General features: G+C 33.1%; 90 protein-coding genes, 2 tRNA genes, 6 pseudogenes, 1 riboswitch and 1 other annotated feature (1 of these 100 running past the window's edge). Of the genes and pseudogenes, 23 read left to right on the top strand and 75 right to left on the bottom strand.

Annotation, left to right across the window (positions count from 1 at the left end; genetic code table 11):
- Positions 1-1,911: the 5' portion of a formate C-acetyltransferase gene (gene pflB, locus JX000_RS00480; RefSeq protein WP_206140756.1), read on the bottom strand. It extends 336 nt beyond the left edge of the window; the window shows 1,911 of its 2,247 coding nt (coding positions 1-1,911); the start codon lies at positions 1,909-1,911; its stop codon lies off the left edge, out of view.
- A gap of 338 nt (positions 1,912-2,249) precedes the next feature.
- Here pflB and JX000_RS00475 point away from each other — a divergent pair, with 338 nt between their 5' ends.
- Positions 2,250-2,918, top strand: a complete 669-nt coding sequence (locus JX000_RS00475) for a M15 family metallopeptidase (RefSeq protein WP_206140755.1) — start codon at positions 2,250-2,252, stop codon at positions 2,916-2,918.
- Between the two features lie 56 nt (positions 2,919-2,974).
- On the opposite strand, the gene JX000_RS00470 is transcribed toward JX000_RS00475, so the two are convergent.
- Positions 2,975-3,613, bottom strand: a complete 639-nt coding sequence (locus tag JX000_RS00470; RefSeq protein ID WP_145506550.1) for an NAD(P)-dependent oxidoreductase — start codon at positions 3,611-3,613, stop codon at positions 2,975-2,977.
- Between the two features lie 175 nt (positions 3,614-3,788).
- On the bottom strand, positions 3,789-5,027 hold the full coding sequence (pbp4, locus tag JX000_RS00465; RefSeq protein ID WP_206140754.1) for a penicillin-binding protein PBP4: 1,239 nt from the start codon (positions 5,025-5,027) through the stop codon (positions 3,789-3,791).
- 394 nt (positions 5,028-5,421) lie between these two features.
- On the opposite strand from pbp4, the gene JX000_RS00460 reads away from it, so the two are divergent.
- Positions 5,422-5,778 (top strand): DoxX family protein, encoded by a 357-nt coding sequence (locus tag JX000_RS00460; RefSeq protein WP_145506557.1) that lies wholly within the window; start codon positions 5,422-5,424, stop codon positions 5,776-5,778.
- 64 nt (positions 5,779-5,842) lie between these two features.
- Here JX000_RS00460 and JX000_RS00455 read toward each other — a convergent pair whose 3' ends face one another.
- The 11 genes and pseudogenes from JX000_RS00455 to JX000_RS00405 form a co-directional block, all read right to left on the bottom strand.
- On the bottom strand, positions 5,843-6,406 hold the full coding sequence (locus JX000_RS00455) for a PepSY domain-containing protein (RefSeq protein ID WP_206140753.1): 564 nt from the start codon (positions 6,404-6,406) through the stop codon (positions 5,843-5,845).
- A 125-nt stretch (positions 6,407-6,531) separates the two neighbouring features.
- Positions 6,532-7,398, bottom strand: coding sequence for an NAD-dependent epimerase/dehydratase family protein (locus JX000_RS00450; RefSeq protein ID WP_145506563.1), 867 nt, complete (start codon positions 7,396-7,398; stop codon positions 6,532-6,534).
- The gene (locus tag JX000_RS00445; RefSeq protein WP_145506566.1) at positions 7,398-7,955 is read right to left on the bottom strand and encodes a sugar transferase; all 558 of its coding nucleotides are present in this window, start codon (positions 7,953-7,955) and stop codon (positions 7,398-7,400) included. The genes JX000_RS00450 and JX000_RS00445 overlap by 1 nt, the downstream gene beginning before the upstream one ends.
- Before the next feature lies 1 nt (position 7,956).
- A complete protein-coding gene (locus tag JX000_RS00440; protein ID WP_241004991.1) occupies positions 7,957-8,823 on the bottom strand; it encodes an ATP-grasp fold amidoligase family protein in 867 nt (288 codons plus the stop codon).
- A 92-nt stretch (positions 8,824-8,915) separates the two neighbouring features.
- On the bottom strand, positions 8,916-9,125 hold the full coding sequence (locus JX000_RS00435; protein WP_145506575.1) for a hypothetical protein: 210 nt from the start codon (positions 9,123-9,125) through the stop codon (positions 8,916-8,918).
- Between the two features lie 176 nt (positions 9,126-9,301).
- The gene (locus JX000_RS00430; RefSeq protein WP_145506578.1) at positions 9,302-9,928 is read right to left on the bottom strand and encodes an ABC transporter ATP-binding protein; all 627 of its coding nucleotides are present in this window, start codon (positions 9,926-9,928) and stop codon (positions 9,302-9,304) included.
- Positions 9,903-10,646 (bottom strand): ATP-binding cassette domain-containing protein, encoded by a 744-nt coding sequence (locus JX000_RS00425; RefSeq protein WP_145506581.1) that lies wholly within the window; start codon positions 10,644-10,646, stop codon positions 9,903-9,905. Before JX000_RS00425 ends, JX000_RS00430 begins: the two co-directional genes overlap by 26 nt.
- Positions 10,647-10,654: 8 nt before the next feature.
- Positions 10,655-11,425 (bottom strand): ABC transporter permease, encoded by a 771-nt coding sequence (locus JX000_RS00420; RefSeq protein ID WP_145506584.1) that lies wholly within the window; start codon positions 11,423-11,425, stop codon positions 10,655-10,657.
- Positions 11,418-12,376 (bottom strand): annotated as a pseudogene (locus JX000_RS00415) (ABC transporter permease). The gene JX000_RS00420 and the pseudogene JX000_RS00415 overlap by 8 nt, the downstream one beginning before the upstream one ends.
- 1 nt (position 12,377) lies before the next feature.
- Positions 12,378-13,919: pseudogene (locus tag JX000_RS00410) on the bottom strand (ABC transporter substrate-binding protein).
- An 11-nt stretch (positions 13,920-13,930) separates the two neighbouring features.
- Positions 13,931-14,620, bottom strand: coding sequence for a class I SAM-dependent methyltransferase (locus JX000_RS00405; protein ID WP_145506590.1), 690 nt, complete (start codon positions 14,618-14,620; stop codon positions 13,931-13,933).
- A gap of 515 nt (positions 14,621-15,135) precedes the next feature.
- Here JX000_RS00405 and JX000_RS00400 point away from each other — a divergent pair.
- The 9 genes from JX000_RS00400 (at position 15,136) to JX000_RS00360 (ending at position 34,036) form a co-directional block, all read left to right on the top strand.
- Positions 15,136-23,229, top strand: coding sequence for a KxYKxGKxW signal peptide domain-containing protein (locus JX000_RS00400; protein WP_206140752.1), 8,094 nt, complete (start codon positions 15,136-15,138; stop codon positions 23,227-23,229).
- 132 nt (positions 23,230-23,361) lie between these two features.
- Positions 23,362-24,573 (top strand): accessory Sec system protein translocase subunit SecY2, encoded by a 1,212-nt coding sequence (gene secY2, locus JX000_RS00395; RefSeq protein WP_145506302.1) that lies wholly within the window; start codon positions 23,362-23,364, stop codon positions 24,571-24,573.
- Between the two features lie 10 nt (positions 24,574-24,583).
- On the top strand, positions 24,584-26,146 hold the full coding sequence (gene asp1, locus JX000_RS00390; protein ID WP_145506298.1) for an accessory Sec system protein Asp1: 1,563 nt from the start codon (positions 24,584-24,586) through the stop codon (positions 26,144-26,146).
- On the top strand, positions 26,136-27,716 hold the full coding sequence (gene asp2, locus JX000_RS00385) for an accessory Sec system protein Asp2 (protein ID WP_206140751.1): 1,581 nt from the start codon (positions 26,136-26,138) through the stop codon (positions 27,714-27,716). Before asp1 ends, asp2 begins: the two co-directional genes overlap by 11 nt.
- Positions 27,706-28,326, top strand: a complete 621-nt coding sequence (asp3, locus tag JX000_RS00380) for an accessory Sec system protein Asp3 (protein ID WP_049415505.1) — start codon at positions 27,706-27,708, stop codon at positions 28,324-28,326. The genes asp2 and asp3 overlap by 11 nt, the downstream gene beginning before the upstream one ends.
- A gap of 32 nt (positions 28,327-28,358) precedes the next feature.
- On the top strand, positions 28,359-30,749 hold the full coding sequence (secA2, locus tag JX000_RS00375; protein ID WP_145506290.1) for an accessory Sec system translocase SecA2: 2,391 nt from the start codon (positions 28,359-28,361) through the stop codon (positions 30,747-30,749).
- Positions 30,750-30,763: 14 nt separating this feature from the next.
- Positions 30,764-32,281 carry an accessory Sec system glycosyltransferase GtfA gene (gene gtfA, locus JX000_RS00370; protein ID WP_145506287.1) on the top strand — a complete coding sequence of 506 codons (1,518 nt, stop codon included), beginning with the start codon at positions 30,764-30,766 and terminating at the stop codon, positions 32,279-32,281.
- On the top strand, positions 32,274-33,614 hold the full coding sequence (gtfB, locus tag JX000_RS00365) for an accessory Sec system glycosylation chaperone GtfB (protein WP_145506283.1): 1,341 nt from the start codon (positions 32,274-32,276) through the stop codon (positions 33,612-33,614). Before gtfA ends, gtfB begins: the two co-directional genes overlap by 8 nt.
- A gap of 176 nt (positions 33,615-33,790) precedes the next feature.
- On the top strand, positions 33,791-34,036 hold the full coding sequence (locus JX000_RS00360) for a DUF3923 family protein (protein ID WP_145506280.1): 246 nt from the start codon (positions 33,791-33,793) through the stop codon (positions 34,034-34,036).
- A gap of 139 nt (positions 34,037-34,175) precedes the next feature.
- Here the strand turns inward: JX000_RS00360 and JX000_RS00355 are convergent, their stop codons facing one another.
- The 6 genes and pseudogenes from JX000_RS00355 to JX000_RS00330 all read right to left on the bottom strand — a co-directional run bounded on the left by JX000_RS00355 (position 34,176) and on the right by JX000_RS00330 (position 39,702).
- On the bottom strand, positions 34,176-35,327 hold the full coding sequence (locus JX000_RS00355) for an MFS transporter (protein ID WP_206140750.1): 1,152 nt from the start codon (positions 35,325-35,327) through the stop codon (positions 34,176-34,178).
- Between the two features lie 3 nt (positions 35,328-35,330).
- Positions 35,331-35,837: pseudogene (locus tag JX000_RS00350) on the bottom strand (HAD family hydrolase); the annotation flags it as partial.
- The gene (locus tag JX000_RS00345; RefSeq protein ID WP_241004990.1) at positions 35,812-36,510 is read right to left on the bottom strand and encodes a YqcI/YcgG family protein; all 699 of its coding nucleotides are present in this window, start codon (positions 36,508-36,510) and stop codon (positions 35,812-35,814) included. The gene JX000_RS00345 and the pseudogene JX000_RS00350, both read right to left, overlap by 26 nt.
- Before the next feature lie 260 nt (positions 36,511-36,770).
- A complete protein-coding gene (locus JX000_RS00340; protein ID WP_124228014.1) occupies positions 36,771-37,301 on the bottom strand; it encodes a GNAT family N-acetyltransferase in 531 nt (176 codons plus the stop codon).
- A gap of 86 nt (positions 37,302-37,387) precedes the next feature.
- Positions 37,388-38,839, bottom strand: a complete 1,452-nt coding sequence (locus tag JX000_RS00335) for a SulP family inorganic anion transporter (protein ID WP_075777778.1) — start codon at positions 38,837-38,839, stop codon at positions 37,388-37,390.
- Between the two features lie 386 nt (positions 38,840-39,225).
- Positions 39,226-39,702 (bottom strand): arginine repressor, encoded by a 477-nt coding sequence (locus JX000_RS00330; RefSeq protein ID WP_050969492.1) that lies wholly within the window; start codon positions 39,700-39,702, stop codon positions 39,226-39,228.
- Between the two features lie 436 nt (positions 39,703-40,138).
- Between JX000_RS00330 and arcA the strand changes: the two are divergent.
- From arcA to JX000_RS00315, 3 genes and pseudogenes are all read left to right on the top strand, one after another.
- A pseudogene (gene arcA, locus JX000_RS00325) lies at positions 40,139-41,373 on the top strand (arginine deiminase).
- 54 nt (positions 41,374-41,427) lie between these two features.
- The gene (argF, locus tag JX000_RS00320) at positions 41,428-42,435 is read left to right on the top strand and encodes an ornithine carbamoyltransferase (protein ID WP_145506269.1); all 1,008 of its coding nucleotides are present in this window, start codon (positions 41,428-41,430) and stop codon (positions 42,433-42,435) included.
- A 110-nt stretch (positions 42,436-42,545) separates the two neighbouring features.
- Positions 42,546-43,178, top strand: a pseudogene (locus JX000_RS00315) (amino acid permease); the annotation flags it as partial.
- Here JX000_RS00315 and JX000_RS00310 read toward each other — a convergent pair.
- The 6 genes and pseudogenes from JX000_RS00310 to JX000_RS00285 all read right to left on the bottom strand — a co-directional run.
- Positions 43,168-43,557, bottom strand: a pseudogene (locus JX000_RS00310) (acetamidase/formamidase family protein); the annotation flags it as partial. The pseudogenes JX000_RS00315 and JX000_RS00310 sit on opposite strands and share 11 nt — an antisense overlap.
- A gap of 339 nt (positions 43,558-43,896) precedes the next feature.
- Positions 43,897-45,252, bottom strand: coding sequence for an MFS transporter (locus JX000_RS00305; RefSeq protein ID WP_145506266.1), 1,356 nt, complete (start codon positions 45,250-45,252; stop codon positions 43,897-43,899).
- A gap of 161 nt (positions 45,253-45,413) precedes the next feature.
- Complete coding sequence (gene brnQ, locus JX000_RS00300) at positions 45,414-46,775, bottom strand: branched-chain amino acid transport system II carrier protein (protein ID WP_206140749.1); 1,362 nt, start codon at positions 46,773-46,775, stop codon at positions 45,414-45,416.
- Between the two features lie 224 nt (positions 46,776-46,999).
- Positions 47,000-47,557 carry a sugar O-acetyltransferase gene (locus tag JX000_RS00295; RefSeq protein ID WP_075777739.1) on the bottom strand — a complete coding sequence of 186 codons (558 nt, stop codon included), beginning with the start codon at positions 47,555-47,557 and terminating at the stop codon, positions 47,000-47,002.
- 54 nt (positions 47,558-47,611) lie between these two features.
- On the bottom strand, positions 47,612-48,217 hold the full coding sequence (locus tag JX000_RS00290) for an FMN-binding negative transcriptional regulator (protein ID WP_145506263.1): 606 nt from the start codon (positions 48,215-48,217) through the stop codon (positions 47,612-47,614).
- A 123-nt stretch (positions 48,218-48,340) separates the two neighbouring features.
- Entirely contained in the window at positions 48,341-48,562 is a 222-nt protein-coding gene (locus JX000_RS00285; RefSeq protein WP_002450216.1) for a hypothetical protein, read from the bottom strand.
- 305 nt (positions 48,563-48,867) lie between these two features.
- On the opposite strand from JX000_RS00285, the gene JX000_RS00280 reads away from it, so the two are divergent.
- Positions 48,868-49,905 carry a PTS sugar transporter subunit IIC gene (locus tag JX000_RS00280; RefSeq protein WP_075777737.1) on the top strand — a complete coding sequence of 346 codons (1,038 nt, stop codon included), beginning with the start codon at positions 48,868-48,870 and terminating at the stop codon, positions 49,903-49,905.
- Positions 49,906-50,030: 125 nt separating this feature from the next.
- Here the strand turns inward: JX000_RS00280 and JX000_RS00275 are convergent, their stop codons facing one another.
- Positions 50,031-50,963, bottom strand: a complete 933-nt coding sequence (locus JX000_RS00275; protein WP_206140748.1) for a hypothetical protein — start codon at positions 50,961-50,963, stop codon at positions 50,031-50,033.
- 284 nt (positions 50,964-51,247) lie between these two features.
- Between JX000_RS00275 and isaB the strand changes: the two genes are divergently transcribed.
- Positions 51,248-51,757: an immunodominant staphylococcal antigen IsaB family protein gene (isaB, locus tag JX000_RS00270; RefSeq protein WP_049425553.1), complete on the top strand. Its 510-nt coding sequence runs from the start codon at positions 51,248-51,250 to the stop codon at positions 51,755-51,757.
- A gap of 341 nt (positions 51,758-52,098) precedes the next feature.
- Here the strand turns inward: isaB and JX000_RS00265 are convergent, their stop codons facing one another.
- The 4 genes from JX000_RS00265 to JX000_RS00250 all read right to left on the bottom strand — a co-directional run bounded on the left by JX000_RS00265 (position 52,099) and on the right by JX000_RS00250 (position 56,014).
- On the bottom strand, positions 52,099-52,833 hold the full coding sequence (locus JX000_RS00265) for a class I SAM-dependent methyltransferase (RefSeq protein ID WP_145506257.1): 735 nt from the start codon (positions 52,831-52,833) through the stop codon (positions 52,099-52,101).
- 219 nt (positions 52,834-53,052) lie between these two features.
- Entirely contained in the window at positions 53,053-53,223 is a 171-nt protein-coding gene (locus tag JX000_RS00260) for a hypothetical protein (protein ID WP_186364168.1), read from the bottom strand.
- Positions 53,224-53,320: 97 nt separating this feature from the next.
- On the bottom strand, positions 53,321-54,559 hold the full coding sequence (locus tag JX000_RS00255; protein WP_206140747.1) for an ArgE/DapE family deacylase: 1,239 nt from the start codon (positions 54,557-54,559) through the stop codon (positions 53,321-53,323).
- A gap of 24 nt (positions 54,560-54,583) precedes the next feature.
- Entirely contained in the window at positions 54,584-56,014 is a 1,431-nt protein-coding gene (locus JX000_RS00250) for an MDR family MFS transporter (RefSeq protein WP_206140746.1), read from the bottom strand.
- Between the two features lie 292 nt (positions 56,015-56,306).
- Here JX000_RS00250 and JX000_RS00245 point away from each other — a divergent pair, with 292 nt between their 5' ends.
- Positions 56,307-56,945 (top strand): FMN-dependent NADH-azoreductase, encoded by a 639-nt coding sequence (locus tag JX000_RS00245; RefSeq protein ID WP_049425548.1) that lies wholly within the window; start codon positions 56,307-56,309, stop codon positions 56,943-56,945.
- A gap of 92 nt (positions 56,946-57,037) precedes the next feature.
- On the opposite strand, the gene JX000_RS00240 is transcribed toward JX000_RS00245, so the two are convergent.
- The 3 genes from JX000_RS00240 to JX000_RS00230 all read right to left on the bottom strand — a co-directional run bounded on the left by JX000_RS00240 (position 57,038) and on the right by JX000_RS00230 (position 59,321).
- Complete coding sequence (locus JX000_RS00240) at positions 57,038-58,408, bottom strand: CitMHS family transporter (protein WP_002450206.1); 1,371 nt, start codon at positions 58,406-58,408, stop codon at positions 57,038-57,040.
- Between the two features lie 393 nt (positions 58,409-58,801).
- Entirely contained in the window at positions 58,802-59,074 is a 273-nt protein-coding gene (locus JX000_RS00235) for a Txe/YoeB family addiction module toxin (RefSeq protein WP_107532818.1), read from the bottom strand.
- Positions 59,067-59,321 (bottom strand): type II toxin-antitoxin system Phd/YefM family antitoxin, encoded by a 255-nt coding sequence (locus JX000_RS00230; RefSeq protein ID WP_002466398.1) that lies wholly within the window; start codon positions 59,319-59,321, stop codon positions 59,067-59,069. Before JX000_RS00230 ends, JX000_RS00235 begins: the two co-directional genes overlap by 8 nt.
- 246 nt (positions 59,322-59,567) lie before the next feature.
- On the opposite strand from JX000_RS00230, the gene lip reads away from it, so the two are divergent.
- Positions 59,568-61,769, top strand: coding sequence for a YSIRK-targeted triacylglycerol lipase (gene lip, locus JX000_RS00225; RefSeq protein WP_206140745.1), 2,202 nt, complete (start codon positions 59,568-59,570; stop codon positions 61,767-61,769).
- 126 nt (positions 61,770-61,895) lie between these two features.
- On the opposite strand, the gene JX000_RS00220 is transcribed toward lip, so the two are convergent.
- The 3 genes from JX000_RS00220 to JX000_RS00210 all read right to left on the bottom strand — a co-directional run bounded on the left by JX000_RS00220 (position 61,896) and on the right by JX000_RS00210 (position 64,355).
- Positions 61,896-62,333, bottom strand: coding sequence for a hypothetical protein (locus JX000_RS00220; protein WP_145506246.1), 438 nt, complete (start codon positions 62,331-62,333; stop codon positions 61,896-61,898).
- 447 nt (positions 62,334-62,780) lie between these two features.
- Positions 62,781-63,101 (bottom strand): hypothetical protein, encoded by a 321-nt coding sequence (locus JX000_RS00215; protein ID WP_206140744.1) that lies wholly within the window; start codon positions 63,099-63,101, stop codon positions 62,781-62,783.
- A gap of 204 nt (positions 63,102-63,305) precedes the next feature.
- Positions 63,306-64,355, bottom strand: coding sequence for a PTS sugar transporter subunit IIC (locus JX000_RS00210; protein ID WP_145506240.1), 1,050 nt, complete (start codon positions 64,353-64,355; stop codon positions 63,306-63,308).
- A 457-nt stretch (positions 64,356-64,812) separates the two neighbouring features.
- On the opposite strand from JX000_RS00210, the gene JX000_RS00205 reads away from it, so the two are divergent.
- Entirely contained in the window at positions 64,813-65,007 is a 195-nt protein-coding gene (locus JX000_RS00205; RefSeq protein WP_145506237.1) for a hypothetical protein, read from the top strand.
- Positions 65,008-65,009: 2 nt separating this feature from the next.
- On the opposite strand, the gene JX000_RS00200 is transcribed toward JX000_RS00205, so the two are convergent.
- The 5 genes from JX000_RS00200 to JX000_RS00180 all read right to left on the bottom strand — a co-directional run bounded on the left by JX000_RS00200 (position 65,010) and on the right by JX000_RS00180 (position 70,449).
- Positions 65,010-65,408: a nuclear transport factor 2 family protein gene (locus tag JX000_RS00200; RefSeq protein ID WP_145506234.1), complete on the bottom strand. Its 399-nt coding sequence runs from the start codon at positions 65,406-65,408 to the stop codon at positions 65,010-65,012.
- Between the two features lie 234 nt (positions 65,409-65,642).
- The gene (gene mcrC, locus JX000_RS00195; RefSeq protein WP_145506232.1) at positions 65,643-66,683 is read right to left on the bottom strand and encodes a 5-methylcytosine-specific restriction endonuclease system specificity protein McrC; all 1,041 of its coding nucleotides are present in this window, start codon (positions 66,681-66,683) and stop codon (positions 65,643-65,645) included.
- Positions 66,680-68,866 (bottom strand): AAA family ATPase, encoded by a 2,187-nt coding sequence (locus JX000_RS00190; protein WP_186364167.1) that lies wholly within the window; start codon positions 68,864-68,866, stop codon positions 66,680-66,682. Before JX000_RS00190 ends, mcrC begins: the two co-directional genes overlap by 4 nt.
- A 418-nt stretch (positions 68,867-69,284) precedes the next feature.
- Positions 69,285-69,695, bottom strand: coding sequence for a phosphate-starvation-inducible protein PsiE (locus JX000_RS00185; RefSeq protein WP_002450195.1), 411 nt, complete (start codon positions 69,693-69,695; stop codon positions 69,285-69,287).
- A 154-nt stretch (positions 69,696-69,849) separates the two neighbouring features.
- Complete coding sequence (locus JX000_RS00180; RefSeq protein WP_107533203.1) at positions 69,850-70,449, bottom strand: type I secretion system protein; 600 nt, start codon at positions 70,447-70,449, stop codon at positions 69,850-69,852.
- A 363-nt stretch (positions 70,450-70,812) separates the two neighbouring features.
- On the opposite strand from JX000_RS00180, the gene JX000_RS00175 reads away from it, so the two are divergent.
- The 3 genes from JX000_RS00175 (at position 70,813) to JX000_RS00165 (ending at position 73,217) form a co-directional block, all read left to right on the top strand.
- Positions 70,813-71,793, top strand: coding sequence for a tRNA dihydrouridine synthase (locus tag JX000_RS00175; protein ID WP_145506229.1), 981 nt, complete (start codon positions 70,813-70,815; stop codon positions 71,791-71,793).
- A gap of 410 nt (positions 71,794-72,203) precedes the next feature.
- Positions 72,204-72,836 carry a hypothetical protein gene (locus tag JX000_RS00170; RefSeq protein WP_145506225.1) on the top strand — a complete coding sequence of 211 codons (633 nt, stop codon included), beginning with the start codon at positions 72,204-72,206 and terminating at the stop codon, positions 72,834-72,836.
- 75 nt (positions 72,837-72,911) lie between these two features.
- On the top strand, positions 72,912-73,217 hold the full coding sequence (locus JX000_RS00165; protein ID WP_241004989.1) for a hypothetical protein: 306 nt from the start codon (positions 72,912-72,914) through the stop codon (positions 73,215-73,217).
- Positions 73,218-73,588: 371 nt separating this feature from the next.
- Here JX000_RS00165 and JX000_RS12080 read toward each other — a convergent pair whose 3' ends face one another.
- The 27 genes from JX000_RS12080 to hutH form a co-directional block, all read right to left on the bottom strand.
- A complete protein-coding gene (locus JX000_RS12080; RefSeq protein ID WP_241004988.1) occupies positions 73,589-74,125 on the bottom strand; it encodes a hypothetical protein in 537 nt (178 codons plus the stop codon).
- Positions 74,094-75,593: a restriction endonuclease gene (locus JX000_RS00160; RefSeq protein ID WP_241004987.1), complete on the bottom strand. Its 1,500-nt coding sequence runs from the start codon at positions 75,591-75,593 to the stop codon at positions 74,094-74,096. Before JX000_RS00160 ends, JX000_RS12080 begins: the two co-directional genes overlap by 32 nt.
- Before the next feature lie 581 nt (positions 75,594-76,174).
- Complete coding sequence (locus tag JX000_RS00155; RefSeq protein WP_107546872.1) at positions 76,175-76,639, bottom strand: hypothetical protein; 465 nt, start codon at positions 76,637-76,639, stop codon at positions 76,175-76,177.
- Entirely contained in the window at positions 76,640-78,685 is a 2,046-nt protein-coding gene (locus JX000_RS00150) for an AAA family ATPase (protein WP_206140743.1), read from the bottom strand. It lies immediately after the preceding gene.
- A gap of 1 nt (position 78,686) precedes the next feature.
- Positions 78,687-78,869 (bottom strand): hypothetical protein, encoded by a 183-nt coding sequence (locus JX000_RS00145; RefSeq protein WP_075777718.1) that lies wholly within the window; start codon positions 78,867-78,869, stop codon positions 78,687-78,689.
- Positions 78,870-79,137: 268 nt separating this feature from the next.
- The gene (locus JX000_RS00140) at positions 79,138-80,922 is read right to left on the bottom strand and encodes a DEAD/DEAH box helicase family protein (protein ID WP_206140742.1); all 1,785 of its coding nucleotides are present in this window, start codon (positions 80,920-80,922) and stop codon (positions 79,138-79,140) included.
- 116 nt (positions 80,923-81,038) lie between these two features.
- Positions 81,039-83,234 carry a sigma factor-like helix-turn-helix DNA-binding protein gene (locus JX000_RS00135; RefSeq protein WP_206140741.1) on the bottom strand — a complete coding sequence of 732 codons (2,196 nt, stop codon included), beginning with the start codon at positions 83,232-83,234 and terminating at the stop codon, positions 81,039-81,041.
- A gap of 89 nt (positions 83,235-83,323) precedes the next feature.
- The gene (locus tag JX000_RS00130; protein ID WP_145506210.1) at positions 83,324-83,944 is read right to left on the bottom strand and encodes a hypothetical protein; all 621 of its coding nucleotides are present in this window, start codon (positions 83,942-83,944) and stop codon (positions 83,324-83,326) included.
- A gap of 182 nt (positions 83,945-84,126) precedes the next feature.
- Entirely contained in the window at positions 84,127-84,606 is a 480-nt protein-coding gene (rlmH, locus tag JX000_RS00125; protein ID WP_145506207.1) for a 23S rRNA (pseudouridine(1915)-N(3))-methyltransferase RlmH, read from the bottom strand.
- A gap of 366 nt (positions 84,607-84,972) precedes the next feature.
- The gene (locus JX000_RS00120) at positions 84,973-85,773 is read right to left on the bottom strand and encodes an MBL fold metallo-hydrolase (RefSeq protein WP_015364556.1); all 801 of its coding nucleotides are present in this window, start codon (positions 85,771-85,773) and stop codon (positions 84,973-84,975) included.
- Between the two features lie 999 nt (positions 85,774-86,772).
- Positions 86,773-87,555 (bottom strand): two-component system regulatory protein YycI, encoded by a 783-nt coding sequence (locus JX000_RS00115; protein WP_145506204.1) that lies wholly within the window; start codon positions 87,553-87,555, stop codon positions 86,773-86,775.
- Positions 87,556-88,893, bottom strand: coding sequence for a two-component system activity regulator YycH (gene yycH / locus JX000_RS00110; RefSeq protein WP_206140740.1), 1,338 nt, complete (start codon positions 88,891-88,893; stop codon positions 87,556-87,558).
- Complete coding sequence (gene walK, locus JX000_RS00105; RefSeq protein WP_002451566.1) at positions 88,886-90,712, bottom strand: cell wall metabolism sensor histidine kinase WalK; 1,827 nt, start codon at positions 90,710-90,712, stop codon at positions 88,886-88,888. Before walK ends, yycH begins: the two co-directional genes overlap by 8 nt.
- 12 nt (positions 90,713-90,724) lie before the next feature.
- Positions 90,725-91,426: a response regulator YycF gene (gene yycF, locus JX000_RS00100; RefSeq protein ID WP_002451565.1), complete on the bottom strand. Its 702-nt coding sequence runs from the start codon at positions 91,424-91,426 to the stop codon at positions 90,725-90,727.
- 469 nt (positions 91,427-91,895) lie between these two features.
- Positions 91,896-91,968, bottom strand: a tRNA-Asp gene (locus tag JX000_RS00095).
- Between the two features lie 8 nt (positions 91,969-91,976).
- A tRNA-Glu gene (locus JX000_RS00090) sits at positions 91,977-92,051 on the bottom strand.
- A gap of 205 nt (positions 92,052-92,256) precedes the next feature.
- A complete protein-coding gene (locus JX000_RS00085) occupies positions 92,257-93,540 on the bottom strand; it encodes an adenylosuccinate synthase (protein WP_002451564.1) in 1,284 nt (427 codons plus the stop codon).
- A gap of 285 nt (positions 93,541-93,825) precedes the next feature.
- Positions 93,826-95,226 (bottom strand): replicative DNA helicase, encoded by a 1,401-nt coding sequence (gene dnaB, locus JX000_RS00080; protein ID WP_002451563.1) that lies wholly within the window; start codon positions 95,224-95,226, stop codon positions 93,826-93,828.
- A 31-nt stretch (positions 95,227-95,257) separates the two neighbouring features.
- Positions 95,258-95,704, bottom strand: a complete 447-nt coding sequence (rplI, locus tag JX000_RS00075) for a 50S ribosomal protein L9 (RefSeq protein WP_002466410.1) — start codon at positions 95,702-95,704, stop codon at positions 95,258-95,260.
- Positions 95,701-97,668, bottom strand: a complete 1,968-nt coding sequence (locus JX000_RS00070; protein ID WP_002451561.1) for a DHH family phosphoesterase — start codon at positions 97,666-97,668, stop codon at positions 95,701-95,703. Before JX000_RS00070 ends, rplI begins: the two co-directional genes overlap by 4 nt.
- Before the next feature lie 14 nt (positions 97,669-97,682).
- Positions 97,683-98,621 (bottom strand): YybS family protein, encoded by a 939-nt coding sequence (locus JX000_RS00065; RefSeq protein WP_100066980.1) that lies wholly within the window; start codon positions 98,619-98,621, stop codon positions 97,683-97,685.
- 545 nt (positions 98,622-99,166) lie between these two features.
- Complete coding sequence (gene metX, locus JX000_RS00060; protein ID WP_145506195.1) at positions 99,167-100,132, bottom strand: homoserine O-acetyltransferase MetX; 966 nt, start codon at positions 100,130-100,132, stop codon at positions 99,167-99,169.
- Between the two features lie 66 nt (positions 100,133-100,198).
- Positions 100,199-100,304, bottom strand: a riboswitch (SAM riboswitch).
- 102 nt (positions 100,305-100,406) lie between these two features.
- Positions 100,407-100,736 (bottom strand): AzlD domain-containing protein, encoded by a 330-nt coding sequence (locus JX000_RS00055; protein ID WP_002451558.1) that lies wholly within the window; start codon positions 100,734-100,736, stop codon positions 100,407-100,409.
- Positions 100,733-101,254 (bottom strand): AzlC family ABC transporter permease, encoded by a 522-nt coding sequence (locus JX000_RS00050; RefSeq protein ID WP_261369363.1) that lies wholly within the window; start codon positions 101,252-101,254, stop codon positions 100,733-100,735. Before JX000_RS00050 ends, JX000_RS00055 begins: the two co-directional genes overlap by 4 nt.
- The gene (locus JX000_RS12215) at positions 101,224-101,424 is read right to left on the bottom strand and encodes an AzlC family ABC transporter permease (protein ID WP_261369362.1); all 201 of its coding nucleotides are present in this window, start codon (positions 101,422-101,424) and stop codon (positions 101,224-101,226) included. Before JX000_RS12215 ends, JX000_RS00050 begins: the two co-directional genes overlap by 31 nt.
- 327 nt (positions 101,425-101,751) lie before the next feature.
- Positions 101,752-103,038 carry a serine--tRNA ligase gene (gene serS, locus JX000_RS00045; RefSeq protein ID WP_107532863.1) on the bottom strand — a complete coding sequence of 429 codons (1,287 nt, stop codon included), beginning with the start codon at positions 103,036-103,038 and terminating at the stop codon, positions 101,752-101,754.
- A gap of 83 nt (positions 103,039-103,121) precedes the next feature.
- Positions 103,122-103,336 (bottom strand) — a binding site (T-box leader).
- Positions 103,337-103,419: 83 nt separating this feature from the next.
- The gene (gene hutH, locus JX000_RS00040; protein ID WP_075777917.1) at positions 103,420-104,919 is read right to left on the bottom strand and encodes a histidine ammonia-lyase; all 1,500 of its coding nucleotides are present in this window, start codon (positions 104,917-104,919) and stop codon (positions 103,420-103,422) included.
- 333 nt (positions 104,920-105,252) lie between these two features.
- Between hutH and JX000_RS00035 the strand changes: the two genes are divergently transcribed.
- Positions 105,253-106,065, top strand: coding sequence for an NAD(P)H-hydrate dehydratase (locus JX000_RS00035; protein WP_047210591.1), 813 nt, complete (start codon positions 105,253-105,255; stop codon positions 106,063-106,065).
- A 111-nt stretch (positions 106,066-106,176) separates the two neighbouring features.
- Here JX000_RS00035 and gyrA read toward each other — a convergent pair whose 3' ends face one another.
- The 6 genes from gyrA to dnaA all read right to left on the bottom strand — a co-directional run bounded on the left by gyrA (position 106,177) and on the right by dnaA (position 115,343).
- On the bottom strand, positions 106,177-108,855 hold the full coding sequence (gene gyrA, locus JX000_RS00030) for a DNA gyrase subunit A (protein WP_075777915.1): 2,679 nt from the start codon (positions 108,853-108,855) through the stop codon (positions 106,177-106,179).
- A 36-nt stretch (positions 108,856-108,891) separates the two neighbouring features.
- Positions 108,892-110,826: a DNA topoisomerase (ATP-hydrolyzing) subunit B gene (gene gyrB, locus JX000_RS00025; protein ID WP_145506192.1), complete on the bottom strand. Its 1,935-nt coding sequence runs from the start codon at positions 110,824-110,826 to the stop codon at positions 108,892-108,894.
- Between the two features lie 9 nt (positions 110,827-110,835).
- On the bottom strand, positions 110,836-111,951 hold the full coding sequence (gene recF / locus JX000_RS00020; protein ID WP_049424843.1) for a DNA replication/repair protein RecF: 1,116 nt from the start codon (positions 111,949-111,951) through the stop codon (positions 110,836-110,838).
- Positions 111,948-112,193, bottom strand: coding sequence for a S4 domain-containing protein YaaA (gene yaaA, locus JX000_RS00015; protein WP_015364547.1), 246 nt, complete (start codon positions 112,191-112,193; stop codon positions 111,948-111,950). The genes recF and yaaA overlap by 4 nt, the downstream gene beginning before the upstream one ends.
- 330 nt (positions 112,194-112,523) lie before the next feature.
- Entirely contained in the window at positions 112,524-113,657 is a 1,134-nt protein-coding gene (gene dnaN, locus JX000_RS00010) for a DNA polymerase III subunit beta (protein WP_002451549.1), read from the bottom strand.
- Between the two features lie 321 nt (positions 113,658-113,978).
- Positions 113,979-115,343 carry a chromosomal replication initiator protein DnaA gene (dnaA, locus tag JX000_RS00005; protein ID WP_002466368.1) on the bottom strand — a complete coding sequence of 455 codons (1,365 nt, stop codon included), beginning with the start codon at positions 115,341-115,343 and terminating at the stop codon, positions 113,979-113,981.

The raw sequence follows: 115,343 nt of genomic DNA, 5'->3' as shown, positions 1-115,343 counted from the left end.
ACCTTTTTGGTCTCGACCATGCATTGGGTTTGCACCTGGTGCAAATGGTTCGCCTGCTTTACGACCGTCTGGTGTGTTACCTGTTTTCTTACCGTAAACAACGTTAGATGTTATTGTTAATACACTCATTGTATGTTCTGAGTCACGGTATGTTTTATGGCTACGTAATTTTGTCATGAAGCGTTCAACTAAGTCGACTGCGATATCATCCACACGGCTATCATTATTACCATATTTAGGGAAGTCGCCTTCGATTTCAAAGTCTGTAACTAGACCTTCTTCATTACGGATAGGTTTTACTTGTGCATATTTGATTGCTGATAAAGAGTCAGCTGCTACTGATAATCCAGCAATACCTGTTGCCATCGTACGAATAATATTTGTATCATGTAACGCCATTTCAATACGTTCATAACTATATTTATCGTGCATGTAATGAATGATATTTAATGAATTAATGTATACACCTGCAAGCCAGTCCATCATTTTTTCAAATTTCTCAAATACTTCATCATAATCTAATACGTCTGAATGGATACCTTCATAACTTGGACCTACTTGTTTGCCAGATTTTTCATCTTTACCACCATTGATAGCATATAATAATGTTTTAGCTAAGTTAGCACGAGCACCGAAGAATTGCATTTGCTTACCGATTTTCATTGCTGATACACAACATGCGATACCATAGTCATCGCCATAGCTTTCACGCATTAAATCGTCGTTTTCATATTGAATTGAGCTTGTTTTAATACTCATTTTTGCACAATAGATTTTAAAGTTTTCAGGCAATCTTACTGACCAAAGTACAGTTAAGTTTGGCTCAGGTGCAGGACCTAGGTTATCTAATGAATGTAAGAAACGGAATGAGTTTTTCGTAACTAATGGTCTACCATCAATACCTACACCACCGATAGATTCAGTTACCCAAGTTGGATCACCAGAGAATAATTCGTTATAGTCTGGTGTACGTGCAAATTTAACGATACGTAATTTCATAATGAAGTGGTCAATAATTTCTTGTACTTCACTTTCTGTAATGTCACCGTTTTTCAAATCACGTTCAGCATAAATATCTAAGAATGTTGATGTACGTCCTAAACTCATAGCAGCACCATTTTGTTCTTTGATTGCTGCAAGATATGCTAGGTATAACCATTGCACCGCTTCTTTAAAGTTCGTAGCTGGTCGGCTTAAATCAAATCCGTACATTTGTCCTAGTTCTTTTAATTCATTTAAGGCACGATATTGTTCGGATAATTCTTCTCTTAATCTAATCACATCTTCTGACATTTCAGTAGACATTGTATTAAAGTCTTTAAGTTTTTCTTCCATTAAGAAGTCAATACCATATAATGCCACACGACGATAGTCACCGATGATACGTCCACGGCCATATGCATCTGGTAATCCTGTAATTATTCCAGCTTTTCGACAATTTAACATTTCTCTGGAATATGCATCGAATACTCCTTGGTTATGCGTTTTACGATAGTCTGTAAAGATTTTTTCTGTTTCTGGATCTAATTCATAACCGTATGCTTCACATGCTGCTTTAGCCATACGAATACCACCGAACGGTTGCATTGAACGTTTAAATGGTTTCTCTGTTTGCACACCGACAACTGTTTCTAAATCTTTGTCTAAATATCCAGCGTCATGTGATGTGATTGTGGATGCTACTTTCGTATCCATATCCCACATGCCACCGCGTTCACGTTCTTCTTTAGATAATTGCATCACTTGGTCCCATAATTTTGATGTTGCTTCAGTTGGACCTTCTAAAAAGGCATCGTCACCTTCATATAATGAATAATTTAGTTGAATAAATTCTCTCACGTCTACATGTCTATTCCAACGACCATTTTTAAAACCTTGCCAAGCACTAGTATGATGATTTGTTTCTAACATACTGTTCGCCTCCATTTCGTTTTGTTAACGTTTTCACATGTAGTGTAGCATGTTTATTGTGATTATTTTCACATTATTTATGACTAATTTTCAACTAAAATATGGCTGATTAGCGAACCTGTATCTTAAATTAATACAGAATTACATTTTTATTCACTGTTACATAACAGATTTATAAATATCATAAATTCAAAATTAAAATACTTACATAAAAATCAAATGAATTCATTTCTTATATACCATTATTATACTAATAAAATATGTTAAACTTATTTCGTGTACAATTAGTTGGTTATTTGGTAAATCACGTTAACAATATAAAAGGAGTTTTGTGTGATATGAAAAAGTTGTGGACTGTGCTATTGATGGGATTACTAGTACTATCAGCATGTTCAAATCATCATTCTGAAGGAAAAAATGAAGCGAGCAAACAAGATGGTAATAAGCAGAATCAATCTCACAAGAAAGTTAAAAAAGATGGTAAAACTTATATTGACGGTATCTTAATGGTGAATAAGCAAATTAAATTACCAAAAGACTATAATCCTGGGGAAAATCCTAAAGCAGTGAAAGCATTAAATAAAATGATTACTGACGCGAAAAAAGATCATATCAATTTATACAAAATTAGTGGCTTCAGAAGCTATCAAACTCAAATTCAATTATTCAATAATTATAAAGCTAGAGACGGTGAAAAAGCAGCTAATAAATATAGCTCTAAACCAGGTCATTCAGAACATCAAACTGGTTTATCATTCGATGTGGGTGCACAAGGGTCTGATAAAAACCTATACCGCAGTTTTGGTAAAACCAAAGAAGGTCAATGGATTAAACGCCATGCAGATGAATATGGCTTTATTATTAGATACGGTAAAGGCAAAGAAAATGAAACTGGCTATCAATATGAGCCATGGCATTTACGCTATTTAGGTAAAGAGAAAGCCAAAGAAGTCAAAGATTCAGGCCAAAGTTTAGAATCTTATTTAGGTTTATATCCTAAAAAATAATAAAAATACGGCTGAGATATTCATGAGGAATGAGTATCTCAGCCTTTTTAATTCTATTATTTTGCTTCTCCCACAACAGTAAAGCGTTCATTGATGTGTTGAGGATTTTCAATTTCGTCTACTAATGCAACGGCATAATCCACATAACTGATATAGCTATTTCCTTCAGAATTAACAATTAATTGATCTTTACCAGATTGGTAATGACCTGTTCTAACACCCTCTGGATCAAATTCTGCAGCAGGGCTAAGGAATGTCCATGTTATACCTTCTGAGTTGCGTAATTCTTTAAGGTTTTGTCCCTGACCACTTGCTGAAGGTTTAACAATATCAGGAAATTCTGGTGTGTCGATTAATTGAACTGTATGTGCATCATCTATATATAGACTTCCGGCACCACCAACAATAATTGCTCTTGTATCTGTTCCTTTTAAAATATCAATTAAATGACGGCCTGCATTGATATGTCCTTCTGAATCTCCTAATGGTGCACCAAACGCATTAACAACAACTTCAAATGATGCTATGTCTTTAGTTGTTAAATCATGAATGTCTTTCTCGATAACTTCTACTTCCGTATTTGTTATTTTTGATGCATTTCTCACGATGGCAGTTACTTGATGCCCTCTATCTAAAGCTTCTTTTAACACAAGTTGTCCTACTTTACCTGAAGCGCCAATAATTCCTATTTTCATTGTTAAACTCCTCCATTTATCTCTTTTAAGATTAATTACATTTTGAAATATGTTCGCTATGTTTGCAAACGTAACAGTTGCAGTTACACTTTTATCTTTTATCAATATGCTTAATTTTTAATTAAAAAAAGCTAGCACTTTACACTTAGCGCTAGCTTTATACGTCATCATTTGATTAAAACTTTTTGTAATAAATTTTGATACCTATGATGGTCAACATACCTAGTAATACCAGTCCGGCAATTGCCATACATACGTATAGAAAAATCATGCCCCAATGTGTCGTAGGTTTGACTTCCACAGTAGGCGCTTTATGTCCTTTCATAAATTGACGATTGTAATCTACATATAATTGATTATCGTCAGACACTTTTAATTGATATTTACTTTTATCTTTAGGTACTAAATCATATAAATCTTTTTTCACTTCGTATTTTTTACCATCTATTTCATGCTCACCTTTTGAAATGACTTTACGGTAGTCGTATTGCTTAAATGCATGTTCAGTTAAAGCATTCGCAAGTTTTTGGCGGGCATGCTTCGCTTGTTCATCAGGGTACGGCTTAACATTAAATATACCTGTTACGATTCTTAAATGATTTCGTTTAGCAGTTAATTCTAAATTGTATCCATTGTCACTTGTGCCTGTTTTTAAACCATCAACATCTTTCATACCATCTGCTTCATTAGGTAATGATGTATTGGTATTATGTAATTCTTGATTTGACTGCTTATCTTTAGATAGTTTTGTAATTTTTAAAACATCTGGATGTGCATTCAATATATGATTACTTAATAATGACATATCACGTGCAGTTGTATGTGAAATTGTATCATCTTTATAACTTTTTGGCTCATATGGTTTTAATATTTTATTATTAGCACCACTTGGATTCGTAAACTTTGTATCCTTCATGCCTAAGTCTTTAGCTTTTTGATTCATTCTATCTGTGAATTTCGAAGAACTACCATCAATATGTTCTGCCAATACTAATGTCGCAGCGTTACTTGATTCTAATGCAGCTTGCTTCAATAATTGATTGATTGTAACGGTTGTTCCTTCTTTAAGTGGAAATGTAGTTAAATTAGGTAATTCTGACATTTTTTCATATCGTGATGTTATTTTCACTTTATCATTCATTTTAATTTTGCCTGATTTAATATCATCATAAACCAAATTCATCGTCATCAATTTAGTAGTAGATGCTGGATCTACTTGAGTATTTCCATGATAATCATAAAGTATTTGACCATCTTTAGTTGTTACGATCATCCCTTTTGGATTGTATTGCTTATCAATATCTTGATGTTCTTGTTTAGCAACATCGACTGGAGACTGTTCAGCAAAAACAGTTGGCGATATTAAGACTAAACACATCATAATCATCATTAAACTAGTAAAAACTTTTTTCAACGATGCTCCCCCTTTAGTTTGCTTTACGCAATCATTCTTAAAACTAGATGTAAGTTGCATTAATATACATTACTGAAGTCATTAACGTTTTTCGCACAAAACACTTTTAAATCCGCAAATTAAATTAATTATATGTATATTGCATACGCATAAGTATTATAACGCAAACTTATATCCAATTTAAAATCAAAATCAAATTTATTCGTTTTTATTAATTTAATCATTTGAACCGGACATCATGTGTCCTCTTAAAAGCTTTATTACTACTTCTATATGCAATGCCTTTGAATTTATTTCAAAAAATCAAATACGTGGTTGCATTGAAAATAATCTTATTGTAGTATACTAACCATATCTAGTATATAAAATATATTTAAAGGGAGGGTAAGTATTTATGCGCTTAGGATTACTATTAATTAGACTGATGTTAGGTATTACATTTACAATACATGGATCACAAAAGGTATTTAGCGGATTTAAAGAGCCTATGGAAATGATGTCTGGGTTAGGATTCCCTGCATTTTTAGGAATTATATTAGGATTATTTGAATTTATCGGTGGTATTTTAATGATTATCGGATTATTTTCAAATTACGTTGCTGCTGGATTTATCGTCATTATGTTAGGCGCCCTATTTACAGTACACTTATCACAAGGTTACATGGCTTCTGAACTCGTCATCTTGTTACTAATTATGAGCATTGCGGTTATGGTTTCTTATAACTGGAAGAAATTATTGGAAATATATTAAAAAAATTGAAGCCTGAGACATTTTACTTATGTCCCAGGCTTGATCTTCATATAGAGGATTTATTTTAATCGTCTTTTTGATTGTCTAATACTTTTCCAGTTTTAGCATCGACAGTCACTTCATGCTTTTCTTTACCTTTTTGTAGATCAAAGTTATAAACTAACTTGCCATCATCTTTTGATAATGACCACTCTTTCACATCTCCATCAAAGTCTTTTTGCGCTGATTTAATAGCATCTTTATAATTCTTCACATCACTGTATTTAAATGTGTCATTCGACTGATTAGATTCACCTTTTTCAGTTTCTTTGTGAATCACTTTTTTATCTTTATCATTGATGATAACTTCAGACTCTTTATTATTTTTCGTATCTTGTTGTTCAACTTTATAGACCCAGTCACCATTTGATTTCTCATAAGAAATATCTTTTAAATCTTGGTTTTTATATGTTTGTTGTGCCTTTTTAATTGCATCTTCAGGCTTTGTCTCAATATCTTTAACCGCTACAGTGGCGTCTTTCGTACCTTCATCTTTCTTATTTGAAGCAGAATCACTGCCACCGTTACCGCACGCACCTAATAAAATGGCTGCTGATGATAATAAAGCTATTGTTTTAGTATGTTTCATTACTAATCTCTCCTTTATATTAGATAATTTTTCATTCCCGCTCCCAATATAAAGAAACTAATAGTAAACAAATGTAAATAATCTGTAAAAAATCAAATGCGTGTTGTCAAATTCCTATTTATACATTATTTGTTTACAGTTTCATGAATTGTTTGTTTAAAGGACTTAGTATGTGTTGCTACTAATTCATCATCTATATCCATTGTATATGTCAAATTACCATATATTTTATTCATAGCTCTATTTTGGGATAAATATTTTAATATTAATCTTGGTATTGGTATTTCAATGATATTTATTTTCTTTCCAAGTTCTTCTCTGATAAATGACAAAGCTTGATTAGTTGCCATATATGATTCGTTTTGTGGATGAGTAATTGTATTAAAGCGAATGTTCATTAAATGTTGTATATGTTGACACAATGTATCTATATACAACACACTCCTTTCGTTATTTATTTTAGGAAAGACTGGTAGTAGCGAAGCAACTTTAATCAATTTCATAAAATTTCCTGGTGCATTTTTTCCATATACCATTGGAGGCCTAACAATGTTTACAATAAAGTTCTCATCATCATACGATTTTATTTTTTCCTCAGCTAACCATTTTGATTTTCCATACATAGTTTTCGGTTTACATGGTGTATCTCTAGATATTTCTACAGATTGATTTAAACTACCTTCTTCTCCATAAACGCTCATAGTACTAAAGAATATAAATTGCTTTACACCTTGTTCTTTAGCTTTATTCACTAACTCTATAGACATATGATAATTAACATTCATATAATCTAACATAGATGCATTTGGCATATTATTATGGACAAGTGCAGCTAAATGTATGACCACTTCTATTTCAGTAAAATCCTTTTTCTTCCAATTAATTGATTTCATATTTAAACGCTCTACTTGATAGCCACAACTAGAAAGGTATCTCTCTAAATGATTACCAATATAACTTTTCTCACCTGTAATTAAAACTTTTTTTCTCATTAATGACTAATCCCTTCAGAAGAAATAGTATTTTGTATTGTTTTATAGATAATATACATATCTAATTTAAAAGATTGATTATCTAGATAAAACTTATCATATCTTACCTTTTCATCGTCTGAAATATCATCACGTCCCATTACTTGTGCTAACCCTGTCAAACCAGGTTTTATAGTATGGATTTTTTCCTTAGTTCTTTTTTCTATCAATTCATATTGATTATATAGAGCTGGACGAGGACCAACTACTGACATATCCCCATTAATAATATTAAAAAGTTGGGGTAATTCATCTAATGAAGTTTTACGTATAAATTTGCCTGTTTTAGTAATATAATCTGTAGGATCTAATAAATCTGTCGCTACATTCGGTGTATCTATTCTCATTGATCTAAATTTATAAATATTAAATAGTTTATTATATAATCCCGGACGCTTTTGTTTAAAAATTACATCCCCTTCAGTCTCTAATTTAATTGCAATCGAAACAATGATTAATATAGGTGAAAGTACTGTAATTGCAAATAACGAACTAAAAATATCAAAAAATCGTTTCATTTTAATCCCTCTTTTTAATAAATTGATTAGGAATATTATTAAGATTTATTTTCTTACCATATTCATAATCTTTAGATAACGGATAGAAGACTAATTCTCCTCCATTAGGATGGAAGGTCATTTCTCCGAATAAAAATTTGGATTGACTTACTAGAAAATCCACTCTTACAAATGGAAATGGCGAAGCCAAATCTTCTGAAATATCTATCATTTCTTTTATAAAAGGACTAAATTCAAAGTTTGTATCATCAAAAGTTTTTCGCTTTACATCAACATTCAGTGGCTTTAAGTCTAAATCATATAAATTAAATTGACTTTCCAAAGATTGATTCCCAGTTTCATCAATAATATCTTTAATTACAGCAAAGAATTCAACCTTCCCATTAAATACAAAGAATTTATAATCTAGATATTCTGACATATCTAAGTAATGTTCTACTAACAGTTTAGGTTTAATATTTTTATAGTTCCATTCCCGTGAGAACTTATAATAATTTTGTTTTAGTGATTTGTTAAAGTTATGTTTTGCTTTATCTAAATCTGTTGAACTTCTAGTAATTACTTGGTTCATGCCTGAAGAATGATTAGTTTTTACAAACACTTTACTGGGCATTCTAGAAAACTGTATATCTTCAAACTTTTCATATACACCTATCAGTGGTGGTAATATATATTCATATCCTTTAGCTATAAGGTTAGTGCGCATTTGATACTTATCTGTATACGACGTTTGAAGTGGGTTCCGATAATTTAATTTCAACCAATTTAATTTTTCAACATACATTTTTGGATTTTCTAAATTTATTTTAATACCCGTATTAAAATATACATTTAGTTTTACAAATTGTTCATCACTTAATATGCGCATTACATTTACCTTAATGTGCCTCAACTTCTTATATAAACTCATTGTTGATTTTCTTAATAATAATTTTCTTATAAATATTTTTAATTTATTTATCATATATCATCAACTTCCCTATTATTTACTTGTTTTGAAGCAGTGTCTAATTTAACAAATATAACTATCTCTACTACAGCTTTCATCACAAATGTTACTAATTGAGCAATAGCAATAGCTAATAACCCTTCATACAATTCTACAAATGAGATTGAAAGTATAACAAAAATGATTAATGTCATAACATCTATAATAGCTTTCCGTTTCAAAGAGTAGTATTTCAAAAGGAAACTGCGAATGACATAATCGATACATTCATGACTACGACCTCCACTTCTGTTACAAACATTGTAAACCATGGAGCGTGCTCAAGGGCAATCCTTTTTTTCATACAAAAAGCCATATCATAGTGAATCATGTTCACTACAATATGGCTCAATCAATTTTATAAATCCAAGTCGAGTCTCTGACCCTTAAAGTAATCTAACACATATGAATCGTGTGAGATGATAATCATTTGAATCTGTGTTAATTCCTTTAGCATGTTGAGAATCGTTTCTTCATTAATAATGTCTAAATTCGTAGTTGCTTCATCAAGTATTAATATTTGTGGTTCCATAATAAGAGCTTTAGCAATCCAAAGTCGCTGAAATTGGCCACCACTCAATGTACTTACACGTTGATCTAAAATCGACTGAGGTAAAATACATTGTTTAAGTACTGTCGTGATTCTCTCATGATAAGTTGACGGATCAAAATGATGATTTTTCAACGGCGTTAATAAGATATCACGTACTCTTTTTCGATGATCTAATGTATTGCTTTGATATTGTGGTACATATTGAATCTGTTTCATCCATCTTTTCGTTTGAGTGTCTTTTCTTGAAATGCCATTGTACTTGATTTGGCCAGTATAATCTAAATCTAATCCAGCTATCATTTTCGCTAAAGTAGACTTCCCGCTACCACTTTTTCCACATATCAGTAAATGACCTTCTGTTAAATCTAATGTTATATCTTTTAAAATCGGTTGATGTTGAATACTTTTAGACAGTTGTTTGATTGTAAGCATATTGCTTTCTCCTATGCGCAATGTCGATTAATTTCTTCGTATAATCGTCTTTGGGATGTTGAAGTATCTCCTTAGCAGTACCATTTTCTAGGAGATGACCTTCTTTCATAATGCTAATATGTGTCGCATAATCTTCTACTAAATTAAGATCATGTGTGATAAATATCATCGTCATCTGTTTTTCCTTCATTATCTTCGAAAGATAACGCATTACCTTTTGACTATTTTTCTGATCGAGTGCACTTGTAGGTTCGTCTAAAACTAAACATTGAGGCTTGCTAATCAATGCCATCATTAGCGCAACTCTTTGAGCCATACCACCACTCAATTCGAAAGGATAAGATTTTAATAAGCGTTGTGGTTCTTCTAAACCAAAGGCTGTCATCATTTCAATCAACTGCACACGTCGCTCTGACTTGGTCAATTTCGATGATTGCGCTTGATATAACATATCAAAGTGTTTATCAAGGGGAATATTTTGAAACATGTTACTCGTTGTATCTTGAAACACTGCATCAACGTTGGCCAAATTGATATCAATTTGCCCTTGATACGATAATTCTGAAGAAGTCATATTTAATATTGTACGAATTAACAAGGACTTCCCACTACCACTTTCACCTATAACACAATGAAACGCACCCTTTTGAATATCTACAGAAATTGAATTTAATAATGTGCGCGCATTGTTAAAAACACTTAAACAATCGACACTCACAAAGGTTGTTATTTCATTATTTTGTTGTTGAGCATTTGAAATAATAAAGCATAACCTCCTAATAGTAGTCCCGGGAAGAAGAATAACCACGGTGCCGCACTAAAGTAACTCTTACCATCAAATAATATTGTCCCTAATTCAGGTGTGGGTGGTTTAATCCCTAGACCTAAAAAGGCTAACCCTGAAATGCTTAACATAATTTTACCTATATCTGCAGTAATTAGGGCTAGTACATTACTCATTAGATGAGGAATAGTATGCACTAATGTTGTTTTCATCTTAGAATTACCACTTAATACTGCGTAAGTAATAAAAGGTTGCTTTTGTAAATCTCTAGTTAAATTTCTAAAGTAACGTAAGTAGCGTCCTAACCATCCTATTGTGAGTGCAAATAGTAATCCTAGCATTGAATCACTCACTAAACTTAAAACAACTAAAGCAATAATAAACGATGGGATAGCTAATAATAAATCCGCTAAAAACATACAACTTTTATCAAACCAACGTCCTTCTATACCTGCAATTAATCCCAGTATTAAACCGATACCGATACTTAACACGATTACTGTCATCGTTAATCCAATCGTCACGATACTTCCCTGGATAAGACGCAATAGAAAATCTCTACCTAACTGATCTGTTCCTAATAAATGATTGAAACTAGGTGGACGTAATCCTAATGCTTCATTCAACTGTTGTGGTATCAAACTAACAACTATAGCTACAATCATCATGAATATAAAACCTACTATTATATATACAGATTTATGTTTATTCATGATTACCCACCCTTACTATATTAGGTTGAGTTAATTGCTTGTGCTGAATTCGAGGTTCATTCTTAATCATTAGTATATCTCCCAAGTAATTCGTAATCATAATTGCGACAATTACTAGCATGATAATACCTTGAATTACTGGGTAATCACGTTGATTGATTGCAGTAATCAATAATTTGCCTATACCTGACATACTAAAAATCACTTCTAAGATAACAACCTTACCAAACAAATGAATCATACTATTAATCATGATCGTTATTAATGGTGCGATAATATCTTTAATCTGCACATAGATTCGATGTTTTAGTTTAAACCACGTAATAAGGTTAATTGGTAAGCATCACTTTTAAGCGTTCCTTCTATTAAATGTGCTGTCATTAGAATAATATGACAACCTTCTACTATGACTAGCACTGTAACAGGTAGCACAAAGTGTAACCACGTACTGCTTCCTACAAAGGGTAACAACTGCAAGCGAATGCCAAAGTAATACACGAATAATATCGCCAACCAATATTCCGGCATTGAGGTTAAGATTTGAGCGATACTTCTAAGCATTAACCCCCATTTATGACCTGGATTGACGCCAACCACATAACCAATAGCGAATCCTAACGGTAATAAAATGGCCGTTGCTACTATCATTAATGTCAATGTAGGCGTTAATGATTGAATAATCATAGAAGTCACTGGCTCACTTGTACTAAAGCTATAACCAAGATCCCCTGTAAAAGCATGTACAACCCAATCTAGATACCTTAATATCATATGATGACCTAGACCTAGTTGATGTTGTGCTGCTTCTATATTTTCCTGGGAAATATGTGTGTACCCATGTCTTTGTAAATACAAGATGGCAGGATTTCCTGATGTCTTTTCCACTAACAGAAATATAATGAATGAACTCATAAATAAGTACAGCAATAATTTCAAAGTACGTTTAAACATTTTATTGCTTAACTTTCAGATGTTTATAGTCGATAGGCGCATCAGTAAGACCTGAGAATTTAAATGATTCAATCTTATGACTCGTCACAAATGTTTCATTTGGATAAGCAATCGGCACACCATAATAACTACTATTAAAATGTTTAAATATATCATCCATTGCCTGTTGTTGCTCATCACGGTTAATCTTTTTAGGGTAAGCATCTAACTTCTCTGATAACACTTTATCGTTTGCAAGCACCCCTGATTTACCATCAATATTTTTAAATACTGAATTCATAAAGTTATAAGGCATTAAGGCATCTGAGTAAGTTCTATAGAAAATGAGATCAAAGTCTTTTTTCGTCCATAACGTGTCATAATACGATTGCGAATCTAATGTTTTAATCTTTAATTCGATACCTGCTTTTTTCAATTGATCTTGAACTTGTTCTGCTTTATCTTTCCAATTTGGAAATTCTGCAGTTTGAATAACAAGATTGAATGATAATGGTTTACTATCCTTTTCATAAATGCAGTTATGATTTTTCTTATAGCCTTCTTCTTTAAGAATTTTTTCAGTATCTTTAATATTATAGTCATGCTGTTGTTGGTTCTTATCATTTACATATTGAACATCCTTTTGGAAAATGCCGCGCATATGTTGATCTGATAATTGTTTTGTATTGATGGCTTTACTTATTGCTTCTCTTATTTTGGTATCTTTTAATGTCTTATGATCTGGATTAAAGGCCATAAAATGACTAACTGTACTTGGTCGGTCTTCTATTGTTAAGTCTTTATTTTTCTTATCTTGTTTTAATTGTTGGTCTGATAACATTCCTAATGAACCACCAGAAATATCTACAGAACCACTCTGTATAGCTGAATTTCTAGAATCACCATCTTCTATCGTTTGGAAAGATAAGTCATATTTAACTGGATGCTCGTGATTGTAATACTTATTCGGTTTCATTGTCGTTTTTTCCTTACCTGCTTTATCTACAACGAATGCACCAGTACCAATTGCCTTCTTAAACTTGCCATCGACCTTGCCACCTTCAAGCGCATGCGGACTCATAATACGCAACGGTCTCACTTGTGTTAGTTCATTCAGTACCTGATTAGATGGTTATTTCAATTTTATCTGTACTGTTTGTGAATCTTTTACCACCACTTGATCTAATTGCTTTAATGTTTCAACAGTCGTTTCTTTATTCATCTTTTTAGCACGGTCAATTGAAAATTTAACTGCTTTAGCGTCTAGTTTGGACCCATCAGAGAATTTCACATTTTCTTTCAAATGAAATTCATATTCTTTTCCTGAGTTATCAACTTTCCATCGATCTGCTAAACCTGCTTTGATGCCTTTCTTCTTATCGTACTGAACAAGTGAATCGTATACTGCACTATAAACCGGCATCGCAGCATCATAACCTTGTGCATCTAATTTATCTGCTTTCGCCTCTGTTGGTAATGACACATTAATATTGTGATCATCCTTAGTATGACTTGAACAACCCGCTAGTAGTAACGTCGTTGTAGTTACCACCGATAATAATATTCACTTTTTCATTATTTTGTTCCTTCTTTCAATGTAGCTTTAATTAAAAATGATTCTTCAAATAATGTACGTAAATAGTCACTCGGAGATAAATAAAAATCACTATAGTTTGTAAGATTGATAACGTCAGGTACGCTTTCTTTTATCACTGCTACTTCAAAACCTTCTGCGACAAAGCTATCAACGATATATTTTAATGAATGATCTTGAGATGGCGTCGCACCATATTTATCGATGGTTTCTTTCATAAAATATCTACTTGGATTATTCGTATGATCTGCAAATGTGGCGTAATAAACACCCTTTTCTTTTAAAACTGCTTTTAAATCTCTTGCATGTTGAGGGACATCTTCAATAAGATATAACACTGACGTACTTATAGCTGTATCAAACTTATATCCCGTTGTTTGAGGCTTATCCGTTAAAAAGTATTCGAGGGGGAGTTGTTCTTTTAATGTGTTTGCTTTTTCTAATGAGTTGTATGCTAAATCGATGCCCACACCTTTTTCAAATTCATGTGTCTGATACAGTTGTCGTAAAAAACCACCCTGATTACAACCAAAGTCTAAAATTGTTTGTCCCTTAATATGGACTGGATCAAGCATCTGAATGATTCTTTGCCAAGACTCTTGATGGTCCCTTGCCATATCATCATCCGTTTCTTCTCCCTTTTTCCACCAAATATCGTATGTATTTCCCATATTATTATCCTTAACCTTTCAAATCGTAATTATTTCGTTTTAAAGATTACTATAAAAAAGTAAATAATACAATATAAATTTATAGCCACAATTAAATTAATTAAAAAAGCCTAATTGATAACATAACAGCATATCAATTAGACTTTGAAGACTTATTAAGTTCATTTATCTTTATATTACAATCATTAAGACCGATGTCAGATTGACCTCAGACAAACCGGAGTGTGCCCTTATCAAACATTTTCCTATTTACTTGCAAATTTATAAAAATAAGTTTTCTCAAAAACATTTAGCTTAATTATAATTGTCGACAGAAACATTGCTAACACAATATTATTTAATTTAGCTCTATTCGTTACCAAAAAGTAACAAATTTATTTTCCAAATAATATTATTATTTATTATTCTTTATATGTGGTATATTTGTATTGTAATATTGAAGTTATTTATTAGTGTATTATTACATTGAGACTAACCCATTCTTACAAAGCAACATTTAAAAGGAGTATGGTTCAATGTCAAAAAGACAAAGAAATTTAAAACACAGTTTAGAAGAAGAAAAATCACGGGTTAAATTATATAAATCAGGCAAACACTGGATTAAATCAGGTATCAAAGAAATTAAACTCATGCAAATCATGGGATTACCTATCTTTTCTAATCACACAAGTGAAGGTCCTGATGAAACACAAGACAAAGGTAATTTCGTAAAAAGAAATGCTATAAAAGCTACAACCATAGCTGGTGGTGCTTTTACAGTGAATATGTTACATAATCATCAAGCTATGGCGGCTTCTGAATTGCCTATAACTTCAGAACTTTCCACGCAAAGTGAAGCTGTTGCAAATCAAAATTCAACAGAACTTAAACATGCAAGCACCAACGAAAATCCTTCAAATAGCGAATCGGTTTCCTCAGAAAAAACACAAAGTTCAGAAAAAAATGACAATGCTGATAGTACTCAATCTACAGATAGTCAAAGTGATCAATCAAACACACAATCAAGTGAGAGTGTGAAAGATCAAACTGAACAACAAAGTGAATCCGATCAATCACATAACGACAGCCACTCAGAACAATCATCCAAGCAAGATCAATCAGAACATAATAGTACGACATCTAGTGAAAGTGAAGGCGATAGTAAAGATGCTAAAAGTACAACATCTTCTACTAACGACAAATCAACTGATACACAATCACAGAAATCTACATCTACTTCACAAGACCAACAACAAAGTACGTCTAGTAAACCTAAAGTAGATACGAATGAAGGTCAGTCTCAATCATCAACACAAAGTAAAGATAGTCAAACACCAAACAATGCTACAACTAGTGAATCATCATCTAATCAAAATAACATTGTTAAAAGTGAATCGATTACAAATCAAACGTCTTATGTGAATGAAAGAATGACACATACTGCTTCTGAAAGTGTAGTCACAACACCCGTTGCAAGTGAGTCTACTAAACCAACTAATACTACTAAAGTACGTGCTTTTAGTCGATTAGCGGTCAATCGTTTAGCAGCAGCTGCAACACCAACACCTATTGCACCAACAACATCACAAGTTGTTGTTGATAAAAATAACTTTACCGACCATTTCACAACAGTTGGTTCTGCAACTTTTGATAAGAACACTGGTATTGCTACACTGACACCGGATGCAAGTAGTCAAAAAGGTGCCATTTCACTTGGTACTAAAATCAACTCCAATAAGAGTTTCCACTTCACTGGTAAAGTTAACTTAGGAACGCGTTATGAAGGTTTTAGTCCTGATGGCGTTACTGGCGGAGATGGAATTGGATTTGCTTTCTCACCTGGTACTTTAGGCCAAATCGGTAAAGAAGGTGCAGCTTTAGGTATCGGTGGCTTAAATAATGCGTTCGGATTTAAACTAGATAGTTATCATAATACCTCTCAACCAAACGCATCAGCAAGTGCCAATAAAGACCCTGCGAATGTATCAGGCGGAGGCGCATTCGGTGCATTTGTAACAACCAACTCAAGTGGTGTCGCATCGACATATACGGATAGCACTAAGACAGCAAACGCAGCGAAATTAACAACACAACCTAACGGTACCTTCCAAGATTTCGTCATTGATTATAATGGTGATACAAAAGTGATGACAGTCACGTATGCTGGTCAAACATGGACACGAAATATTTCAGATTGGATTAAAGCAAGTAATAATACCAATTTCTCTTTATCTATGACTGCTTCTACAGGTGGTGCACGAAATTTACAACAAGTTCAAATTGACTCATTCACCTATACAGAATCTGCTACAGCACAAGTTCACTATGTTGATGCTAATACTGGTAAAGAAATCATTCCACCTAAAACATTGGCTGGAGACGTTGATAATACTGTAAACATTGATGATCAACAAAGTAACTTAACATCTAAGGGTTATCAGTTAGTCAATGTAGATAGTACATATGCACCGACATACAATGCTACAAATAAAACAGTTAAGTTAACTAATGCTGGTCAAGCTATCACCATCTTCTATAAAGATGTTAAAGCGCCAACAATTAATATGACGAATCAAACTAAAGAAATTAATAGTCCTATTTCACCAATCACAGTGAATAGTACAGATAATGGTACCGGAACAGTAACTAATACTGTCACTGGACTACCTGCTGGATTATCTTATGATTCAACATCAAATACAATCACAGGTACGCCAACTCAATTAGGCAATAATACGGTGACGGTTACTTCAGTAGACCAAGCAGGTAATTCATCATCATCTACTTTCACTATCAATGTCGTAGATACTACTAATCCTGTGATTGATATCGGTAATCAGTCTAATCAAGTTTTCACACCTATTAACAATGTCACTATCAATACAAGTGATAATAGTGGTTCAACGACTGACACAGTAACTGGGTTACCTCCAGGATTAACATATGATCCATCTACTAAAACAGTAAGCGGTACACCATCACAATTAGGTAGTTATACTGTGACAGTTACTTCAAAAGATGCAAGTAACAATACAACAACTAAAACATTTACATGGAATATAGAACGTAATGCAGCTAGTGATTCACTATCCAACTCCGAAAGCACGTCTACTATAACTAGTACAAGTACCTCTAATAGTACATCAAATAGTAATAGTATTTCGGCTTCGAACAGTACAAGTACGTCATTGAGCGATTCGAAAAGCAACAGTTTAAGTGCATCGACTTCGACGAGCGCTTCGACTTCTGATAGTACAAGTGCGTCATTAAGTGGTTCTCAAAGTGCAAGCACGTCTGCAAGTACTAGTAGTAAATTAAGTGATAGCGCAAGTGCTTCAACAAGTGCCAGTGATTCTACTTCTTCTAGTACATCCGCAAGTGATAGTGCGTCGACTTCTAGCAGTACAAGTGCGTCATTAAGCGGTTCTCAAAGCGCAAGCACGTCGACAAGTACTAGTAGTAAATTAAGTGATAGCGCAAGTGCTTCAACAAGTGCGAGTGATTCTACTTCTTCTAGTACGTCTGCGAGTGATAGTGCATCGACTTCTAGCAGTACAAGTGCGTCATTAAGCGGTTCTCAAAGCGCAAGCACGTCGACAAGTACTAGTAGTAAATTAAGTGATAGCGCAAGTGCTTCGACAAGTGCGAGTGATTCTACTTCTTCTAGTACGTCTGCGAGTGATAGTGCATCGACTTCTAGCAGTACAAGTGCGTCATTAAGTGGTTCTCAAAGCGCAAGCACGTCGACTTCGTTAAGTGATAGTACGTCTACAAGCGACAGTACGTCATTGAGCGATTCTGAAAGCACAAGTATATCCACTTCATTAAGTGACAGTACTTCAACAAGCGACTCAACGAGTACGTCGCTTTCTGATAGTTCATCTACAAGCGGCAGTACGTCATTGAGCGATTCTGAAAGCACAAGTACATCCACTTCATTAAGTGACAGTACTTCAACAAGCGACTCAACGAGTACGTCGCTTTCTGATAGTTCATCTACAAGCGGTAGTACGTCATTGAGCGATTCTCAAAGTACAAGTGCTTCAACTTCGTTAAGTGATAGCACTTCAACAAGCGACTCAACGAGTACGTCACTTTCTGACAGTTCATCTACAAGCGGTAGCACATCATTGAGTGACTCCGAAAGTACAAGTACGTCGACTTCATTAAGTGACAGTACTTCGACTAGCACTTCACTTTCTGATAGTTCGTCAACAAGCGGCAGTACGTCATTAAGCGATTCTCAAAGTACAAGTGCTTCTACTTCGTTAAGTGATAGTACTTCAACGAGCGATTCAACGAGTACGTCTCTATCTGACAGTTCATCTACGAGCGGTAGTACTTCATTAAGCGACTCTGAAAGTACAAGTGCTTCAACTTCAATGAGTGACAGTACTTCAACGAGCACTTCACTTTCTGATAGCTCGTCTACAAGTGGTAGTACTTCATTAAGTGACTCTGAAAGTACAAGTGCATCATCATCATTAAGTGACAGTACTTCTACTAGTGACTCAACTAGTACGTCACTTTCTGACAGCTCATCGACGAGTGGTAGTACTTCATTGAGTGATTCTCAAAGTACTAGTACGTCTACTTCTTTAAGTGACAGTACTTATACGAGTGATTCAACGAGCACGTCGCTTTCTGACAGTTCATCTACAAGCGGTAGTACATCACTAAGTGGTTCTGAAAGTACAAGTGCATCATCATCATTAAGTGACAGTACTTCTACTAGTGACTCAACTAGTACGTCACTTTCTGACAGCTCATCTACAAGTGGTAGTACATCACTAAGTGGTTCTGAAAGTACAAGTGCATCATCATCATTAAGTGACAGTACGTCAACGAGTGATTCAACGAGTACTTCTCTTTCTGATAGTTCATCTACAAGTGGTAGCACGTCATTGAGTGATTCTGAAAGCACAAGTACATCCACTTCTTTAAGTGACAGTACTTCTACTAGTGATTCAACAAGTACTTCTCTTTCTGATAGCTCATCGACGAGCGGCAGTACGTCATTAAGCGATTCTGAAAGCACAAGTGCTTCTACTTCATTAAGTGACAGTACTTCTACTAGTGATTCAACAAGTACTTCTCTTTCTGATAGCTCATCGACGAGCGGCAGTACGTCATTAAGCGATTCTGAAAGCACAAGTGCTTCTACTTCATTAAGTGACAGTACTTCTACTAGTGATTCAACGAGTACTTCTCTTTCTGATAGTTCATCGACAAGCGGTAGTACGTCATTGAGTGACTCTGAAAGCACAAGTACATCCACTTCATTAAGTGACAGTACTTCTACTAGTGATTCAACAAGTACGTCACTTTCTGACAGCTCATCGACGAGCGGCAGTACGTCATTAAGCGATTCTCAAAGTACAAGTGCTTCAACTTCGTTAAGTGATAGTACTTCTACGAGCGATTCAACGAGTACGTCGCTTTCTGACAGTTCATCTACGAGCGGTAGTACGTCATTGAGCGATTCTCAAAGTACAAGTGCTTCAACTTCGTTAAGTGATAGTACTTCTACGAGCGATTCAACGAGTACTTCACTTTCCGATAGCTCATCTACGAGTGGTAGTACGTCACTGAGTGACTCTGAAAGTACAAGTACTTCATTATCATTAAGTGATAGCACTTCTACGAGTGACTCAACAAGTACTTCGCTTTCTGATAGTTCGTCGACAAGTGGTAGTACTTCATTGAGCGATTCTGAAAGCACAAGTACATCCACTTCGTTAAGTGACAGTACTTCAACTAGTGGATCAACAAGTACTTCACTTTCCGATAGTTCATCTACGAGTGGTAGTACTTCATTGAGTGATTCCGAAAGCACAAGTACATCCACTTCATTAAGTGACAGTACTTCAACGAGCGATTCAATGAGTTCTTCGCTTTCTGACAGTTCGTCAACGAGTGGTAGTACTTCATTAAGTGACTCTGAAAGCACTAGTACTTCGACTTCACTAAGTGGATCCGAAAGTACAAGCACGTCATCATCATTAAGTGATAGCTCGTCTACAAGTGGCAGCACGTCATTGAGCGATTCGCAAAGTACAAGTGCTTCTACTTCGTTAAGTGATAGTACTTCTACGAGCGATTCAACGAGTACTTCACTTTCCGATAGCTCATCTACGAGCGGTAGTACGTCATTGAGTGACTCTGAAAGTACAAGTACTTCATCATCATTAAGTGATAGCACTTCTACGAGTGACTCAACAAGTACTTCGCTTTCTGATAGTTCATCAACAAGCGGTAGTACGTCATTGAGTGACTCTGAAAGCACTAGTACGTCTACTTCGTTAAGCGACAGTGCTTCGACAAGTGATTCAATGAGCACTTCGCTTTCTGATAGCTCATCGACAAGTGGCAGTACGTCATTAAGCGATTCTGAAAGCACAAGTACATCCACTTCATTAAGTGACAGTACTTCGACGAGTGATTCAACAAGTACGTCTCTTTCTGACAGTTCATCGACGAGCGGTAGTACGTCATTGAGTGATTCTCAAAGTACAAGTGCTTCAACTTCGTTAAGCGACAGTACTTCAACAAGTGATTCAATGAGTACTTCACTTTCTGATAGCTCGTCGACAAGTGGCAGCACGTCCTTGAGCGATTCTCAAAGTACAAGTGCTTCAACTTCATTAAGTGACAGTACTTCAACGAGTGATTCAACAAGTACTTCGCTTTCTGATAGTTCATCGACTAGCGGTAGTACGTCATTGAGCGATTCTCAAAGTACAAGCACGTCATCATCATTAAGTGATAGCTCGTCTACGAGTGACTCAACAAGTACTTCGCTTTCTGATAGTTCATCGACAAGTGGTAGTACGTCATTGAGTGACTCTGAAAGTACAAGTACTTCATCATCATTAAGCGACAGTACTTCAACTAGTGGATCAGCAAGTACTTCACTTTCCGATAGTTCATCGACAAGTGGTAGTACATCACTAAGTGACTCTATAAGTACAAGTACTTCATCATCATTAAGCGACAGTACTTCAACGAGCGACTCAACGAGCACGTCGCTTTCTGATAGTTCATCAACGAGTGGTAGTACGTCATTGAGTGACTCTGAAAGCACTAGTACTTCATCATCATTAAGTGACAGTACTTCAACTAGTGGATCAACAAGTACTTCACTTTCCGATAGTTCATCTACAAGTGGTAGTACGTCATTGAGTGATTCCGAAAGTACAAGCACGTCATCATCATTAAGTGATAGCTCGTCTACAAGTGGCAGCACTTCATTGAGCGATTCTCAAAGTACAAGTGATTCAACTTCGTTAAGTGATAGTGCTTCGACGAGTGACTCAACGAGTACGTCGCTTTCTGATAGTTCATCGACGAGCGGTAGTACATCACTAAGTGATTCTGTTAGCACTAGTACTTCTACTTCAGAAAGTAGTAGTATTTCAACGAGCACGTCGCTTTCTGATAGTTCATCAACGAGTGGTAGTACGTCATTGAGTGACTCTGAAAGCACTAGTACTTCATCATCATTAAGTGACAGTACTTCAACTAGTGGATCAACAAATACTTCACTTTCTGACAGTTCATCTACAAGTGGTAGTACTTCATTGAGTGATTCTCAAAGTACAAGTGCTTCAACTTCGTTAAGTGATAGTACTTCAACAAGCGACTCAACGAGCACGTCACTTTCTGACAGTTCGTCAACAAGCGGTAGCACATCATTGAGTGACTCCGAAAGTACAAGCACGTCATCATCATTAAGTGATAGCTCGTCTACAAGTGGCAGCACTTCATTGAGCGATTCTCAAAGTACAAGCACGTCATCATCATTAAGTGATAGTACTTCAACAAGCGACTCAACTAGCACGTCACTTTCCGATAGTTCATCGACAAGCGGTAGTACATCACTAAGTGGTTCTGTAAGTACAAGCACTTCGACTTCGTTAAGTGACAGTACTTCAACTAGCGAATCAACTAGTACTTCGCTTTCTGACAGTTCGTCAACTAGTGGTAGTACATCACTAAGTGGTTCTGAAAGTACAAGTGCTTCAACTTCACTAAGTGGATCCGAAAGTACAAGTACGTCTACTTCAGAAAGTAGTAGTACTTCAACAAGTGATTCAATGAGTACTTCACTTTCTGATAGTCAATCACATAGCCATACGAATAGTATTTCTATTAGTGATTCAACAAGTAACAGTGACTCAAATAGTAATAGTACGTCAGATAGCGCTAGTGTAAGTACATCGGATACGCCAAGTCATAGTCTCTCATTTAGTCAATCAGTAAATGGCAGTGATTCAACAAGTAGCAGTGATTCAAACAGTCATAGTACATCAATGTCTACGTCCGAAACACCAAGTGAAAGTATATCTCATAGTCAGAGCACAAGCGCTTCTACGAAGGACAGCACATCTCAGTCTATGTCACATAGCATGAGTGCATCATCTAGTGAATCAACTAATGTTTCACCTATGCATCCAACTTCTGAGGCACAACAACATGACAACAACAAACCTCATTCAGAAGCATTACCTGACACTGGTGAAGATGACAATCAATCTAAAGGTTTACTATCAGGATTATTATCATTGATTTTCGGTCTAGCTATATTTAGAAAATCTAGAAAAGACAAAAAAAGATCGCAAAGAAGATAACAATAATTAATTAGAATAAAATAGAGGCAGAAGCATTGTTATTTCTAAAGTACTCAATTGATTACTCAAAAAATAATGGGTGCTTTTGCCTCTTTATAATCATTTAAAGAAAAGGATTAGTGTGGGAAATTGATGAATATTAAAAACATTAAAAATATCGAATATAAAATTTTATATAAACGTATTCTTTTCACTCTAATGATCATTTTCATATACATATTGGGTAGTAATATTAAAATTGCTGATATGAAATCATCAGCACAACATACGAATCAATTTCTTGATTTAGCTATTTCAAATGTCGGCGGAGATATTACAACACTCAACCTATTCTCATTGGGTCTAAGTCCTTGGCTTACCACGATGATTATTATGACGTTACTGACCTATCGAAATATGGAGAAAGGTCAAAAACAAACACGTCTAGAACGTAGCTATAAAGAACGTTTTTTCACTATTTTATTAGCATTAATTCAAGGGTATTTTATCTTAAGTGAGTACATTAATAAGGGTATGATTCATCACGCTAATTTCCCTTTAATGTTACTTATCTTAGTAGCCGGCACAATGTTACTCGTGTGGTTAGCTGATCAAAATACTGTTTATGGTATCGCAGGTCCAACGCCTATCGTATTAGTTAGTATCATCAAATCTATGTTTCAAAATAAACATCTTCAATTGTTGGATGCCCAAACGATGGTGATTGGTGGAGTTATGATATTAGTCGTGTTGATTCTTTTATTATTCATAGAAATGATTGAATATCGCATGATTTATAGAGATATTATGAATATCAGTACATCTAAAAAAGACACTTATGTATCTTGGAAATTAAACCCTGCTGGTAGTATTTCAATCATGTTTAACTTTTCACTGTTCTTCTTATTAGGTGTCTTAATACATTTAGTTGGAAGATGGATCACTGGAGATACTCAATATCGACAACCATTTTTAGAATTAGATAATCCGATTGGGGTATTGATATTCATCATCATGTTGATTATCTTAAACTATTATTTATCTCGAGTTATGTTGAATACAAAACGTATTGCTAAAGACTTTCAAAAGAGTGGGAATTATTTCGATGGCATTTATCCTGGCGATGATACAAGACATTATTTAGACCGTAGAGCTAAAAAAATTAGTGCAATCGGCGCCTTAATAATAGGTTTTATCATTAGCCTGCCGCTCATTAGTTCTATATTTATATCTGGTATTTACGATCAAATTTCAATTTTTACGCAGTTTATTATTTTGATTTACATTACGATAAATATTACAGAAACAATTAGAACATATTTATACTTTGATAAATATAAATCATTTTTAAACAAATATTGGTAAGGAGTAAGGTATGAAATATTTCGTTCCAGCATGGTACAACAATGATCAATGGTGGCGTAATTTGAATCAACCATTTTATATAAAAAATGCAATGATCGAGTTTGACGATTCCATTAGTCTCATGTCGATGCATGAAAAAAATGACGAAGATTTTAAACTACTTCATTTAAGTTTTAATCCCAATTTACGCTTATTTCTGCATAAGTATGACTTATATGAAGCAAATATTTGGTCATTATTTGACGAAATTCAGGGATTCGAAGACATTCCACCTAGATCCTTTCAATTTGAAGACTTAGAATGGCCTGATAACACTGAATTTTTCTATTCACCTTATTTAATACAGGCTATGAAAGCACATTACGTATCTAAAATTTATTTTAATCAAGATGGCTATTTAATTGTAGTGGATGATTTTGAACATGATATCCATCAGCGTCGATATATTTTTGACGAACGTGGTTATTTGAGTGCTATCCGTTATTACGACGAGCTCGGTCACGAACAATATCAGGATTATTTAACCGCTTCGGGTGATGTTGTTTTACGTGAAAACCTAGAGACTAATGTTGTTCAAGTTATGGCAGATCATGCGCACCAATTTCATTCCAAGACCTATCCATCAATGATTGATTTAATTACAGAACGTTTAAACACATTTTGTAATCAACATATGCAAGCAAATGATAAACTGATTGTTTCATCACATATTGCTCATAACGGCATTTTTAATACGCTTAGAGATGACGTGCAAGTATATTACTCTATTTTTAATAAACGTAATCGTACGATTGACCAACCATTAATTAAGAGTATGGCACATAGCAACAAATGGCTTGTTGATACACATGAAAATGAACATATCTTACATCAACTCATTGAAACACTGGATACTAAACCTGAAATATTGAGATTTACACCATTCGATACACAAATCTTAGAAAATCTAAGTAGCCAGTTAGATGAAACTTACATAGGTATTTGGATTGATGGTCTTAATGATGATTATTTGCAAATATTAATCAATGATTTAATCACTTATATTAAACGTCATCCATCGTATCGCCTAGTTATTTTAACGAAAAATAGCGCTACTCAATTACAACAATGGTTGTCTCAATTAATACAAAATGTTAATGAAACATTCAATGAAGAAGATGAGGATGATTTAGCCAAATCAGAATTAATCCAAGCAAAATCAGCGGAAGACTTTGAGGAATTAGTACAAATTCAATCGGTGCCATTTGAATATGACGTATTAAAGGCATTGTCTCGACTAAGAATCGTCATTGACCTTAATGATGAACCAGATTTATTCTTACAAATCGCAAGTATCAGTGTCAGAATCCCACAAATAAATATGCATCAAAGTAGTTATGTCACTCATTTAGAAAATGGCTATTTGATTAATAGTTATGCGGATATTACGACTGCGTTAGATTATTTCTTAAGTACTTTAAAACATTGGAATGGTGCGTTTACATTTAATACCAATATGATTGAAGATTTAAGTTCAGGTCACATTATTGAACAACTTGACCACTTTTTAGAAGGTGATAACCATGCCACGTAAATTTAATGTATTACAAATTGGCGGAACAGATTTAGAATATCTATTCACGCATAAACCGGAAGTCACTTGGGACTATTTTGATACACAATTATTTGAATTTGATAGTGGGTATATCGATAGTATTAAGGAGATTGTCGAGGAATCTGGACAGTTTGATTTAGTATTTATTCAAGCGAACCTGACAGATGCATTAACACAACTCTTGCATATTGTGAGTCATCCATATAATACACTTGTCGATGCACAATATTGGCCAAGTGGCTATGATGAACTTGATTTAGTGCAGAGATATCTCATTCGCCCTATTCATTATGATACGACGGATGATCTTCATGATAAATTGATATCCATTTCATTTCCTGGGCAATACGGAGATAAAGTGAGTCCAGCTCGAACACATATCCAATCGCCGTCACATATCGAAGTGATTCATTATGGTAATAGAGAAATTCAATTGAAAGGTCATTTCGGTGATGAATTGATTCCGGTACTTAATTGGCAGCAAAACCTCGTATACGATAAAGATAAAGTGATTGAAGTTTGGCCGGAATTCCGAACTGAAGGTGATGTCACCTTAGAATATACGTTTCGATTAGTATCTTTAAACCCAGAAGAAGGCGTCCTTGAAAAGATTGTTCTAAGTGAAGAAGCACTTGCCGAGCCACTTTATTTACAACGCAGACCCTATACAGCATACATTTCAACATCGGTAAGTGTTAAAGGTAGTGGTACCGTTCATATTGGCGCTGTACATAAACGTTTATCACATATTGAATTCGGTCATTTATTACTCGGTAGTCATCGTTTTGTAGATGAAAATCGCGAAGAATTCTTTTACTACTTTAATCCTGGAGATTTCAAACCACCACTTAATGTTTACTTTAGTGGTTATCGTGAAGCTGAAGGGTTTGAAGCTTATTTTCTAATGAATCAATTAGGTGCGCCTTTCTTACTGATTAGTGATCCAAGAATTCAAGGTGGCGCATTTTACTTAGGTTCTGATACGTATGAAAATGGTATTAAACAGGTCATTACCGATACACTAAACCAACTCGGGTTCAAAGAAGATGACTTGATACTATCAGGTTTATCTATGGGATCATTTGGTGCTTTATACTACGGTGCCCAATTAAATCCTAAAGGCATTAACGTTGGTAAACCTTTAGTCAATGTCGGTACTATAGCTAAAAATATGAAATTATTACGACCTAATGATTTCGAAACATCATTAGATATCGCCCTTTCACCCGAACATACAATGACCGAGTCATCACAAACTAACACCGATTTGAAGCATATTAAAGACTTAGACAACAAATTCTGGAATGTCTTTTCAAATCGTCATATTAGCGATACATCCATTGCTATTACTTATATGAAAAACGACGATTACGATCAATCTGCATTCGAAGATTTGCTACCAGTATTAAGCCGACATCATGTCCATCTGATGAACAAAGCCGTACCAGGTCGACATAATGATGATACATCAACCGTTGTGAATTGGTTTATGAACTTTTATCATATTTTATTAAAAGATCATTTTGGGAGAGACAATCATGCAAAGTAATCAAACATTAGACGTAAGATGGCGCAAAGTGACACGTCATACTTATAAACATGGCGCAACAATACAATTTCACGATGACTACACATATTATGAAAATCAACTCATGCCATCAGGCTTGCAAATTAACTTATGGGAACCAGCCACTACATTTGATAAAGATGGGCATCCGCCTAAACTCCCTATGTTAAAGAGAGGTTATCGTTATGATATTCATCTAGATATTACTGCCACGCCAGCACAAAGTGTTTATGTCATTGTGACCTTTTATTTAAAAAATGGTAAAGCATTCGACCACTGTATGATTAAAGAAACTGATAGCTATTTTATTTATCCAAATGAGGCTTATAGTTATGATATTTGCTTGATGAACGCTGCATGTCATCATCTTATATTTAAGAAAATCACCTTAACTGAACGATATTTTGTTAAGGATAAAGATAAAGAAATCGCCGAATCTATCGAATCATCAACCAATGACATTTCAACGAGCTCTGATGATATAACAGAGACACATTCATCAGAGGACGGTCGACCACGTACACCACAGGAGAATGTTAACCTAGTCAATCAAATCATGAAAACTACACGTCCAAAACGTGATCATGATTAAAATCCATTAATCAATCAGAAAGGAGGATAACTATGAATCTCAATGTGAATACCGCAATTAATCATATGAGGTTAAAAAAACTTTATAAAATATTAAATAAAATCAATCGTTATAGTGAAGACATGCGTCAATATTCAGATGAACAATTACAAGACAAAACCATAGACTTCAAACAGCAGCTGCAAGATGGTAACGCAACGTTGAATGATATTTTACCTGAAGCCTATGCTGTTGTCCGAGAAGCGTCACGTCGTGTATTAGGTATGTATCACAAAGACGTACAGGTACTAGGTGCAATAGTGATGCATCAAGGAAATATTTCAGAGATGCAGACAGGTGAAGGTAAAACATTAACTGCCACATTACCCTTGTACTTAAATGCGCTAACAGGTAAGTCTGTCTTTTTAATAACTACAAATGATTATTTAGCTAAACGTGACTACGAAGAAATGAAACCTTTATATGAATGGTTAGGTCTTACAACATCACTGGGATTTGTAGAGAATCCTCAAGGACCTATATCCAATCAAGAAAAGCAGACGCTATATCATCACGATATTATTTACACAACCAATGGTAATTTAGGTTTTGACTATCTTATCGATAACTTAGCTGATACAAAAGAAAGCAAGTTCTTACCTGAATTACACTATGCCCTCATTGATGAAGTGGATTCTATTATCTTAGATGCAGCACAAACACCACTCGTCATTTCTGGTGCACCAAGAGTACAATCTAATTTGTTTGAAATTGTAAAAGCCTTTGTAGCAACACTTAAAGAGGATCAAGATTTCAAAATGAAAAAGACAAAGCGTGAAATTTGGTTAACTGAACAAGGTATCGAAAAGGCCAATACATATTTTGATGTGCCTAATATTTATGATGCCCCCTACTTTGATTTAGTAAGGAATATTAATCTTGCATTACGTGCCACTTATTTATTTGATCTTAATTTAGATTACATTATTATGGACGGCGAAATCATGTTGATCGACCGTATCACAGGACGTATGTTACCAGGCACGAAAATGCAAGCCGGACTTAACCAAGCCTTAGAAGCTAAAGAGCATTTAGATATTTCAGATGATATGAGTGTCATGGCTACCATTACCTTCCAAAATCTCTTTATGCAATTTGAACGCTTTTCTGGAATGACGGCGACAGGTAAACTTGCGGAGAAAGAATTTTTCGACCTTTATTCAAAAATCGTTATTCAAATTCCAACGTCTAATCCTGTGATAAGACGAGATTTACCGGATAAAGTATTTGTGAATGATGACGATAAAAATGTCGCAATTTTAGATACAGTGATTGACTATCATCAAAAGCAACGTCCTGTATTATTAATTACTCGTACAGCTGAAGCAGCGGAATACTTTTCAAGTGAATTATTTAATAGACATATCCCGAACAACTTGCTGATTGCACAAAATGTTGCTCGTGAAGCCCAAATGATTGCAGAGGCAGGTCAATTGAATGCCGTTACTGTAGCCACAAGTATGGCTGGTAGAGGTACAGATATTAAACTGTCTAAAGAAGTTCACGACCTCGGTGGTCTAACAGTACTGATTAATGAACACATGGAAAATAGTCGTATCGATAGACAATTAAGAGGACGTGCTGGTCGTCAAGGTGACCCAGGTCAGTCTCAAATTTTTATTTCATTAGATGATTACTTAGTCCAACGTTGGAGTGATTCCAAGTTAAAAGACAATCCATCATTGATGAAACAAGATACAGCATACCTATCTGATAGCCCTACCTTTAATAATAAAATCAAACGTATTGTTAAAAAGGCACAACGTGTTTCTGAAGAAGAAGGCATGAAAGCACGTGAAACGGCAAATGAATTCGAGAAGAGTATTAGTACACAACGTCAATTAATCTATAGTGAACGTAACCGTATACTTAATAGTGAAAACTTAGATGACTTAGACTTTGAAAGTATTGCTCGTGATGTCTTTAATCATGACTTTAAGACTGACGGTAGTATGACGAGAGATCATATTGTTCGTTATATCTATAAAAATTTGAGCTTTAGTTTTGTGGATGCTAATTTTGAATTTAATCATCAAAATCACAATGAAAATATTGAGTTTTTAATAACACAATTTAAAGATCAACTGGCCACTAATAAACAGAAAATTAGTGACAACGAGTTATATCAACAATTTTTAAGAAAAGCAGTACTCAAAGCCATCGACACATCATGGATTGAGCAAGTAGACTATTTACAACAACTCAAAGCGAACGTCAATCAGCGTCAAAAAGGTCAACGGAATTCTATATTTGAATACCATAAAGTGGCGTTAGATTCATTTAATGATATGGAACATGACATTAAACATCGTATGATTCGAAACTTATGTTTAAGTATCATTGATGCACAACAAAATGGTGATTTAACCATTCATTTCCCTTAAAAGGAGGGCTATTTATGACAATTTATAACATCAACTTTGGCATTGGTTGGGCAAGTAGCGGCGTAGAATATGCACAAAGTTATCGCGCACAAATGCTACGACATTTAAAAGAAGATGCAAAGTTCATATTTTTAGACTTTATTGCGTCAGAAAATATACAAACCTTAACGGCTAACTTGGGGTTTCAAGACAACGAAGTCATTTGGTTATATCAATACTTTACAGATATCCCAATAGCACCAACTACATATACCATCGATCAGCTCAAACACGATGTCGGAAATACAGTGACACGGACTGAAGTCGATCAACAAGGCAAGGTACAACGTCTTTATTTAGACCATCAACCTCAAACATTTGTAACCTGTTATATGAAAAATGCCGACCAACCCTATGTTGACCGTGCTGAATTTGTCGTTAATGGTATGTTAATTCGCAAAGATTTCTATAGCTATGTTCGTGTCTTCTCTGAATATTACGCACCTTATGACAACTATGCCAAATTGTATATGCGTCAGTTCTACAATGAAAATGGCTCTATCGCCTATCAAGAAATCATAGATGGCGATGCGCATTCCTATGTATTTAACGACGCACGTTTTGATTGTAAAGAAGCCTTTGTTGCTTACTTTATTCAACAATTACATTTAACGCATAACGACATTGTCATATTAGATCGTGCCACTGATATCGGCCAAGCAGTTCTTCAAAATAAAGGCCAAAGTCATTTAGGTGTTGTGGTACATGCGGAACATTATAGTGACAATATCACAGATGGTACGCACATTTTATGGAACAATTATTATGAATATCAGTTCAATCACGCACCATATATTGATTTCTATATCGTGGCTACCGATTTACAAAATCAAATTCTGTCACAACAATTTGCGCAATATACAAAGTATCAACCACGTATTAGAACGATACCCGTGGGCAGTCTCGACCAATTAACAATGCCAAGTGTAGAAAGACAACCTTATTCTATCCTAACCGCTTCACGCTTAGCGTCTGAGAAACACGTCGATTGGATCGCACTTGCAGTTATTAAAGCCAAACAAGCCGTACCACAGCTATCATTTGATATTTACGGACACGGACCAGAAAAAGATAAAATTCAACAAATCATTAGTGACCATCATGCCGAAGACTACATTCACTTACAAGGTCACGTCAATCTTGATGAAATTTACACACAATATGAATTATTTGTATCAGCATCACAAAGTGAAGGCTTTGGCTTAACACTTATGGAAGCAGTAGGTTCTGGCTTAGGTATGATTGGTTTCAATGTGAACTATGGGAACCCCACTTTCATCTCAGATGGTCAAAACGGTTACTTATTAGATAAACCGACTAAGGAAGAATCTATCGAGGAGATTACAGATCGTATGGCTGATAAAATAGTTCGATACTTTAACAATGGACCTACATCTCCTCAACAAGTTTCATATGATATTGCTACACCATTTAAGACAATAGAAATGATTAACAAATGGCAGAATTTAGTCGACGAGGTGCTCTATGATTAATTTATTTGAATATTATAATCAACCGACTCAGTTATTACATCAAACACTTGAACAAGCAGATTATCATAACTTCACCATTTGTATTGAAGATGATGGTTTCTTACCAGATGAAGTGACGTCCCCTTATCAATTCTTTGCGGCTAATCTATTACATGATGACGATCAACCTAAATTCTTTAATGCTGTTGATGTCCCACCATTTTGGGAAATTAGTGGCGATGGACAATCAGCTCAAATTAAAGATATGGGACATATTAGAGGCGAAATACGTTACCGCCCGCATTATAAAACGCGCATAGTTAGTCATGTGCGTTGGTTCGACGATAAAAGTCGTTTACGTTCTGAAGATCATTATTCAAAACATGGCTTTAAATTTGCTGAAACGATTTATGACTTAGCTGGAAAAGCTATATTAAAGAAATATGTAACCCGAGAAGGTAAAGAAGTGATATATGAAAACTATGTCACAGGGGATTATGTATTAGACTGGCAAGGACAATCCTATTTCTTCCCTTCTAAAGTAGCGTTTATAACCTTCTATCTTCAACAAATTCAAGTGGATTTATCTGAGATCATTATTAATTCTTTATCAACACCATTTTTAGTCTTACATCATATGAATACGGAAGGTAAAGGCTTATTATTCTGGCAGGAAAGTAGTAACGGTCATGTCCCAGGAAATATGTTGTCATTACTAGATAGTACATTACAACGTCAATTCTCTGTGATGATACCTGATTACAGAGAATATCATACTGTGGTGGCACAACTTAATTCTGAACAAGCATCGCATGTTTATCAAGCCGGTTATCTGTATAACTTTGATAAATCAAATCAATATTCAAACCATGCACTCATCCTGACAAACTCAGATGAAATACTGCAACTTGAACATATTATAGTGGCGCACCCTAATATGCAATTCCATATCGCTGCATTAACTGAAATGTCGTCCAAACTCATGGCGTACGATCAACATCAACACGTACATTTATATCCAGCAGCAACTAAAGATATATTTGCGGAACTATACCAACGCTGTGATATTTACCTCGACATTAATCAAGGCAACGAAATTGAAAATGCAGTAGTACGTGCATTTCATCATCAACACGTTATCTTAGCGTGGGATGAGGTTGCACATCAGCGTCCATTTACTGCACCAGAAAACACATTTACATTAGAACAATTTAACCAGTTTAACCAAGTGTTACACGATATCACTACTAACCATCAACAGTTCGACTTACATCGTACTTACCAAGCTAGACACGCTAACCAACTTACAACTGATACATTCGTGAGTGTAATACAACAGGCACTGTATGAATAAACGCTTATTAAGAGACATTCACTTAATGATAAAAGTAAAATCTATTGTATTGACTTAAAATTCAAATATCCTAAAATCCCCCTACTAATAAAATAGTAAGGGGGCTTATGAAATATCATTTCAGAAAATTAACTTAGTTATGTTAATCTAAAAGTAACTAAGTTGAGGTGAATAAAATGAAAATTTCATGGATTTCTTGGTGGATAATGAGTATTCTAGAAATTATAACTTTCATCTTTTTCGCGTTTATGGTGTGGAATAGAAATGTAGATGCAGCTGGCGTAACACAAACAACCGAACTAAAGTTAGTTAATCTAGGTGTGTTAGGATTTGCTTTTTTAATTCCGTTTATAGTGCAAATAGCATGGTTACTCGCTAATATTGTAATTTCAAAAAAGCAAAAGAATCAAGCATTACATTAATATTTAGTTTTATACATTCAAAACAAAAAGCAATTTCTATCCACTTCGAATAGAAATTGCTTTTTTATATGAATAAGTATTTAAATTATTTTGATGAATGAGATTAAAACAGTGAAACTCCATTTATAATCTTTAATATTTATTTCATATACTCTGAGCGAACCACCATTTTTAAAATTATTGATGAACAAACTGCTAATATGATTGAAATCATTAAAGATAAATTAAAATGATAATCTATATAATATAATATCCCCCCTATAAATGAACCTAATCCTATTCCTAAATTTAATACTGAGATATCATAACTTAATATTTGACTCGGGTCTCCTCGTAAAAATTTAAGTAATGCATATTGAACTGTTGGATTTGTTCCCCAATGAAATAAATTCCATATAAATACACATAAAGTAAGAATTAAAACATTTCCACCGGCGAACCAAATGAATATAATAGCGATTGTGTATACCCCAATAATTATATTTCCAGCTATATTGTATCCTTTTTTCTCCGACAAACTATTACCTAATTTTGATCCTAGTACACCTGCAATACCTGAAAGGAATAAACATAAACTTACAATAAAGATACTATGACCGTTGCTTTTTACTAAAGGCTCGATATATGTAAACAATATACTATTAGAAACCATCATTAATAGTAAAAAAACAAGTATCAATATGATACCTTTATAATTAATTACTTTATATTCAGTATTATTAACACTTTGATCTTCGGTTTTATGAGGTATAAAATACAATACACCTAATAAACATAAAAAAGTTATAATTGCGATTAAATAAAATGGAAGTTTCCAATTATACTGAGAAGCTATTAGCGTACCTAATGGTATACCTAATATGTTTGCAGCACTAAATCCAACATATATATTAGCAATTACAGAAGCTTTATATTCTTCTGGAACAATGTTGGCACCTGTTGCCATTAACTTTACTGTTATTAATGAAGCGACACCTGCTAATACAATTCTAACTAAACACAACAAAATGTAATTTCTAATTATCGTAGTCATTAAAGTTAACAGAATAAAAATAATCAAACCATACACTAAGATGTTTTTATCATTTATATTTTTTGTGAGTTTCGTTAAGATAGGACTTAATATCGAAAAAGCAATAGCATATAAAGTGACCAATTGACCTATCAAAGCTTTACTTACATGAAATTCCTTACTCATTTCACCTAACATACCAACGACTATCAAATCTGATACACCTACGATAAACATTGTTAAAAATCCAATAATTGTTATTCTTTTACTGATGGCCATATACTATTCCTCAAAATCTAGTTGGTGAACATTTGTAATAATGAATGTAGGATTTTCACGTTTTAATTCTTCAACATCATGGCTTCCCCAAGTTACAGCACAAGAATCTATATTAGCATTATTAGCCATTTTTATATCGAAAACTGCATCACCTATATATATCGTTTGATTACGATGCAAGTTATATTTATTTAATATATATAATATTCCATCGGGGGAAGGTTTATAGTTTTCAACCTTATCCGAACCTATAACTTCTAAAAAGAAATGTTCAACTTTCAATTTTTTTAGATTTCGTTTTAATACATCTGTTTTTTTACTAGATACTACAAACAACTTATATTTTTCATGGAGCTCTGCGAGTTGTTCTGTCATTCCGTCAAAAATATTCAAATATAATGTTTCTGTTTCTTTATAATATCTTCTAAATAACTCCATTAATTGATTCAATTCATTTTCAGTTAAACTTTTTTCACTCATTAAATCAAAGGATTTTTCTATAGGTATCCCCTATAAAATAAGATAATTTAGCTGGTAAAAATTTTCCTGAACCAATAACAGGTCCTAAACCAGAATGTACTGGACAACCATCATATTTCTCTGCTAATTTTCTAACATTTTTTTGTGCTTTAGCTTTAGTTTTCATATTGTAATTAAAATATTCATCTGATTTACTAAGAGTTTGCATTGCTAATGTTATAAAAGCACCTAAATTTCTTGATTTTCTGTGTCTATAACTATTAGAACTAAAATTAATAAACCACAATTCATTTTTAAAGCGATACGCATAACCATCGTCTAAAGGATTATTATCAATATTATCCTTTTTATATCCATACTTATTTTTCATTGATGAAAGAAGTTGCCAAACCATAAACTGCTTTGCATGTATACTCATATTGCCAATTGGTTCAAAATATACTAACAATCCAGAAATGCCCCTATCTTTTTTAGGCATCTTTTTTAATTCATTTAAATAAAGATCTATATCTTTAGATAATTCTTCAGGACTATATGGATAATTTAATGCAGAATAAAAGTGAACTTCCTTTTTATGTCCTTGTACGCCAAATACACATGGAAATCCTTTCGATTCTATAACTTCTTTAGATTGTTTAATTTCTCGATTCAACCACTCGCAACGATTTTCTATTCTTCCAATGCGGCTTTGAGAAACGAACATTTAAACACTCCTTTAAAATATTGTTCGTCTATATTGTAACTAAAAACCTGGAATTTTCAAATAATCTCTTATACTTTTTTAATATAATTATAATTTCTATTGAAATCACAGTATTAGCCAAAAAATCAGTTAGATAAAAAAAGACTCCCGTTACATGAAGTTAACAGGAGTCAAATTATAGTTTCTATGATCATATATTTATTCTTTTATATACCAATCTACATTATGTTTTTTACATACCATTATCAATCTCAACCTCATCATTCAAAAAATACGTTTGGATATTGGATGATACCTGAAGCATGATTTAAAGCACTATCTTTTAATTCAATTGCCATCAATAACTCATCTGGTACTTCAAAAGGCGCTTGTATGCCCCAATGAGATGCTTTTTTGAAACCAAATTTCGGATAATATGCTTCGTGCCCCATAACGATGACTGATTCAAAATCAAGGATCTCTGCAATGGTTAAAGCTTGTTGTATTAATTTTTGACCTACACCTTTATTTTGATATTCGGGTAAAACAGAAATAGGTGCTAATGCTAAAGATTCTACTTTCTTATCCTCAGTATCAATCAAAATTTTAGATAATAATATATGTCCTATGATTTTATCTTCATTTACAGCGACTAATGATAAATCTGGAACAAATGCCTCTGACTTTCGTAATTTCGCAACCAATGTGTGCTCACTTTGATCACTATATGATTCATTCTCAAAAGCCTTTTTCACTACTTCTTCAGTTTGCAGGTAATCTTCTTTTTGCTCTTGTCTGATGATGAATTTCATCCTATTCACCCCTCATCATAGTTAGTGCGCTGATATGTTACACAATTACTGTCATGACTGCCTCTATATTTTACAGCTAGTGTCGATTAAATCAACTGGTTATGATTAATTTGACTTAGCTCGGAAATAATTTTTCTACTATCTGAATTTAACTTTTTCACATAGACGGTATTATGATTGGCTTCGAATTTCTGTACGATAGTATCAATCGCATTCACTGCTGAATCATCCCATAAATGTGCATGGTTGAAGTCTAATTCAATGACTGAATGGTCCACATTAAAGTCAATTTGGTTCATCATGGAATCAATAGATACAAAGAAAATTTGGCCTTCAAAGTATACATGTAACGTCTCATCAAACGTCTCTGTTGTCACATTCACGTTAGAAATCTTAGTCGCGAAGAAGAGTGCACTAAATACTACACCTACGATAACACCAATGGCTAGATTATGTGTCATCAATACAATAATAACTGTTAGAATCATCACAAAGGCATCCGTTTTTGGAGCATTTTTAATATATTTAAAGGAATGCCAGTCTACTGTTCCAATAGATACCATGACCATAATTCCCGCTAAAATAGGCATTGGAATTTGCACTACTAAATCCCCTAATACAATAATCATAAATATGAGTACTACACCTGCAGTTAATGTCGATAATCGACTTGTCGCACCTGATTTCACATTAATGACAGATTGTCCGATCATCGCACAACCACCCATACCACCGAAGAATCCTGTAATGATATTTGCGATACCTTGTCCACGAGATTCCTTATTTTTACTACTATAAGTATTTGTAAATTCGTCTACAATTTTAGCAGTGAGTAAGCTTTCTACTAACCCTACAATCGCCATTGAAACTGAAAATGGTAAGATGATTTGTAATGTCTCCAGTGTGTAAGGTACTTGTGGAATAATGAAATGAGGCAATGCCTGTTTAATCGTACCTAAATCACCAACAGTATGCACATTGGCACCTGTAAACATATATAATGCTGTTAATAAAATAATCGCAATTAATGGTGCAGGAATTGCTTTAAAGAATCTAGGTACAATATATACGATTAATAAAGTAATAATGACATAAATGTAAGTCGCAATGGATATATTAAAAATATGCTCAATTTGAGATAGAAAGATCATAATACCTAATGCATTAACGAAACCAATCATTACGGATTGTGGAATGAACTTCATCAGTCTTCCTACTTTTAAAATACCTAAGACAAGTTGAATCAATCCCATTAAAATCGTCGCTGCAAATAAATATTCCACGCCATGTTCCTTCACGAGTGGTGTCACAACAAGTGCAACAGCACCTGTAGCACCTGAAATCATTGCCGGTCGTCCACCAACAATCGCTGTCACTGTCGCTATGATAAACGCCGCATATAAACCAATCATCGGGTCCACCCCCGCTATGATTGAAAAGGCAATCGCTTCTGGAATTAAAGCAAGTGCCACTACAATACCTGCTAGTATATTTTTCATTGGTTGATTAAACCACTGAACTTTCCAATTATCTACCATGACATCCGCTCCTTTTCATACTATTTAAATTCAATATTGATAAAACGCATATTACGCCCCTGACGTATGTAACATATGCATATACTTGCACTTTGCATACATATGCCATCACCACTTTTTCCGCAATAAAATAGAGCGAGTAAGAAACCATTGTGTCATTCAACTTGGTTTCATCACTCGCCCATGAAGGTGGCTATCTTATCATCTCATTAGTATTGTTATTTATTGACTATCCTACGTGCCACTCACTATATGACATATATCAATTGAATCGCGTTTTATTTGTCGAATTGAAACCTTACGCATTATAACATCAAGCACGCTTCAATGGCAAAATTCATTTTGATACTTGTCATCGACTTTTAATATACATCACGTCACATGAATCATGACTTTAGTTCTTCTTGATACGTCTGTCCAAATAATTGATAATGTACAAATTCAGTAACATCGGCTGAACTGACTAATATTAATATCGTATCATTACCGCCAACTGTTCCTAATACCTCATTTAAATTAAGCTGATCGATATAAAAGTTCACACTTTGCGCAAATCCTGGCGATGTTTTAACAATAAGGTAGTGATCTTTAATTGTGACCTTTTCGATCTCATCATTGTAAAAGGCTATGAGTTTCGTTTTCGCTTCGCTTTGAGCATTATCATTAAACTTTCGGTAACATCGATCATTATTGGCGGTAGGCATTTTATATATTTTAAGTTCATTTAAATCTCTACTAATCGTTGCCACACTATATTTGATACCAAAATGTTTATCAAGATAGTCCACAATTTCGGCTTTTGAACGTATGTCATTATCTTTCACAATTGTCGATATTAAATCCAATCGTTTACTTTTTCTCATATTTATTTACTCCTTTATCTGCATATTTCACAAAATACAGACAAACTTCATCACAAATACCATATCAAATTTCCTTCATACAATATGTGAAGTATTTCTCATTTATAACAATTTTTATAAAAAGTTTTATATTGATGTATAAAAATCTTCTTAAAATATAGATAGATTTAACATTTATAGTTAATTAATCATGCATGACTATCCATACATTCAATCGAATAAAAAATCATATTATATTAATTATTTATTATCGTATTAACTTAATATACATGTAATTATAGGTTTTATGCGTTTATATTGCATAATCTATCATCAAATTGCATTGAATAAATATTTTATATGAGATATTCGACATTATTATTGTGAAAAGATTCTCAATCTCTATGTTGAAAGCGCTTTATACTCTAGATGTATTAAATCAAAGGAGGAAATAACAATGGAAAAAGGACCTATCCACGTAAACAGTGAAATCGGCAAATTAAAAACGGTATTACTTAAACGACCAGGTAAAGAATTAGAAAATTTAGTACCTGATCATCTAAGTGGATTGCTATTTGACGATATTCCTTATTTGAAAGTTGCTCAAGAAGAGCATGACCATTTCGCGCAAGTACTTAGAGATGAAGGTGTCGAAGTTATTATTTAGAACACCTAGCTGCAGAAGCCATTGCAGATGCCTCAGTTCGCGAACAATTTATCGATGACATTTTAAAAGAATCTCAAAAGACTGTCCTCGGTCATGAAAAAGAAATTAAAGAGCTATTCGCGACATTAAATGATCAAGAACTGGTAGAAAAAATTATGGCTGGTGTACGTAAAGAAGAAATTCAATTAGAAACGAATCACCTCGTAGAATATATGGATGACCGCTATCCATTCTATCTCGATCCAATACCAAACCTTTACTTCACTAGAGATCCTCAAGCATCTGTAGGTAGAGGAATGACTATCAACCGTATGTATTGGCGTGCCCGTCGTCGTGAATCAATCTTCATGACATATATTTTGAAATATCACCCAAGATTCAAAAACGACGATGTACCAGTTTGGTTAGATCGAAATTCACCATTCAATATTGAGGGTGGCGATGAATTAATTCTATCTAAAGATGTACTTGCCGTTGGTATTTCTGAACGTACCTCTGCACAAGCTATCGAACGCTTAGCAAGACAAATTTTATTCGATGATCAATCTACATTTACTAAAGTACTTGCCATCGAAATTCCAAACAGCCGTACATTTATGCATTTAGATACAGTATTTACAATGATTGACTACGACAAATTTACAATGCATGCTGCGATTTTCAAAGAAGAAGATAACATGAACATCTTCACCATTGAAAAAGATGAACAAGGTCAAGACATTAAAATTACGCACTCAAACAAATTAAAAGAAACATTAGAAGATGCGCTTAACATCGACAATATCGAATTTATCCCAACAGGTAATGGTGACGTTATCGATGGTGCCCGTGAACAATGGAATGACGGTTCTAACACATTGACTATCCGTCCAGGGGTTGTCGTAACTTACGACCGAAACTATGTATCTAACCAATTATTACGTGATAAAGGCATTAAAGTTATTGAAATTACAGGTAGTGAATTAGTCCGTGGTCGTGGGGGCCCAAGATGTATGAGCCAACCATTATATAGAGAAGATATTTAATTCAGTACACACATGTACTTTACTAATACATTTTAAAGAAATGAGGAATGAATCATGTCAGAAATTCAACAACCACTTAACTTAAAAGGTAGACATTTATTAAAAGAAGATGACTTTACGAAAAAAGAATTTAGCGATTTAATCGATTTCGCTATTACTTTAAAAGATTATAAACAAAAAGGGATTCCACATCGTTATTTAGATCATAAAAATATCGCCCTATTATTTGAAAAGAATTCTACACGTACACGTGCAGCCTTTACTGTAGCCTCTATTGATTTAGGTGCACATCCTGAATTCTTAGGAAAAAATGATATCCAATTAGGTAAAAAAGAATCTGTTGAAGACACAGCTAAAGTATTAGGAAGAATGTTTGATGGTATCGAATTCCGCGGCTTCTCACAAGAGATGGTTGAAGACTTAGCTAAATATTCAGGTGTACCTGTATGGAATGGTTTAACGGACGCATGGCATCCAACACAAATGTTAGCTGACTACATGACAGTTAAAGAAAACTTTGGTGATTTAGATGGCATCAAACTTACTTATGTGGGTGACGGACGTAACAATGTGGCTAACTCACTACTTGTGGCTGGACCAATGCTTGGTGTAGACGTAACAATTTGTTCTCCTAAAGCACTCTTCCCATCTCAAGACTATGTTGATATTGCAGAAAGACGTGCCAAACAAGACGGTGGTTCAATCACAATTACAGATAATATTGACGAAGGTGTTAAAGATGCCGATGTTATCTACACTGACGTGTGGGTATCTATGGGTGAAGAAAGTGAATTTGAATCACGTATTAAATTATTAAAAGACTATCAAGTTAATAGAGCTATGTTCGATAAAACTGGTAAAGATAGCACGATTTTCTTACATTGTTTACCAGCCTTCCATGATACGAATACAACATATGGTCAACAAATCAAAGATGACTATGGTTTATCTGAAATGGAAGTCACTGACGAGATATTTAGAAGCAAACATTCTAAAGTATTCGATCAAGCAGAAAACCGTATGCATACGATTAAAGCTGTGATGGCAGCTACGCTAGGATAGTTTGCAATTAAAAAGAAGACGCAGGTTTGGTTACGATACCCTCATATCACTGAACTCCTATATATGAATCACAACTGAACCTGCTTATTTATTCAAAGGAGACATGACATATGAGTGAATCAGATGGAAATAAATTAAGTAAAACCTCCTTGATTGGCCTCGTCATTGGTTCAATGATTGGTGGCGGTGCATTTAACATTATTTCTGATATGGGTAATCAAGCTGGTGGTTTAGCCATCATTATTGGTTGGATTATCACAGCAATTGGTATGATTTCCCTAGCCTTTGTCTTTCAGAATTTAACGAATGAAAGACAAGACTTAGACGGTGGTATCTATAGTTATGCACAAGCCGGGTTCGGTGATTTTATTGGATTTTCAAGTGCTTGGGGTTATTGGTTTGCAGCCTTTCTAGGCAACGTGGCCTATGCCACATTATTAATGTCAGCAGTCGGTAACTTCTTCCCGATCTTCAAAGGCGGAAATACCTTACCAAGTATTATCGTTGCTTCTATCCTTTTATGGGGCGTGCATTATCTCATCTTAAAAGGTGTAGAAACAGCTGCATTTATTAATAGTATCGTTACTGTTGCTAAACTCATCCCTATCTTACTTGTCATCGTATGTATGATTGCTGCGTTTAACTTTGAGACCTTTAAAGCTGGTTTATACGGTATGACAAGTGGCGATACTGGCATATTCAGTTGGGGTGATACATTAGGCCAAGTGAAAAGTACAATGCTTGCTGTGCATTTGGATAATGGTCAACTAAGAAACTGCCGCCATTTGTTTTATCGAAAATACCATTGAACCCCCATTGATGTTCATCAAAAACACCGATATCCAAGATATCTACTACAAGTAAATCACCTGGTTGTACGTTGTTTACATGCACTGGACCACTTAAAACATGTACACGATTTAAGTTCACGTGTTTGATATCACTTGGATCATCATTATTGGCTACTTGTCCATCTGTCCAATCTAAGCATTCCATTCTAAAGGATTCTCCTGGATCTACTGAAAATGCTGCTGGAATATCAGGATGCCATCGATTGTGTCCTGGATGTGCTTGTTGATCCATCTTCTTGTTTAAATCAATACTAAATAACTTTTTAGGCATATGCCCTTCCCCCTTACATATGAAAGTTAATTATGACTGATTATCAAGTTATCTAAATATTAACACAATTAAAGTTACAAAATATATTAAAATGTGTATATTTTTATTAATTGGAATTATTACGATAAACAAATGATATAAAAGGACATGTTTGAACATTCAAGAGGAAGTAGGGGAGGGGAAGTTATATAGAAATACTCAATAAATAAGACTTCCGTTTGTCTACCTTCAGACATACGGAAGTCTTACCCTTAGTTCTATAACCTTTGTCATTTCAACCTTTATAGTGGATTGATACAATTATACTCTCATTGATTCACTTTCTAGCCTATACTTAAATTATTCATCTTCAACATTTTTACCAACAGGTTCCCATTTCAATACAAATGTAATGACAAGACCGATTAGTGGTACGAGACCAATCCATAACATCGTTTGGTTTAATCCGACTGCTGCTAATATAATCGGAAATACAAACGTTCCTATAATACTACCCGTTCGACTCACTGACTCCACAATACCTGTCGCTTGTGAACGTAAATGTGTTGGGAATGATAATGCACCAATCGTCTTACCTTGCGTTCCTGGTCCACCTGAATGTCCGAATAAAAACAATGCAATTAAACATGTATTAATCACCATTGGTAAGTTATTGTAAAATAGGCCTGTTACAATCATAACAAATAAGACAATACCGAAACCTATCATTGTAAGTTTTCTTGTACCTAGACGATATGTATACTGTGCACCTAAGTACGCACCGATGATACCAGCAACATTGACAATTGCTGTACCAAATAAGACCCCTAACTTATCCTCACTTATCATATATTTAGCAATAATTGGAATATATAATCCCACTGCATAGTACTGCATACCTTGTAATGTTGATATCGCTGTTGCTAGTGTTAATCTCTTTAAATATGGTTTTTTAAGTAGTACTTTATATGATTGTTGTTGTGCGTTTGATTGATGTTCTCCTTGTCTTTCATCTAATTTCAACTGCACATCGTAATGTTTCTGAATATAGTGTGTCGCCTTTTCAAGTGAAAAGTGATCAATAATCCAAGTCGGACTTTCTTGTAAATACTTTAATCGCATGATATATAGCACTAAAGCAATACAAGCACCAAATCCAACTGCCATACGCCATAATGTTTCTCCTGCTCCCATTAAGAAAAATGCAATGACCACTAACGACGATGTCACAATCGCTATGTACCATACGACTTGCCAGTAGTTAACGTTACGACCTCGTTGGACTTTGTTACTAATTTCTGCAATAAATGTAAACGCTACTGGACTGTCCATACCTATCGCAATGCCCATCAGAAATCTAAATATCAATAAGATCATAATATTAGGCGAAAATGCTGCACCTAAAGACGTAATCATTAATATTAACAATGATATTGAAAGGATACGCTTTCTACCAAATCGATGCGCGAGCGTCCCTCCAAAAATCGCACCAATTAATGCACCTACAGGTAATGATGTCATCACGAATGATAGCATGGTTGGAGATAAATTGAATTCTTTCGTGATTTGGTCTGTCATCGTTCCTAAAATGGTAATATCATATGCATCTAAAAATATCGTTCCTAATATCATCAATAACAACATATTGGATGTATGTTGTTTGTCCGCGTCATCAATGATTCGATATAAATCTTGCTTTGACTTCACAATTTCCATATTAACCATCCCTTATTTTATTTTAGATTAAGCGTAATTAATGATTATTAACTTATTGTTAAGCGCAAATAAATATTTATTTAAGTCATACGCTGTCGCTCTGTTATTGTTTTAAAAAAATAGCGTCTATCTCAAATGTAAGATAGACGCTATATAGTCAATTATTCTGTTGTCGTTGACTTATTCGAGCGGATTTTATAAACAATCAATCCAATGATAAATCCGGTTAATGCCGGTAGAATCCAACCCATACCAATATCAAAGAATGGTAGGTATTTTTCACCTAATGAAATGATAAATTTAGCGAATGATGTTTTCAAAAATGGCTCTGGACTAGCCTTAACACCATCGATAAATGACGCGATCATTGTGAAGAAAATCGTAAATCGATATACAATTTTCGAATGATTGAATAATGGACTTACTAAAGTTAATAAAATAATTGTAATAGCCAATGGATAAATGAACATCAATACTGGCGTTGAATACATAATGATTTTAGTTAAACCAACATTAGCAAAAATACATGCTAAGATACTTACCACTGTCGCAAACATTAAGTAACTACGTTTCGGGAATAACTCTGTAAATGTTTCAGAGAAAGCAGTGATTAAACCAATCGCTGTTTTTAAACATGCGACAATTACGATTAGAGATAATACGATAATTCCGTAATCTCCAAGATAGTGTCTCGCGATTTGAGCTAATGCAATACCACCATTTTCACTCACTTTAAATTTACCGATACTCATTGTACCCATAAACGCAAGTAAACTATAGATAATACCCATTAATACAATACTGATAGTTCCTGATTTAAATGTTTCTTTGGCGATGCTGTTAGGATTTGTGATACCTAACTTTTTAATCGTAGATACAATAATAATACCAAAGGCTAATGATGCTAATGCATCTAACGTGTTATAACCATCAATGAATCCTTTAAGTAATGGACTCTTATCGTAATCTGCACTCACAGGCGCATTCGTTAACCCACCTAATGGATGGATGAACGCTAAGACTACAACAATACCTAATAAAACTAAAAAGACTGGATTTAAAAATTTACCTATGTAATCTAAAATTTTAGACGGCTTTCTCGCAAAGAACCAAGCTAATAAGAAGAAGATAATACTAAAGATCGGTAAGTAAATCTTCGCAACATCAGGTGAAATGAATGGTGAAAATGCAATTTCAAAAGATGTTGTTGCTAACCTAGGTAACGCAAAGAATGGTCCAATGACTAGATACAAACCAATCGTAAATATGTATGCATATGTTTTACTAACTCTTGATGTAATTTCAAAAATACCGTTTGTTTTAGACATACCGATAGCGATAATACCTAAAAACGGTAATCCGATAGCAGTAATTAAAAAGCCTAAATTGGCAATAAATACGTTTGATCCTGCTGTTTGTCCAAGATGAATTGGGAAAATAATATTCCCAGCACCAAAGAATAAACCAAATAGCATTGATCCGATAAAAATGTTCTCTTTTAAAGTCAATTTGTTTTTCATCATGTCTGTTTATTCTCCTAGTTATTTTTTATTTATTATACATTATATTTTGTAAAGGAAAAATGTAAATAACAAGAAAATTTTAAAAAATTAGACAATAATACATCATTATTACTTTATAAAATGTAAAATAACACATTGAGTGATATTTTTAAAAAAAGTACTATACACCATTTGTATAGTACTTCATTCTCATATATTTGTTTTATCAATCAGTTATCAAACTGCTATTCTTCTAATTCTTTAATGACTTTTGCCGGTACACCTGCCGCAAGGGTATTATCTGGGATATCCTTTGTGACTACTGCACCTGAGGCAATCACTACATTATTTCCAATAGTCACTCCTGGAGTAATCGTGACTTTGCCACCTATCCAAACATCGTCGCCTATATTTACAGGACTTGCTTGAGCTAAATACTCTCGTCTTCCTTTTGCGCTTAATGGATGGTTAACAGTATAAATATCGACATTAGGACCTATCATCACATGGTTCCCAATATTCACTGGCGCTATATCTAGAATGGTAAGGTTATAGTTTGTTAAGACGTCATGTCCGACATGTATATTTTTCCCGTTATCACAATTGAATGTCGCTTGGAATGAAATGTTTTCACCAGCAGAGCCTAATATTTGGCGGATTTTACTTTCTTGTTGTGCCGGTTCTGTAGCAGGAATGGCATTAAATTCTTGGCATAATTGTGCTGCTCTAGCTTTACGTGCCGCCACTTCCTCATCATCAAAATGATACGGCATACCTTTATCTAATTTGTCTATTTCTCTCATTGCTACCTAATCCTCCCAAGTTTATGTTATTCATGAATTCTATAAAATAATGTCTTAATATTTCTCTATTTCATTAGCAATTTTACTTTCCTTTTGATTGCCCGACGTCTTTAATTGCTTAACAATATTTACTTTTTCCTGCTTACTTCTATTTTGACTAAGTTTATATGCCGCTTCTATGTCATTCACTTTAACTTGAAATCCGACAATCCCATTGATTTGTTTCTTAGTATCTTCTGATAAATGATTCCAAGTTGCACCATCATCTTTGTGACCTTCATAGTGATTCAATAATTGTTTCAAATCAGATACTAGTTCATCTTGATTCAATAATCGTCCTTCACCATATACATGCATACTTTGATAATCCCATGTCGGTACATCTTCTGTCTCGTACCATGTAGAGGAAATATAGGCGTCTGGTCCTTGGAAGATCACTAATACATGTGCGTTATGTTCTATCATTTGTACCAATTCATTATGTTTCGCTAAATGTCCTGTGATTACTAATTGATCATCTTGTTCTGAAATCATCACGGGAATATGTGACGCGATAGGCTTAATACCGTCACTCATTACGATCGTCGCAAAATTGTTGTGCTGCATAAATCGTTTTATTTCTTCATAATCATTGATTTGTGAATGCTTACCAATATACATGATGTAACACACCCTTTTAATGAATTCATCTTATTCATCATCGACTCTTTTTTATATTCAAAAAGCTGTAGATCAATCATCCACAGCTCCTCGTTTTAATACCTCAATTGTCGTATTACAACATTATAAATATTGATCTGCATGTTCTAATCTATAATGTTCTGTCACTTCTTTTTCATGTTCGAATTCTTTTTCAGTTAATTTCTTAATATTTTCGACCGCATACCCTAATTTCTTTGCGAATGCTTCCACTTCATCTTTATCTTTTGCAAGCACAAACATTGTTAACACATTATCATCTACAATATCTTTATGATGTTGATAATCTAGTTTAAAAAATTTCATGACTATCTCCCCCTCTTTACGTGTTTATTATATACCCCAAATCATCATTTTATTCATGTAAATTGCCATCTTTTTTGTCTATATTGTTAAAAATATTATTTTGAATATTGAAGTATATTGTTTCATTTACATTCCCTCGACGTTGCTATAAAAGGAGGTTAGAGTCATTTCATTTGAATTTTCAAAAAAATTAAATATTGATTAATAATGGTTTGTGGACGATTTAATTTTTTGAACATTATGTTACAATTGTCAAATGATTTTTTATAGAACAATTCTTATTTCTACTAAAGGGGTTTAATGACATGAATATTATATTAGGCGTCGGAACACTCGTTATTGTGTTGGTCATTATGACATTGTTCCTTAAATTCGCACCATACGGTAAGGAAGGCTTACAAGCTTTATCTGGTGCTGCTTGTGCCACATTCCTACCCCAAGCATTCTTAAGTTATGCAATCGGTGGTATCTTACATATTAAATTCTTACAAGACATCGGGGACCTTGCGGGTAGTCTAGGTGGTATTGCGGTAGGTATACTCGCATGTATCAATTTAGGTGTATCACCTGTCTTCGCTATTATCGTCGGTCTTGTATTAAAGGATTTCAGTTTATTACCAGCATTTATCGCTTCATATATAGTTGCATTTATTATTAAATTGATTCAGAAGAAAGTGCCTGAAGGTTTAGATTTAATCGCAGTGATACTCATTGCACCGGCATTAGTATATGGACTTGCATCACTGATTAATCCAGGAGTTACAGCCGTATTAAATCAAATTGCAGGTGCCGTGAACTCAGTTGGCGACAGTAGTCCATATGCTCTAGCGATCATCTTAGGCTTAATTATTCCAGTTACAAGTATGACGCCATTAAGTTCAATGGTGCTCGCAAGTATCTTAGGCCTTACAGGACTCCCAATGGCCATTGGTGCTATTACTTGTACAGGTGCGTCATTTGTAAACTTCACATTATTCAACATTTTGAAAATTGGCGAAAAACCAAATCGATTTGCAGTCTTTATCGAGCCTTTAACACAAATTGATTTAATCGTTAGATATGCACCCGTTTTATACGGTACGAATGCTCTTATCGGTATGGTCAATGCTTGTATTATTGCATTTAGTGGACTTAAAATAGGTGTCACTGGTATGGCAACACCTATTGCAGGCGCGATTGTCTTATTTGGCTTTAACAATCCAGTTTCATCAGCGATTACAATTATTGCCGTAGCTATCACAAGTCTAGTACTCGCCTTTATTATTGGTACACTTATTAAAAAATTCGATTTAATGCACTTACACATACCAATGCCTTGGCAAAAAAATACGAAACACTCATAATACAAAAACAACTCCCAACCATGCGATTGTTATCGCGGCTGGGAGTTATTTTTATATCTTATTAACAATCAATATTTACACAAAGTTTTACAAATTTAGCGAACTTTTCTAATTTAATTCAAGTCCTAATATCCTGAACCGATTTTGTCACCATTTTCATCAAATTTAGTCACATAACCATCATCTGTATCAACAGTATATGAGCCGGCTAAATTACCGTCTTTATCATCATATGAGAATCCCCATTTACCATCAATTGTTTTTTCAGGTTCTTTAAATGTATACGTATCTGTATCTAACTTTTCACCTTCGTAAGATTCTACTTTATCAATGACATTATCACGTGTCACTTCTTCAGAATCTGAACTACTATCAGATGAACTATTGTCGTCTGAACTTGAATCATCACTTTCGTCGTCAGAGAATGTTGGCATTTTATCGTAAAGATTAATCTTATTAGCTACTTGCTTAAACTCATTAGAATCTTTGTATTTATCATAAACTTCTTTAGTATTGTGTTCTTCACCAAATTTCAACGCATCTTTATATGAAGGGATTGGGCTTTGAGTCCCACCTAAATAAATTTTATCATCACTTACACCGATTACAGTTGCAAATTGAGCGATTGAGGGTGACACAGCATAAAATTTCATACCATTAGGTGCACCTGAAATTTGTTGTGTTTCCCTACTTACTGCAAAATGTTTTAATTCTTGTGTCTTTTTCTCATCTGACATTTGCGTCGTGTATCTACCTGTTAAAATATCATTTTTGGTTAATGTATATTTTCCAGATTCATTTGCTAAAAAGATTAACGCTATTCTTTCCTTTTCAGATAGATTCGAAATATCATTCGTAGATGATTGTTTAGACTTGCTTGAGTGACTTGAACTTTCTTTACTTGATGATGACTTAGAATCGTTCCCTTTTTTACTGTCTTCACTCTTTTGTGTATCTTCTACTTTCGATGCTCCTTTTGAATCACTAGATGAATCGCCATTGTTACAAGCTGACAAAAGTAATAATGCTGTTCCACTTAAAAATAAAAATTTCTTCAATGATAAATCCCCTTTGTTTAATGTTTTTTCAAAAATTCCCAAATATATATTATTACTACTTCTTTATACGAGGCAATTATACTATATTTTTATAAAAATATGGCCAACAAACAGAAATTATTTATATTTATACCGTATATACAAAAATGTATTTTTAAAATTAATAGTTATATTGCTAAAATCGACAATCATTTTATACTTTAAATTTGAATCTTTTATAATTTTGTTGTACTTTAAAGTTGGTAGCGTTTTCACTACCGAAAATTATATAGGAGTGATGCTTTATGAAGAAATTAACTAAAACTTTTGTTGCGGGAAGTATTGTATTAGGCACAGCACTAGGAGTAAGCGTTTCTACAGATAATGTATCATCTCACCAAGCACACGCGGCGTCATCACAGTATTGGTATAAATATAACGGTTACACTGCTTCAGGAGGTAACTTTGTATTGAGCCAATCATTCTATAATGGTTTAAAAGCGGATAATTTAGAGTTCAACGGTGTTAAAGTTAGCGGTAAATATCAAGCACCAACGAATTCTAAAGTCATTTATGATCAAACATTCCAACAGTATAAAAATCACAAAGCAAACAATGTAGATATTAAAGTAAAACCAAACTCAATTAGCTTAAAACAAGTGAAACAAAAATATGGTAATAACTATGATTATCAAAATCCATTAACAGGACCTGCTAAAAAGAAAGGCGATGGCATTTATAGTTATCAAGTAGGCAAAGGTCATATTGCGTTTGCAATTGAAAACGGATATGTCACTAAAGCCAATGTATCATAAACATCTTATAGCTAGTTAATATTATACCTTCCATATATAAAAGAGAAGCTAGGACATAAATATATACTTCAAGTTACATTTATGTTTAGGCAGTAGTTGACTGTAAAGTCATTCTTTTTCTTATAGAAATTAGAATGACTTACACATGCGTATTGACTCATGTGTTCAAATTAAGCTTTAGAGGTATACATGAACTAAAGTTCATGCATAAAACCGTCTAAGTAATAAATTACAAAGACGGTCTAATGTACCAAGCTTTTTCATTTCTAGTCAACCTTGCCGGGGTGGGACAACGAAATAAATTTTAAGAAAATTTTATTTCTGTCCCTCTCCCTTCTTTATCACTTCATTTTCCCTATAATTCCGTATGCCATATCTCTTATGAAGGCACTATGATTATGTTGTGCCTCTGCTTTTAATTCTTCTTTGAACGTTTCTATTGAGAAGGTCTCGTCCACAATATGATGTGCCTTCATTCTTGGTAGCATAATACCAACAAGCCATTCTAAATCATTGTCGTCGGATGTGTGAATGACCGCTTCCGCAAAGTAATCAATGTCTTTCATACCTATATCATTCAACAAATTATATAGTTTTTGACCGATATGAATATCGCCACCTTCTTGCGCTACAGTTTGCCATATCCACTGTATCGCTGTTTGATGTAGTGGCAGTTCATCTGCACCCGTACCGCCATTGATAGCATCACTTTCCTGAAAGCAGAATATTCCTTCAGGTTTTAAGAAGTCCTTTAATATACGTAACGCCCATGCCACGTCTGGTAAATACATGAGCACCCTTCTCCCAATAATGACATCAAATTGGCCTAATGCTTCTGGTAATTGATAAATATCATAGTGCTGGTAAGACACGTGATCATATTGATTATTTTCAACTGCTTTTTCCAATAGTGTTTGATTCATATCAATACCAATGACTTCACCTTGCAATCCAACGCGTTCAGCTACTAATTGAGTGACTTCCCCAGTCGCACATCCAATATCTAATATACGCATGCCTGGTTTAATATCTGCTCTATCTAGCAACTTGATGATAACCTCATTACGTTCATTCATACATCTCTCTCCTTTTTTGAAAAACTTTCGATTTTCCTATAGCCAAATTGCCTTCACTTTATATAATTTAATAATTAAATTGATTTGAAATTTGAGTACTAACCATATATAATATGATATTAATATAACAACATGATTAGAAAGGATAAACATCATGACCAACATCCGCTTACTATATGTCACTTCAATTATTTTAACAGTATTGAACTTATTTATCGTTTATACGACCTTTTTCACTAATTTATTTAACAATTCTACATTCTCGTTTTGGTATTGGCCAGGCGCTAGTCTTATTTTCATGACTTTAATCATCCATTTAGCCTTACTTTCAAAATGTAAACACAAATTAACTGTCATTTTATTAGGTGTTTTAAATATCCTCTTACTCATTCTATTTTCTACGCCACTCTTATTATCATAGTATAAAAGGAGTAGCTCTGATCATACGTGTATCACGCAATCAATAGCTACTCCTATATATGTTTATTTAAGCTTCATTTAAATAAGATGTTAATAATTCAATATAATAATCAACGAATTGATGATATGTTTCTTTATTCACATGTTCATTGACTTGATGTGGTACTGTACCTGGGCCAAACATTAAGAATGAGAAATGTTCATCTTTATCACGTAGTAAATTAGATGCGTCAGTCACACCAACTGTTGGTGTTGCAACGACATCTCTCTTGAAAATATTGGCTGCCACTTGTTGACCTAGCGCGATTAAACGATTTTCCCCTGTTGTAAGTACAGGATCTAAGTCTAAGTACATATCTTCTTCCAGTTGACCGCCTTCATTATTAATCTGTTCAATATGCTTTTTAAATAAAGCTTTTACTTGATCATTATTAAACTCTGGAACGGTACGAATGTTATAGTCTGTTGTTACCATATCAGGTACAGAATTGACTTGGTTGCCACCTTGAATAATTGTATGGTTAATTACCAATCCATTAATGACGCGCTCGATTTCTTCTTCCTCAACTTTGTCACCCACACGTCCTTTTATTCTCTCAATCACATGTTTGAAATCAAATTGTTCACACTGTAATTCTTTTCTAATGTCTTCGTATTCCTCATCAATATTTCGTACAAAATCTAGTAATGGTTTAATCGCATTTTGTCCAACCACAGGCATAGAACTGTGTGCTGCTTGTCCGCGAGATACAATTTGATAATCCATAGAACCTTTATGCGCATAGACAATACCTGATTCGGATGGTTCAGCAATGACTAATGCATCCACATCATCCATATAGCCTTCTTTATATAACTGTTCTGAACCTAATTGTTGCATTTCTTCTCCAGCTGTCGCCATTAACTTGATAGTACCTTGTTTTAACGCGCCACTTTGATCAATTTCAATCATCGCAATGACTAGTGCAGCTAGGCCTGCTTTCATATCTGATGTACCACGGCCATATAAATAGCCATCTTGTTCTGTTAATTCAAATGGTGGGAATTGCCAATTATTAGAATCGCCTTCTGATACCACGTCCATATGTCCTGAAATCGCCACGACTGGATGACCTTCACCAATGGAAGCAATTAGGTTAGCACGATTGTTATGACCTTTAATTTCATCGATATCTGCTTTGATACCATGCTTTTCTAATAAATCTTTTAAATATTTTGCTACTTCTATTTCATTATCATTCACTGTTTTGATTTCTACGATATCTTTTAAAATTTGTAAATGGTCCTCTTTTGTAAATACACTCATGTCAAATACTCCTTTATAATTTTATTATTTTCTAGAAGTTTTTGTCTTATCTTTGATGAATAAACATAGAATAAATGCAATCACAATCAAGATGGTTGTAAATATAAATGCTGCATCTACACCATGCACCGTAGCTGCTCGCATCATTTCAGTTTTAGACTGCCCGGTATGACTACCCGCTAGATCATTTTTAGATACAATGGAAAGAATCGTAATACTCACTGCGGTGCCCATTGCCCCAGCGATAATACGTAATGAATTCATAATTGCTGTACCATGAGATATTTCTTCCGATTGTAATGCATTAAGTCCTGCAGTATTCAATGGCATGATTAATAAACCGACTGAGAACATACGAATCGCATAAATAACGACGACATACCAAAATGGCGTATCTGTTGATAAAAATGTATGAAGAATCGTCATAATAATCAACAATGTGAAGCCAGGTATCACTAGGACACGTAATCCGAAACGGTCAAATACCTTACCTGTATAAACAGAAATAAATGCATTAAACACGGCACCAGGTAAAATCACTAACCCTGATAATACCGCTGATAGTCCTAAACCTGTTTGTACATACATAGGAATGAGTAATGCAGGGCCAACGATACCAATAAATAGCAACATAGATGCTACTGCTGATAAGGTAAATGTCTTACTTCTAAAGACACGTAAATTTAACAATGGATGGTCAATATTTAACTGACGGAATGTAAAGATGGCAATCACGATTACACCTAAAATAAATGTAATGATTACAGCTGGTGACGTTATACCCAACGTACTGATACTACTAAACGAGAATAAAATGAGGCCGAAACCAAAGGTAGAATATACAACAGAAATCTTGTCTAAAGCAGTATCTTTTGGAGAGCTATGGTTTTCAACGAAGAAGTAACCAATCACAAAGGCAATAATAGCAATCGTTGCGACGACGTAAAACGGCATTCTCCAACTAAACGCATCAATGAGTAATCCCGTTAACGTTGGTCCAATCGCAGGTGCAGACTGTGCGACAATACCTGTTAGTCCCATCGCAAATCCACGTTTTTCTACTGGGAATAAGGTGAACACGGTAAATTGCATGAGCGGCAATAAGATACCTGCGCCTATTGCTTGAATCACACGAGCCACCATTAAAATACTAAAGTTTGGGGAAAGTGCTGCCACTAAAGATCCAATTAAAAAGGCAGCCATAGAAAAAATATATAAACCACGTGTGGAATATCTATCCATTAAAAATGCAGTAAGTGGAATCATAACACCGTTAACCAACATAAATCCTGTAATCAACCATTGTGCTGTTGTTTCAGGAATACCTAAACCTGAAATAATCGCCGGTAATGCAGTATTCAAAATGGTTTGATTTAACATAGCTACGAATGCACTGATTAACATCACTACTACAATCGTATTTCGTTTTGCTATTGTCATTTCACTACTCGACACGACACGACACCCTACTCCTTTCTTAAAATTGTCCACGAAAAACTGTATCATTTTTAGTTAGCTTAGCAAACCATTTTACTTAAAAGGCGCTAAATTATTCCTAACTGTTGAAAATATTTGTGTGTGTTGAAATAAAATGTGTGAAATTGAACGACGCGAAAGTAATGATGTCGTGTATTTTAATGTGAATAGATTGCCCATTATATTTAATGTATTTGAGAGTCAATAGTAATAGGAATTTATGATGTAACCGTGTATACTTGTCATATTACATACAAAGGAGTATTTAACTATGAAGACGTTACTTATTAACGCACATCCTGATTTTAATAATGACAGTACTTATACTGCTCAAATGAAAGCTATGTTTTTAGAAAAATATAATGAAGCATTTCCTAATGGAGAGATTGAAGAACTTAACTTATATGAAGGTTTATTACCTCGTCTTGATAGCGAGCAATTATTAAACGTGTGGAATAAACTTGGCGCGGGTACACCGTTATCTGAAGAAGAGCAACAAGTTGCTGAGAAATCTACATTTTTAGTACAACAATTTAAAGCACATCATCGTATTGTGATTTTGACACCATTACACAACTTCAATATCACATCTCGTTTAAAAGATTACATCGATAATATTATGATTCCTAGAGAAACATTTAAATATACAGACGATGGCTCAGTTGGACTAATGACAGATGATTATAAAGCATTACTATTACAAGCAAGTGGTGGTATTTATACCAATGAAGATCGTTATACACCTCTTGAATTCTCATACCATTACTTAAGAGAAATGTTCAAAGAAGTTATGGGCTTTGATGAATTCTACATTGCACGTGCACAAGGTACATCCATTTTACCTAAAGAAGATATTATCAAAGACGCAGCTAAAGATATCGATCAAGTCTTTGACGCATTTTATTCATAATATATCAATGACCATATAAATCAAGCGTAGTACTTAACCATCATGTTCTGTACTACGCTTATTTTTTAGACTGCCTTAACACTTCCCTGTAGTTAAAAGGCTACTGTACCTATTAACATTGCAATAAGTAACAATACAATAGCAAAGCCCCATACCCAGAAGAAGGCATATTTAATATATGTGCCCATGTTGGCTTCGGCTAAACCAAGTGCAAGCCATACTGCTGGCGCAAATGGACTTACGAAAGTACCTATAATATTACCAATCACCATTGAATAAGCAGTAGACACTTGTGATACACCAAATTCAGCGGCTGTTTGTTTAACAATAGGTAACAATGCGAAATAGTAGGCGTCCGTACTTGTTAATAAATCAAGTGGTACACCAAAGATACCTACAATAATGTGAATATACGGTCCGACTGGTTGCGGAATAATATGAATGAAACTTGTAGAGATTGCTTTAAGCATACCCGTCTCATCGAGAATACCTAAGAACATCCCTGCTCCTACAATGACAACAGCCATCATTAATGCATTAGGTGCATGTGCTTTTAAGCGATCCATTTGTTCATCTACACTCTTATAGTTAATGATTAAAGCAATAGAGACACCTATCATAAATGCGAATTCTGGCGGAGCGATATTCGTTAACATTGCAACCATAACTAATAAAGTTAACAATGTATTAATCCACTTAATAGACCCATGCTCTCTAGCACGACCTCTTACTGGAAACTTAATATCTTGTTCATGTTCATAATGTGCAACAAGTTTATGTATATCAATATCTTGAGTTTGTTCAATTTCTCCCTTTGCGATCCCTTTTTGAATACGTTTCTTTTCTCTAAAACCTAAATACACTGCAAGTAACATAACGAGAATAAAACCAATTATTTGAATTGGTATTAAACCATACCATAATTCATTGACACTTTTAGCTTTTAATACGGTTGCGACACGCGCCATTGGACCACCCCAAGGCACCATATTCATCACTGCTGCACTGAGCGCTAGTAGTAAAATGAGTAAATAGCGACTCATATTTAATGCTTTATATAATGGTAATAAGGCGGGAATACATAATAAAAACGTTACCGCACCTGCGCCATCGAGTTGTGCAATCGTTCCAAGTAATGCCGTCATAATACAAACGACGACTACATTACCACGTGTCATCAGTAACAACCGCTTCACAAGTGGTTTAAACAGACCACTATCGTTCATAATACCAAAGAAAATAATCGCAAAAATGAACATAATGACAACGTTCATCACTTGCGCTAACCCTTTATCAAAGAACTTCACCAAATCGGCAACACTATAGCCTAAAATTAAAGCACCGATACATGGAATCAATGTCATACCCACAACCGGACTAATCTTCTTAGCAATTAGCAATCCTACAATTGAAATAATAATTGCTAAACCAACAATCGTTAACCACATACTATCCCCTTGCATGATTAACATCCCCTTTTAAATAGTGAAACGACGATATTGCATTTGATTACAAAATACTAAAATACCAAATCGTTTTAATTTTTAGAAAAATGTAAGCGCTTTAAAATATTTTATCATAACATGGTTTATGAGGAAATATGTAATTCGTATGGGAAATAGATTGGATCATTACACATCCATATTAAAACAGTCTAGGACATAAATATATATTTCAAGTTACATTCATATTTAGGCAGTAGTTGACTGAAATGAAAATGTGCTTGTACCAAGCTTTTTCATTTCTAGTCAACCTTGCCGGGGTGGGACAACGAAATAAATTTTAAGAAAATATTATTTCTGTCTCTCTCCCTTGAACTCAAATATATCAATCTGTTGCTTAGAGACCATAGTAAATTATTTAAAATAATGATATTTACAAGAAACAATAATGATTTCTGAATCATGTACTTTATAAACTAACCTATGTTCAAAATTGATTCTTCTACTATAATATCCTTTAAAATTACCTTTCAAAGCTTCAGGTTTTCCTTCACCTTCGAGTGGGCCATTACGATTTATACATTTTATCAAATGGTTAATCTTTTTTAATAATTTTTTATCAAGAATTTGCCAATATTTATAATCTTCAAATGCATCAGGTGTAAATAAAATATTTAATCTACTCATATGATTCTAAATCTACCTCTATTGTATTTCCACGCTCAGCATCTTCTATAGATTTAGCCAAGTGTTGGGCATTAGCAGGGGATTGTTGGAGGTATAATGTCTCCATCATCGCATTGTAATCTGACTCCGAAATCAATACAGCATTGCTATCATTAGTTGTTATAGTCACCGCATCTGAATCGTTGTTAACTTTATCTATTAAACTTCTAAAATTTTTTCTAGCTATTGAGTACGATACTATTGCCATAATCTGTACCTCCTTTTAATGAAATTGTACAAAAACCTGTACAATAAGTAAAGTGTATTGTTGCTCACACGTACCTTTGTTTGATGGAACTTTAAGAAGTTGTAAAGAGAAATTTATATTACGTTCATAATCTTAATTTATGATGGGGGTGTCGTCGGATTTTCTGAAGTACGTTGTTAATCTGTCGGCATTTCATTTTTAAATGTTGCTCATAATCCAGATTTAACAGATAGAGGTGCTAATAACATGAAAAACAGAAAGAATTCTTATAGTATTCGTAAGTTAAGTGTAGGTGCATCTTCCATCATCGTTGCATCTATGTTATTTGTTGGAGTGGAATCTGCACAAGCAGCAGAAACTGAACCACAAGATCAAACTACTATACAAAATGTTAAAGAAACAACTGAATCATCTAACTCTGATCAAACGCAACAACAATCTTTAGAATCTACAAAAGCGAAAGATTCTGATACAAATAATACGAATGTTGAACGTCCTAAGTCTAATTCGACACAAACATCAAATCAAGACACTGACAACATGCAGGATACATCAACTAATCAAACAATCCAAAATTCTAAACATATTAATCATAAAACTAATGACGTTTCACATGAAACTACAAAGACAAATGATACAGTTCAAACGTCATCTCAAGACAATTCAGAACAATCTCCTGAAGTCGACTCAAATGAGACACCAGCTTCAAATGACAAATCAACTCCAAGCAAACAAGAACCTAACAATACAAAGCAAGATATTGATGAAACATCTAAACCTAATGAAGATTCAAAACTTGTACCATCAAAGTCAAATATAACATCTAAAGCAGATAAACAAGAACAGTCTTCTAAAGAACCTGTTGAGGATAATGCTCAAAAAAATAAACATGTATCACAAGAAGATTCATCTTTAGAGAACCAAGGTACACAAGAGGTCCCGCAGACTGACTCACATAAAGATGTCAATGTAACACCTTCAAAGTCCTCATCAGCACAACATCCATCTACAACACAACATATTACAGCTAAAGATGCTAGTGCTTCACAAGAGGTGCCAGTTCATTCACTAGATTCATCTAAACAAGATCAAACAACATCGACTGAGAGCCATATCAATTTAGATAACCTAGATAAACAAGCGACTAAAGATAGTACACCTGCAGATAATGACGATGATCAATCTAAAGATGGTCTAAATACATTAACTAAAAATGCGGTAGCCATACATAACAACAAATCCAAAGCACAGGCTACTCAACCTACTAAAGATCAGACGAATAAGGTAGCGCCTCAACAACAATATAAAAATCATGACCCTATTATACTTGTTCATGGATTTAATGGTTTTACAGCTGATAATGGACCTGGTTTAGGAGATAGTAATTATTGGGGTGGCGAACGTCTTAACATCACACAAGAAGCACGTGCAAAAGGTTATAACGTGAGTGAAGCTAGTGTAAGTGCATTAGGTAGTAACTATGATCGTGCGGTTGAATTGTACTACTATATCAAAGGTGGCACTGTAGATTATGGTGCGGCACATGCAGCTAAATATGGTCATGAACGTTATGGCAAATCTTATGCAGGTGCCTATAGAGATTGGAAACCCGGCCAGAAAATCCATTTAATTGGCCATAGTATGGGTGGACAAACCGTTCGTTTATTAGAAGAAATATTACGTAATGGAAATCCTGAAGAAATCGAATATCAAAAGCAACATGGTGGTGACATTTCACCATTATATAAAGGTGGACAAGATAACATGATTTCTTCCATTACTACGTTAGCGTCACCTCATAACGGCACACACGCCTCTGATTTACTAGGTAATGAGGCAATTGTGAGACAAGCTGTTTATGATTTTGCGAAATCACAAGGTAATAAATTCTCTCGTGCCGATCTTGGTTTAACTCAATGGGGATTAAAACAGAGACCTGATGAAACTTATATAGACTATGTAAAACGCGTTGAAAATAGTAACTTATGGAAGACAAAAGATAATGGATTCTATGATTTAACAACTGAAGGTGCACAAGAGTTGAATAATCATACGTCACTCAACCCAAATATAGTTTATAAAACATATACTGGCGAATCATCTGACCCAGATAAAAACGGTATCCATCATCGTAATAATCATATGAATATTAAATATTTACCAACTACCAATGTAATTGGTAAATTAGACGATAAAGCTTGGCGAGAAAATGACGGTCTAGTATCAGTAGTTTCGGCACAACATCCATCTAATCAAAAATATGTCGATGCTACAGATCAAATTCAAAAAGGCGTATGGCAAGTCACACCTGTCCAACACGATTGGGACCATGGCGACTTTGTCGGAACACAAAAAGATGAAAACGGCATCTCAATCGGGCAATTCCAAGGCTTCTGGGATAACCTATTGAACGATGCTGTAAGAAACGAAAAAGAGACTGATCAATAAACATTTATAAAAATTAAGACCCCTTCTATATTTAAACAAATAGTCAATATAGAAGGGGTTATTATTCTATTTTAAAGATATATTTAATGATTTACTTTTATTCTTGAAACTATATAAATTCTTCATCTAATGAACGGTTTCTCCTGGGACGCCACCTTGGCCAACATCCCCAGCTGGACTACCATTAATCGTTTCTGGTTTACCATCTCCGTTATCATCCGTATAGTCATAAACCTCTATTTCAGGCATCGTTTCGTCAGAATGTTCTTCCTTTTCATCGATTTTTCTTTCTGTTTTAGGTTGAGTATCCGCTATATTTGTTACAGGCTGTTGAGGTTGGCTTACTGGTTGATTAACAGTATTTTGATTATTTTGCATTGTATCTTCAGGTGTTTGTTTATTATTTTCTTTAGTTGTTTTCTTTTTTGATTCTTTATGTTCTGTTTTATGCATTTCTTTCTCTTTAGTTACGATATTTTTATAAGAAGAATATCCCCATAAACCAGTCGCCAAGATTATAATAACTAAGCATACACATGCTAAGATAGACAAAAATATTTTCATCGTTTTCCCCCGTTTTTTCTTCCAAATTCCTTTTCATATTGTTATAAACTATTAAAATACCTACATAATAGTCTCTATCACAGTTAAATCGGTACCGTAATGTTGACAAAATTTATCATTCTGACCTACTTCATTGGAACCTGACAACAAACCATTTGGTTGTGCTACTTTTTATAAATTTAAGTCTATTGATTTTATATTATCTTATTTTGTAACAACTTACTATATATTTTTTAAAGTTATGTATAAATATTTCTTATAACTTAAAATGTTTTCATTTATAAATAAAAAATGGTCATATATTGATATATATGTTGGAAAAACGAGGCTATAAGAAACGAAAAAGTGACTGATTAGTAGTGTGAGTTGTAGAAAGTCATCATATAAAACAAATGCCAATCCACCTATCATTAAAGGTGAATTGGCATTTTTACTATTGCGCGTTATCTATGAGTTACTTTCTTTGATAGCCTCATATAATTCTACAAATTTTTTACCTTCTTTACGTGACACGTAATCAAATATCCAATTTTCATTATTGTTTTCGGTTATTACTATTCTATACGGACTAAATGATAAACCAAATTTCAAACTCTTTATTTCATTAAAGTGAAATTCGTTTTTAATCTCTGAACCTTTCAGTAATCCATCTGCTTCAAAATAAATCATGTCTTTTAGTAAATATAGTGTCCCGGGCACGCCTTGAGATGTAAGTAATTTCATTGAAACTTGAACTTTATACACTGGGTGTTCTAAATTAATTTCCATCATATTTCTCCTCTCATTAATTTAGTAACTACGATTAATAATGTTCTAATCAGACTGAACTTTTAAACTATTTATGAATTCATTTTTATGATTATTTATTTCTTAATAAAACTATACCCTAAAATATATTTGAAATAGTCATTTTATATAGAAAAAAGGCAACTTCTATCTCAATCATAGAAATTGCCTTTAGCTTATATAAAGTTATTTAAAAATAAATACATCTGTTTTATAGAGTTTCAATATTTTCACAAATAGATAATTGAAAAAGATAGCTGATATGATTGGTACGATGACATAAGTTATCGCAACCAATAGCAAGCCACTACCCATACTAGTACCTAATAAGTTTAATGACTTAATTGGGCCTACTAATCCAATTAAACCAAACCCAGCCGAATCAGGTGTACCTTTAATATTAAGCAACCCGCCTACGAGTCCTGATACTGCAGCGGTACAAGTAATTGGTAAAAATATAATAGGATGTCGAATGGTATTAGGCATCATTAATTTAACGGCACCAAGTAACACTGAAATCGGAACACCTACTTTGTTAACACGCCATGCCCCTAGCGCTAGCATAATAGCACTAGCAGAGACACCTATAGCTGCTGAACCTGCTGCGAGCCCTGAAATACCAATGGCAATACCAATTCCAATCGCAGATATCGGTGACACAATAAGAATAGAGAATATCACTGATATTAGAATTGTCATAATGATAGGTTGTGTATTTGTTAAGCTATTAACAACATTACCTATCCCCACTGTTATCAATTTGGTATACGGCAGTAATAATAATCCTAAGAGGCCAGGAATACCACCGGCAACGATGGGTAAGATAATCATATTTAAACTACCTGCACGATCTCCGATGATTAAAATAATACCTACTGCAATCGCTCCGGTAATCATGGTATTAATTAAATCTCCAATACCTATAATGACCCATTGGTGATTTGTAATTGTCGTTGCACCAGAACCGACAAATGTTGCTGCACCAACCACAGCTGTTTGTAATTGTGTTAAATTAAACTGTATCGCAATTAAGACACCCGTTAATATGGGAATCGTATATTGAATGCCTTGTACTACAACTGCTATTTTTGAAAATATCTCATTATACTGACTTAAGTATTTACTCAAGTCTCCTAAAATCGCGTTAGGAAGCATACCTACAACGATTGCTATCGCTAATCCATTTAATATATTAAATAAAAATGATCTGGGTGTAATCCATTGTTTTTCGCCCATAATTCAAATACCTCATATTTTCTTTCTTGATTTTAAAGCACGTGATAACAAACCTTATTAATAAAAAAACACTCTCGCCGAACTCATACATAAACGTATGAATTTATACGAAAGTGTTTGAAGTTATGATTATAATACCATGATTTTTTAGAATAGCAACAGTTATTTGATACGATTGTTTGGGCTATATAATGTGAGTTGTTAAAAAGCCCCGCCATAATCAACTATTACATAAACTGTAAGTGAATCACACATATTGGGTATCAACGCTCTTCGAATATGTTAAATAAATTTTCCGCCTAGTTATCAACTACTAAATCGAATTAGGTGTTTTTACACTTTTATAACAACATGTTAACTTAAGATAGAATAATTAGTTTTGCCGTTTTGATTAAGTTTGAATAGGCTATCTAAATCATATAATTAATCTATATTTATTCACAAAAGGAAGATGAGTATGAAGCGAAAAACAAGAAAGCGTATATATCTTATACTCATGGCTATAGATTTAATTACCGTGCTTATAATTATAGGGTTCACTGATATGCCCTATAGCAGCAGACAATATTTCGGCTATGCTTTTACAATATTACTGACACTATATTGTTTAGTTCCAAGTACGAAAGACAAACAAAATGACGATGATAATTAAGTTTATTTAATCCTACCTATGCCTTTAAGCGCTTCATGATATGGTAATGTTAATTCGTTACATGTCATAACTTTTCCTTCATCGTTAAATGTAAACTCCGCATACACTTCTATGATGCCTTGGTTTCCATTCTTTTTCTCTACTTCTACGTCATAACGTAGAAACACAGCATTTTGATTTTCATCAATGATTATCGTTTTAAAATGACTGATTTTCAAACTTGAAACAACTTCTTTTAACTTTTTTAGATGTGCTTTAAATTCATCAAAATTAGTGGAAACATGATCTGTCGTTTGTACGTATGTGGGCGCAAAATAGTTATTTATTTTATCCAAATTCAAATCAATTAAGATGTCATTATAAAGTGATTTTATCGTAGTTTTTAAGTCTATTTTGTTCATGATAAAACTCCTTTAATCAATTATTATATAATTACAATTGAAATAATTTCATTTCAATAATAGTGTAACAATAAAATAAATAATATACATCTTTTATCTTAATAGTATCGCATATCGCTTAGTTCCATAAATAAAAAAGGAAACAGTGCGTTCACACATGCTTCCCTCTTAAAGTTTAATATTTGATTTTAATCAATCGTAAATTTTCGTAAACAATAGAACTGTATCAAACATTTATATTTCAAAATGTTCCATAATAATTTGATTTAATTGTTTTTTAATCTGTGAGAATTCACAGTTCAAGTCTAATGATTTAACACTAATAAGGTTGCCACTCATTTGAAACTTATTTTCAGGTGTCTTTTCTTCATCTGTTTTAGCATATAAGAGCATGCCAGATACATTTGTATTTACTTCTTTCTCCCTTATATAAAAAGCATGATTTTTTACATAAGTAAATATCTGATAAAGGTTTGCAGAATGTATTTTATAAGTATCATAATAGTTTTGTAAGGACTTTTTATAAAACTTAGCATCTATGATTAAGTAATCCTTTTTATTAGAAATCATAATATCACTTTTCATAGTTGGTAACATTGAGGATTCATCATCATCTAATTTCCATGGTATGTGTGCTGCAGTTACACTCAATTGTGGAAAAGTTTTCTTAAAATATTCAAATAAAAACTTTTCATATAAGTGTGACATACGTTGTTCATCTTTAAAGTCCAGTACTTGTCTATTTCCTTCGTTATTTGATTGTAAAAGACCTTCGACAATTAAATTACATATGGCAATTAACATTTTGTATGTCTTGTTATTTCGTGTAAAACGCATATTCCAATTAATACTGCTTAAATCTATTTGATTAACAGAACTGAAATGAATCAATAGATTTTTCAATTTCTTTTTTCTTTCCTTTGAGATATCTTCATTAATCAGAAGTAACATTGTTGATTTAATAATTTGATTTAAATAATTATTTATTGAACATTCATCATATACACAACTAAGTTTTTTATTTAATATATCCAAATTACTAATAGACTCTGAAATATCAATTTTTCCTCGAACCATTGTTAATGCTTCTTGTTTTTCAATATATTCATAGTGTAAACCACGCTTAATTTGATTTGAAACACCTTTTATTAAAATAGCTGTATATAACTCATTAGCATTATCAAAATCTTCTGCGATGACATTTACATAAGTATTTTCTTTCAAAACAGAAAAAGCATAAGTCAACATATAATAAATGTTTCTTATTTCTATCATTTTATCGAGGTCCTTAATTTATCAGTCCATAAATCTACTTGAGATGGTTCATCAAACCAATATTCTTTAATTAGAGGTATGATCTCAAATTCTACAATATTAGATAGTATAAGATCAGTAACATAACTTAAATTACTAAAATAGCTATGTCCAATTGTAAATCCTTCTCCAAGTGAATCATCGTTTACAATATCAAGATTTAAATTTTGAACACATTGAATAAGAGCATCAAATTTTTCACTCGATAAACTATCTTGATACAATTTAAATCCAACATTATCAAACGATACAGTCATATCAAAGAACGCAAAACGTCTGCGAAGCGCATAATCTAATATTGCTAAACTGCGATCAGCTGTATTCATCATACCAATGATATAAATATTTGGTGGAACAGAAAATTTCTCATCTGCATATAATAATTCGAGCTCAGCACCTCGTTTATCATTTTCAATTAACATAAATAGCTCCCCAAATATTTTACTTAAATTCCCACGATTGATTTCATCAATGATAAAGAAATAGCTATTCTCGCTATCTTCCTCAGCTAGTTTGCAAAAATTATAAAAGGTTCCATTTCTTAATTCAAATCCATTCTTAGATGGTCTGAACCCCATAATAAAATCTTCGTACGAGTAGCTTTGATGAAATTGAACCATTTTAACACGACTTTTATCTTTCACTACCATCATAGAGTACGCTAAACGCTTTGCAATATAGGTTTTCCCCACACCAGGAGGGCCTTGCAATATAACATTTTTCTTCATTTCCAATAACTGAATTAATCTATAATACTCATCTTCATTCATATACACTTCATTTAAGAAATCTGTAACTTCATAAACAAGATAATTTTCCTTTACAGAATTAATTTCATTCATACTATCTTGATTGAATAACATGTTTAATTTTTTAATAAGTTCATTATATGGGGTAATATCATCTAATACTTTATCTGTAGTTTCAAGATAGCTTTTCCATTCACCTTTGTTTTTCCAATCAATATAACGTATATTAGAAAATTCTTTATCAAGCACGTATTTAGTATCTGAAGAAACAATTCCCCAACCAAGTATCATATCTTGCTCATTTTTTACATATATTATGTCACCTATAGCCATTTCATTAATAAACTGATAAATGGTATTAGTAACGTTAGTATAATTGCGTTCATCACCATAGGTATTTTGAAGTTTCTTTTCTATTTCTTCTTTTTTGAAATATTTGGATATATCATTAAGTTCATTATATCCTATAGAAATACATCCATTATCATAGAACCATTCCCAATTTCTTTCTTGTGAATCTAAACATAACATCCAATAATTTTTAGATGGAATATCTTGATCTGTATCAGTTGACCCTGCCACTACTTTAGATGTTTTATCCTTAAGTTCATTTATTTCTTCGGAATATCTCCAAACTTCAAAGCTTAAATCAACTATCTGATTCAATACGGTTTTAGAACTAGATAAATATTCCTTTATAACATCGATAACTTTTAAATAGTCTTTTCCACTCAGATAAGTTGAAACATTAGGTAACTGATTAATAATCATTTCAGGGACTTTTCCTGATTGATAAATATACCAAACCGTTCGTTTATCAAGGTTTAAATAATCTTCAGGTGAAATCCAAAATAAAGCGCTTGTTAATTTACTATTTCCTATTCCTCTCTTATCTATAATGAAATCAAAATAACGTATAAATTGATCTTTATTATATTCACTTTTTTCAATTGAATATTTTATTGCAATTTCAAATAATGACCATAACTCATCAATATCGTTATCTTTGCGTATACCTACAAAATCATAAAAAGTAGCATTCATATTATTGACCGTTGGTATCCCTTCAAAATTTGTAGGAACCTTAGCTTCAATTTCTAAAATCTTAGAAAATGCTTCTGCAATTTTTATCTTATTTGATGTTTTTAAAGAGCTTTTATTAAATAATGCAAGTACAGTAAAAGGATCAATATCTATTAATTGATTATCCTTTTCTAAAGTAGGCAATTTAATATCAGCAATCTGATATGCCTTTTTTACATTTTGAATTAATTGTTCACGATGTTCACGAAACTTTAATAACTTCATAGCAAACTCATTATAAAATTCAATCCATGTTTTATCGATAGATTGATAACTTATTGCACTCTCTTCTTTTAACTCATAATCATACATCTCATAGTACACCCCCTATAATTTTAAATAACATGCATTTAATATACATTTTACATGCATTAATGTTGTAATACCATACTTTATTTGGTTGTTTTAAATACTATTTTCATAAGAAGTTAGATACAATTAGTTTTATCAAAAAATAACTGACGCACAATTTACATGATTATTTATACCTTCTAATAATTCAGAGTAGAAAATAAATATATTAAAGGGAAAACTCATCCATTTTATACAAATAATTATATATTTAATTACTACATATTTACGATATTACTGACACTATATTGCATAATTCAATTCCATGTACGAAAAACACTCCAAAGAATAAGTCATAATTATTCCATTCCCTTTTATAAATAAAAAAAGGGAACAGTGCGTTCACACATGCTTCCCTCTTAAAGTTTAGTATTTGATTTTAATCAATCGTAAATTTTCGTAAACAGTATAGTGAAATCGTTAGTATAAATATACTAGCGACTAACAAGATTGTCTCAGTAGCATCGCTATGTTCTACTATAATAATTCTGACAATCGCTGTAATACCGATATAAATAAAGTACTGTAACGAAAAATGATAATTGTGTTTGAAATATTGAATAATGAGTAGAATAAACTCAATATACATGAACGATACCAATAAATCTTCAATAACTTGGCTATATTTCAAGTCTTTATCTTGTAAAAATAAGTTTTGAAAGAAACCAAAACACTCGGTAAATAAAAATATAACAAGTGTTATCGCAATGAGACCAATACAAATATTAACTGCTAATAACAACAATTTAGAAAACTGTTCACTTATCTTTTCAGGCGTAAATTTCTTCATTTTTCTCCTTAATGAGCCTTTTTTAGTATTCAATGTTAATTTTCCTATTCAACACAAAATCGGGTTGAAATACCAACCCGATTTATTATATAGCATTTAAATTTCTTTTCAACTTATGATACGAATATTCTACTTTTAATGCTCTCTCAATTAATCATGACTTCTTATATTTTTGAACATTAATAGCTTCGTTTTTATCTATAATTTTATTTAAATTCGGCTCATAAATCTCATGATTATAGTTCTCTTTAGCAAACTTTTTCATATTATTTACAAATTTTTCAATACTTTGATCTAATTTTATTTTTGAAAATGCAATCGCATTTTTATCAAATGCTTCATCTTCGTATCTTTGATTATATATCTTATATGCAACTTTAAATTTGTTAAACTGACGCTCAAAAGGTTCGTAATAACTAAGTAATTCTTGAATAGCAGTATTTGAACGATCTATATGATGACTCATCATAGTAATCAAATCCTGTATCTGATAATCTAATGACTTAAAATCTTGTTCAATATCCGTGTAAATTTCAATTGTATTTTCTTTACTATAATTTGCATTTTTAAAGTTCAACTCATTATTTCTTACTTTAGCAGCTTTATATGTAATGATGTCTATCATACTGACTAAATCATTATGATATTCTTCATCCTTTTCTTTCTTTTGATTTTTAAATTGAAGAAAAATTGCTGAAAAAGTACCGATTAAAGATAAAATACCACCTATTATTGCTGCGATAAATTCCGCCATATTAACACCCCTATTTTATATTATTTATAAATTTCTAACCTATAGTTTAATTGAAATTTACAATGTATATCGCACGTCTCTTTTTGCTTATTTGAATGTATTTATATCCAATTTGTAGATATAACAATATAGCGAGTGTCAAATTCTATAATTTATATATAAAAGATATAATACTATATGATTACAGTAATAATCAAAAATAAATTTAATATTACTCCTGAAAAATAATCAATCTGTTCCTTTTCATCTCATTTTTATAAACTATGAATAGTCAACTTCACTTTGTATATCTCCCCCCTTTGTGGTAATATCATTATGCGTAAAAATGCGAGATACTAATAAAGAAGAAGGTTTAAATATATTATGAAGGAAAATTTTTGGAGTGAATTGCCAGGGCCATTTTTTATTTTGGCACCTATGGAGGACGTGACGGATATTGTCTTTCGTCATGTGGTTAGTGAAGCTGCGAGACCTGATGTGTTTTTCACTGAATTTACGAATACTGCAAGCTTTTGTCACCCTGAAGGTATTCACAGTGTGCGTGGTCGCCTAACGTTTAGTGAAGATGAACAACCTATGGTAGCACATATTTGGGGCGATCAACCTGAACAGTTCCGTGAAATGAGTATTGGTTTAGCGGAGATGGGATTTAAAGGTATTGATTTAAATATGGGCTGTCCTGTTGCAAATGTTGCTCAAAAAGGTAAAGGATCTGGCCTTATTCTTAGACCTGAAGTGGCCGCTGAAATTATTCAAGCAACGAAAGCGGGAGGTCTACCGGTAAGTGTTAAAACACGTCTTGGTTTCTATGAAATAGATGAATGGCGTGATTGGTTAAAACATGTCTTCGAACAAGACATCGCGAACTTATCGATCCATCTACGTACACGTAAAGAAATGAGTAAAGTTGATGCGCATTGGGAATTAATTGAAGCGATTAAACAATTACGTGATGAGATAGCACCTAATACTTTATTAACAATTAATGGCGATATTCCAGATAGACAAACTGGACTTGAACTAGCTGAAAAATATGGCATTGATGGTGTGATGATTGGCAGAGGCATATTCCACAATCCATTTGCCTTTGAAAAAGAACCACGTGAACATACTAGCGAAGAACTACTAGGTCTATTACGATTACATCTATCATTATTCCAAAAATATGACAAAGATGAAGACCGACAATTCAAAAGTTTACGTAGATTCTTTAAAATTTACGTACGTGGCATTAAAGGTGCGAGCCAACTACGACATCAATTAATGAATACACAATCCATCGCTGAAGCACGCGAATTACTAGATGAATTCGAAGCACAAAGAGAGAAACAAATAGAATCATAATCATTTTCAACACATAACAATCCCCTGTTAATCATTTAGTTAACAGGGGATTATTGTATATTTTTTAAACACAACAATTTTACCTTTATACATATCACCTATATTTTTAATAAAACTACCTTCTTCATAATCATCTTTATACGAATTATCAAGTGTTTCTATTGATGTCTAATTATTTCACGCAAGTTAATAAGGATTTGAGTTTTCATCAGAATAGTCATATCAAAACTAATTCTATATATTTAAGCATACTTTTCAATCTGAAAAATTAAATTAATCTAAATTTATCTAGCAAAACCATTGTTTTTATAAATACATCTTTTCTATATTAATTTTTAAAATTTATATAGAAAAGCGTAGCAAAATATATTAATATAAATTTAAACTAATTATTGAATGGGGATGATTATGTGAAGAAAGTTTTCGCAAGTTTAGGGGTTATTTTATTAGTTGTAATATTGGGCGTTGCTGTTGTATTTGCATATGGGAGTTACAAAGATTTAGAACTTAAAAAAGAAGAAGCTAAGCTAGAGGATGAGAAGAATAAGAAAATCGATAAAAATAAAACTACAGAAAATGAAAATCAAAACCAAGTATCAACAGAAAACATACAACAAGATAATGTCACAAATGAAGTAAATAATGAAAAAGCGAAACAACTTGAAAAAGCTTTTAATATTAGCAGTGAAGAAGCACGAATATTAGCAAATGAAATAGATGCAGCAGATACAAATGGGGATAGGATTATTACAACACAAGAAATGACACCTACCTTACAAAAATTTTCAGAAGCAGGGAAATTCCAACCAGCTGCGGGAGGTGCAACTCCCCCTAGTGATAGTGAAGGTAAGGGACAATCAAAATATACAGCAGAAGATGCTAAAAACATGTCTGATGATGAATTTTTAGCTGCATATAAAGAAGGAATGAGCGAAAAAGAAGCTGCAGCTGGTGATAGCAAAGCTAAAGGTTCTGGAGATTATATCAACTATTTGAGAGGACAAGTAGAAGCACGTGCCAATGGCCAAGGCGGCACTTATTAAACTTAAGGTGACTAAACTATGAAAAATTATTAAGTATAATTACAATGATTGCAATCGTTGGTATATTAGCATCTGTTGTTTTTTTTTGGTTACAACAAATATCAAGAAGTAGAATTTGAAAAAAATAAATTACAGGCTAAGCAAAAAGAAAATATTGGAAGTAACTCTCGAAGTATTAGTGAAACCTCTAATAATGAGAATCAATCAAATGAAAGTCCAAGTAATAGTCAAGAAAAAACGCAAACTACAGCCCACGAAACTGCAAAGAATCAACAAAAAGTAACTAGAGATAACGTTTTTGATTATGCTATTGCAGCTATAAATAAAGTGAGGAATGCAGATTTATTAAAATTTCAAGAACCTGAATACAATGGTTCATAATGGACAATTAACGCTAATAATAAATCCGGTGCAGGAGCTAATACTATCGTAGTTAAAGATGATGGAACGGTTCAAATTTGGAATGACCCTAAAACAGCTATAGACTATGAAACTAAAATCCAATTATAATCAAAAAACCAAGATTTACATTAACACTTACGAGTGAAATGAATCTTGGTTTAATTTTTGCGGATCTATAGAAATTTTCGACACTGTAAAGTAAAAGAAAATAATTATCATAATAAGATCAATAAAAGAAAATATAGAAATATTAGATATAGAATAGCAGCAACTAGATAAAATTATACAAAAACATCTCAAATTAAATAAGGTATCCAATGATTAAAAAGCATAAAATCATAAATAGTGTCTTATTTTATTGATGCAGAATAGTAAAACCCAAATTTTAATTGAGCGTCAACTAAAGATCCTTTCGCATAATAACCATTTTTTTCCTTTCCTACACACCCAATTAATGGATTTGAAAGTAAATTTAACATATTATCTACTTCTTCTTTAGTTAAATCTTCATCATTAAACTCATCTATGCTTTTTATAAGCATATAAATTTCACGTATAGTTAATATACCCTTTGTAAATTCGTCATCACTATTTTCTATTAAAGTTTGTATAATCGATTTAAATAGTACATTATATCTACGCATTCTATTATATGTACTATCCAAAACGCTTATATCTACTTCTCCTACTTGATTAAATAATTTTTTATATTCAATTGCTTGTAAAGGGTATACTTGATGCCTTTTCACTAATAATTCAAGATTATCTATATCCAATAATAAAACTTGATTGTTTTCAGCAAATCTTTTTAATCTTCCATTAAATTTTTTGCCAACTATTACTATAAAATCTGCATCATGCTTCTTTTTTATGTTCTTTAAGCGCATCAAAATTCACTAAGTTTTCAGTAATTTTACCTTCCTTATTTGTCTTTGCCTCGATAGCTACCTTATACGTATAATCTGGAACTGTTCTAGCAGTTAATAAAATATCTGTAGTGCCTGATTGCGCTAACAATTTAGTTTTAAAACCTAGTTCAATAAATGTTTTTTCTAATAATTTTTCGAAATCGTGTGGACTAGAAGAATTAGTTGAAGCTAAGCGAACTTCTTTTAATAAATTTTGATAACTCTCTTCATTATTTTTTAATAACCCAATTTCTTTAGTTGAAGAGTTATTAATACTCATTTTACCTTTTAATACTGATAATAATAACTGCCCACGATTTGATAATTTTAACTTTTTACCTTTATCATTCAAAATCAATTTAGCATTTTTTAAATGGGCTAGTCTTTCTCTAATTCTATCAAGTCTTTCAGAATTCATATTAAACTCAGTTACACCTCTAGCAATTAATTCTTTAGGCTCTTGAGGAGACTCTTCTAACACGAAAAGTATTTCAAAAATATACTTATATTCTTTGTTTATAAAAAATAATAGATATAAATCTGGACGGTCAGAATTTAAAAGTTTAATACCATATTCTGAAGTTTCGTAAACTTTTTCTCCAATTCTATCTATAATTTTTAAATTAGTTAGAAATGTTAAAAAACTATTCACAGATGATTCCTTGCACTTGAACTTATCATTAATATAATTACTTAATGACTCTGTATCTTTAGCATTTAAAGTAAATTCTATTATGTTTAATATCAGTTCAGTTGCTTTTGCTCTACCTCCTGGAATATAACCTAATCCATCTTTTCTATCAATGTTGTTGACGTTCCAACCTAACTCCTCAATCCATTCTGGTAATTTAATTAATTTTTCATTTGCAGTTATATCTTGAATATATTCAGATATATTAAAAGATTTCAAAGGTGGATATTTTTCTATAAAATTTCTTCCCTCTTGGTTAATAACATATAACTTTTTATAACTCATTGAATTAATTAAGCCTAAATCATTTAACCACGCTAGTCGCTCATGAATCTGTCCGTTTTGTTTCCAAGACATATTATAATTTTCATTTGCATAGTTTAAGACTTCTTTTGTAGTTTTAGGTTCTTTTATAAAAAACAATAACTCAGATATATATTTCACATGTAATTGCAAAAATTCAGCTAAATTTTCTCTAAAACTTTCTTCTTCAAAATTTATTAAACTCTCAGTGAGGTAATACTTATTTTCATTATCTTTTTTTATAAATTGATATCTTAATAGTATTTCTATGTAATGTTTTAGTGTATGTTCTGTTTCACTACCTTCAATTTTTACAACAGTTTCTAGTTCTGTGTTAGTAATTATTTTATGAAAAATAGTCTTTATTGTATCTACATACCCAAATTTAGATTGTGATCTAGGTAAACGTGGTAATGCGTTAAATTTATGTTTCCATTGGTCAATTTGGTTCATTTTTTTATCTCCTAAATGTGTATTAATTTATTGTCTATCTATTATTTTACATTAAAATTATATATAAAACCGCATCACTTATGATACGCTTCTGCATGTCGGACGATAATGAGTTTTTCAATACAATATTATTTTGTCAATATTTCTTATAATTTAGATATTTATATAAAAATATCCTTCATAATCTAAATATATTAGGACGTAACATCCTCTCTAGGTTAAACAAAATTTTGAAGAAACATGGTACGAAATGTTAAAAGATTTTAATAGTAAAAAACAACAAATTCAATAAGGACAACAATCCTATTCAATTCGAATACTGTGATTGTTGTCCTTCTAACAGTTTTATGCTTTTTAGTGAACTTTTTCTATCTTTATTTCTTTTCAGATAACTAGTGTAATATATCGCTCATTTTTATATTCTTTAATATACTGATAGTATAGTTAATTTTTTCTATTGAAATTTATAGGACTTACTCTTTATATATTATTATAACATTGCCTTACAGTTAACCAGTAATCATTTAGAACTATTTTCGAAAATACTTTAAGTTAAATACAAAATTTTCAAATAAAAATTATTAAAATGGGATATTTTGAATTTCAGAAAGTATATATTTTGATAAATCAAATGTTAAATTTCCATCTTCATTGTCAAGAAACTCGCCATTCCATCTATGAGGTAGTCCTCTCTCAACTATTAGTTCTAATCCTCCATTTGCGTATTCATCTATTATGTTTTTGACTTTCATTTTATTATTTAAATTTACAATTTTATCAATATTATAATTTATTTCACTATCAGTAAAGACCATATTAAGTAATAATGCTTCTTCTTTATATGATAAGTAACTAGTTCTTGTTTCTTTACCTTTACTTGAAACTTGAACACGTTTTGAATTTTTAAATCCTAATGTTGCAGCCAGTATATATAAGTGTTTAATTTCTATTTTATTTTTGGCTTCTTTTTTGTTAAAAGTATCAAAAACATCATTATACTTACTGTCAGTAAAAAATATCATTTGATTATCTTTTAATATACCCATTTATAATCCTCCTCTAGTAGACATTGTCTCATTTAAATCTACAGATTCAATTTCAGAATGATGTACGTCTACTTGGTTTATTCTATACCATCTGCCTAAGCGAATTGTGGATTTAAATACTTTTTCTTCACTTGGAGTTAATTCAGTATCAGTAACAAGTAGTATCCACTGTGCCGTTAGGTTCGGTATTTTTTCAATTAAATTATCTCTGTTCATTCCGCTCAAGCGGTTAAAAGGAGAGTCCATAAACAGCGGGTAGTCAATTTTATCAACAGAACCTTCTCTAACTGCTAATTTAGCTAATGCAGTTATAAAAGAAAGAGAAAGTATCTGTCTCTGTCCTTGTGAAATATCTTGAGTAATTTTATATCCATTATTATTAAGAGCAACAATTTGAAAATTTGCATCTATTTCAACGTTACTAATAACATCGATATCTTTTTTATCAATTAATTTTTTGAAAATTTCAGAAGTATACCTACCTAGTAAGATTCTTACATCCTCACTAAATGTTTTTGAAATATCTTTTAATTCATGTTCCAGAGTTACCAATATTTGTAACTGTGATTGATCAAATACATTTCTACTTTTCTTTTTCATAAGTTCTTGATATTGTTTTTCAAGTTTTTCTTTTTCTACATCTAATTCTTCAAGTTTATTTTCTTTAAGCGCAATTTCTCTAATGATGTTTTCTTTTTTTGTTTCCTCTTGTTCTATCATGCTTTGAATATCTGCTAAATCCACAGAATTTTTCGCTGAGTTAGCAATATCATCTTTTAAATCCCTAATAACATCTACTTCTTTTGAAATTTGGTTACTCAAGTTTTTATAACTCTTTAAATTGTTATTAAAATCTTGTTCACTTTTTTTATGATCATCTAGACAATCTTGAGCTTCTTTCAATAAATTTCTAGCTAGTTCATAAGACTCAGAGTGTTTATATGTTTCTAGTAAAGACTCTATGTATTTCTTATTTTGTTCATGTTCTTTTAAATCGTTGTCACACACGATACATTTATCATTTAGCAATGATAAATTTAATATTTCTTTAGGTATACTTACTTTATTATCGCCTAGAAAATTATCAAAATAATTTTTATTTTCATCTAGAAAACCTTCTACTAATAAAGACGGTCCTGACTCAAATAAACTACGACTTAGTTGTGCCTTATTATTTTCTAATTGAGTTTGTAATATTTCAATTTGCTCTTCTTTTTCTTTGATTCTATCTTTAATTTCAACAATATGCTTATTTTTTTCTAATGTTAATGAATGCTTTGCGATCATTTCATCCATCACTTGTTTATCTTCATCTAGTTTAACTAACAAACCTTTGATTTCTTCTGACTCTAAATCGATATCACTCATTTTTTTTGATATTTGGTTTGCATTACCATCTTTCATACTTTCAGATAAGCGATGACGAACAACTTTGCTAATATCCTTCACAAATGTTTTAGCTGTTTCAATTTTATCTAATTGTAGTAAACTAAATATTGCACTTCTAACTTCTTTTCTCACGTTAGAATCTGCTTTTGCTATTGTGTCTATTTTTTCAGCGTCAAATAAAAAGAAATCTTTAATATCTTCATTAATTATTTTATTTATTTTTATATTGATTTCTTGTTTATCCGTTAAAGCATTAGGTTTAACGTTCCCTGTTTTTGCATCAATTTCAAGAAGACTGACATCACCTTCTTGTTCTTGAATTAAATTTGAAGACCATTTTGTAGCTTTCATTACTCTTTTGATTTCATAAACATTATTTTCATGCTCAAATTTTAAGGTAACAGAAGACTGAGATGTACCCGCAGCATCATCGATAACCTTAAAGTTCGTCAAATGTATAGTTTCATTAGCTGTATCTTGAGAAATTTTCTTTGAACCAAATAAAACAAACATAATAGCTCTATATATACCTGTCTTTCCTTTACCATTTTCCCCAAATAAAATAGTAGTGTTTTGCTTATCTTGATATGCAAATTCAATAGACTGCTTACCATAGTATTGTCTAAAATTTTCTAAATCCATTTTAATAAGTTTCATATCATTGTTCACCTCTTTCTTTAATAAATTCGCTTAATTGTTTTTTGAACTTATCTTTTGCTAATGTTTCTTCTGTACTTGTATTCGCACTTGCTAAGTCGTTAAGTAATGGTCTTAATAATATTTCATACTCCTCGTCCAAATTTGATAATCTTTTACTTAATTCATTATTTAATGCTGTCATTATCAAACAACTCCTTCATTTCTTTATATACATCCCATGGCTTTTTATACATCAGGGGAGTTAGATTATAATCTTCTAATATTTTACTCATCTCTATTTTATTCTGTGTTGTATTTATAGCACTATCATTAAATTCAGAAAATCTAGGTAATTCTTTTATTGCAATTTTATAAAAATCATCATAAGTTAACCCAATTGGCAATACAATATAATCATGTATTACCGCAAAAGTTTTTCCTTTATATTTTCTAAGAATTCGTCCCCTTCTTTATACAAATTCTCTCGGGTTAGATGTACTTGCTAAAAAATATGCTGTTTTAGTTGCAGGCACATCTACGCCCTCATCCAAACATTTAATAGCAACTAAAACTTGTATTTGTTCTTGTTCAAACATAGTTAGCAACTTTTCTCTATCCTTGTTTTTAACATCAGAATTAAATTTAGAAACTTTTACACCTAAGTCTGAAATTGATTTGACAATCATATCTATATCTCCAGGAGCACAATAAACCAGTGTATGAGATATTTTTGTAAGATCCTCAGTTTTAAAATCTTGCAAGAAAACATTTATCTTATTATTAGCTTTATTTATTAAATTAGATCTTTTTCTATATAAAGATTCTAATTTTTCTCTCGCATCAACCTCATCTTTATCTTTTTTATTCAAATTATTAATAATTAGTTGTGTAATTTTATTATATTCCACCATTTCTGATTCATTAAATTCGACAAGGTGCGGATAATAATCATATTTTGTTAATTTTTCATTAATAATAGCTTGATCTAAAGTATATTCATAGACTACTTCACCGACTGATTTTTTCATATAAGTAGTTCCTGCTTCATCCCACCAACGGTCTGGTGTTGCTGATAAACCTAGTCGAGCATTGAATTTCTCAAATGGGAAATCTTTAAATCCTTTAAAAGTGATGTAGTGACATTCGTCTGTAATTAGCATTGCTGGTTTATTCAATTTTCTAAATAAATTTTTAAAATATGAGGAAGTTGCAGTTTTATAAGTCGTCACAACTACAAATTGATCAACAAGCCCCAAATTATATTCTTGAACCATTTCTCTCACTCTGTTTATCCATGAAGATTGAGATCCCATACATCTAACTACCTCTGTTCCTAAAATAAAATCAATATCTTTTATCCATTGGTTCACTAAATGTTGAAATGGTACAACAATAACAGTCACACAGTTTTTCACTTTTTCATTATAATCTTTTGCAGCTAATAGACTGGTTATGGTTTTACCTGTTCCCGTAGCCATTTCTAATATCCCTTTGTATCCCGCTTTCTTCCAGCTATTGATTGCTTCTTTTTGATATTTTCTAGGTTCAATTCTTCTTTCATTTTCTTCTAACCCCTTATCTTTTAAGGCAGGCGGTGGTACTAAAGATTTGTATTCAATCATTTTTTTTCTTATAGTTTCTGGCAAATTTATTACTTTTAATTCATTAGTTTCATTTGACCATAATTTTTCAAAATCCATTATTGCGTTATCAATTCTATGTTTATCTTGTTTATTTGAATAGACATCTATTTTTTCAAAATTTTGACTTAATCCATTATATGTTTCATTAGCGGAACCTGAAAATGCAATTGAATTATTATTTTGATCAGTAAAAATCCCAAATTTTTCGTGATATATTGAGCCATTAGTAGTAAATGCAATTTTAATATCTAATTGTCCTCGATAAATTAGCCAAGATAAAACATTAAGTGTGTCATCTTCAATTGATTTATAACTTAATTCAATTTCTTTTAATAAACGTCTTTCGATTACACTCTCTCTTGCAGCATAACCTTTTTCAATAGCCTCAATATCTTCTTGAGATAATTTAGGATTAGCTACAATTCTAATTTGACCATCATTATGTAAAAATATATCTAAACCCTCGGCTAATAATTTCAAACTTTCACTCGTAAAATACCCTGAAGCTCTATCATATTTAATTGCATTATTTAAACAAGGTTTATAAAAATGTTCAAATAAATTATCATGACTTGACCTATATTGTAATTTGAACTCTAAACTATCGAACATTTATTCACCTCTTTCATTTAAGTAAAAAAAACCAAGATTATCAAAAGTAAAATAATCACTTTCTTTAAGTGTAAAATATATTTGATCTGAGTTTTGATGAACTAATCCATAACTTTTTAAAAATAATAATAAATTTTCTTCATTATATATATATCTTTAAAATCTTCTTTAATAATTTTATATACAAATTCAGCATAAGAATTAAATTTTTTTACTGTGATAATTGGTAATTCATAGGTTGATCCATAATAAGCATCAAGTAAATGATAACCATTCGCTTTTGCGACGTTAGCTATGATTTCAGGAGTAACCATAAGTGAATCATTAAGTTCTATATCTATATCTTGAAGTTGTAACTTACTGATGTATATTTTATCTTCGAATTTGAGTTTAAGTATTTCTAATATTTTCCTTTCAACATTTAATGGAAAATCAAATTTTTCAAGATTAAGAAAAAAGTCATTATTATATGGAACAATTTTATTTGTTTCTATTAATATATCTTTAGCTTTGTAATACCGCTGTTCAGAATATCCTTTTTCAAAAATAAAATCACGTAATTTTTTAAAAGTAGTGAACTTAGGTAGTTTAAATACTATAATGTCTTCGATATTTCTATATTCGGAATACTTACTATATAAGAATTGGGAATGACCATGCATAAACATGAACTTAGATTTTATAAATTGCGCAAAACTATGAAGATCATTAATATTATATTTATTTATCAATACAGATAACTTATCATCAAAAGCTACTGTCGTATACAAGTCAGCAGTAATTATATATCCTTTTTCTATTTCATTGTTCACTAAATTATGTAGTGCTTGATATTGTATTTCTTCCTCAATTCCACTAATTTGAATAATTTCTTGGTTACCATTTATTATGACATCATCGAGCCTAGGAATCATTTGTTCTAATTTGATCTTCTTCCATTTTAGATCTTTTATTACTTCTTCAATTTTTGCAGGTGAATTTTCTCTTAGATAATCGTTTAAAATATCTTCTGCAGTTAAATTATTAGAATCTTTTGCATAAACATAAAGTGTGTTTTGATGACCAACCTTAAAGTCTTCAGAGTAAAAATTTTTGATTATAGAATACAAATGTGAATAAGAATAAACATTGTTGTCTTGCATTAATTTTGGATTATTCTTATAAATTAATCTAGGATCTGCATATTTACCTTGGTTAAGTTCTTCATTTACAAGTTGTTTGATTGCAACCAAAAACTCACCATCGATATCTTCAAAATCTTCATATTTATAAGCATTTCTATCTATTAAAATAACATTTTTAGCATCAGCTACTCTTGAGAATAGCGCTCTGGGATTAGAATTAATTTCCTTATCAAATAAAGTCTCGATTTGATATTTCAAAGTTTTATACCCTTCATCATTATTAATAAATATTTTATCTTTGTTCGAATACATAATGTACTCTAATGCAGCTACTATTGATATATTAGATTGAACAAATTTATTATTAACTAATTTATAATTAAATTCATTCAACCATTTTGTAGCGAATTCCATGTTTTCTTCATGTAAATATTCTAATTCACTCAAAGGTATTACCACACTGCCATTTGAAATATGCCATTCTATTTCATTCCTCATATTTTTATATAATTTATGTGAAATCAATAGCATATATTCATTTTTTACTAGATATATCGAGTTTCCTTCTAATAAAATAGCAATTATAAAGCAATATTCTAATTCTATATTTAAGTATTTTATAATTTGTGAAATTTGAATAATAGATTTATTTCTGAATTTAAATAAAACAAAATTTATCATTTTGTTCAATTCGCTAGAATCTTTCAGATTACGTTTAGCTTTTGATTCTATTTGTCTTACTCTTTCTCTTGTAACATTAATTTCTTTAGCTATTTCTGCTAAAGTTTTACCTTTATGTCTATTTCTAAGTACTTTAAATTCTCTTTCAGATAACGATTTTAAAATCTCATTCTTAATTTTTGTTAAATCAGGTAATGTCTCCATAAAATCTAAAAATATTTTGATAATAGCTTTATCATAAAGTTCTATTCCTAACTCGTTTACCAATCTTCTTTCATTTAAAAATATATTTGATAACTCATAAAAATTTATAATATCAGAAATAGGAATATCCTTAATATATATATAATTGACATGATTTTTTAATTCTGCCAACTTATGATTAAGATTAAATAAATAATGTTCGTTTGATACATTATAATTTTCAAAAATATCCCATATTACAGTTTGTCCATATACATAAGGTCTTTTCGATAATAAATTATCTTCACTAAAATATGTATCCATAAACTTCAAATAGCTCTTATTATAATAACTTAATAGTCCATCTAATTCTTTATTATGAAAATTATATTTTATACTACTACAATTTTTTGCTAATTTTTTTCAACGCAGTATTTGTATAGTTTTTCCCATGTTTTCTTTCTAGTACCTTTTGCATTTTTATATTCTACTAATGCCTCATCAATCTCATTAATGGTATAGTCTTTTCTATTACAATATTTAATAAAGTGAGAAAATAATTGATAAGGAACATAATTAGATATATCAAGTTCGTTATATACCCTTTTTTCAATAACTTCCTCTTGCTTATAAAATAATTCAAACCCGTATTCTTTTAATTTCGAGATAAATAACTCTTTTCGCTCGGGCATTATAAATTTATCAAAACCATTAACTGGCACATAATTAAAAAATTTATCTGAATCTATTTTTAAATCAGTCACTATTTGTGTTAACCCAAAAAGTTCGAAAGGAAAAGATTTGTATCTATCTTTATTATCATTAATTTTAATATAAGGATATACGCTGTATTCTATACCTTTAAAAAAATTATTTTGTAATTCTTTCTTAAACCCGATACCTCTAATATGTAATTCTTTACGAAATTGATTAAACATATTTTTGTCTTGTTTATATAGGTCTCTCATATTTTCTATTACATTATCGTTGAAGTACCTAGACATATAGAAACTATGTTTTTTAACTTCATCCAAATCAAAATAATCAGGAAAATAAAATATAATCTACACTCCCCTTTTAAAAACCTATTTATATTTTATATAATGTTTTAAATCATATAATTTAAACTATAAATTTATAGTAATACACTGTGTAATATATTTCTACATATATTAATGTGAAACTTTCATTTTATGTAATGAATGAAAAAACCTTATCACTTATGATACGCTTCGCCCCGCATTATCTTAAATGCTCGATATACTTGTTCTATCAACACGACGCGCATCATTTGGTGTGGGAAGGTCATCTTGCTGAATGATAGGGCGTAATTGCTGCGTTGTAAGACGTCTTGATGTAGGCCGTTGGATCCGCCTATCACAAATACAAAGTCGCTTTGGCCTTGTGTCATGCGTTGGTTGAGTTCTTTAGCGAGGTCTTCTGATGACAACATTTTACCTTCAATTTCTAAGGTAATCACAGTTGCTTGTGGTTTGATTTTAGCTAATAGACGTTGGCCTTCTTTTTCTTTAATTTGTTCAATTTCTTTGTCACTCATATTTTCTGGTGCTTTTTCATCTGGCACTTCTATCATTTCAATTTTGGTATATGCACCTAATCGCTTTTCATATTCAGCGATTGCTTGTTTCCAGTATTTTTCTTTAAGTTTTCCAACTGACAGAATTGTAATTTTCATAATATCCTCCGAGATGTACTTGTTAGAGTTATCCACAAGTTATCAACTTGTTAACACTATTCCCTCTTATTGTATCAGTTTCCCCTCGTATTTTTTATAAATTTTTATGATTTATGCACAAAACATGTGGAATAACCTGTTATTTTGTGGATAAGTATGTGTACAATGTGGGTATTTCTGTGTGTATTGTACACAGTTGTGGGTAACTATGAACAATTCAGTGGATAACTTCCCGATAGTCTTAATTATTTTTATCAAGTTATCCCCTATAAATATGACTTTTAAGACTTACTTCTACCACTTTTCCACAGAAATAGTATAAAAAAAAGAGCGAGACTTTCCGTCTCACTCCCGTCTAAAATGTCATTATAAAGTATAAATAGGTGTTGCTTGTGCTTTATCCGTATCACATAGTAATACTTCCTTTTCAGTATCTATATCATGCTGGTTTAACACTTGTCCTACACTCATACGCGCTAAATCTTTCATATTATTATCTTGAGATAAATGTGATAGATAGATACGTTTGGTATTACCGGTAATCACATCTGTCATTGCTAAACCTGCATCTTCATTAGATACGTGCCCCATATCTCCTAAAATACGTTGTTTCGTCTTCCAAGGGTAACGACACATACGTAACATATCCACATCATGATTACTCTCAAAGATAAAGGCATCACTACCACGAATCATACCTTTCATTCTATCTGACACGTAACCTGTATCAGTTAAAATCGTAAATTTCTTATGATCATTATGGAAAATATAAAATTGTGGATCTATCGCATCATGTGATACGTTAAATGACTCAATATCAAACCCAGCAATTGATTGCGTTTCATACGGATTAAAAATAAATTTCTGATCCATTGGAATACGGCTATCTTTCTTCTCAATTGCTTGCCATGTCTTTTCATTCGCATATATAGGCAAGTTATATTTACGTGCTAAGACTCCTAGACCTTTAATATGATCAATATGTTCATGAGTCACTAATATACCGTTTAAATCTTTAATATTTCGGTCGATTTGGCCAAAGAGTTCTTCCATCTTCTTACCCGTTAGGCCTACATCGACAAGGATACTTCCTTTTTCATTTTCAACAAATGTGGCATTACCAGTACTACCACTTGCTAATACACTCATGCGTATCAAGCGGCTCATCCTTTCTAATTGAAGCACTCATCCCTCTTAGTGACGTAAGAGTGCCTTCCGTATCATTTTTCTATTATTCTTTTAGTTAGTAATTAACTTTTTGAGCCGGAGACATAAACAAATGTTTCAGGCTATCATTTTGTATTGTCAGTAGTTGACTGAATTGAATTATACCTGTATCAAGTTTTTCAATTCTAGTCAACCTTGCCGGGGTGAGACAACGAAATAAATTTTAATAAAATGTTATTTCTGTCCCACTCCCTCCCGTTCTTAAAATAGCTTATATTATACTATACCAATTCTTATATTAATCTGCCAATACTCCGTTTTTTAAACTACTGGTATATTGCTAAATTAAAGTTTTCAGCTAGATTATTTATTTAATTTCACACTAGTTCAAAATACAAGTAAACATATAAAAACTGTCTACAAATTACGAAACTTTGTAGACAGTTAAACTTATATATTAATAAGAAGTATTTATGGCGAAGACTCCTGAGGGAACAGTACTAGTTAAAGATCTTAAAAATCTTCACAGATTTATCTGTGCAGTATTTCTCGCTGAAACTGTACCCTAAGAATGCGAAGTCATACAATACGAAGTATTACTTTTGAGGGTTCCAAGCTAGGATATCAATATATTTCAAGTTACATTCAAAATTAGGCAGTAGTTGACTGTAAAGTCATTCTTTTTCTTATAGAAATTAGAATGACTTACACATGCGTATTGACTCATGTGTTCAAATTAAGCTTTAGAGGTATACATGAACTAAAGTTCATGCATAAAACCGTCTAAGTAATAAATTACAAAGACGGTCTAATGTATCAAGCTTTTTTCTTTTCTAGTCAACCTTACCGGAGCAAGACTAATCATAATAATTCTATAATTGACGGCTTTCGAAAAGCAGAGTTATCGGCAGAAGTACTCACAGCTCGACAAAATTTGAAAAACAATTTTGCTCGCCGTTTCGATTCTGCTCAAACTCTAAACGCTTTTCTACAGACCTTTTACTTGTCTATTACTTTTGGATTAGTGCTTGTGGCTTCGACGTAATAGGTTTGTGTGCTGTCTTTGCCGTTGTGTTTGACTTTGATTTCCCAGTTAGGTTGTAGTAGTTGCACGTTTGTTTCTTTAACGACTGAATAGTAGCCTAAACGTGCGTCTATCACTTCATCATGACGTTTGAGGTAACGGTTGTAATATAAAGCTTCTATAGCCTTTCTCGGGCCTATGACTTGGTTTTTACTACTGTTTGATCCTTTAGTGTTGTCCATCATTGTCTGTTTGTAGCTTGTTGCTTTGCCATTATCTATATTGAAGCTAAGTCTAGCTCTACTATTATTCATAATCGGATAACCTTGATAGGTTTGCTCGAAAGTCATTGTATCTGAACCAAGTTTACTCAATTGATAATATTTACCTTTATAAACATTGTCTTTCATGTAATTCTTAATATCTTTAAGGTTTTTATCACTGACGTTAACGGTACTACCGATATCGCCATCAAGTAACTTTCCTGATTCCGATGCGCTCAAGCTTGAACGTTCTTTGGCATAACTTGAGAAATCTTTAGATTCTGCTGTGATTTGTTGCATCTGCGTATCTTTCACATCTTTGTTCAAGACGTCTTCAGGGACTTTAATTTCTTCTTGTTGGAAGTTTACGCGATTATCGCTTTCCGCTTCATTAATTTGTGATTTATTTACTTTATCAATATAAATCACGACGAGGAAGATGTTTACAAGAATAAATACGAAAATGAATAAGGTCTTGGTCAATTTCCAGTTCATTTATTCTAGCCCCCCATCTTTATACGCATACCACTTACCGTCATATTCGACATACCAACGAGGTGTAAACTCACTATTGCGTTGCACTTCGATATCATCATTGTTAGGTCGATCATCCATATCATAACCTACCGCGATGTTAGTCACACGCTCGAAGTCGATATTACTATTGTTAGCAAGTCCTGAACGAACAGATTCAGCACTTTCAAGTGACTTTTTATCACCACTATTCAAAATTACATCAGTTCTTAGTAATGAGCGTCGATAATCAAAGACGCCTTTTTCACCCCAAGTGACTTGAATCTCATTTAAATCTTGTTTATTAAACGTAGGGTAACCGTTTAAGAAGCGTTGATATGTTAATTCACCACTCATATTATCTGTACTAAACAGACGGTAGTCTTCGCCTAAGAAACCACCGTGAGCATTGAGGAATTCGAATGTCCCACCAATAGTATCTTCCATGTTGGTTGAACTCTTCTCATCTTCTGATAAGTTTCTATAATGGTATTTCTCACTCTTATCATTGTAATTGGCTACACCTTTATTATTGTTGTAAGTTGTCACACCACTTTGTGCACTTCTCACAATCGTTGAATCATTGAATAATACGGAATTCATTTTTTCAACGTTAATAATATTGAATACCATACGATATGTCTTAATATCTTTTGGCTTTTTAGGTGCAAAAATGTGTGTGGCTTTATCAATTGTTTCTTTATTAGTAATGATTTCAGTATATTTCTCCATATCTGGTTTCAGATTAGTTAATGATTGATTAACATCTTGACCTTTAACGGATGTCTTCATTTTAACGACTTGATGTCTATCTTTACTAATTGCATATAATACGACACGTCCTTCGTGGTCTTGATCTATTAGTAGTCGATTAAAGTTAAAATGACGCGGTGTTTTTGCATCAATATCTAAAACTTGGCTTAAATATGTTGATAACGGTAGATCATACGTAAAATCAAGAACGATAAAATTATCACTCAGTTCTGGAATAATTAAATTGTGATTTCGTTTTAAATGTTGTACTGAAACAATATCTTTATCTTTTAAAGGACTAATTATTTTTGAAATAGCATGTCCTGTTGCGGGCATACCTTCTGTTTTCTCACCATTAGAATGAATAATTTGAAACGGTGTGATGGTACTATCCATTTTAGCCGTTCCCGGTTTACTAATGGGTTTAGTGTTGTCCCTCTTATTCTCCGGTGTACTATCTGCATTAGATAAATCAGGCGAGAAATTCCAAACCATATAAGTTAAGACGATACTCATTAGCACGAGTAAGACGAGGATAATCGTTTTGATGTGTTCTTTACTATTCATCCCAATCACCGTCTTCAATGATTTCGCATGGTAGTGTTATGAAGATAGATGTACCTTGGCCTTCCACACTATTGGCCCAAATACGACCGTTATGTGCTTCAACAATTTCTTTTGAGATGGCTAGTCCAAGACCTGTACCACCCATTTTACGTGTACGTGCTTTATCGACACGGTAGAATCTATCGAAAATTTTATCTACTTTATTAATAGGGATACCGATACCATTATCTTTAATACGAATTGTCATTCTATTGTAAAGTGCATTTTGTTTCACGTGGAACTCGACGCGTTTATCACCACGAGAATACTTCATTGCATTAGTAATGACGTTATCAAATACTTGCGTCATCTTATCAGGGTCTATTTCAGCGAAAATCGTTTGTTGTGGAATTTCACGGACAAATGTTGTGTCTTTAGCAGCCATTTCATGTCGGTTAATAATCTTATTAATAAACATGTTAAAGTCGACAATTTCTTTGGTAATTTGATCTGATTCATTATCCATTTTAGATAATTGAAGTAAGTCGTTAACAAGTCGAATCATACGTTCTGTTTCTTCACGTGTTACGGATAAGAATTGTGGTGCTAAGTTATCATCTTTCCAAGCGCCTTCTTCAAGCGCCTCAATATAACTGTTCATAGAAGTTAATGGTGTACGTAATTCGTGTGATACGTTAGCTACGAATTCACGACGTTCACGTTCTACTTGTTGTTGTTCTGTTACATCATGTAATACGGCAATGTAACCTGTCACAAAGCCTGTTTCTTGAACAATCGTACTGAAGTTTACACGCGCAATGATGCCTTCTTCTTCATTAATATCTAATAAGAAGCTGTCATTATTTTCTTGAATTTCATCTAATGAAAATTCTTCTTCTAAATTCAATACACTTAGCATGTAATAACCGATAAGGTCTTCTTTAGCCATGCCTAGCATTTTAAGTGCCATATCGTTGGCAATACGGACACGTCCACGTCTATCTGTCGCTAAGATACCATCACTCATATGTGTGATAACAGAGTCTAAACGACGTTTCTCACTTTCAGTATTCGCTTGTGCTTCTTGTACCCTCTTGGATAAATTATTGAATGCAAGTGCGAGTTCACCGATTTCGTCATTACCATAGATTTTAACACGTTGCGTATAGTTACCTTTAGACATCTCGACCGTCTGGTTACGCATGTCGGTAATAGGTTTGGTAATGGTTCGCGCAATGAAGAACCCGAGTATCACAGTAATAAATAATGAAATAGCAGTACCTACGATAAAGATTTGGTTAATATTGTTAAGTTGGTTATATACATCATTGATTTTCGATTCTATGTAAATATTACCTATCGTTTGTTTATCAACTTTAACTGGTATGTTATAAACCCAAACCCGTTCCTTACCATTACCATAGTCTTTTAACACCATATGGTTGTTACTTTGACCAAGTGATAATGCCTTTTGAACAGAACTATCGTTGGCTTTTTGATTGATTAAATCGCGGTTAGACTGCTTAGTTGTTGCCATAATAATTTGGTCTTTGTCTATAAAGCGGATTTCACCAATTTCTTGACGGTTGGCATACTCGCTCAAAAGATTTTGTATGTCCTTTTGAGCGTTGACCGAACCTTTTTCGTTATATACTTTTTCAATGCTTACATCTAATTGTTTCGCATATTGTGTAATGTTCTTTTTAAAATTATCGAGTAATTCCTTTTCCAAACTATTAGTAAAATAGAGACCAATAATTTGCATACCAATAATAATCAGTAAGACATAGACAATGACCAGTTTCGTGTGAAGGGATTGGAGTTGTTTTAGCCACTTCATTCAACTAAACCTCTAATCATGTTGTTGGAGAAAGTATCCAACGCCTCTACGTGTCACGATATATTCTGGGTGTGATGGATCGTCTTCGATTTTTTCACGCAAACGGCGAATCGTTACGTCTACAGTACGTACATCTCCAAAATAATCATAGCCCCACACAGTTTGTAGTAAATGTTCACGTGTCATTACTTGGCCCATATGTTTAGAAAGATAATGGAATAATTCAAATTCACGGTGTGTTAACTCAATGTCATCACCACGTTTTTTAATTGAATATGCATCTGGATAAATGACGATATCTTTAATAGAAATTTCATTTGTTGCGTCATTAACTTCTTGCGCTGGTTGAGAATAATGACGACGTAAGTTTGCTTTTACACGTGCAATTAATTCGCGTGTACTAAATGGTTTCGTCACATAGTCATCTGCACCTAATTCTAATCCTAAAACTTTATCAATTTCAGAATCTTTCGCAGTTAACATGATGATAGGCATTTCGAATTTTTTACGTACTTCACGACAGACTTCCATGCCGTCTCTACCAGGTAACATAATGTCTAATAATACGATGTCTGGTTCTTCCTCATAAATTAAATCTACAGCGTCGTTACCATCGTACGCACAAAATACATCGTATCCTTCTTTTTTAAGATTAAATTCTAAAATATCAGCAATTGGTTTTTCATCGTCGACTACCACAACTTTTCTAGCCATATATATAAACCTCATTTCTCAAAGTATAATTCTACCGTTCGACTTATCTTAATTCGTATCGATTGAGACCTTTCACGAGGCTCAAACGCATGTGCTTTTTTAACACAGTTACTACTATCTAATTTACCATTTATGAACGGTTAATTCTATTTTTGTATAAAAAATTATAGAATAATATTATATATAAGTTTACCACCAAAATTCTATATCACAAAATAAGTTGAATGCTTTCAGTAAGCTGAGAATTCAAAAGATATTAAATTCATAATTTTGTAATATTAAAATTTAGTATAAAACCGATTAATTCAATGTTTTTCATTTGCTTCTAACGATAATTAGGGAAATGTTAAGTTTCGATTGCCAAATGTCATCGACTTGTAAAATGAGGAATAATCATTAAATAAAGTAGCATTACTTTCGTTGATAATAAAAAGGCATAAAAAATGCCTACCCTCTTGGGTAGGCAATACGGTCTCGACGGGAATCGAACCCGCGATCTCCTGCGTGACAGGCAGGCGTGTTAACCGCTACACTACGAGACCTAAAAAATTGGTGACTCCTACGGGACTCGAACCCGTGTTACCGCCGTGAAAGGGCGGTGTCTTAACCGCTTGACCAAGGAGCCGTTCTTAAGCACAAGATAGATTATAGCACAGCCAATATTTGAATGACAAGATATTTTTTACATAATTTTAACATTATTTGTAATTAGGACTGAGACAGTAATCATAAAGCACCATTGATGCGTTATTTTGTAGTATATTCAAGCATTTTTCCCATAAAAAAACCGTTAAATGATTGTTACATCATTTAACGGCTATCGGTATTAATTACCATAATTTTTCTAATAAGTTTGTTTGTTCACGATCTGGACCTACTGAGAAGATTGAAATGCGTACGCCACATAATTCAGAAATACGTTCTAAATATTTGCGTGCATTTTCAGGAAGTTCTTCTAAAGTGCGGCAACCTGTAATATCTTCCGTCCAACCTGGTAATTCTTCGAAGATTGGTTTACAACGTTGTAATTGATCTAAGTTAGCTGGGTATTCAGTAATTTCTTTACCATCTAATTCATACGCTGTACAGATTTTAACTGTATCTAAACCTGTTAACACATCAATTGAGTTGATTGATAAGTCTGTAATACCACTTACACGGCGTGAATGACGTAATACTACTGAGTCGAACCAACCTACACGACGAGGACGACCAGTTGTTGTGCCGTATTCACGACCAACTTCTCTAATGTGATGACCATCTTCATCAAATAATTCTGTAGGGAATGGACCATCACCAACACGAGATGTATAAGCTTTACATACACCAATGACTTTAGATACGTATGTTGGACCTACACCAGTACCTACTGTAACGTTACCTGCTACTGGGTTACTTGAAGTGACGAATGGATATGTACCGTGATCGATGTCTAACATCACACCTTGGGCACCTTCGAATAGTACTTTTTCATCTGCAACAATTGCGTCGTCTAAGATTTTAGGTGTATCTGTAACAAATTCTCTTAAACGTTGACCTGCAGCATAATATTCTTCAAATATATCATCGAAGCTTGGACATGTTTCATTAAACATACCTTTGAAATATGCATTTTTATGTTCAATATTTTGTTTTAATAGTCTTTCGAATGTTTCTTTTTCGACTAAGTCTCCCATACGGATACCAATTCGTTGTGCTTTATCTACGTATGCTGGGCCGATACCTTTTTTAGTTGTACCGATTTTATTATCACCGCGAAGACGCTCTTCATACTCGTCTTGTGCAATATGATAAGGTAAAATCACTTGAGCACGGTTAGAAATACGTAAGTTATCTGTTGAAATACCACGTTCATTTAAACCGTCTAATTCTTTAAGTAATGCAACTGGATCAACTACCACACCATTACCAATAACTGCTAATTTGTCTTTATAGAAGATACCTGATGGTACTAAATGTAATTTATATGTTTCTCCACCAAATTGGATGGTATGTCCTGCATTATTACCACCTGAAAAACGTGCAATCACGTCTGCTTGTTCTGCTAAGAAATCTGTAATTTTACCTTTACCTTCGTCTCCCCATTGTGTCCCAACTACTACGATTGATGACATAAGAGCACCTCCAAATTTTTCTCATTTAACCATGAAGTATTTTACCAATATAGATACTATAATGCAAATAAAAATCGAACATTGATTTCGTACAATCAAATTCATCTATTTTTCTTTATAATGAAAGTTAAAAAGTACATAAAAGCTATCATGACGGTATTTAACATATTTATTCAAAAATTCAAGACACATACTTAGTGATTTTTAAATACCTTTATACAAAACAAAAACCGTACAATAAAACTGTAAAGTTATTTATTGTACGGTTTTTATATTTAAAATATTTTATGACATTTCTGCATGGGCATAATCTATATCAGTAAATTTGTTGTATTGTTTCATGAAGTGTAATTTCACAGTACCTGTCGGGCCGTTACGTTGCTTAGCGATGATAATTTCAATTTCACCATTATCATCATTAGTTTGTGGCTCAAAGCTTGAATCATCATCGTCATCCTCATCTTCGCCACGATTATAATAATCATCACGATATAAGAAGGCAACAATATCAGCATCTTGCTCGATAGATCCTGATTCACGGATGTCACTCATCATCGGACGTTTATCTTGTCGTTGTTCAACACCACGAGATAACTGACTCAGTGCGATGACAGGACATTCTAGCTCACGTGCAATAGCTTTAAGCGTACGTGAAATTTCAGATACTTCTTGTTGACGGTTATCTGAGAAACGTGAACCACTACCTTGAATTAATTGTAGATAGTCAATCACAATCATATCTAAACCATGCTCTTGTTTAAGTCGACGACATTTAGAACGTAAATCATTGATTCGTATACCTGGCGTATCATCAATAAATATTTTTGTTCGAGATAGTTTACCAACTGCAATCGTGAATCGGTTCCAATCCTCTTCGGTCATTGTACCGGTTCTTAATCGGTTTGAGTCAACGTTACCTGAACTACATATCATACGTGTTGCTAATTGGTCTGCACCCATCTCAAGAGAGAAGATACCTACTGTATATAAATCTTCATGTGTTGCTACCTTTTGGGCAATATTAAGTGCGAAGGCAGTCTTACCAACAGATGGTCGTGCAGCTAAAATGATTAAGTCGTTTCGGTTAAAACCTGCTGTCATTTGGTCTAAATCTCTATAACCTGTTGGAATACCCGGTGTTTGACCACTATTTTGATCGAGTTCCTCTGCAGTTTCATAAACTTGTCCTAACACGTCTCGAATATCTTTAAAACCATCGCTCTCACGTGTTGATGATAGCTCTAATATACGTCGTTCTGCATCACTCAAGATCGTATCTAATTCTAACTCATCATTGTATCCGTCATTGGCGATACTATCTGCAGTCTGAATCAACTTACGTTTAAGCGCATGCTTAAATACGATATCAGTATAATATTGAACGTTTCTTGTTGTAGGGACATTGGTAGATAATTCTGCAAGATATTGCGGGCCCCCCGCTTCACTCAAGCTTCCTTCAGTCGTTAATTGATCCATTAACGTCACTACATCAATTTCTTTATTATCTTCATTTAAGTGCATCATCGCACGGAAAATATGTTGATGGGCGCCTCTATAAAATGACTCAGGAAGTAACACTTCCTGAGTTGTATTAATTAATTCCGGATCAATAATAATGGCACCTAAGACAGATTGTTCGGCTTCATTGCTATGTGGCATTTGATTTTGCTCGTACATACTATCCATTATTGATTACACCTCTATTTTCAATCCATCTTTATTGTTCTACTGTATGCACACGAATAGTACCTTCAACTTCTTTATCTAATTTAACAGGTACGTTTGTATAACCTAATGTGTGGATACCTTGTGGTAAATCCATTTTACGTTTATCTAATTTAATGTCATGTTGATCTTTAAGGGCTTGGGCAATTTGTTTCGTACTTACTGAACCAAATAATTTACCGCCTTCACCTGTTTTAGCAGATACTTCAACTTCGATGTTAGCTAATTTTTCTTTTAATGCTTTAGCATCATCAATTTCTTGTTGTCTGTCTGCTTCAGCACGTTTATTTTGTTGTTCTAATTGTTTTAAGTTACCAGGTGTTGCTTCTACAGCATAATTATTTTTTAATAAGAAGTTATTTGCATAACCTACTGGCACATCTTTAACTTCGCCTTTTTTACCTTTACCTTTAACATCTTGTGTGAAAATTACTTTCATGCGTCTTCACTCCTACTCATTTGTTCTGTTATTGCTTGTTGTAATTGTACAATGGCGTCTTCCACTGAGACACCTTTTAATTGTGTCGCTGCATTCGTCAAGTGACCACCGCCACCTAGGGCTTCCATTGTTAATTGTACATTAACTGATCCTAATGAACGGGCTGAGATACCGACTAGGTTATCTTCACGTTTGGCAACGACATATGAAGCTTCTATACCTTCTAAACTTAACAACTCATCTGCTGCTTGTGCAACTGTAACAGGATGATAAATTTTATCATCTGAGCCATGTGCAATCGCAACACCGTTATCTTGTACTTCGACTGTTCTAATTAATTCAGAACGGTTAATATACGTATCCACATCATCCTTTAAGAAGTGTTGTGTAAGAATAGTATCGGCACCATGTGCTCGTAAATAACTTGCGGCATCGAACGTTCTTGAACCCGTACGTAATGTGAAGTTTCTTGTATCAACAATAATACCTGCATACATAACAGTAGATTCAAGACGTGTTAAACGCTGTTCAGTTGGTTGATATTCTAGCAACTCTGTGACAAGTTCGGCTGTTGAACTTGCATAAGGTTCCATATAAACCAGTAGTGGATTTGAGATAAAGCTTTCACCACGTCTATGATGGTCAATTACCACTTTACGATTTGCTTTGTTTAAGACATTTTCATCTAATACCATTTCTGGTTTATGCGTATCAACGACAACAACCGTTGTTTTAGATGTCATCATATCCCATGCATCGTCAGATGTAATAAATCGTTCTTTAAGTTCTGGTTTCTTATCAATTTCATCCATGACACGACGTAATGTTGGATCGATATCAGATTCATTCAACACAACATATGCTTCTAGATTATTCATTAAAGCGAATCTAGACACACCGATGGCTGCACCAATGGCATCTAAGTCAGGTCGTTTATGTCCCATTACGATGACTTTATCGCCTTCAGTTAAGATATCTTTTAATGCGTGTGAGATAACACGTGCTCTTACACGTGTACGTTTTTCCATAGGGTCAGTCTTACCACCGTAGAAACGTACGTTGCCGTTCATGTTTTTAATAGCGACTTGGTCACCACCACGACCTAGTGCTAAGTCTAGACCTGATTGTGATAATTCACCTAAGTCGATAAGATTTTCAGTACCTTCACCGACACCAATACTTAATGTCAATTGTGCTCGGTAACCAACACTTTTCTCACGTAACTGACTTAAAATATTGAAATTTGAGTCTTCGATTTCCGCTAAGATCTTTTGATTTAAATAGGCTACGAATTGGTCTGAATTATAACGTTTGAAATAAATATTATATTCTGATGCCCAACGACTAATCACACGTGTAACCATTGAGTTAATTTCAGAACGTTGTGTGTCATTCATGTTTTGCGTAATTTCATCGTAGTTATCTAAGAATAATGTTGCAATAATGGGTTTTGAATCTTCATATAATTGGTTCGTTTGCACTTCATCTGTAATATCGAAGAAGTATAAGCAATGTTCATTGCTTGAATAACGTACTCTATAATGATAATTTTCATGTTCAATCTCTACTTCTTGAACTTTCTCCAATTGCTTTAAGATATTTGGAAATATTTCGTTTACCGATTCTGAAATAACATTAGTTGTTAAATGTTCAGACATAAATTGGTTAACCCATTCAATATGGTCGTTCTCATCTAACACAATCATCCCGATCGGTAAGTGTTTAATCGCCTTATTACTACTTGTTGTAATATGACCACTTAAACCATCCACATAACTGTCCATTTTCATAAAAGCTTGTCTTAGCAAGAATCCACTAGCAATAATCATTACTAGTAATATTCCTGCAGCTATGCCTGCCACGATTTGGTTAAATATAAACCAAACGATGACTAATGCTATAGCAGTCAGTACCATTATAATAAATGGTATGAGCAAAGCTTTTTTAGTGGATTGACGGTTCATTCTTCCACCTCTCATCACTTTTTATTATTATTGTTCATTAGTTGTTTTAAATTGATACATAAATCGATGACACCTAATAACCCTACAATATGAGTCATTGGTGTTAATAATGTCCCTATAACCATTAATATGATAGTTACTACATTCGGTAGTCGCTTCGCTTTTCCGAAGAAATGTATCACGCTCATCCCTTGAATGTACATCACTAATGATAACACAACTTCAAAGTTTAATACGATACTCTGGAACGTACTTGGTTGGGTTGCAAACATTACACAAAGTAAATCAATAATATAGATTGTTAATAGTGTACGATTCATTTGCCAAGCGAATAGTGGTTTGAATATTGGCGTAGCTACTTTGAATTTGCGCAGGATTGGAAATGTTATGATCAGATTAATTAAAACGAAAAGAAAAACGATAATAATGAGATAACTAGGGAGTTGGACCGTCATTTGGCGGATACTTTCTTCAAGCATCTGTCTGTAATCAGCATCTGCTCCACTTGTTAATAACATGTTATGAACGGTTTCTTTAACAGGGTTAACTAATGCGGCTGCTCTTGGGATTTTATCAAATACTTGTAATAACATGAATCCTATCAATGTCATTAAACTTAGAGATACCGTTGTTACATATAAAATTCTTTCTTTTGTTGCTCTTTCCTTAAGTAATTGTCCAATGATTAAACTCGTTAAAATCACTAAAACCATTATACTTAAGACGAATGTATTACCTAATAATGTTGTAATTATAACTGTTACTAAGGCACTAATTCCAAATGACTGAATAGATTTGTTCCATAATACGACACCTGGGATTGTTGCAAATAAACATAAAATTAAGCCGAGAATAGGTAATACATGTGTTACTAAAGCGACTATCACTAATGCTAATGTACCTATAATAGTTGCTTTAGGTTGTATTTTTGAAAACACACACGCCACTCCCATACTTTTTTTGACTATAATTACCATTTTAACCTCTTTGAAAAAAATAAACAATAAAGTACTACTGGTATTTATGTCGGTCAATTCCAGCAGTACTTTAGAGAGAAATAATCTATAGTTTTTACAAATTTTTAATTAAAATTCATTACGATAAACCTTTTAAAAGCAAGCATAGTAATATGAAAATCAAATCATTATTAAAAGTAGAATTGGAAATATGGCAATTAAATTAATTAGATTAATAAAACTACTTTTTAAAACAAATTCTTTCTTAGTTAATAAATACATAATTAATGAAAATATAAGTAAAACACAACTAATAAATAGGAAATATCTACATATATCTAATCCCTTTTCAGATAGATTATTGAAGTTGAATATTATTAATGATGCTATAACTATATAATTCAATGCATTTAATATAATTATCAATTGTTTCATCTCATAGTCACCTATTTAATTTCTCGATTTGTATTCTCTTTATATACTATACTTTTAAAATCGATATTCAACCTTATAAAATTAACGTTAGAACATGGTTTTAGTCATTATCGTCGAATATGTTTCGCATTTAAAAAGTGATATAAATTAGGTGCCCAATCTTCAAAATTAAGTAAGAAACCATCGTGCCCCACATTATCTGGTACAAAAAAGTGTCGATGATATTTAAAACGTTGCCCTGTCGCTAATACTTGATCATCTGGATACAACAAATCATCTATGAATCCCATCGTTAATACCTTTGTGTCTAATGAGTTAAATACCTCATCAACATCATCTCTACCTCTATCAATATTATGACTATCTAAGACGTCCAGCAGTGTTAAATAACATGATAAATCAAATGATTCTTTGAACTTATTACCTTGATATTGTTGATAACTAACTACCTCTTCAGGCGTGAAGCGTTGCTCATAACTTTTAGAAGAACGATAAGTTAAAAATCCTAATTGTCGGGCAATACTTAAACCTTCTTTACCTCCGATATGAATCGCTTGTCTAGCAATCTCATTAAAGGCACAACTGTACGATGATGTTTTATCTGTAGCAGCAAGTATGACCGCTTTATCCACTTGGAATCGTCGGTTATAAAGTAATTCTAGTGCTTGCATACCTCCTAGACTACCACCGATTAAAATATCTATTTTATTAAATCCTAGTGCTTCTATCCCCTTCTCAAGTGCACGTACGATATCTCTTAATGTTAAATGATCTGGAAAATGTGGATCATTATGCTTTGAACTTGAACCAAATGGACTCCCTATCACGTTGAATGTTAAAAATTGATAATCATTAATAGGCATATATCCGCCATCAATAATTTCACGCCACCAACCTGGATGTTCATCTGTACCATATGTAAGATGATTGCCAGTTAGTGCATGGCAAACTAATGCTAATGGTTGTCCAGGATAACCTACATGTTCATATTTTAATTTTAAGTTTTGTATCGTTTCTCCAGACTCTGTCGTGAATTGGCCTAATTCTAATGTATCAACTGTATAATTCGACATATATGAATCCATCCTCCTTTAAATAAAAAAAGCTTCTTACTCTATGAAAAGTAAGAAGCGGTTCAGTACTTATCATTCGAGTGCTCGTTGGTTTTAGCACCGTACTCGTATTCTTTGTAGCCGGTTGCTGAAGCGTCTATGGGCCAAGTCCCTCAACTTCTCTGAATAAGATTTTATGATTAAGTTTTGAATAAATACATTAATTATCTAAATTTTCTAACTACTTGAATTTTAACTAACTCCATCACGAAATTCAATATGTAGACCTTGATTTCTATAGAAAGAATCTCAACAGAGCGATAAATGCAATACCACCTAAAATCGTCCAGGTTAGACTTCTCGTATAGATGGCTAATAATATAGTTGGTATTAATGCAATAATGAATGGCACATTGAGTGTATAGCCTACACTACCCTCATGTTGTTGAATCAAACCGTCCAAGACGAGCGCTGTAAAAAGTGTAATTGGAATAAAGGATAACCATCGAATCAAAACGTCAGGTAAATTCACTCGTGAAATCATCATAAATGGAATCACTCTAACTAAAATCGTAACAATACCACATAGAATAATAATGATTAACATATGTTGATCTGTCATCATCTGTCCATCACCACCCCTAATGTAGAAGCGACAACCGCAGATATAATAATCGCTACATATGAAGGCATAACAAAGCTTAACGTTAACATCATCACAATGACACATAGAATAAGCACAAGATAGATGTTGATCTTAGACTTTTTAACAGATTCAAATTGAGCAATACCTAAAAATACAAACATAGCCGTAATCGCAAAATCTAATCCTAACATCTCTGGATTCGAAATATATTTGCCGAATATAACATCAACTACACAAGAAAAGGTCCAAAACAAATATGCTGTAATGTTTAAACCATGCAACCAACGATCGTTAATTGGCTCACCTTTTAAATAAGGTGTGATGGCTACACCAAATGTTTCATCGGTCACTAAAGAACCAAGTCCAATTCGATTCCATAAACTATAAGACTTAAAATTAGGTGCTAACGTCATACTTAATAAAAACATACGTGAATTAACAATAAACGTTGTCAACACTATCGCTGTTATGGTGTTCCAGCTATGACTAACGCACATATAATAAATTGCGCCGCACCAGCATAAATAATTAAACAAAGTAATATAATTTCTAATAAACTAAACTTTTGAGATGCAGCAACAATACCGAATGAAATACCAACACCTGCATATCCTAATAATGTTGGAATACATTCTTTAACACCTTGTCTAAATGTGAGATGGGTCATCTTGCCTCCCCTTTCTAGTACCAAATGCATTTACGTTTAAATAATAAACTCAAGTCTAATATACAATGATGAAAACGGCAATCACTTTAGACGTCGGTATGTGTGACGTAAGACAACCCTCTGTTTAAAAACGTCTCAACTAAAGCGTTTATAATATGACAGAATTTTCCGTAAACAATTAGACGTCCCCTCTATTTTTGCATCTAAATTTTACTTAATGACCCTCCCCTACCCTCTTACTTTTGATTATTCGCATAAAAAATACGCGGCAATGATGGCTCTTCATTACCGCGCATTGTATAGCTATTTATTCGCTAACAATCTAAATTATTTAGTTGGCTTTTGAATATGAGTTTTACCACCCATGAATGGTACTAAGGCTTCAGGGATTGTTACTGTACCATCTTCATTTTGGTAGTTCTCAACGATTGCTGCGAATGTACGACCTACAGCTAAACCACTACCGTTTAACGTATGCGCTAATTCAGGTTTAGCTGCATTATCACGTTTGAAACGGATATTGGCACGTCGTGCTTGGAAGTCAGTACAGTTTGAACATGAACTGATTTCTTTGTAGTCGTTATAGCTTGGTAACCATACTTCTAAGTCGTATGTTTTACTAGCACTGAAACCAATGTCTCCAGTACATAAGATAACACGACGATATGGTAATCCTAATTCTTCTAAGATCGCTTCAGCGTTTGTAGTCATTTCTTCTAAAGCATCCCAAGAATCTTCAGGTTTTTCAAAGCGTACCATTTCAACTTTGTCGAATTGGTGTAAACGAATTAAACCTCTTGTATCTCTACCAGCTGAACCCGCTTCACTACGGAAACATGCAGATTGTCCAGTGAATTTTTCAGGTAAGACACCTGGTTGGATGATTTCACCACGATAGAAGTTTGTTAAAGGTACTTCAGCAGTTGGAATTGTATATAATCCTTCTTTTTCCACTTTAAATAAATCTTCTTCGAATTTAGGTAATTGACCAGTACCATACATTGTATCAGCGTTAACTAATTGAGGTACCATCATTTCAGTGTAACCATGTTGTGTTGTATGTTTCGTAATCATGTAGTTCATTAATGCACGTTCTAATTGTGCACCGTCTCTTGTTAGATAAACGAAACGTGCACCAGAAATTTTAGCGGCACGATCGAAGTCAGCCATTTTAAGATCTTCTACGATATCCCAGTGTGCTTTCGCTTCGAAATCAAATTCACGTGGTGTACCCCACTTTTTAACTTCGATATTTTCTTCATCTGAAGCACCTTGTGGCACATCGTCATTGATAAGGTTTGGAATACGACATAGAATGTCTGTCATTTTATTATCAATTTCATTTAATTGTGTATCATATTCTTTAATGTCATCACCTAATTGACGCATTTCAGCAATAACATCATCAGCATTTTCTTTATTACGTTTTTTCTGAGCGATTTCTTCACTTACTTTATTACGTTTCGCTTTCATCTCTTCTGTCTTGCTTATTAATGTACGACGCTTTTCATCTAATTCTAATACCTCATCGACTACTTTAGGGTCGTCTCCTCTTAATTCAATTTTGCTCTTAACTTTGTCTGGCTCTGTTCTAAAAAGTTTAATATCTAACATGAAACCTTCATCCTTTCCCATAAAAAATATATATTTAGCATGCCAACTATGTATATAAAAGCATACAAAAAGACCACGCCCCGACAAGGGACGTGGTCTACGCGTTGCCACCCTATTTAACAAACAAAGCAAACACTTAATAAAATGTTACTTCATTTGCACTTAACTAAAATAACGGTTATTCGCCGATTGCTCACTAAATGTAGGTAGATTCACATTAAAGTGGATTACTTGTTCTCACTAACCACAAGCTCTCTGAAATCCATCAATAATACTACTTGGCCTACGAACAATGTTTTATTAACTTACTCACAATATAGCAAAGTTTTTTGTAATTTTCAAGTTATTTTAAAATTCAATCATTTTCATTTTATGAATGTCTTAATGATACGCACTATCCTTTAAGTACTGTGCTACGGCTTCTATATCCTTATGGAATTGTCTATCTTGTTTGATAGATGGCACAATGTTTCTAAATTCGTCATATTTGTCTCGTGTTTTAGGTGATAGTTGATTAACCCCTTTTAACTCAACTGCTTGTAACGCAATAATACATTCAATCGCAATAACTCGTCGTGCATTTTCAATCATTTGATAACCATGTCTTGAAGCAATTGTACCCATAGATACATGATCTTCTTGGTTAGCTGAAGATGGTATAGAATCTACACTCGCTGGATGTGCAAGTGTTTTATTCTCAGATACTAGACTCGCTGCTGCATATTGCATAATCATCGCGCCACTTTGTAAACCAGGTTCTGGACTTAAGAATGCAGGTAGACCGTTATTCAATTGTGGATTCACGAGTCGTTCCACACGTCGTTCTGAAACATTCGCTAATTCACTGACACCTAATTTCAAATGATCAAGCGCAAAGGCGATGGGTTGTCCATGGAAGTTACCACCAGATATAACTGTTGTTTCACCATCTTCATCAAAGATAAGTGGATTATCATTTGAAGCATTCATTTCAAACTCTAACTTCTCTTTTACGTAGTTAAACACTTGATAACTAGCACCGTGGATTTGTGGAATACAACGTAAAGAGTAAGCATCTTGAACACGAATCTCAGCTTGTCTTGTTGTTAACTTTGAATCTTCTAACCAATCACGCATACGTGCTGCGACATCTACTTGTTCTTGACTGTTTCTAACTGCATGCACTCTATGATCATATGCATCAACAATACCATTTAACGCTTGATGCGTGAGCGCCGCAATCCACTCTGCTTGGTAACCTAGGTCTTCCGCTTCAATATAGTTAATGACCCCTTGAGCAGTCATAGCCTGTGTGCCGTTAATTAATGCTAATCCTTCTTTAGCTTGTAAATGTAATGGTGCTCTTCCTAATTCATTTAAGACATAACGACTATCAACTTCTTCGTTTTTAAAGTAAACAAGCCCTTCACCAATAAGTGCTAAAGCTAAATGAGATAATGGTGCTAAATCCCCTGATGCACCGAGTGAGCCTTGTTGAGGAATCACAGGTATAATACGCTCATTAATGAAATATTTGAGCTGATCGACCAATTCTAACGTTACACCTGAATTTCCTTTTAATAATGTATTAAGACGTAAAATCATCATCACGAGTGATACTTCTTCAGAAAATGGTTCGCCCATCCCACAAGCGTGTGAACGTATTAAATTAACTTGTAAGTCATTATATTGAGTCGAATCAATACGCACATCACTAAATAAACCAAACCCTGTAGTGATCCCATAAATGGTTTCTTTATCATTAATAATTCTTTCTACTACACTTCTACTTTTTTTAACTCTTTCTAATGCTTCCTCAGTGATTTCAATTTTTAAATCTTGGTGTAATAATTGTTTAATATCCTCAATCGTTAAAGCATCTCCATTTAAAAATAAAGTCATAGAAACAGCTCCCCTTTATGTAGAATTAAAACTTCCATTATCAAAAAGTATACGTTTTCATTTTTATATAAACAATACTTTTTACAATTTTTATAATACATTAACAATTTAATTATTTAATACACTAAAATATTGTCACTGTTATATTAGGTTTCTATATCGTTACATTTCTTAAATTTCTATTGACGAAAGTGTATTACAGGTATAGTATTCATAATTGTATTTAAAAGCACACGCATCGTTGTGACTTATATTCAATATAAAATGAATCATTGAACATAGACCGGTCAGTATAATAGAAATAGATAATCCGGTAAAAGGAGGTTTAGGTAGATGGAAACTTTAGATACTATTAATATCCCTAAAAGAAAAGAAGAGTCTCATAAAGGTGATTACGGTAAAATCCTATTAATTGGTGGATCTGCTAATTTAGGTGGTGCAATCATGTTAGCAGCACGTGCATGTGTATTTAGTGGTAGTGGTTTAATTACTGTAGCAACACACCCAACTAATCATGCTGCATTACATTCTCGATGCCCGGAAGCAATGGTTATCGATATTAACGATACAAAGATGCTTACTAAAATGATTGAAATGACAGACAGTATCTTAATTGGACCTGGACTTGGTGTAGACTTTAAAGGAAATAATGCCATTACTTTCTTATTGCAGAACATCCAACCTCATCAGAATTTAATAGTAGACGGTGATGCTATTACGATTTTTAGTAAACTTAAACCTCAACTGCCTTCATGTCGAGTAATTTTTACGCCACATCAAAAAGAGTGGGAACGTTTAAGTGGTATCCCTATTGAAGAACAAACATATGAGCGTAATCGTGAAGCGGTAGATCGTATTGGCGCGACAGTTGTTCTTAAAAAACATGGTACAGAGATTTACTTTAGAAACGAAGATTATAAACTATCTATCGGTAGCCCAGCTATGGCAACTGGTGGTATGGGTGATACTTTAGCAGGTATGATTACTAGCTTCGTAGGTCAATTTGATAGTATTAAAGAAGCGGTAATGAGCGCCACATATACACATAGTTATATCGGAGAAAAGCTTTCTGAAACGATGTATGTCGTACCTCCATCACGTTTAATCAATGAAATTCCATTCGCAATGAAACAATTAGAAGAATAGCTTATATAGGGAATATGGTCACATTTAACAGTCGCCATATCCCTTTTTATTAGATAAAAATAAGACTCCCCTGGTGATAGGGGAGTCTTATTTTTTACTTTATATTATTGTTTATTCATCTTCATTATTGTCTGAATCATTTTCGATATCTTCATTTACGCGATCCATAAAGTCTTGTCTTACATCGATTCGTTCATCGCCATCTTGATTGTCTTCTGAACCTTGTTCTTCATCAGTAACTTCAGTTTGAATCGCTTTGCCTGGTGCGCCACCTTCAATAACTTCTTCGCTATTAGACTCACCTTGAGCATTATCACTTTCAATATCTGATTCTGCTTCATCAGCGTCATCTTCTTGTTTTACTTTAGCTACTGTTGAAACAAATTGGTCATCACCTAGACGCATAAGTCGAACACCTTGTGCAGAACGACCATTTTGTGAGATGTCATGTACATCTAGACGTATAATCACACCTGCATTCGTTACAACCATTAAGTCTTCTTCACCTGTAACAGTTGTAATACATACGATGTTACCATTACGTTCTGTAATCGTTGCCGTCTTAATACCTTTACCGCCACGATTTGATAATCGGTAATCAGCAACTGGTGTACGTTTACCGTATCCATTTTCAGTAACAACTAATACTTCATCTTCACTATTCGCATGTGCGACGTCTAAACCGACTACTTCATCACCTTCACGTAATGTGATACCTTTCACACCTGCTGCTGTACGGCCAAGTGGACGTAATGCTTTTTCAGAGAATCTAATCAATGAAGCATGTGCAGTACCAATAAGGATATCTTCTTCACCATCGGTTAGTCTAACTGCAATTAACTCATCATCTTCTTTAAAGTTAATCGCAATTTTACCATTCTTATTAATTCGAGAGAAGTTACTTAATGATGATCGTTTAACGATACCTTTACGTGTTGCAAATACTAGGTAATCGTCTTCACTTTCAAGGTCTTTAACAGCAATCATTGTGCTAATACTTTCATCATTTTCAAGTTCAATCGCATTAACAATTGGGATACCTTTGGATTGACGAGATAATTCTGGTACTTCGTAACCTTTAAGTTTGTATACGCGACCTTTATTCGTAAAGAATAAAACGTTGTCGTGTGTACTTAAAGTAACTAATTGACTCACAAAGTCTTCTTCTAATGTATTCATACCTTGTACACCACGACCACCACGGTTTTGTGCACGATATGTAGATACTGGAAGACGTTTAATATAATTGTTATGACTTAATGTAATTACAATTTGTTCTTCTGGGATTAAATCTTCATCTTCTAAATCATCTAATCCGCCAAGTTGAATTTCTGTACGACGTTCGTCGCCATAACGTTCTTTAATTTCCGTTAATTCATCACGAACTAATTGTAGTAATACTTCTTCATCCGCTAAAATCGCTTCTAATTCATCAATATAAGCTAATAATTCGTTATATTCTGATTCAATTTTGTCTCTTTCTAAACCAGTTAAACGTCTTAAACGCATATCTAAGATAGCTTGTGCTTGTCTTTCAGATAACTTGAAGCGTTCTTGTAAGCTTTCCATTGCCACTTTATCTGTTTCAGATTCACGAATCGTACTAATGATTTCATCAATATGATCAAGTGCAATTCTTAAACCTTCTAAGATGTGGGCACGGTCTTTTGCTTTTCTTAAATTGTATTCTGTACGTCTACGTACAACCGTTTTTTGGTGTTCTAAGTAATGGACTAATGCTTCTTTAAGATTAATTAACTTAGGTCTGCCATTGACTAAGGCAATCATATTTACACCAAATGATGTTTGTAATGGTGTTTGTTTATATAAGTTATTTAAGATAACACTTGCGTTAGCATCCTTACGAATATCAATAACAACTCTTACACCCGTACGTAAACTTGTTTCATCACGTAAGTCAGTAATACCATCAATTTTTTTATCACGTACAAGTTCAGCAATTTTTTCAATCATACGTGCTTTGTTAACTTGGAATGGAATTTCTGTAACAACAATACGTTGACGACCACCGCCACGTTCTTCTATTTCAGCACGTGAGCGCATTTGTACAGAACCTCTACCTGTTTCATAAGCACGTCTAATACCACTTTTACCTAAGATAAGACCAGCAGTTGGAAAATCTGGACCTTGAATATCTTCCATTAATTCACTGATTGAGATGTCTGGATTCTTACTTAAACTAAGCACACCATCAATCACCTCTGTCAAATTATGAGGTGGTATGTTAGTCGCCATACCTACGGCGATACCTGCCGCACCATTAACTAATAAGTTAGGGAAACGTGCAGGTAAGACTGCCGGCTCTCTTTCATTACCATCATAGTTATCGATAAAATCAATTGTATCTTTATTGATATCACGTAGTAATTCTAGCGTAATTTTAGTCATACGCGCTTCGGTATAACGCATGGCAGCTGCGCCATCACCATCCATGGAACCAAAGTTACCTTGTCCATCCACAAGTGGATAACGATAACTGAATTCTTGTGCCATTCTTACCATAGCCTCGTAAATAGATGAGTCACCATGTGGGTGATATTTACCCATAACATCCCCAACGATACGTGCGGATTTTTTATATGGCTTATCTGGAGTCATACCTTGCTCATTTAATCCATACAGTATACGACGATGTACTGGTTTCAATCCATCTCTGACGTCTGGTAATGCACGAGAAACGATAACACTCATTGCATAGTCTAGGAATGATTCGCGCATTTCATTGGTTATATTTCGTTCATTAATTCTTGATTGAGGTAATTCAGCCATCAAGAGATCCTCCTTCAAAAGTTCAGTTCATAGTGCTTAGAAATCTAGGTTGGCATAGACCGCGTTATCTTCAATAAATTGTCTACGGTTTTCAACAACATCACCCATTAACATTTCAAATGTTTGGTCGGCATCAATTGCATCTTCTAATGTTACTTGTAACATTGAACGGTGTTCAGGATTCATCGTTGTTTCCCATAATTGATCGGCATTCATTTCACCAAGACCTTTATAACGGGCAATAGACCATTTAGGTGTTGGATTTAATTCTGCTTTTAATTTATCTAATTCTCTATCGTTGAAGACATAGTATTTTTGTTTACCTTGCGTTAATTTGTATAACGGTGGTTGGGCAATATATACATATCCCGCTTCAATTAGCGGTCTCATGAAACGATAGAAGAATGTTAATAATAATGTTCTAATATGAGCACCATCAACATCGGCATCTGTCATAATTACAATTTTATGATATCGTGCTTTACTAATATCAAATTCTCCGCCAATACCAGTACCAAATGCTGTGATCATAGAACGAATTTCATTGTTATTTAAAATACGATCTAGACGTGCTTTTTCAACATTAAGAATCTTACCTCTCAATGGTAAAATTGCCTGTGTACTTGAGTCACGGCCTGATTTAGTAGACCCACCGGCAGAGTCCCCTTCGACTAAGAATATTTCACTTTCTTCAGGGTTTTTACTAGAGCAGTCAGCAAGTTTACCAGGTAAACTTGAAATCTCTAATGCTGATTTACGACGTGTCACTTCACGTGCTTTCTTTGCAGCTACACGTGCGCGAGATGCCATAATACCTTTTTCAACAATAATTCTACCAACGCTAGGGTTTTCATATAAGAAACGTTCAAAGTGTTCAGAGAATAATTTATCTACAACTTGTCGTACTTCAGAGTTTCCTAATTTTGTTTTCGTTTGACCTTCGAATTGAGGATCACCATGTTTGATAGAAATAATAGCTGTTAAACCTTCACGTGTATCTTCACCTGAAAGTCTATCTTTATCTTCTTTGATTATTTTACTGTTCATACCATAACTATTTAACACACGCGTTAACGCACGTTTAAAGCCATCTTCATGCGTACCACCTTCATACGTGTGGATATTGTTGGCATATGTTAATAAATTCGTTGAATAGCCTTTATTATATTGGATCGCAATTTCAACTTCGATATCATCTTTAGATTGGTGAATGTAAATAGGTTCGCCATGGATAGGTTCTTTATTTTCATTCAACATTTCTACATAAGACTTAATCCCACCCTCATAGTGATAAGAATCTTGTCTGATATCATCTTCGTCTCGCTCATCAGTTAAAGTGATTTGAATACCTTTGTTCAAGAATGCTAACTCACGAATACGTTGTTGTAATGTTTCATAGTTGTAAACTGTTGTTTCGGTAAAGATACTGCTATCTGCTTTAAAACGTATTGCTGTACCCGTCTTATCTGTGCTACCAATTTCTTTTAAGTCAAATTGAGGTACACCTTTTTTATAGGCTTGGTGATAAATCGTATTGTTACGGTGTACGTATACTTCTAAATCTTCTGATAGGGCGTTAACAACAGATGAACCTACACCATGTAGACCACCTGATACTTTGTATCCGCCGCCACCGAATTTACCTCCGGCGTGAAGTACAGTTAAAATAACCTCAACTGCTGGACGTCCCATTTTTTCTTGAATATCTACTGGGATACCACGACCATTGTCAGTAACTTTAATCCAATTATCTTTTTCAATTGTTACGTTAATTTCGTCAGCATAGCCTGCTAATGCTTCGTCAATACTATTATCCACAATTTCCCATACTAAATGGTGCAAGCCTCTTTCTGAAGTTGAACCGATATACATACCAGGTCGTTTACGGACCGCTTCTAGTCCTTCTAATACTTGTATCTGCCCAGCACCATAATTATCTGTGTTGTTTACATCTGACAATGTATTCACCATCACTTTCTGTTACTTTATAATTTCACCTTGATTTATACGGTATAACTTAGCATTATTCATAATTTCATGATCAATACCGTCTACGGATGTCGTAGTTACAAATGTCTGTACTTTATGTTGAATTGTACTCAATAAGTGCGTTTGACGTGAGTCATCTAATTCACTCAACACATCATCTAGTAATAAAATTGGATATTCTCCAACTTCTATATTCATTAGTTCAATTTCAGCTAACTTAATCGACAATGCGGTTGTTCTCTGTTGACCTTGTGAACCATAAGTTTGCGCATCCATGCCGTTAACGTTAAAACCTAAGTCGTCACGATGTGGTCCAAAGAGACACACACCACGGTCTTTTTCTCTTTGAAGATTGTCATTAAGTAATGTCAGAATCTCTTCTAACATTTCTGATTCTGATTGATCCTGATGACTGAATTTCAAACTTGGTAAATACTTAAGCGCCAATGCTTCACGCTCATTCGTAATGCCTGCATGAATAGGTTGAGCTAATTGTTCTAGTTCTTTAATAAAATGTTCACGACGCAACGTCACCTTTAACGCATATTCAGCAAATTGTTGATTTAAGACTTCCAGCATAGTGGTGTCAGTCTTATTACCAATTTGTAGCTGTTTTAGGTAGTTATTCTTTTGTTTTAAAATACGTTGATATTGAGAAAGGTCGTTCAAATAGACAGCTGATATTTGTCCTAACTCCATGTCTATAAAACGACGGCGTATTAGAGGTGATCCTTTCACGATATTCAAATCTTCCGGCGCAAAAAGAACCACGTTTAGATGTCCGATATATTGTGTTAGCCTACTTTGCTCTAGGTGATTGACCTTCACTTGCTTACCTCTTTTAGTAATGAACATCGTCAGTGGCATTGTGCCATGTCTATAGTTTAGCTCACCTTCTATTTTAGCATACTCAGAATCAAAACGTATGAGTTCCTTATCATTAGAAGTTCTGTGGCTTTTTGCCAAAGCTAAAGTGTAAATTGATTCAAGGAGATTCGTCTTTCCTTGTGCATTCTCACCTATGAGAATATTCACTTCAGGATGACAATCGATTGTAACCTGTTCATAGTTACGATAGTTTTCCAATTGGAGTGTATTTAATTTCATTGTTCACCTTGGTGAATGATTAAAAAAGCACCCGTATCTTCAGGCAATTCAGGTATATCGATACGATCATGGTGTTCTAATTTTTTGCCACGTCTAACTTCACGTTGACCATTAATTAAAACCTCGAAATCTTGTAGGAACCATTTCGCTTGGCCACCTGATTCAATAATACCTTCTGTTTTCAGAAATTGACCTAAAGTAATGTCACCTTCTACAACAACTTCTTGAATCAAATTCATCACTCCATTTCTTTTTATGTCATTAATATATTATACCTGTTTTGCGCTCAAATTTCATGTGAAACAAAGAATGTAAACGTTTACTTATAGTGATAATTTCTCTATTTTAAATTTCAATGCTATTTTACTTACGTTTTTGGAGTTGTATTAACGTCATTTTAATTTTAAAGGGCATATTAGCTTATTTTTCTATAAAACGATGAATTCCTCCTAAAAATAATTTCTTACGCTTAAACAAAGGTTCACACACTTTAAAATGAACTTTAAATAAAAAATAGCTGAGACATTTTATCTTGTCTCAGCTATTATTCGTTTTCGCTTTTTAAGTCATGATTAGTACGTACGGATTGGCAAGATTAATTGAGTAACTGAATCATCGTCTTTAGGTTTTAAAATGAACGGTTTCATCGTACCAAAGAATTCGACTTCGACTTCGTCATTATCAATCGCTTTTAATGCATCCATCATATATTTTGAGTTGAATGAAATTTTAAGATTGCCGCCTTCTACATCAGTTGCTGTTACTTCTTCTTTTACAGTACCAATCTCAGGAGATGTTGATGATAGTTCAACAACTTCATTACCAGTGCTTAATTTGATGACATTATTACCGCCTTCTCTAGCCAATAATGATGCACGATCAATCGCATGGTAAAACTCACCATTGTTAATTCCTAATTTGATTTCATAATTCTCAGGGAATAAACGCGTTGTATCTGGATAATGACCTTCTAATAAACGAGAAATGAAATTAACATGACCTACTCTAAATAATACTTGGTTAGATGCGAAGAAAATATCAATATCTTCATCACTATCGCTCATAATTTTATTTAATTCAGATAAAGCTTTACCAGGAATGATGACATTTTTATTTTCAGATGTATCTTCTAATTTTAACTTTCTTACAGCCAAGCGGTGTGAGTCAGTTGCTGTGCATATTAATTCATTATCTTGTATAAGCCAATTCACACCAGTTAATACTGGGCGTGTTTCTGAGGTGGACACTGCAAAATTAGTTTGTGCAATGATGTTTTTTAATACTTTTACAGATAATTGAATAGCGTCATCTCTTGATACTTCTGGTAATAGTGGATATTGATCTGGATCTAAACCACTTAAGTTGAATTCAGAATGACCAGATGTAATGAGTGTTTGGAATTGCTCATTAGTAGATAATTTAACATCTTTACCTGGCAATTTTTTAATAATATCAACGAAGAAACGACCAGGAAGTACAACTGATCCTGTTTCTGAGATATCAACAATATCTTCACCATCTATTTGTTTTGGTATTGAGATTTCAATTGAGATTTCAGAATCTGATCCAGTTAAAATGACTTCATTTTCTTTAGCGTCAATTTTAATACCAGTAAGAATTGGTAAAGTTGTTCTAGGTGAAATAGCTTTTAATGTATCGTTTAGTTGATTAATAAAATAATCTCTTTTAATAGTGAATTCCATCATTAAAATTTAAACTCCTTCCAGTCGTTTATATATAATTATATAGGTTTTAAATTCATAGTAATAGTAGTAGGGCCTGTGAATTAGTGGATAAGTGACAATAAGTCTGGCATATCAGAGTTATGCACATGTGGATAAAGTGTGTATACTGTGTACACCTTTTCAACATTGTCCACAATCCACAACTTGATTATCTTTTCTAGAATAATAAAACGACAACAAAATGACATGCGCTTTTCGATGTGATTATTCCCTTTTATAATCAAATTTAATCTTCAATTCGAACTGTACTATAACAGTTTAATTTTTTAAATTATTTCCCAACTATTGGTTTCTGATTTCTTTTTCTAAATTTTCCACTTCTTGTTTAAAAGTAGGATCTGCTTTAATATCATTTACAATTTTTTCGTGAGCATGAATGACGGTTGTATGATCACGTCCACCAAACTCTTCACCAATTTTAGGTAATGAAAAATCTGTAAGTTCACGTGAAAGATACATCGCTATTTGTCGTGGATAGGCAATAGATTTTGTACGCTTTTTGGCACTAAAGTCCTCTATGCGAACATTGTAGTATTGTCCAACGACTTTTTGTATATCTTGAATAGTAATCTTTTTAGATTTAGGTGCTTGTATAATATCTTTTAAAGCTTCCGCAGCTAATTCAGTCGTGATAGGTTTACCTTGTAATTGTGAATATGCTAGTAAACGTGTTAAAGCACCTTCAAGTTCACGAATATTGGATTGAATTTGATTTGCAATGTAGTTTAATGATTCCATTGGTATATCTAAATTCTCTTCTTCAATCTTTTTCTGTAAAATAGCCATTCTTGTTTCATAATCTGGTGGTGTAATATCCACGATTAAGCCCCATTCAAAGCGAGAACGGAGTCGATCTGACAATTTAGAGATCTCTTTTGGTGGACGGTCACTAGAAATAACAATTTGTTTATTATTGTTATGCAGTTCATTAAAAGTATGGAAGAATTCTTCTTGTGTTTGTTCCTTATTTTGAATGAACTGTATATCATCGATTAGTAAAACGTCGATATTACGGTATTTCTCTCTAAATGCATCACCTTGGTTATCACGAATTGACTTAATAAATTCGTTTGTAAACTTTTCACTAGATGTATAAATCACATTAGCATTAGGATTATTATCCAAAACATGATGTCCAATGGCATGCATTAGATGGGTTTTTCCTAATCCAACTCCACCATAAATAAATAATGGATTGTATGCTTCGGCTGGTGCTTCTGCTACTGCTAAACTCGCAGCATGTGGAAAACGGTTGCCTGGTCCGATTACAAATGTGTCAAATGTATTGTGTGTATTAAATTGTTCAATACCACCTGGATTATCGACATTCTGATGTTGATGCGTTTCTGGAGTTGCAGGTTCTTCAGGTTGTTTTTGATCGGTCTTCATATATTTTGACAGTTCTTCTTCAGTTATAAAACGAGGTTTGACTTCATAACCAATCACTTCATATATGATGCTTTGCATAATCTCACTATATTTTTGATTGAGCCAATTCGCATTGAAAGATTCACTGACTAATACGATGGCTTTATCATTTTGGAGTGAATAGAGTTGCGTATCTTTTACGAAAGTATCAAAACTAATTTTTGAAATTCGTTCTTTGGCGAGGTCTAATACTTTTTCCCAAATTTCTTTTTCAGACAT

It is taken from the genome of Staphylococcus sp. SB1-57 (assembly GCF_017086425.1).
GTDB classification, from domain to species: domain Bacteria; phylum Bacillota; class Bacilli; order Staphylococcales; family Staphylococcaceae; genus Staphylococcus; species Staphylococcus warneri_A.
This window is presented reverse-complemented; position numbering and strand designations above follow the sequence as displayed.

Bases quoted from the DNA above. Each gene is read 5' to 3' on its own strand.
- JX000_RS00475 (WP_206140755.1), top strand. From the start codon at position 2,250: ATGAAAAAGTTGTGGACTGTGCTATTGATGGGATTACTAGTACTATCA.
- JX000_RS00470 (WP_145506550.1), bottom strand. From the start codon at position 3,613: ATGAAAATAGGAATTATTGGCGCTTCAGGTAAAGTAGGACAACTTGTG.
- JX000_RS00460 (WP_145506557.1), top strand. From the start codon at position 5,422: ATGCGCTTAGGATTACTATTAATTAGACTGATGTTAGGTATTACATTT.
- JX000_RS00455 (WP_206140753.1), bottom strand. From the start codon at position 6,406: ATGAAACATACTAAAACAATAGCTTTATTATCATCAGCAGCCATTTTA.
- JX000_RS00450 (WP_145506563.1), bottom strand. From the start codon at position 7,398: ATGAGAAAAAAAGTTTTAATTACAGGTGAGAAAAGTTATATTGGTAAT.
- JX000_RS00445 (WP_145506566.1), bottom strand. From the start codon at position 7,955: ATGAAACGATTTTTTGATATTTTTAGTTCGTTATTTGCAATTACAGTA.
- JX000_RS00440 (WP_241004991.1), bottom strand. From the start codon at position 8,823: ATGCGCATATTAAGTGATGAACAATTTGTAAAACTAAATGTATATTTT.
- JX000_RS00430 (WP_145506578.1), bottom strand. From the start codon at position 9,928: ATGCTTACAATCAAACAACTGTCTAAAAGTATTCAACATCAACCGATT.
- JX000_RS00420 (WP_145506584.1), bottom strand. From the start codon at position 11,425: ATGAATAAACATAAATCTGTATATATAATAGTAGGTTTTATATTCATG.
- JX000_RS00405 (WP_145506590.1), bottom strand. From the start codon at position 14,620: ATGGGAAATACATACGATATTTGGTGGAAAAAGGGAGAAGAAACGGAT.
- JX000_RS00400 (WP_206140752.1), top strand. From the start codon at position 15,136: ATGTCAAAAAGACAAAGAAATTTAAAACACAGTTTAGAAGAAGAAAAA.
- secY2 (WP_145506302.1), top strand. From the start codon at position 23,362: ATGAATATTAAAAACATTAAAAATATCGAATATAAAATTTTATATAAA.
- asp1 (WP_145506298.1), top strand. From the start codon at position 24,584: ATGAAATATTTCGTTCCAGCATGGTACAACAATGATCAATGGTGGCGT.
- asp2 (WP_206140751.1), top strand. From the start codon at position 26,136: ATGCCACGTAAATTTAATGTATTACAAATTGGCGGAACAGATTTAGAA.
- asp3 (WP_049415505.1), top strand. From the start codon at position 27,706: ATGCAAAGTAATCAAACATTAGACGTAAGATGGCGCAAAGTGACACGT.
- secA2 (WP_145506290.1), top strand. From the start codon at position 28,359: ATGAATCTCAATGTGAATACCGCAATTAATCATATGAGGTTAAAAAAA.
- gtfA (WP_145506287.1), top strand. From the start codon at position 30,764: ATGACAATTTATAACATCAACTTTGGCATTGGTTGGGCAAGTAGCGGC.
- gtfB (WP_145506283.1), top strand. From the start codon at position 32,274: ATGATTAATTTATTTGAATATTATAATCAACCGACTCAGTTATTACAT.
- JX000_RS00360 (WP_145506280.1), top strand. From the start codon at position 33,791: ATGAAAATTTCATGGATTTCTTGGTGGATAATGAGTATTCTAGAAATT.
- JX000_RS00355 (WP_206140750.1), bottom strand. From the start codon at position 35,327: ATGGCCATCAGTAAAAGAATAACAATTATTGGATTTTTAACAATGTTT.
- JX000_RS00345 (WP_241004990.1), bottom strand. From the start codon at position 36,510: ATGTTCGTTTCTCAAAGCCGCATTGGAAGAATAGAAAATCGTTGCGAG.
- JX000_RS00340 (WP_124228014.1), bottom strand. From the start codon at position 37,301: ATGAAATTCATCATCAGACAAGAGCAAAAAGAAGATTACCTGCAAACT.
- JX000_RS00335 (WP_075777778.1), bottom strand. From the start codon at position 38,839: ATGGTAGATAATTGGAAAGTTCAGTGGTTTAATCAACCAATGAAAAAT.
- JX000_RS00330 (WP_050969492.1), bottom strand. From the start codon at position 39,702: ATGAGAAAAAGTAAACGATTGGATTTAATATCGACAATTGTGAAAGAT.
- argF (WP_145506269.1), top strand. From the start codon at position 41,428: ATGTCAGAAATTCAACAACCACTTAACTTAAAAGGTAGACATTTATTA.
- JX000_RS00305 (WP_145506266.1), bottom strand. From the start codon at position 45,252: ATGGAAATTGTGAAGTCAAAGCAAGATTTATATCGAATCATTGATGAC.
- brnQ (WP_206140749.1), bottom strand. From the start codon at position 46,775: ATGATGAAAAACAAATTGACTTTAAAAGAGAACATTTTTATCGGATCA.
- JX000_RS00295 (WP_075777739.1), bottom strand. From the start codon at position 47,557: ATGAGAGAAATAGACAAATTAGATAAAGGTATGCCGTATCATTTTGAT.
- JX000_RS00290 (WP_145506263.1), bottom strand. From the start codon at position 48,217: ATGTATATTGGTAAGCATTCACAAATCAATGATTATGAAGAAATAAAA.
- JX000_RS00285 (WP_002450216.1), bottom strand. From the start codon at position 48,562: ATGAAATTTTTTAAACTAGATTATCAACATCATAAAGATATTGTAGAT.
- JX000_RS00280 (WP_075777737.1), top strand. From the start codon at position 48,868: ATGAATATTATATTAGGCGTCGGAACACTCGTTATTGTGTTGGTCATT.
- isaB (WP_049425553.1), top strand. From the start codon at position 51,248: ATGAAGAAATTAACTAAAACTTTTGTTGCGGGAAGTATTGTATTAGGC.
- JX000_RS00265 (WP_145506257.1), bottom strand. From the start codon at position 52,833: ATGAATGAACGTAATGAGGTTATCATCAAGTTGCTAGATAGAGCAGAT.
- JX000_RS00260 (WP_186364168.1), bottom strand. From the start codon at position 53,223: ATGAGTAAGAGGATATTTAAAACACCTAATAAAATGACAGTTAATTTG.
- JX000_RS00255 (WP_206140747.1), bottom strand. From the start codon at position 54,559: ATGAGTGTATTTACAAAAGAGGACCATTTACAAATTTTAAAAGATATC.
- JX000_RS00245 (WP_049425548.1), top strand. From the start codon at position 56,307: ATGAAGACGTTACTTATTAACGCACATCCTGATTTTAATAATGACAGT.
- JX000_RS00240 (WP_002450206.1), bottom strand. From the start codon at position 58,408: ATGCAAGGGGATAGTATGTGGTTAACGATTGTTGGTTTAGCAATTATT.
- JX000_RS00235 (WP_107532818.1), bottom strand. From the start codon at position 59,074: ATGAGTAGATTAAATATTTTATTTACACCTGATGCATTTGAAGATTAT.
- JX000_RS00230 (WP_002466398.1), bottom strand. From the start codon at position 59,321: ATGGCAATAGTATCGTACTCAATAGCTAGAAAAAATTTTAGAAGTTTA.
- lip (WP_206140745.1), top strand. From the start codon at position 59,568: ATGAAAAACAGAAAGAATTCTTATAGTATTCGTAAGTTAAGTGTAGGT.
- JX000_RS00220 (WP_145506246.1), bottom strand. From the start codon at position 62,333: ATGAAAATATTTTTGTCTATCTTAGCATGTGTATGCTTAGTTATTATA.
- JX000_RS00215 (WP_206140744.1), bottom strand. From the start codon at position 63,101: ATGGAAATTAATTTAGAACACCCAGTGTATAAAGTTCAAGTTTCAATG.
- JX000_RS00210 (WP_145506240.1), bottom strand. From the start codon at position 64,355: ATGGGCGAAAAACAATGGATTACACCCAGATCATTTTTATTTAATATA.
- JX000_RS00205 (WP_145506237.1), top strand. From the start codon at position 64,813: ATGAAGCGAAAAACAAGAAAGCGTATATATCTTATACTCATGGCTATA.
- JX000_RS00200 (WP_145506234.1), bottom strand. From the start codon at position 65,408: ATGAACAAAATAGACTTAAAAACTACGATAAAATCACTTTATAATGAC.
- mcrC (WP_145506232.1), bottom strand. From the start codon at position 66,683: ATGATAGAAATAAGAAACATTTATTATATGTTGACTTATGCTTTTTCT.
- JX000_RS00190 (WP_186364167.1), bottom strand. From the start codon at position 68,866: ATGTATGATTATGAGTTAAAAGAAGAGAGTGCAATAAGTTATCAATCT.
- JX000_RS00185 (WP_002450195.1), bottom strand. From the start codon at position 69,695: ATGAAGAAATTTACGCCTGAAAAGATAAGTGAACAGTTTTCTAAATTG.
- JX000_RS00180 (WP_107533203.1), bottom strand. From the start codon at position 70,449: ATGGCGGAATTTATCGCAGCAATAATAGGTGGTATTTTATCTTTAATC.
- JX000_RS00175 (WP_145506229.1), top strand. From the start codon at position 70,813: ATGAAGGAAAATTTTTGGAGTGAATTGCCAGGGCCATTTTTTATTTTG.
- JX000_RS12080 (WP_241004988.1), bottom strand. From the start codon at position 74,125: ATGCGCTTAAAGAACATAAAAAAGAAGCATGATGCAGATTTTATAGTA.
- JX000_RS00160 (WP_241004987.1), bottom strand. From the start codon at position 75,593: ATGAACCAAATTGACCAATGGAAACATAAATTTAACGCATTACCACGT.
- JX000_RS00155 (WP_107546872.1), bottom strand. From the start codon at position 76,639: ATGGGTATATTAAAAGATAATCAAATGATATTTTTTACTGACAGTAAG.
- JX000_RS00150 (WP_206140743.1), bottom strand. From the start codon at position 78,685: ATGAAACTTATTAAAATGGATTTAGAAAATTTTAGACAATACTATGGT.
- JX000_RS00145 (WP_075777718.1), bottom strand. From the start codon at position 78,869: ATGACAGCATTAAATAATGAATTAAGTAAAAGATTATCAAATTTGGAC.
- JX000_RS00140 (WP_206140742.1), bottom strand. From the start codon at position 80,922: ATGTTCGATAGTTTAGAGTTCAAATTACAATATAGGTCAAGTCATGAT.
- JX000_RS00135 (WP_206140741.1), bottom strand. From the start codon at position 83,234: ATGGATACATATTTTAGTGAAGATAATTTATTATCGAAAAGACCTTAT.
- rlmH (WP_145506207.1), bottom strand. From the start codon at position 84,606: ATGAAAATTACAATTCTGTCAGTTGGAAAACTTAAAGAAAAATACTGG.
- JX000_RS00120 (WP_015364556.1), bottom strand. From the start codon at position 85,773: ATGAGCCGCTTGATACGCATGAGTGTATTAGCAAGTGGTAGTACTGGT.
- JX000_RS00115 (WP_145506204.1), bottom strand. From the start codon at position 87,555: ATGAACTGGAAATTGACCAAGACCTTATTCATTTTCGTATTTATTCTT.
- yycH (WP_206140740.1), bottom strand. From the start codon at position 88,893: ATGAATAGTAAAGAACACATCAAAACGATTATCCTCGTCTTACTCGTG.
- walK (WP_002451566.1), bottom strand. From the start codon at position 90,712: ATGAAGTGGCTAAAACAACTCCAATCCCTTCACACGAAACTGGTCATT.
- yycF (WP_002451565.1), bottom strand. From the start codon at position 91,426: ATGGCTAGAAAAGTTGTGGTAGTCGACGATGAAAAACCAATTGCTGAT.
- JX000_RS00085 (WP_002451564.1), bottom strand. From the start codon at position 93,540: ATGTCATCAATCGTAGTAGTTGGGACACAATGGGGAGACGAAGGTAAA.
- dnaB (WP_002451563.1), bottom strand. From the start codon at position 95,226: ATGGATAGTATGTACGAGCAAAATCAAATGCCACATAGCAATGAAGCC.
- rplI (WP_002466410.1), bottom strand. From the start codon at position 95,704: ATGAAAGTAATTTTCACACAAGATGTTAAAGGTAAAGGTAAAAAAGGC.
- JX000_RS00070 (WP_002451561.1), bottom strand. From the start codon at position 97,668: ATGAACCGTCAATCCACTAAAAAAGCTTTGCTCATACCATTTATTATA.
- JX000_RS00065 (WP_100066980.1), bottom strand. From the start codon at position 98,621: ATGGGAGTGGCGTGTGTGTTTTCAAAAATACAACCTAAAGCAACTATT.
- metX (WP_145506195.1), bottom strand. From the start codon at position 100,132: ATGTCGAATTATACAGTTGATACATTAGAATTAGGCCAATTCACGACA.
- JX000_RS00055 (WP_002451558.1), bottom strand. From the start codon at position 100,736: ATGATGACAGATCAACATATGTTAATCATTATTATTCTATGTGGTATT.
- JX000_RS00050 (WP_261369363.1), bottom strand. From the start codon at position 101,254: ATGTGCGTTAGTCATAGCTGGAACACCATAACAGCGATAGTGTTGACA.
- JX000_RS12215 (WP_261369362.1), bottom strand. From the start codon at position 101,424: ATGACCCATCTCACATTTAGACAAGGTGTTAAAGAATGTATTCCAACA.
- serS (WP_107532863.1), bottom strand. From the start codon at position 103,038: ATGTTAGATATTAAACTTTTTAGAACAGAGCCAGACAAAGTTAAGAGC.
- hutH (WP_075777917.1), bottom strand. From the start codon at position 104,919: ATGACTTTATTTTTAAATGGAGATGCTTTAACGATTGAGGATATTAAA.
- JX000_RS00035 (WP_047210591.1), top strand. From the start codon at position 105,253: ATGGAAACTTTAGATACTATTAATATCCCTAAAAGAAAAGAAGAGTCT.
- gyrA (WP_075777915.1), bottom strand. From the start codon at position 108,855: ATGGCTGAATTACCTCAATCAAGAATTAATGAACGAAATATAACCAAT.
- gyrB (WP_145506192.1), bottom strand. From the start codon at position 110,826: ATGGTGAATACATTGTCAGATGTAAACAACACAGATAATTATGGTGCT.
- recF (WP_049424843.1), bottom strand. From the start codon at position 111,951: ATGAAATTAAATACACTCCAATTGGAAAACTATCGTAACTATGAACAG.
- dnaN (WP_002451549.1), bottom strand. From the start codon at position 113,657: ATGATGGAATTCACTATTAAAAGAGATTATTTTATTAATCAACTAAAC.
- dnaA (WP_002466368.1), bottom strand. From the start codon at position 115,343: ATGTCTGAAAAAGAAATTTGGGAAAAAGTATTAGACCTCGCCAAAGAA.